At 68.1% G+C, this 83,812-nt stretch carries 75 protein-coding genes, 4 tRNA genes and 1 pseudogene; 53 read left to right on the top strand and 27 right to left on the bottom strand.

All coding sequences use genetic code 11. The features are described from left to right. Window positions 1-886, top strand: an 886-nt coding sequence (locus CQ393_RS13725; RefSeq protein ID WP_153192153.1) for an MFS transporter, incomplete at its 5' end; no start/stop codon positions are given. 148 nt (window positions 887-1,034) lie between these two features. Here the strand turns inward: CQ393_RS13725 and CQ393_RS13720 are convergent. The 3 genes from CQ393_RS13720 to CQ393_RS13710 form a co-directional block, all read right to left on the bottom strand. Next, window positions 1,035-1,496 carry a bacteriohemerythrin gene (locus CQ393_RS13720; RefSeq protein ID WP_153192152.1) on the bottom strand — a complete coding sequence of 154 codons (462 nt, stop codon included), beginning with the start codon at window positions 1,494-1,496 and terminating at the stop codon, window positions 1,035-1,037. Between the two features lie 89 nt (window positions 1,497-1,585). Next, window positions 1,586-2,896: a diguanylate cyclase gene (locus CQ393_RS13715; RefSeq protein WP_153192150.1), complete on the bottom strand. Its 1,311-nt coding sequence runs from the start codon at window positions 2,894-2,896 to the stop codon at window positions 1,586-1,588. 153 nt (window positions 2,897-3,049) lie between these two features. After that, complete coding sequence (locus CQ393_RS13710; RefSeq protein WP_228114552.1) at window positions 3,050-4,342, bottom strand: FAD-binding oxidoreductase; 1,293 nt, start codon at window positions 4,340-4,342, stop codon at window positions 3,050-3,052. A gap of 186 nt (window positions 4,343-4,528) precedes the next feature. On the opposite strand from CQ393_RS13710, the gene CQ393_RS13705 reads away from it, so the two are divergent. From CQ393_RS13705 to CQ393_RS13680, 6 genes are all read left to right on the top strand, one after another. Beyond that, a complete protein-coding gene (locus CQ393_RS13705; protein ID WP_153192146.1) occupies window positions 4,529-5,920 on the top strand; it encodes a glutamine synthetase family protein in 1,392 nt (463 codons plus the stop codon). Between the two features lie 147 nt (window positions 5,921-6,067). Then, window positions 6,068-7,192 (top strand): polyamine ABC transporter substrate-binding protein, encoded by a 1,125-nt coding sequence (locus tag CQ393_RS13700; RefSeq protein ID WP_153192144.1) that lies wholly within the window; start codon window positions 6,068-6,070, stop codon window positions 7,190-7,192. 261 nt (window positions 7,193-7,453) lie between these two features. Then, on the top strand, window positions 7,454-8,596 hold the full coding sequence (gene potA / locus CQ393_RS13695) for a polyamine ABC transporter ATP-binding protein (protein WP_153192142.1): 1,143 nt from the start codon (window positions 7,454-7,456) through the stop codon (window positions 8,594-8,596). Beyond that, a complete protein-coding gene (locus CQ393_RS13690; protein WP_153192140.1) occupies window positions 8,593-9,519 on the top strand; it encodes an ABC transporter permease subunit in 927 nt (308 codons plus the stop codon). The genes potA and CQ393_RS13690 overlap by 4 nt, the downstream gene beginning before the upstream one ends. Then, window positions 9,516-10,361: an ABC transporter permease subunit gene (locus tag CQ393_RS13685; RefSeq protein WP_153192138.1), complete on the top strand. Its 846-nt coding sequence runs from the start codon at window positions 9,516-9,518 to the stop codon at window positions 10,359-10,361. Before CQ393_RS13690 ends, CQ393_RS13685 begins: the two co-directional genes overlap by 4 nt. A 134-nt stretch (window positions 10,362-10,495) precedes the next feature. Further along, a complete protein-coding gene (locus CQ393_RS13680; RefSeq protein ID WP_153192136.1) occupies window positions 10,496-11,863 on the top strand; it encodes an NAD-dependent succinate-semialdehyde dehydrogenase in 1,368 nt (455 codons plus the stop codon). A gap of 313 nt (window positions 11,864-12,176) precedes the next feature. Here CQ393_RS13680 and CQ393_RS13675 read toward each other — a convergent pair whose 3' ends face one another. From CQ393_RS13675 to CQ393_RS13645, 7 genes are all read right to left on the bottom strand, one after another. Continuing rightward, window positions 12,177-13,481: a Xaa-Pro peptidase family protein gene (locus CQ393_RS13675; RefSeq protein ID WP_153192134.1), complete on the bottom strand. Its 1,305-nt coding sequence runs from the start codon at window positions 13,479-13,481 to the stop codon at window positions 12,177-12,179. A 63-nt stretch (window positions 13,482-13,544) separates the two neighbouring features. Beyond that, complete coding sequence (locus tag CQ393_RS13670) at window positions 13,545-14,558, bottom strand: magnesium and cobalt transport protein CorA (protein WP_153192132.1); 1,014 nt, start codon at window positions 14,556-14,558, stop codon at window positions 13,545-13,547. 14 nt (window positions 14,559-14,572) lie between these two features. Next, on the bottom strand, window positions 14,573-15,748 hold the full coding sequence (locus tag CQ393_RS13665) for a DUF4105 domain-containing protein (RefSeq protein WP_228114559.1): 1,176 nt from the start codon (window positions 15,746-15,748) through the stop codon (window positions 14,573-14,575). Window positions 15,749-15,816: 68 nt separating this feature from the next. Beyond that, complete coding sequence (locus CQ393_RS13660) at window positions 15,817-16,695, bottom strand: transporter associated domain-containing protein (protein WP_153192130.1); 879 nt, start codon at window positions 16,693-16,695, stop codon at window positions 15,817-15,819. Between the two features lie 70 nt (window positions 16,696-16,765). Continuing rightward, window positions 16,766-17,338: a hypothetical protein gene (locus tag CQ393_RS13655; RefSeq protein WP_153192128.1), complete on the bottom strand. Its 573-nt coding sequence runs from the start codon at window positions 17,336-17,338 to the stop codon at window positions 16,766-16,768. A 3-nt stretch (window positions 17,339-17,341) separates the two neighbouring features. After that, the gene (gene ybeY / locus CQ393_RS13650) at window positions 17,342-17,827 is read right to left on the bottom strand and encodes an rRNA maturation RNase YbeY (RefSeq protein ID WP_153192125.1); all 486 of its coding nucleotides are present in this window, start codon (window positions 17,825-17,827) and stop codon (window positions 17,342-17,344) included. Window positions 17,828-18,111: 284 nt separating this feature from the next. Beyond that, window positions 18,112-19,095 carry a PhoH family protein gene (locus CQ393_RS13645; protein ID WP_153192123.1) on the bottom strand — a complete coding sequence of 328 codons (984 nt, stop codon included), beginning with the start codon at window positions 19,093-19,095 and terminating at the stop codon, window positions 18,112-18,114. 291 nt (window positions 19,096-19,386) lie between these two features. On the opposite strand from CQ393_RS13645, the gene CQ393_RS13640 reads away from it, so the two are divergent. Genes CQ393_RS13640 through CQ393_RS13625 form a run of 4 tightly spaced genes read left to right on the top strand, consistent with a single transcriptional unit; the run spans window position 19,387 to window position 23,008 of the window. After that, window positions 19,387-20,016, top strand: coding sequence for a TetR/AcrR family transcriptional regulator (locus CQ393_RS13640; RefSeq protein WP_153192120.1), 630 nt, complete (start codon window positions 19,387-19,389; stop codon window positions 20,014-20,016). Continuing rightward, entirely contained in the window at window positions 20,009-20,965 is a 957-nt protein-coding gene (locus CQ393_RS13635; protein ID WP_153192118.1) for an HlyD family efflux transporter periplasmic adaptor subunit, read from the top strand. The genes CQ393_RS13640 and CQ393_RS13635 overlap by 8 nt, the downstream gene beginning before the upstream one ends. A gap of 31 nt (window positions 20,966-20,996) precedes the next feature. Then, entirely contained in the window at window positions 20,997-21,923 is a 927-nt protein-coding gene (locus tag CQ393_RS13630) for an ABC transporter ATP-binding protein (protein WP_343199976.1), read from the top strand. Further along, window positions 21,920-23,008 (top strand): ABC transporter permease, encoded by a 1,089-nt coding sequence (locus tag CQ393_RS13625; protein ID WP_153192116.1) that lies wholly within the window; start codon window positions 21,920-21,922, stop codon window positions 23,006-23,008. Before CQ393_RS13630 ends, CQ393_RS13625 begins: the two co-directional genes overlap by 4 nt. A gap of 266 nt (window positions 23,009-23,274) precedes the next feature. Here the strand turns inward: CQ393_RS13625 and miaB are convergent, their stop codons facing one another. Next, entirely contained in the window at window positions 23,275-24,792 is a 1,518-nt protein-coding gene (miaB, locus tag CQ393_RS13620; RefSeq protein ID WP_153192114.1) for a tRNA (N6-isopentenyl adenosine(37)-C2)-methylthiotransferase MiaB, read from the bottom strand. A gap of 142 nt (window positions 24,793-24,934) precedes the next feature. Here miaB and CQ393_RS13615 point away from each other — a divergent pair, with 142 nt between their 5' ends. From CQ393_RS13615 to CQ393_RS13590, 6 genes are all read left to right on the top strand, one after another. After that, complete coding sequence (locus CQ393_RS13615) at window positions 24,935-25,882, top strand: lytic transglycosylase domain-containing protein (RefSeq protein WP_153192112.1); 948 nt, start codon at window positions 24,935-24,937, stop codon at window positions 25,880-25,882. A gap of 173 nt (window positions 25,883-26,055) precedes the next feature. Then, window positions 26,056-26,676 carry a ubiquinol-cytochrome c reductase iron-sulfur subunit gene (petA, locus tag CQ393_RS13610; protein ID WP_153192110.1) on the top strand — a complete coding sequence of 207 codons (621 nt, stop codon included), beginning with the start codon at window positions 26,056-26,058 and terminating at the stop codon, window positions 26,674-26,676. Window positions 26,677-26,678: 2 nt separating this feature from the next. After that, window positions 26,679-27,941 carry a cytochrome bc complex cytochrome b subunit gene (locus tag CQ393_RS13605; protein WP_153192108.1) on the top strand — a complete coding sequence of 421 codons (1,263 nt, stop codon included), beginning with the start codon at window positions 26,679-26,681 and terminating at the stop codon, window positions 27,939-27,941. Continuing rightward, entirely contained in the window at window positions 27,934-28,677 is a 744-nt protein-coding gene (locus CQ393_RS13600; protein ID WP_153192106.1) for a cytochrome c1, read from the top strand. Before CQ393_RS13605 ends, CQ393_RS13600 begins: the two co-directional genes overlap by 8 nt. 149 nt (window positions 28,678-28,826) lie before the next feature. Continuing rightward, window positions 28,827-29,462: a glutathione S-transferase N-terminal domain-containing protein gene (locus CQ393_RS13595; RefSeq protein ID WP_153192104.1), complete on the top strand. Its 636-nt coding sequence runs from the start codon at window positions 28,827-28,829 to the stop codon at window positions 29,460-29,462. Between the two features lie 77 nt (window positions 29,463-29,539). Further along, the gene (locus tag CQ393_RS13590) at window positions 29,540-29,980 is read left to right on the top strand and encodes a ClpXP protease specificity-enhancing factor (protein WP_153192103.1); all 441 of its coding nucleotides are present in this window, start codon (window positions 29,540-29,542) and stop codon (window positions 29,978-29,980) included. Between the two features lie 75 nt (window positions 29,981-30,055). On the opposite strand, the gene CQ393_RS13585 is transcribed toward CQ393_RS13590, so the two are convergent. From CQ393_RS13585 to CQ393_RS13570, 4 genes and pseudogenes are all read right to left on the bottom strand, one after another. Continuing rightward, window positions 30,056-30,406 (bottom strand): DUF3301 domain-containing protein, encoded by a 351-nt coding sequence (locus tag CQ393_RS13585; protein ID WP_153192102.1) that lies wholly within the window; start codon window positions 30,404-30,406, stop codon window positions 30,056-30,058. A 151-nt stretch (window positions 30,407-30,557) separates the two neighbouring features. Further along, window positions 30,558-31,439: pseudogene (locus CQ393_RS13580) on the bottom strand (DUF2272 domain-containing protein); the annotation flags it as partial. Window positions 31,440-31,500: 61 nt separating this feature from the next. Then, a complete protein-coding gene (gene nadC, locus CQ393_RS13575; RefSeq protein ID WP_153192163.1) occupies window positions 31,501-32,373 on the bottom strand; it encodes a carboxylating nicotinate-nucleotide diphosphorylase in 873 nt (290 codons plus the stop codon). Beyond that, complete coding sequence (locus CQ393_RS13570; protein ID WP_153192101.1) at window positions 32,373-32,642, bottom strand: Trm112 family protein; 270 nt, start codon at window positions 32,640-32,642, stop codon at window positions 32,373-32,375. The genes nadC and CQ393_RS13570 overlap by 1 nt, the downstream gene beginning before the upstream one ends. Window positions 32,643-32,701: 59 nt before the next feature. Between CQ393_RS13570 and purE the strand changes: the two genes are divergently transcribed. Both purE and CQ393_RS13560 read left to right on the top strand, forming a co-directional pair. Next, window positions 32,702-33,205 (top strand): 5-(carboxyamino)imidazole ribonucleotide mutase, encoded by a 504-nt coding sequence (purE, locus tag CQ393_RS13565; protein WP_153192100.1) that lies wholly within the window; start codon window positions 32,702-32,704, stop codon window positions 33,203-33,205. A 67-nt stretch (window positions 33,206-33,272) separates the two neighbouring features. Further along, window positions 33,273-34,418, top strand: coding sequence for a 5-(carboxyamino)imidazole ribonucleotide synthase (locus CQ393_RS13560; RefSeq protein ID WP_153192099.1), 1,146 nt, complete (start codon window positions 33,273-33,275; stop codon window positions 34,416-34,418). A 553-nt stretch (window positions 34,419-34,971) separates the two neighbouring features. On the opposite strand, the gene CQ393_RS13555 is transcribed toward CQ393_RS13560, so the two are convergent. Continuing rightward, complete coding sequence (locus tag CQ393_RS13555; protein WP_153192098.1) at window positions 34,972-35,547, bottom strand: superoxide dismutase; 576 nt, start codon at window positions 35,545-35,547, stop codon at window positions 34,972-34,974. Window positions 35,548-35,667: 120 nt separating this feature from the next. Between CQ393_RS13555 and grxD the strand changes: the two genes are divergently transcribed. The 5 genes from grxD to ppnN all read left to right on the top strand — a co-directional run bounded on the left by grxD (window position 35,668) and on the right by ppnN (window position 42,308). After that, a complete protein-coding gene (grxD, locus tag CQ393_RS13550; protein WP_104938499.1) occupies window positions 35,668-35,988 on the top strand; it encodes a Grx4 family monothiol glutaredoxin in 321 nt (106 codons plus the stop codon). A gap of 11 nt (window positions 35,989-35,999) precedes the next feature. Beyond that, on the top strand, window positions 36,000-36,743 hold the full coding sequence (locus CQ393_RS13545; protein ID WP_153192161.1) for an SDR family NAD(P)-dependent oxidoreductase: 744 nt from the start codon (window positions 36,000-36,002) through the stop codon (window positions 36,741-36,743). After that, window positions 36,740-37,333, top strand: coding sequence for a YhgN family NAAT transporter (locus CQ393_RS13540; protein ID WP_343199974.1), 594 nt, complete (start codon window positions 36,740-36,742; stop codon window positions 37,331-37,333). The genes CQ393_RS13545 and CQ393_RS13540 overlap by 4 nt, the downstream gene beginning before the upstream one ends. 214 nt (window positions 37,334-37,547) lie before the next feature. Next, window positions 37,548-40,808, top strand: coding sequence for a carboxypeptidase regulatory-like domain-containing protein (locus CQ393_RS13535; RefSeq protein WP_153192094.1), 3,261 nt, complete (start codon window positions 37,548-37,550; stop codon window positions 40,806-40,808). A 108-nt stretch (window positions 40,809-40,916) separates the two neighbouring features. Then, the gene (gene ppnN / locus CQ393_RS13530; RefSeq protein ID WP_153192092.1) at window positions 40,917-42,308 is read left to right on the top strand and encodes a nucleotide 5'-monophosphate nucleosidase PpnN; all 1,392 of its coding nucleotides are present in this window, start codon (window positions 40,917-40,919) and stop codon (window positions 42,306-42,308) included. Between the two features lie 159 nt (window positions 42,309-42,467). Here the strand turns inward: ppnN and CQ393_RS13525 are convergent, their stop codons facing one another. Continuing rightward, entirely contained in the window at window positions 42,468-43,472 is a 1,005-nt protein-coding gene (locus tag CQ393_RS13525) for a histidine kinase (protein ID WP_343199973.1), read from the bottom strand. A gap of 191 nt (window positions 43,473-43,663) precedes the next feature. Here CQ393_RS13525 and CQ393_RS13520 point away from each other — a divergent pair, with 191 nt between their 5' ends. From CQ393_RS13520 to CQ393_RS13495, 6 genes are read left to right on the top strand one after another with little or no spacing between them, the layout of a single operon-like run. Beyond that, on the top strand, window positions 43,664-44,143 hold the full coding sequence (locus tag CQ393_RS13520) for a GspH/FimT family pseudopilin (protein WP_343199972.1): 480 nt from the start codon (window positions 43,664-43,666) through the stop codon (window positions 44,141-44,143). After that, on the top strand, window positions 44,140-44,628 hold the full coding sequence (locus CQ393_RS13515) for a prepilin-type N-terminal cleavage/methylation domain-containing protein (RefSeq protein ID WP_153192088.1): 489 nt from the start codon (window positions 44,140-44,142) through the stop codon (window positions 44,626-44,628). The genes CQ393_RS13520 and CQ393_RS13515 overlap by 4 nt, the downstream gene beginning before the upstream one ends. Then, a complete protein-coding gene (locus CQ393_RS13510; protein ID WP_194269673.1) occupies window positions 44,625-45,485 on the top strand; it encodes a prepilin-type N-terminal cleavage/methylation domain-containing protein in 861 nt (286 codons plus the stop codon). The genes CQ393_RS13515 and CQ393_RS13510 overlap by 4 nt, the downstream gene beginning before the upstream one ends. Further along, the gene (locus CQ393_RS13505; protein WP_153192084.1) at window positions 45,482-46,036 is read left to right on the top strand and encodes a PilX N-terminal domain-containing pilus assembly protein; all 555 of its coding nucleotides are present in this window, start codon (window positions 45,482-45,484) and stop codon (window positions 46,034-46,036) included. Before CQ393_RS13510 ends, CQ393_RS13505 begins: the two co-directional genes overlap by 4 nt. Before the next feature lie 2 nt (window positions 46,037-46,038). Next, the gene (locus CQ393_RS13500) at window positions 46,039-49,758 is read left to right on the top strand and encodes a PilC/PilY family type IV pilus protein (RefSeq protein ID WP_194269672.1); all 3,720 of its coding nucleotides are present in this window, start codon (window positions 46,039-46,041) and stop codon (window positions 49,756-49,758) included. A gap of 4 nt (window positions 49,759-49,762) precedes the next feature. Beyond that, window positions 49,763-50,167: a type IV pilin protein gene (locus CQ393_RS13495; RefSeq protein ID WP_343199971.1), complete on the top strand. Its 405-nt coding sequence runs from the start codon at window positions 49,763-49,765 to the stop codon at window positions 50,165-50,167. A 207-nt stretch (window positions 50,168-50,374) separates the two neighbouring features. Here CQ393_RS13495 and CQ393_RS13490 read toward each other — a convergent pair. Both CQ393_RS13490 and CQ393_RS13485 read right to left on the bottom strand, forming a co-directional pair. Next, a tRNA-Asn gene (locus CQ393_RS13490) sits at window positions 50,375-50,451 on the bottom strand. A gap of 89 nt (window positions 50,452-50,540) precedes the next feature. After that, complete coding sequence (locus CQ393_RS13485; RefSeq protein WP_228114543.1) at window positions 50,541-51,050, bottom strand: GspH/FimT family pseudopilin; 510 nt, start codon at window positions 51,048-51,050, stop codon at window positions 50,541-50,543. Between the two features lie 213 nt (window positions 51,051-51,263). On the opposite strand from CQ393_RS13485, the gene uvrB reads away from it, so the two are divergent. The 13 genes from uvrB to CQ393_RS13420 all read left to right on the top strand — a co-directional run bounded on the left by uvrB (window position 51,264) and on the right by CQ393_RS13420 (window position 64,617). Beyond that, window positions 51,264-53,279, top strand: a complete 2,016-nt coding sequence (uvrB, locus tag CQ393_RS13480) for an excinuclease ABC subunit UvrB (RefSeq protein ID WP_153192081.1) — start codon at window positions 51,264-51,266, stop codon at window positions 53,277-53,279. A gap of 146 nt (window positions 53,280-53,425) precedes the next feature. Beyond that, a tRNA-Val gene (locus tag CQ393_RS13475) sits at window positions 53,426-53,500 on the top strand. A gap of 402 nt (window positions 53,501-53,902) precedes the next feature. Beyond that, window positions 53,903-55,807, top strand: a complete 1,905-nt coding sequence (thrS, locus tag CQ393_RS13470; RefSeq protein WP_153192079.1) for a threonine--tRNA ligase — start codon at window positions 53,903-53,905, stop codon at window positions 55,805-55,807. Window positions 55,808-55,873: 66 nt separating this feature from the next. Then, on the top strand, window positions 55,874-56,398 hold the full coding sequence (gene infC / locus CQ393_RS13465) for a translation initiation factor IF-3 (protein WP_343199975.1): 525 nt from the start codon (window positions 55,874-55,876) through the stop codon (window positions 56,396-56,398). Window positions 56,399-56,712: 314 nt separating this feature from the next. Beyond that, window positions 56,713-56,910, top strand: a complete 198-nt coding sequence (gene rpmI / locus CQ393_RS13460) for a 50S ribosomal protein L35 (RefSeq protein WP_010342861.1) — start codon at window positions 56,713-56,715, stop codon at window positions 56,908-56,910. An 11-nt stretch (window positions 56,911-56,921) separates the two neighbouring features. Further along, the gene (rplT, locus tag CQ393_RS13455) at window positions 56,922-57,281 is read left to right on the top strand and encodes a 50S ribosomal protein L20 (protein ID WP_054664681.1); all 360 of its coding nucleotides are present in this window, start codon (window positions 56,922-56,924) and stop codon (window positions 57,279-57,281) included. 297 nt (window positions 57,282-57,578) lie between these two features. Next, a complete protein-coding gene (locus tag CQ393_RS13450) occupies window positions 57,579-58,574 on the top strand; it encodes a phenylalanine--tRNA ligase subunit alpha (RefSeq protein ID WP_153192076.1) in 996 nt (331 codons plus the stop codon). Window positions 58,575-58,640: 66 nt separating this feature from the next. Further along, window positions 58,641-61,034, top strand: a complete 2,394-nt coding sequence (gene pheT, locus CQ393_RS13445; protein ID WP_153192075.1) for a phenylalanine--tRNA ligase subunit beta — start codon at window positions 58,641-58,643, stop codon at window positions 61,032-61,034. A 23-nt stretch (window positions 61,035-61,057) separates the two neighbouring features. Then, window positions 61,058-61,357: an integration host factor subunit alpha gene (locus CQ393_RS13440; RefSeq protein ID WP_054657702.1), complete on the top strand. Its 300-nt coding sequence runs from the start codon at window positions 61,058-61,060 to the stop codon at window positions 61,355-61,357. Continuing rightward, window positions 61,338-61,694: a MerR family transcriptional regulator gene (locus CQ393_RS13435; RefSeq protein WP_055769947.1), complete on the top strand. Its 357-nt coding sequence runs from the start codon at window positions 61,338-61,340 to the stop codon at window positions 61,692-61,694. Before CQ393_RS13440 ends, CQ393_RS13435 begins: the two co-directional genes overlap by 20 nt. 69 nt (window positions 61,695-61,763) lie before the next feature. Further along, window positions 61,764-61,840: transfer RNA gene (locus CQ393_RS13430), tRNA-Pro, on the top strand. A 727-nt stretch (window positions 61,841-62,567) separates the two neighbouring features. After that, window positions 62,568-63,293, top strand: a complete 726-nt coding sequence (locus CQ393_RS13425; protein WP_153192073.1) for a hypothetical protein — start codon at window positions 62,568-62,570, stop codon at window positions 63,291-63,293. Between the two features lie 304 nt (window positions 63,294-63,597). After that, window positions 63,598-64,617 (top strand): TraB/GumN family protein, encoded by a 1,020-nt coding sequence (locus CQ393_RS13420; protein WP_153192071.1) that lies wholly within the window; start codon window positions 63,598-63,600, stop codon window positions 64,615-64,617. A 12-nt stretch (window positions 64,618-64,629) separates the two neighbouring features. Here CQ393_RS13420 and CQ393_RS13415 read toward each other — a convergent pair whose 3' ends face one another. Both CQ393_RS13415 and CQ393_RS13410 read right to left on the bottom strand, forming a co-directional pair. Further along, a complete protein-coding gene (locus tag CQ393_RS13415) occupies window positions 64,630-65,673 on the bottom strand; it encodes a 4Fe-4S dicluster domain-containing protein (protein ID WP_153192069.1) in 1,044 nt (347 codons plus the stop codon). Between the two features lie 47 nt (window positions 65,674-65,720). Further along, window positions 65,721-66,008, bottom strand: coding sequence for a hypothetical protein (locus CQ393_RS13410; RefSeq protein ID WP_153192067.1), 288 nt, complete (start codon window positions 66,006-66,008; stop codon window positions 65,721-65,723). 187 nt (window positions 66,009-66,195) lie between these two features. On the opposite strand from CQ393_RS13410, the gene CQ393_RS13405 reads away from it, so the two are divergent. The 5 genes from CQ393_RS13405 (at window position 66,196) to CQ393_RS13385 (ending at window position 71,337) form a co-directional block, all read left to right on the top strand. Then, window positions 66,196-66,612 (top strand): group III truncated hemoglobin, encoded by a 417-nt coding sequence (locus tag CQ393_RS13405; RefSeq protein ID WP_153192065.1) that lies wholly within the window; start codon window positions 66,196-66,198, stop codon window positions 66,610-66,612. Between the two features lie 65 nt (window positions 66,613-66,677). Further along, window positions 66,678-68,087, top strand: coding sequence for an oxygen-independent coproporphyrinogen III oxidase (hemN, locus tag CQ393_RS13400; RefSeq protein WP_153192063.1), 1,410 nt, complete (start codon window positions 66,678-66,680; stop codon window positions 68,085-68,087). A 192-nt stretch (window positions 68,088-68,279) separates the two neighbouring features. Beyond that, window positions 68,280-68,366, top strand: a tRNA-Leu gene (locus CQ393_RS13395). Window positions 68,367-68,388: 22 nt separating this feature from the next. After that, window positions 68,389-69,678, top strand: coding sequence for a nucleotide sugar dehydrogenase (locus tag CQ393_RS13390; protein ID WP_153192061.1), 1,290 nt, complete (start codon window positions 68,389-68,391; stop codon window positions 69,676-69,678). A 30-nt stretch (window positions 69,679-69,708) separates the two neighbouring features. Then, window positions 69,709-71,337, top strand: coding sequence for an FMN-binding glutamate synthase family protein (locus CQ393_RS13385; RefSeq protein ID WP_153192059.1), 1,629 nt, complete (start codon window positions 69,709-69,711; stop codon window positions 71,335-71,337). A gap of 140 nt (window positions 71,338-71,477) precedes the next feature. Here the strand turns inward: CQ393_RS13385 and CQ393_RS13380 are convergent, their stop codons facing one another. Both CQ393_RS13380 and CQ393_RS13375 read right to left on the bottom strand, forming a co-directional pair. After that, a complete protein-coding gene (locus CQ393_RS13380; RefSeq protein WP_153192057.1) occupies window positions 71,478-72,725 on the bottom strand; it encodes a TIGR03862 family flavoprotein in 1,248 nt (415 codons plus the stop codon). After that, window positions 72,709-73,140 (bottom strand): FKBP-type peptidyl-prolyl cis-trans isomerase, encoded by a 432-nt coding sequence (locus CQ393_RS13375; RefSeq protein WP_153192055.1) that lies wholly within the window; start codon window positions 73,138-73,140, stop codon window positions 72,709-72,711. Before CQ393_RS13375 ends, CQ393_RS13380 begins: the two co-directional genes overlap by 17 nt. 161 nt (window positions 73,141-73,301) lie before the next feature. Here CQ393_RS13375 and CQ393_RS13370 point away from each other — a divergent pair, with 161 nt between their 5' ends. The 3 genes from CQ393_RS13370 to CQ393_RS13360 all read left to right on the top strand — a co-directional run bounded on the left by CQ393_RS13370 (window position 73,302) and on the right by CQ393_RS13360 (window position 75,667). Next, window positions 73,302-73,667, top strand: a complete 366-nt coding sequence (locus tag CQ393_RS13370) for a DUF6164 family protein (RefSeq protein WP_153192053.1) — start codon at window positions 73,302-73,304, stop codon at window positions 73,665-73,667. A gap of 27 nt (window positions 73,668-73,694) precedes the next feature. Then, complete coding sequence (locus CQ393_RS13365; protein ID WP_153192052.1) at window positions 73,695-74,441, top strand: sulfurtransferase; 747 nt, start codon at window positions 73,695-73,697, stop codon at window positions 74,439-74,441. Between the two features lie 236 nt (window positions 74,442-74,677). Further along, a complete protein-coding gene (locus tag CQ393_RS13360) occupies window positions 74,678-75,667 on the top strand; it encodes an LLM class flavin-dependent oxidoreductase (RefSeq protein ID WP_153192051.1) in 990 nt (329 codons plus the stop codon). 125 nt (window positions 75,668-75,792) lie between these two features. Here the strand turns inward: CQ393_RS13360 and CQ393_RS13355 are convergent, their stop codons facing one another. Together CQ393_RS13355 and CQ393_RS13350 are read right to left on the bottom strand one after the other, a co-directional pair. Then, window positions 75,793-76,452, bottom strand: coding sequence for an exopolysaccharide biosynthesis protein (locus tag CQ393_RS13355; protein ID WP_153192050.1), 660 nt, complete (start codon window positions 76,450-76,452; stop codon window positions 75,793-75,795). Next, window positions 76,436-77,752: a hemolysin family protein gene (locus CQ393_RS13350; RefSeq protein ID WP_343199970.1), complete on the bottom strand. Its 1,317-nt coding sequence runs from the start codon at window positions 77,750-77,752 to the stop codon at window positions 76,436-76,438. Before CQ393_RS13350 ends, CQ393_RS13355 begins: the two co-directional genes overlap by 17 nt. A 276-nt stretch (window positions 77,753-78,028) precedes the next feature. Here CQ393_RS13350 and CQ393_RS13345 point away from each other — a divergent pair, with 276 nt between their 5' ends. Both CQ393_RS13345 and CQ393_RS13340 read left to right on the top strand, forming a co-directional pair. Continuing rightward, window positions 78,029-78,655: a DUF47 family protein gene (locus CQ393_RS13345; protein WP_153192048.1), complete on the top strand. Its 627-nt coding sequence runs from the start codon at window positions 78,029-78,031 to the stop codon at window positions 78,653-78,655. Between the two features lie 142 nt (window positions 78,656-78,797). Further along, window positions 78,798-79,919, top strand: a complete 1,122-nt coding sequence (locus CQ393_RS13340; RefSeq protein WP_153192047.1) for an inorganic phosphate transporter — start codon at window positions 78,798-78,800, stop codon at window positions 79,917-79,919. An 88-nt stretch (window positions 79,920-80,007) separates the two neighbouring features. On the opposite strand, the gene CQ393_RS13335 is transcribed toward CQ393_RS13340, so the two are convergent. Together CQ393_RS13335 and parE are read right to left on the bottom strand one after the other, a co-directional pair. Continuing rightward, window positions 80,008-81,489 carry a S10 family peptidase gene (locus tag CQ393_RS13335; protein WP_153192046.1) on the bottom strand — a complete coding sequence of 494 codons (1,482 nt, stop codon included), beginning with the start codon at window positions 81,487-81,489 and terminating at the stop codon, window positions 80,008-80,010. A gap of 338 nt (window positions 81,490-81,827) precedes the next feature. After that, entirely contained in the window at window positions 81,828-83,717 is a 1,890-nt protein-coding gene (parE, locus tag CQ393_RS13330; protein WP_153192045.1) for a DNA topoisomerase IV subunit B, read from the bottom strand. Between the last annotated feature and the right edge of the window lie 95 nt (window positions 83,718-83,812).

Here is an 83,812-nt window from a genome sequence, read left to right as displayed (position 1 = left end):
GGAATGGGGCGGGGCGGTGCTGCTGGCCACCGAGAACGCGCCGCCGGGCAAGCGCGCCTGGTACGGCATGTTCCCGCAGCTGGGTGCGCCGCTGGGTTTCCTGATGTCGGCCGGCATCTTCCTGCTGCTGGGCCGGCTGATGGACGACGCGGCGTTCCAGGCCTGGGGCTGGCGCGTGCCCTTCCTGGCCAGCGCGCTGTTGGTGATCGTCGGCCTGTGGGTGCGCCTGAACATCCACGAGACCCCGGACTTCCGCCGCGCGGTGGAGGGCGGGCAGCGGGTGCGGCTGCCGATGCGCGAGGTGATCGCCGGCCATGGCTTCGCGCTGGTCGCCGGCACCTTGGCCGCGTTCGCGACCTTCGTGCTGTTCTACCTGATGACGGTGTTCACCCTGGGCTACGGCACCTCGGCGCTGGGCTATACGCGCGAGCAGTTCCTGCTGCTGCAGATGGTCGGCATCCTGTTCTTCGCCGCCGGCATCCCGCTGGCGGCGATGCACGGCGACCGCCACGGCACGATCCGGACGATGCTGTTGGCGACGCTGGCCATCTTCGTGTTCGGCCTGCTGTTCAAGCCGCTGTTCCAGGCCGCCCATCCCTGGCAGGTGCTGGGTTTCCTGTCGCTGGGATTGTTCCTGATGGGCCTGACCTACGGCCCCTGCGGCACCATGCTGGCCGGCCTGTACCCGGTGCAGGTGCGCTACACCGGCGCATCGCTGTCGTTCAACCTGGCCGGCATCCTCGGCGCCGCGCCTGCGCCCTACGCGGCGACCTGGCTGGCGGGGAAGTTCGGCGTCGGCGCGGTCGGCGGTTACCTGTGCGCGACCGCGCTGGCCACCGCGCTGGCGCTGTGGGCGATCCAGCGCCGCGAAGCGGCACGGCGCTGACGCCTCGCGCGCGGGGCGGATGCAGGTGGCCGCCGTCCCTGGCGGCCGTCGGCCTGCGATGGCCGGGTGCCGGGCAGCGTTCCCGGCGGTTCCATGTTTCATGGCGTTCCTCCATGCGCCGCGCGGCGCCGGCAGGACCGCGGCGCGGTCAGCGGAACAGGCGCTTGAGCGTGCGCCCGAGCCAGCCGCCTTCCTCGTGTTCGCGGGCGAACTTGTTGAGGTGGCGCTTGACCTGTTCGGCGTAGGCCTTGTCGTCGCCGCGGATGTGGTTGAACAGCCAGCGCGAGAGCATGTTGCGCAGCTCGTCGGTGATGTCCTCGCCGGCCTCGAAGCGCATCCGGTATTCGGAGACGCGTTTGATGAACACCTCGTGCACGCGCTTGTGCGCGGCGCAGAACGGATAGCCGGCTTCCTCCATCAGCTCTTCCTCGAAGGCGAAGTGCGACAGGGTGTAGTCGATCAGTTCGTCGATGACCTCGCCGACGGCGATGCGCTCCAGGCTCTTCTGGGTCACATGCAGGTGGTTGAGCATCTCCACGATGCGCATGTGCTGGTGGTCGATGACCTCCACGCCCGTGTTGAGATCGTCCTGCCAGACCAGAAGTGCCAACGCCGTTTCTCCAGATGAGTGCTGTCCGGGCGCACTCTAGGGACGGCGGCGGCGTGCCGCGTTGATCTGGATCAAAGCCGGCCGGCGGTTCAGTCCAAGGTAACGCCGTGCACGCGGTTGCGGCCGCCGGCCTTGGCCAGGTAGAGCTGGCGGTCGGCTTCGGCGATCAGTCCGTGCAGGGTGCTGCTGCCGGCCGGCATGCGGCATACGCCGATGCTCACGGTCATGCGCAGCGCGTGGCCGCCCAGGCTCAGCTCCAGCGCGGCGACGGCCGCGCGCAGCTGTTCGAAGTGGCGCATGCAGGCGTCCTCGTCCGGCGCGGCGACCAGCATGCAGAACTCCTCGCCACCGAAGCGGGCGCTCAGATCCTGCGGGCGGGTATGGGCGTGCAGCACGCCGGCCACGGCGCGCAGCGCCTGGTCGCCGGCCTCGTGGCCGAGGCTGTCGTTGATGTGCTTGAAATGGTCGATGTCCACCATCGCCACCGCGACGCTGCCGGCATCGGCGGTATGCCGCTCGAGCCGGCGCTGGCTCTGCTCCAGGAAGCTGCGGCGGTTGGGCAGGCCGGTGAGGAAGTCGCGGGTGGCCAGGTCCTGCAGGGTGCCGATCAGCTCCAGCTGGTCCACGTTCTGCGAGACGCGGCAGAAGAACTCCTCGCGCGAGAAGGGCTTGCGCAGGAAGTCGTTGGCGCCGTTCTTGAGGAAGCGCGGGATCAGCGACGGATCGGAATTGCCGGAGATGCCGATCACCGCGACCTTGTCGCGCGCACGCAGGGCGCGCAGGCGGCGGGTGAACTCCACGCCGTCCATGCCGGGCATTTCCTGGTCGACGATGGCCAGGCGGATCGCCGGGTCGGCCTCCAGCGCCTGCAGTGCGGCATGGCCGTCGGCGGCCTGCGCGACGCGGTAGCCGTACATGCCCAGCAGCGAGGCGGCGTAGCCGCGCGCCGAGGGCGAGTCGTCCACCACCAGCGCGCAGATGCGGCGGTTGCGGTCCAGCCGCTGCACCAGCCAGACCAGGTAGTCCAGGCTGCCGGGCGTGTTCTTCAGCACGTAGTCGATGATGTCCTGCTGCAGCACGCGCCTGCGCAGGTCCTCGTCGTAGACGCTGCTGACCACGATGGTCGGCAGCCCGCGCTCGACGAAATACGCCACCACGCCGTCGCGGTCGCCGTCGGAGAGCACCAGCCCGGTCAGCACCAGGAACCAGTCGTCCTCGGCGTCCAGCAGGGCGCCGGCCTCGGCCAGCGAGGAGGCCACGCTGACCGGCAGTTCCAGGCGCTGTTCGATGGCCTCGCGCAGCATCGAGGTGAAGGCGCGCGAGTTCTCGACCAGCAGGATGCGTTGCGGCAGGAGGGCGATCGGTCGGCTGCCGAAGCCGGCCGGTGGCGACACTGTCATGGGGGCGAAGGATCCGGTAGCGGGTCGTGGCATCCGGCGGGCCGCCGGCGCGTGCCGGACTTTAACCCGGCGGCAACCGCAGTGCGATGACAGGGGTCAATGCGATGCCCTCGTCGATGTGCCGCCCATCGCCTGCGGCGGCCGGGGTCGCCTTCACCACAGCAGGTCGCGCAGCTTGTACCAGGACATCGCCGCCACCAGCAGTGGCCGGCGCAGCGCCGCGCCGCCCGGGAAACGGTGATGGGGGATGCGCTCGAACACGTCCAGCCGCTGCGCCTGCCCGGCGATGGCCTCGGCGATGACCTCGCCGGCCAGGCCGGCGCTGGCCACGCCATGGCCGGAGAATCCCTGCGCGAAATAGACGTTGGGCGCGAGCCGGCCCCAGTGCGGGGCGCGGTTGCGGGTGATGTCGATGTAGCCACCCCACACGAAGTCCAGTTCCACGTCGGCCAGCTGCGGGAACACCGCGCGCATGCGCCGGGTCATCACCCCGCGCAGCCCCGGCGGCGGCAGCGCCGAATAGCTGGCCTGGCCGCCGAACAGCAGGCGGTGGTCGCGGCTGAGGCGGAAATAGTCCAGCGCCCAGTTCACGTCGGCCACGGCCATGTCGTTGCCGATCAGGCCGCGTGCGCGCTCGGCGCCGAGCGGCGCGGTCGCGCCGATGTAGGTGCCGACCGGCATCATCCGCGTTTCCAGTTCCGGCGCGATGCCCTGCAGCCAGGCGTTGCCGGCCAGCACCACGAAGTCGGCCTCGACCCGGCCCTGCGCGGTGTGCAGCACCGGACGCGCGCCGCGTTCCAGGCGCTGCACCGGCGAGTGCTCGTGTATGAGCGCGCCGGCGGCTTCGGCCGCGCGCGCCAGCCCCTGGGCGTAGGCCAGCGGGTGCAGGTGGCCGCTGGCCGGGTCGTACAGCGCGCCGCGGTAGCGGTCGCTGGCCAGCACCTGGCGCAGCTGCGCGCGGTCCCACCATTGCAGCGGGTAGTCGTAGCGCCGCGCCATCGTTTCCATGCCGGCGCGCAGCGCCCGTTCCTGGCGGCGGCGGATCGGCACGCTGGCGTGGCCGTCGCGCCAGTCGCAGTCGATGCCGTGGCGCGCGATGCGCTCCTTGAGCCTGCGCAGGCCGTCGCGCGAGAACTCGAACAGCAGCCGCGCATCGGCGACGCCGAGCAGGGATTCGAGCGTGTGCTGCTCGCAGCCATAGCCGACCAGCGCCTGGCCGCCGTTGCGGCCGGAGGCGCCCCAGCCGACGCGCGCGGCCTCCAGCACCGTCACCCGGTAGCCTTTCCCGGCCAGCGCAAGGGCGGCGGTCAGCCCGGTGTAACCGGCGCCCAGCACCGCCACGTCGGCGCGCGCATGGCCGCGCAGCGGCGCGCGCGCCGCGACCGGCGGCAGGCTGGCGGCGTACCAGCTGGGCGGATAGTCGGACCGGGCGGCGTCCACGGGCATCAGGCGCATCGAAGCAGGCGGGCAGTGCAGTCTACGTGCCCGGGCGCAACCTCCGCACGGCCGTGGCGCGGCGGCGCCGGTTGCCTAAACGGCGGGGCGGCAGTAGCGTGCCTGCACGCCTCGCCACCGGGGCAGGGCATGCGTGCCGGTGGCTGGCGCCTGTCATGCAACCGAAGCCCAACCGTCATGAGCTCCCGTCCCCGTTCCCGCCCCCGCAAGACCGTCGCCGCGCAGGAAGACAGCACCCTGCTGCGCTGGCTCAAGCAGCGGAACATCACCGAGGTCGAGTGCCTGGTGCCGGACATCACCGGCAACGCGCGCGGCAAGATCATCCCGGCCGACAAGTTCTCCCACGACTACGGCACGCGCCTGCCCGAGGGCATCTTCGCCACCACCGTCACCGGCGATTCCCCCGACGACTACTACGAACTGGTGGCGCCGGCCGATTCGGACATGGTGCTGCGCCCGGACCCGGACACGGTGCGCATGGTGCCGTGGGCGGCCGACCCCACCGCCCAGGTCATCCACGACTGCTATACGCGCAGCGGGGAGCCGCACGAACTGGCGCCGCGCAACGTGCTGCGGCGGGGGCTGGCCGCCTACGACGCGCTGGGGCTGAAGCCGATCGTGGCGCCGGAGGTGGAGTTCTTCCTGGTGCAGAAGAACACCGACCCGGATTTCCCGCTGCTGCCGCCGGCCGGCCGTTCCGGGCGCCCGGAAACCGCGCGCCAGTCGTACTCGATCGACGCGGTCAACGAGTTCGACCCCATCCTCGACCTGATGTACGACTACTGCGACGCGATGCAGCTGGACGTGGACACGCTGATCCACGAATCGGGCGCGGCGCAGCTGGAAGTGAACTTCACCCACGCCGACGCCATGGCGCTGGCCGACCAGGTGTTCCTGTTCAAGCGCACCATGCGCGAGGCGGCGATGCGCCACGGCGTGTACGCCACCTTCCTGGCCAAGCCGATGGAGACCGAGCCGGGCAGCGCGATGCACATCCACCAGAGCCTGCTGCGCACCCGCGACGGGACCAATGTGTTCGCCGGCGAAGGCGAGGGCGAGTACAGCGCGCTGTTCATGCAGTACCTGGGCGGGCTGCAGAAGTACGTGCCGATGGCGATGGCCTTCTTCGCGCCGAACGTGAATTCCTATCGGCGGCTGGTGTTCGGCGAGGTCTCGCCGAGCAATGTCGAATGGGGCTTCGACAACCGCACCTGCGGCCTGCGCGTGCCCATCGACAACCTGGAGAACAGCCGCGTGGAAAGCCGCTTCGCCGGCTCCGACGCCAATCCCTACCTGGCCATGGCCGCGACCCTGGCCTGCGGCCTGCTCGGCATCCGCGAAGAACTCACCCCGACCGCGCCGGTGTCCGGCAACGCCAAGGCGCCCGGCTACCAGCTGCCGCGTTCGCTGGGCGAGGCGCTGGACGGGCTGGAGCGCTGCGAACCGCTGCAGGAACTGCTCGGCCGCCGCTTCTGCCGCGCCTACGTCTCGGTCAAGCGCAAGGAGTACGAGACCTTCTTCCGCGTCATCAGCTCCTGGGAGCGCGAATTCCTGCTGCTCAACGTCTGACCCCGCTTCGGTAGGAGCGGCTTCAGCCGCGATCGGGTTTGCCCGGTGAGGCTTCCATCGCGACTGAAGTCGCTCCTACAAGGGCTTCATGGGACACTACCCCGCCGCCGGTTCAGCCGGCCCCTCCCGGATCACACTGGAGAATCCATGAATCTGCGCATCCTGACCGTTGGCGTCGCCATGTCGCTGCTCGCCGCCTGCGGCGGCAAGGAAGAGGGCGCCAAAACCGCCGACGGCGGCGAGGCCAAGGTCCTCAACGTCTACAACTACTCGGATTACATCGCCGAGGACACCATCCCCAACTTCGAGAAGGCGACCGGCATCCGGGTCACCTACGACGTGTTCGACAGCGACGAGATGGTCGAGACCAAGCTGCTGACCGGCAACAGCGGCTATGACATCGTGGTGCCGACGCTGAACTTCTTCGGCCGCCAGATCGAGGCCGGCGTGTTCCTGCCGCTGGACAAGAGCAAAATCCCGAACCTGGCCAACCTCGACCCGGCCGTGATGGCGCGCATCGCCGGCCAGGACCCGGAGAACAGGTACGGCGTGCCGTACATGATCGGCACCACCGGCATCGGCTACAACGTGGCCAAGCTCAAGGAGCGTTTCGGCGGCAGCGCCGACATCGCCAACAGCTGGGACCTGGTGTTCAAGCCGGAAAACATCGCCCGGATGAAGGACTGCGGCGTCACCATCCTCGACACCCCGTCGGACATGATCCCGATCGCGCTGCACTACCTGGGCCAGGACCCGCACAGCACCGATCCGGCCACCCTGCAGAAGGCCGCGGATCTGCTCAAGACCATCCGCCCGTACGTGCAGAACTTCCACTCCAGCCAGTACGTCGGTTCGCTGGCCAATGGCAGCACCTGCCTGGTGGTGGGCTGGTCGGGCGACATCATCCAGGCCCGCGACCGCGCCGAGGAGGCCGGCAACGGCGTGGAAGTGGCCTATTCGATCCCGAAGGAAGGCGCGCCGCAGTGGTTCGACATGCTGGCCATTCCGAAGGACGCCAAGCACCCGGAGAACGCCTATGCGTTCATCAACTACCTGCTCGAACCGCAGGTGGCCGCCAACAACACCAACGTCACCCACTACGCCAACCCGGTGAAGTCGGCCACGCCGCTGGTGGATGCGGCGATCCGCGAGGACAGCACCATCTACCCGCCGGACGACGTGGCGGCGAAGATGTTCACCTACGCGATCAACCCGCCGGAAGTGGACAAGCTCTATACGCGGCTGTGGACGGAGATCAAGACCGGGCGCTGAACTACGCATTCGCGTAGTTCCCCAAGGTTTGCAAGGCGAACCATGGGCCCCGGCTCACCTTCTTCCTCGTCCCCCGCGCCCTTGGCGCCCCCCTTGAACTCCAAGGGGGGCTTCTCCTTCGAGTGGCGTTGCTGATGCGCCTCTGGAATCACGGAGGCGTAGAACTAAGGTGTTCTCCCGTGAAACGGCATGGTGTCGCCTGCAAAATGCCGGGACTACACTACGCGCGTTTGCCCGTCCCACACGCCTCCGGAATCTTTCATGCCCGTTGATGCCAAGACCGATGTCCGGCCCGACGCCATCGCCCTGAACAGCGAGCCCGGCTACCTGTCCATCCGCGACCTGCGCAAGGAATTCGACGGCTTCGTCGCGCTCGACGACGTCAACCTGGACGTGCGCAAGGGCGAGATCTTCGCACTGCTGGGCGGCTCGGGCAGCGGCAAGTCCACGCTGCTGCGCTGTCTGGCCGGCTTCGAGACGCCGACCCGGGGCAGGATCCTGCTCGACGGGCAGGAGATCAACGCGCTGCCGCCCTACGAGCGGCCGATCAACATGATGTTCCAGTCCTACGCGCTGTTCCCGCACATGACGGTGGAGCAGAACATCGCCTTCGGCCTGAAGCAGGACGGCATGGCCAGGGACGCCATCGCCCGCCGCGTCGGCGAGATGCTGGAACTGGTGCAGCTGCAGAAGCTGGGCAAGCGCAAGCCGCACCAGCTCTCCGGCGGCCAGCAGCAGCGCGTGGCGCTGGCGCGCTCGCTGGCCAAGAGCCCGAAGCTGCTGCTGCTGGACGAGCCGATGGGCGCGCTGGACAAGAAGCTGCGCTCGAAGATGCAGCTGGAGCTGGTCAACATCATCGAGCAGCTGGGCGTGACCTGCGTGATGGTCACCCACGACCAGGAAGAGGCGATGACCATGGCCACCCGCATCGCGGTGATGGACCAGGGCTGGATCCAGCAGATCGGCAAGCCCGACGACATCTACGAACAGCCGGCCAACCGCTTCGTCGCCGGCTTCATCGGCTCGGTCAACCTGTTCGAGGGCGTGATCGACGAGGACCTGCCCGAATACGTCACCGTGCGCACCGCCGATTTCCCGGCGCCGATCTACGTCGGCCACGGCATCACCGGCTACGAGGGCCAGCCGGTGGCGTTCGCGCTGCGCCCGGAGAAGGTGCACATCGCCAAGGACGAGCCCGAGGGCGAGACCAACAAGGCGCGCGGCGTGGTCGAGGACATCGCCTATTTCGGCAGCCATTCGGTGTACCACGTGCGCCTGCCCAGCGGCGCCAAGATCTTGTCCAACTTCGCCAACATGAAGCGCTGGGACAGCGACGGCATCACCTGGAACGACGAGGTCTGGGTGAGCTGGGACGACAACGACGGCGTGGTGCTGACCTCATGAGTGCGCGCGGCCAGAATCCGGGCGGTTGGCGGCGCTGGCTGCCGGGCACCCGCGCCGGCGTGATCGGCGTGCCCTACCTGTGGCTGCTGCTGTTCTTCGCGATCCCGTTCCTGATCGTGCTGAAGATCTCGTTCGCGAAGATGGCGGTGGCGATGCCGCCATACACCTCCATCGTGGCGTACGTGGACAACGCCTTCAGCGTCAACCTCAACCTGGGCAACTACGCCCAGCTGCTGACCGACAGCCAGTACGTCGTCGCCTACCTCAGTTCGATCAGGATCGCGGTCATCGCCACGTTCCTCACGCTGCTGATCGGCTACCCGATGGCCTATGTGATCTCGCGCATGTCGCCGTCGGCGCGCAACATCGCGATGATGCTTGTGGTGCTGCCGTCGTGGACCTCGTTCCTGATCCGCGTCTACGCGTGGATCGGCATCCTGGACAGCAACGGCCTGGTCAACCGCACGCTGATGGGCATGGGCCTGATCGACGAACCGCTGCGCATCCTCTACACGCCGCTGGCCGCCTACATCGGCATCGTCTACTGCTACCTGCCGTTCATGGTGCTGCCGCTGTACGCCAACCTGGTCAAGCTCGACCAGCGCCTGCTGGAAGCGGCCTACGACCTCGGCGCCAAGCCGTGGCAGGCGTTCGTGCGCATCACCCTGCCGCTGTCGCGCAGCGGCATCGTCGCCGGCTGCATGCTGGTGATGATCCCGGCGGTGGGCGAGTTCGTGATCCCGGAAATGCTCGGCGGCCCGGACACGCTGATGATCGGCCGCGTGCTGTGGGGCGAGTTCTTCAACAACCGCGACTGGCCGCTGGCCTCGGCGGTGGCGATCGTGATGCTGGTCCTGCTGCTGATCCCGATCATCGTCTTCAACCGGTACCAGCAGCGCGAGCTGGAAGGGAAGCTGGCATGAGCATGGTCCGTGGCCAACGCTGGCTGGGCTGGAGCGTGCTGCTGCTCGGCTTCGCCTTCCTGTACCTGCCGATCCTGCTGCTGATGCTGTACTCGTTCAATTCCTCGCGGCTGGCGACGGTGTGGGCGGGCTTCTCCACGCAGTGGTACGGCGAGCTGTTCCGCGACCGGCAGCTGCTGGAAGCGGCCTGGGTCAGCCTCAAGGTCGCGTTCTGGACCGCGAGCGCGTCGATGGTGTTCGGCACCATGGCGGCGATGGCGATGACCCGCTTCAGGCGGTTCCCCGGCAAGACCGTGTTCGGCGCGCTGGTGACCGCGCCGCTGGTGATGCCCGAGGTCATCATCGGCCTGTCGATCCTGTTGATGCTGGTGTCGATGGGCGGCCTGTTCGGGCTGCCGTCCAAGGGCGTGGTGGCGATCTGGATCGCGCATGTCACCTTCACCATCTCCTTCGTGACGGTGGTGGTGTCCTCGCGGCTGCAGGAACTGGACCGCTCGCTGGAGGAAGCGGCGATGGACCTGGGCGCCAACCGGCTCAAGGTGTTCTTCCTGATCACCCTGCCGATCATCGCCCCGGCGCTGCTGTCCGGCTGGCTGCTGGCCTTCACCCTGTCGCTGGACGACGTGGTGATCGCCAGCTTCGTCGCCGGCCCCAGCTCGACCACGCTGCCGATGAAGATCTTCGCCTCGGTGCGCATGGGCGTGAGCCCGAAGATCAACGCGCTGGCGACCCTGCTGGTGCTGGCGGTCTCGACCGTGGCCTTCGTCGGCTGGTGGATCTCGGCGCGCGCGGAGAAGCGGCGCCAGCGCGACATGCAGCTGGCGTTGCAGGACAACGGCTGAGCCGCGCCGTCGGGGCGCGGGTCGCGCGCCTACGGCGCCGCGACGCCCGCGTTTTCCCGGCGCCGCCCAGACGACGCGGCCACAACATCGCCGGCGCTACCCTGTCCGCCTTCGTTGGATGCAGGTACAGCGCCATGGCGTCATCCCCGACCCTCAACCCCTTCGACGGCCGCGCCCTGCGCACGGTCGAACCGATGAGCGCCGTTGCCGTCGAGCAGCGGCTTGCCGCCGCGCAGGCGGCGTTCCCGGCGTGGTCGGGCCTGGCGCTGGAACAGCGCGGCGTCCTGCTGCGCAAGGTGGCCGCCGCGCTGCGCGCGCGCCGCGACGAGCTCCAGCGCACCATGACGCGGGAGATGGGCAAGCTGCGCGGCGAGGCGCTGGCCGAGATCGAGAAGAGCGCGGCGGCCTGCGGGTACTACGCCGACCATGCCGCCGGTTACCTCCGGCCGCAGATGATCCAGACCGAGGCGCAGCGCAGCTATGTCCTCTACCAGCCGATCGGCTGCGTGCTGGCGGTGATGCCGTGGAACTTCCCGGTGTGGCAGGTGTTCCGTTTCCTCGCGCCGTCGCTGATGGCCGGCAACGTCGCCCTGCTCAAGCACGCCAGCAACGTACCGGGCTGCGCCGACCTGATCGCCGCGGTGCTGGCCGACGCCGGCATGCCGGCCGGGGCGTTCGACGTGCTGCACATCGACAACGACCAGGCCGCCGACGTGCTGCGCGACGACCGGGTCAAGGCGGTGACGCTGACCGGCAGCGAACGCGCCGGGCGCTCCATCGCCGCCAACGCCGGCGACCAGCTGAAAAAATGCGTGATGGAACTGGGCGGCAGCGACGCGTTCGTGGTGCTGGACGACGCCGACCTCGACGCCACGGTCGCCGCGGCGGTGGCGTCGCGTTTCGACAACGCCGGGCAGACCTGCATCGCCGCCAAGCGTTTCGTGCTGGTGGACTCCATCGCCGACGCCTTCGTGCGGCGCTTCGTCGAGGCGGCGAAGGCGCGGGTATATGGCGATCCCCAGGACGAGGCCACCACGCTGGCGCCGATGGCCCGCGCCGACCTGCGCGATGGCCTGCACCGGCAGGTGCGCGCCAGCATCGACCGCGGCGCCAAGGCGCTGCTGGGCTGTGAACCGCTGGCCGGCACCCATGCCGGTTACCCGGCGTCGATCCTCGACCACGTGGCGCCGGGCATGCCGGCATACGAGGAGGAATTGTTCGGCCCGGTGGCGGCGATCCTGCGGGTGAAGGACGAGGCCGAGGCGGTGCGCGTGGCCAACGACACCACCTTCGGCCTGGGCGGCAGCGTATGGACGCGCGACGCCGCGCGCGGCGAGCGGGTCGCCGCGCAGCTGCAATGCGGCGCGGCCTTCGTCAACGCGGTGGTCAGGAGCGATGTACGGCTGCCGTTCGGCGGCACCAGACGCTCGGGGTTCGGCCGCGAACTGGCCGAGCACGGCATACGCGAGTTCACCAACATCAAGACGATCTATGTGGCCTGAGCCGATAGAGCGTGGCTTGGTGCGCTTCTGTCAGGGCCTGCAGCAGATCGGGCGGCTGGCGCCGGCGGCGCACACCGCAGATGGCGCCGTACAGTCGTAGGAGCGACTTCAGTCGCGATGGCCTTTCGCAGGAAAGGCCCCGTTCGCGGCTGAAGCCGCTCCTACAAGGGTTCCATCAGCCGAAGGAATGGTCGACGCTGGCTCAGCGGCATCAGCAGCGTGGCGCAGCGCAGTCGTAGGAGCGACTTCAGTCGCGATGGCTTTTCGCAGGGACGGCCCCTTTCGCGGCTGAGGCCGCTCCTGCAGGTTTCCGTCAGCCGAAAGGGTGGTCGATCGAGGGGCTCTGCGGCGTCAGCAGTTCGGCGCCGTCGGCGGTGATGTGCAGGATGTCCTCCAGGCGCACGCCGAATTTCTCCGGGATGTAGATGCCGGGTTCGTCACTGAAGGTCATGCCCGCTTGGAGCAGGTGCCGGTTGCCGCGGACCAGGTAGTCCCACTCGTGCATGTCCATGCCGATGCCATGGCCGAGACGATGGCTGAAGTAGGTGTAGTCCGGGCCATAGCCGGCGTCGCTGATGACCTTGCGCGCGGCGGCGTCCAGCGCTTCCATCGCCACCCCGGGGCGGGCGGCCTCCAGCGCGCTGGTCTGCGCCTTCAGCACGATGTCGAAGACGCGGCGGATGTCGTCGCCGGCCTTGCCCAGCACCACGGTGCGGGTGATGTCGCTGGTGTAGCCGTCGGCCCTGCAGCCGCCGTCGAAGATGACCGGCGTGCCCTCGGTGAGCCGCTGCGGCGCGTCCGAGCCGTGCGGCGAGGCAGTGTATTTGCCGATGTTGACGTCGGCGCTGCCGCGCAGGCCGGTGCGTGCGTAGGCCAGGGCGACCAGCCCGGCGATGTCGTCCTCGGTCATGCCCGGCGTCAGTGCCTTCCACACGGCCTCGTACACCGCCAGCGTGGTCTGATTGGCCAGGCGCATCAGCGCCAGTTCGGCCGGGCTCTTGATGCGCCGGCAGCCGGCGGTGACCGGCCAGGCGTCGACGAAGGTGGCGTGCGGCAGGGCGTCCATGATGCCCTTGCTGCGGAAGAACGGCACCGTTTCCTCGATGCCGACGGTGCCGTTGGCGGCGCCGAAGCCGCGCAGCACCTGCGCGACCAACGCGTAGGGATCCTCGTCCTCCTGCCAGCCGCGCACATCGTTGCCGAGCTTGATCTGCTCCAGCGTGCGGCCGCGCTCGAACTCGGGCGTGACGTACACCGGCTCGCCCGAGCGCGGCAGGATCACGCCGGTCAGGCGTTCGCTGTTCCACCAGTGCATGCCGGTGAAGTAGGTCAGCGAGGTGCCGGCGCCGATGAACACCGCGTCGATCCGGTGTTCGCCCATCAGCTGCTGCGCCCGCGCCAGGCGGTGCGCACGCTCCCCGGCGGTGATCGGCACCACCCGGTGCGCCACCGGTTTGAGCGCGCGCAGGGAGGCGGGAAGCGTGGAGGGGTTGCCGCTTTCATCGGCGGCCAGCGCGGTGCCGGCCTGGCCGAGCAGGGGCAGGGCCACGGCGCCGGCGGCCAGCGAACTGCGCAGGAAACGCCGGCGGCGATGGTCGAGGATGGCGTCGTTTTCCATGGAGTCCCCCGCAATGCGGTAATGGATCGGGTTGCCGCGGGCGGTCGCGGTGGCCCGGCGGGCCTACAGCCAGCCCGAGCGCTTGAACAGCCGGTACAGCGCCGCGCAGGTCGCGCCGACGACGAGGACCAGCAGCGGGTAGGCGTAGCGGCCGGCCAGCTCGGGCATGTGGGTGAAGTTCATGCCGTACCAGCTGGTGATCAGGGTCGGCGCGGCCAGCAGCGCCGCCCAGGCGCCCAGGCGCTTGACCGTTTCGCCCTGCGCCAGCGTGACCAGCGACAGGTTCACGCTCAGCGCGGTGCCGAGCATCTCGCGCAGGGTGTCGATGGCGTCGTTGACGCGCGCGGCATGGTCCTGCACGTCGCGCAGGTACAGCCGCGCCTCGTCGTTGAGCAGCTGCGCCGGGTTGCGCTGCAGTTGCGACAGCGCATCCTGCAGCGGGGTCACCGCCAGCCGCATCTTGTTGAGCTCGCGCTTGAGGTCGTATAGGCGGATGACGGTGCGGCGCCGGTAGTTCTCGGCGAAGATGTCCTTCTCCAGCGTATCGAGCGTGTCGCCGAAGCTGTCGGTGATCGGCAGGTAGTTGTCCACTACCGCGTCGAGCACCGCATACAGGCAGAACGACGGGCCCAGCGCCACCAGGTCGTGTTCGCGCTCCAGCCGTGCGCGCACCGGCGCGTACGACAGCGAGGCGCCGTGGCGCACCGTCACCAGGTAGCGCGGGCCGAGGAAGGCGTGGGTCTCGCCGTAGCGGATGCGTTCCTCGACCACCTGCGCGGTGTGCACCACCACGAACAGGGAGTTGCCGTAGGTTTCCACCTTGGGCCGCTGGTGCGCCTTGCGCGTGTCCTCGATGGCCAGGTCGTGCAGGCCGAATTCGGCCTGCACCTTCTCCAGCACGGCGTCGTCGGGCTCGTACAGGCCGACCCAGACGAAGCCCCGGTTGCTGGCCTCGAGCGCCTCGCTGATCGCATCCAGCGGGAGGTTGCGCAGCGTGCCGTCCTCGCCGTACCAGGTGCAGTTGATGACACAGGGTGGATTGGCGGGCGCTGCCGCGGGAGAGTTGCCGACGTCCATGGCGGCATCGTGCCTCAGCGTGGGGTGGCCGCCAAGCCGCGGCGGCCCAGTACCAGCGCCAGCGCCAGGTGGACCGGCAGCAGCAGCACGATCCACTGCATGTTGAATTGCGCCTGCAGCGACAGCCAGTGCAGCGGCAGCGACAGCGTGGCGATGGCGGCCACCGTCCACAGCAGCCAGGCGAACCCGCGGCCGGGCAGCCGCCCGCGCAGCAAGCGCCATGCGCCCGGCAGCAGCGCCAGTGCCAGCGGGCTGAGCAGCAGCAGGTTGCGGTTGGCCCAGGCGGCGCGGTGTTCGCTCCAGCCCCACAGGTAGGCGAGCAGCAGCCCGGCCAGGCCGCAGAACAGCCAGAAGGGCAGGGCGACGCCGCCGAGCGCACGGCGGTGGCGGCGCGCGGCGAAGACCGCGCCGGCCAGCACCAGGCCGGCCAGCAGCCACGGCCACCACGCGCGCGCCTGTTCGGCCGGTTCCGGCGCCAGCCGCTGCGGCAGCAGTTCCTGTTCGGACCGCACCAGCGGGCGTCCCTCGCTGTTGCGGACCTCGCGCAGGCCGTCGGCCAGCCGCATCGGCACGAAGGCTTCCTGCCAGCGCGACAGCGGCTGGTCGGCCCACGGGCCGAGGCCGAGGTCGAAACCCAGCCACATCCACGGCGACGGCGAGGCCAGCCGCACCGCCTCGCTGCGGTAGCTGTTGCCGCGCGAGCGCCCGGCCAGCTGCGACTGCAGGCCGCCGCCCATGGCGCGGTCCAGGGCGTCGCGCACCATCGTCGAGCAGTTGGCGGTGAAGTAGTCGTAGCGGTAGCGCGCGTTCTCCGGGCGCGAACGTTCGGCCAGGTCGTCGGCCAGCGCCCGCGCCTGCTGTGGCGGCAGGTCCAGCCACTGGATGGCGGCGCCGCGCCCGGCGTCGCGGTACTGCGCCAGGTCCTCGTCCAGCGGCAGCGCGACGAGGTAGTACATCATCCGCCCGCGCACGAAGTTGCCGATGAAGTCCGGCTCGGACGGGTCGAAGAAACCGAAGTTGTAGGAAACGGCCGGGCCGCCGTCGGGATCGGCCACCACCAGCGCGTCATGGCCGAAGCGCTCGAAGAAGACCTCGCCCGGCTGCATCGTCACCACGCCGATGCGCGGCGCGCGGGGCGCCGGATCGCCGGCCACCGGCGCGGCCTGCGCCATGCCCGCCGCCAGGCACAGCAGCGCGCACGCCAGCAGGCGCGCGAGCGGGAACGGGAAACGCGGCAGACGGGAAAGGCGCGGCGCGATCAAGCGTCGTCCTGCGGATCGGGCGGGAGCACGGTGACGTGGAAGGCCTGCACCCGCCGCGCGTTGGCGCGCGCGACGCGGAACACGAAGCGGTCCAGGGCCAGTTCGTCGCCGATCTCGGGCAGGTGGCCGACGGCCTCGGTGACCAGCCCGCCGATGGTGTCGTAGTCGTCGTCGGAGAACGTCGCGCCGAAGCGCTCGTTGAAATCCTCGATCGCGGTCAGCGCGTCGACCACGTAGCGGCCGTCGGCCTGGATGGCGATCTGCGCGGTGTGATCCTCGGCCTCGTCGTGCTCGTCGTCGATCTGGCCGACGATCTGCTCCAGCACGTCCTCGATGGTGACCACGCCGGCCACGCCGCCGTACTCGTCCACCACGATCGCCATGTGGTTGCGCGAGAGCCGGAACTCCTTGAGCAGCACATTGAGTTTCTTCGACTCGGGAATCAGCACCGCCGGGCGCAGCAACTCGCGGATGGTGGCGTGGCTGTTGTCGGCGACCACGCCGCGCAGCAGGTCCTTGGCCAGCAGGATGCCGAGTACGTCGTCCTTGTTCTCGCCGTGCACGGGGAAGCGCGAATGGCCGGATTCGACCACCTGCTTCATCAGTTCGAGGAACGGCTGCTCGACCGGCAGCGACACCATCTGCGAGCGCGGGATCATGACGTCGCCGACGGTCAGTTCGGCCACGGCGATGGCGCCTTCCATCATGCGCAGGGTGTCGGCGGCGATCAGGCCGTCCTGCTCGGCCGTCTGCAGCACGGCTACCAGTTCGTCGCGGGTATGGGGTTCGCCGGAGAAGGCCGCGCTCAGGCGTTCGAGCCAGCCGCGTTTCTTTTCGCCCTGCTCCGGGGCGCTGCTACTGTCGTCTTCGGACATCTCTTCGTTCAGGGCGCCCGGCGGACCGGGCGGTGGGGGCAAGTCTAGCAGGATGTCCGCGGCCGCCCGCTCAGGCCGGCGGGGTGTCGCTGGCCGCGCCGGAAGCGGCGGCCGGGGCTTCGCCCTCGGCCGGAATATCCAGGCTGTAGGTGCAGCCGGCCAGGGTCTTGCCGGGGTGCGACTTGACGTTGGACACGCTCAGGATCACCGACTCGATCAGGGCCTCGCCGGTCCTGGCATCGATCACGTCGCGGCTGAGCAGTTCGCGGCCGGCCATGAGCTTGCCGTCGGCGTCGTAGCCGGTTTCCAGTTCCAGCGCCTTGGCCAGCGGCCGCGGATCGGCCAGGTCCAGGATCGCCACGATGCTGGAGCCGGCCATGGCGATATGGTCGGCGCTGTGGCCGAACACCGTGATCGGCGTGTTCAGCATGTACTCGTTCATGAACAAGTTGCCCTGCGGCAGCGGCCGCCAGCCCAGCGCGACGGCCTTCAGCGGATCGGCGGCGATGGGCGCCAGCGCGGCGAAATCGCTCACGCCCTGGCGGCATTCGATCAGCGCCGGGAGGTCGACGGCGGGATCGGCGAACGCGGCGGCGGGCGACAGGGCGGCGAACAGCAGCGGGAACAGGCGCTTCGTCGGCATCGCTCAGCGCTCGCCGGCATAGGGGTCGGCGATGCCCAGTTCAGCGAGGATCTCGCGTTCGAGCTGCTCCATCGCCTCGGCTTCCCTGTCGTCCTCGTGGTCCCAGCCGAGCAGGTGCAGCACGCCGTGCACGGTCAGGTGCGCATAGTGGGCGTTGAGCGGCTTGCCCTGTTCCTCGGCTTCGCGCGCCACCACCGGCGCGCAGATCACCAGGTCGCCGAGCAGCGGGAACTTGACGCCCTTGGGCAGGCCTTCGGGCACCTCGGCCGGGAAGCTGAGCACGTTGGTGGCGTAGTCCTTGCCGCGGTAGTGGCGGTTCAGCGACTGGCCCTCCCTGGCATCGACCACGCGGATGGCAAGGTCGGCCTCGCGGATGCGGCCCTCCAGCGCGGCGGCGACCCAGCGGCGGAAACTCACCGCCGCCGGCAGCCCGGCGCGGGGCAGGGCGTAGCTGACGGCGACGTCGAGACGGACGGGGCCCTTGGTCATGGCGGGTTCCAGCGGTCAGGCGGTGCGGGGGCGCACAGTATCGCGCGCAAGCGGCCTCACCGCGACTTCCATTCGTTTGCGGCGGAGGTGATTTACGCGACCTTGGCCGCGACGCGCAGCTCCGCGATGCCCGCTTCTTCGGTGGATGCGTGGCAGTTACGGCCCCGCAGCAGGATGATCTGGCGGACCGCCGCAACGCGCTCCATTCCGGCGAGTCTGGACCAGCAGCAGAGGGGAACGGGGCATGGCACCTTCTGCGCAGGAGGGTGCCATGTAGGCACGCCTTACTCGGCTCCGGGATTGACCTGTTGCAGGTCGCGGCGGTCGTAGGCGTTGACGATGCGCGCCACCAGCGGATGGCGGACCACGTCGCGCGATTCGAAGAAGGTGAAGCTCACCCCTTCCACGCCGCGCAGCACCTCGATGGCGTCGCGCAGGCCGGACTTGACGTGCTTGGGCAGGTCGGTCTGGGTGAGGTCGCCGGTGACCACCGCGGTGGAACCGAAGCCCAGGCGGGTCAGGAACATCTTCATCTGCTCGATGGTGGTGTTCTGCGCCTCGTCCAGGATCACGAAGGCGTCGTTGAGCGTGCGTCCGCGCATGTAGGCCAGCGGCGCGATCTCGATGACGTTCTTCTCCAGCAGTTTGGCGACCTTCTCCACGCCGAGCATTTCGTACAGCGCGTCGTACAGCGGGCGCAGGTAGGGGTCGACCTTCTGGGTGAGGTCGCCGGGCAGGAAGCCGAGCTTCTCGCCGGCCTCCACCGCCGGGCGCACCAGGATCAGGCGCTGCACGCGCGATTCGTTCAGCGCTTCCACCGCCATGGCCACGGCCAGGAAGGTCTTGCCGGTGCCGGCCGGGCCGATGCCGAAATTGATGTCGTGGGTGGCGATCTGGTGCAGGTAGCGCGACTGGTTCTGGCCGCGGCCGCGCACGGTGCCGCGCTTGACCTTGATCGCCACGTCCTGCGCCTCGTAGGCGCGCTCGGCCACCTGTTCGACGTTGGCGCGGCTCAGCAGCAGGTGGATGGCGTGGCTGTCCAGCGTGGTGCCGGCGGCTTCCTCGTAGAGCGCCCTGAGCAGCCTTTCGGCCTCTTCCGCGGCCCTGCCGGGACCGCTGACGCGGAACACGTTGCCGCGGTTGGCGATCTGCACGCCCAGGCGCAGTTCGATCTGGCGCAGGTTTTCGTCGAAGGGGCCGGCGAGGTTGGCCAGCCGTTCGTTGTCGGCCGGATCGAGGGTGAAGTCGTGGTGGATGGTCGCGGTCATGGGGGAAGAAATGGTGTCGATGCGCCGGGTATCAATGCCGTCGCGCGCAGGGCGGCATTGTTTCACCTCCGTCGTGGGCGGATATCCGGGTGTAATGCGCCGCCGGCGGGTACGGAGCGGACGCTGGCCGGGCTCCACGATTCGATCATTGAAATTTAATTATCCATTGAATTAAATGGAGCGATGAAACGTCCTGCATCCAGAAGATCCACAGGCGGCACCGGTACCTCCACGGCGCCGGAGGCATCCGCCCCGCATGCCGGAACCGCTCCCCGCACGCCACGCAAGCGCATGCCGGGGCGGCGGCCCACGGCCGATGCCGCCGACCTGCGCGAGCGGCTGCTGGATGCGGCGCTGGCCTGCTTCGCGGCGCAGGGCATCGGCGCGACCTCGTTGCGCGACATCGCCCGCCGTGCCGGGGTGACGCCGGCCCTGGTCCACTACTACTTCGGCGACAAGCTGCAGCTGCAGCAGGCGGTGGTGGCCGAACGGCTGTGGCCGGTGATGGCGCAGGTGCAGGCGGGGATGGGCGGGGCGGACGACGACGTGGCCGCGATGGTGGCCGGCTTCGTCGCCGCCATCACGCGGGTGGTGGCGGCCCATCCGTGGCTGCCGACGCTGTGGGTGCGGGAAATCCTCTGCGAAGGCGGCGCCCTGCGTGACGTGATGATCGAACGGATCGGGCCCTTGCTGCCGCGCCTGCTGATGGAGCGTTTCGCCGCCGCGCAGCGGGCCGGGCGGCTCAACCCGGAACTGGATCCGCGGCTGATGGTGGTGTCGATGGTGGGGCTGACGATGTTCCCCCTGGCCAGTGCGCCGATCTGGCGGCAACTGTTCGGCGCCGGGGAACTGGGAGCCGATGCGGTGCAGCGGCACGCATTGGCGCTGCTGACGCGCGGACTGGAGCTGGGACATGAATGACCGAGGCATTGCCGGCGCGTTGCTGCTGGCGTTGGCGCTGGCCGGCTGCGCGCGGCCGGCGCCGCAGGCGCTGGGCACGCTGGAATGGGACCGGGTGACGGTGCCGGCGCCGGTATCCGAGCGCATCGTGCGCATCGACGTGCGCGAAGGCCAGCAGGTTGCCGCCGGGGCGTCGCTGATGCAGCTCGAGCCGGCCCAGGCCCGTTCGCAGCTGGATGCGCTGCGCGCGCAGGAGGCGCAGCGCGGCGCCGCGCTTCTGGAACTGCGCCATGGGCCGCGTGCGGAGGACATCGCCCAGGCCCGGGCCGCACTGGCGGCGGCGCAGGCACAGGCGCGGGAGACACAGGCGTATCACGCGCGCCTGCAGCCGCTGGCCGGGCGCCAGCTGGTGGCGGCGGCGGAATTGGATCGCGCCCGTGCCGCCGCGCAGAGCGCGCAGGCGCAGGTGCGGCAGGCCACGGCGGCGCTGGACGAGCTGCTGCACGGCAGCCGCGGCGAGCAACTCGCGCAGGGCGAGGCCGCATTGGCGTCAGCCCAGGCCAGCGCGGCGGTGCAGTCGGTGGCGCTGGACAAGCTGGCGCTCGTCGCGCCGCGCGCCGGCCGCGTCGACAGCCTTCCCTACAAACTCGGGGACCAGCCGGCCACGGGCGCGCCGCTGGCGGTCCTGCTGGTGGGCGATGCGCCCTATGCGCGGGTCTACCTGCCGCAGGCGCTGCGCAACCGGCTGCAGGTGGGCGATGCGCTGCGGGTGCAGGTGCAGCCGCAGGGACAGGTGTTCGACGGCCGCGTGCGGATGATCCGCAGCGAGCCGGTGTTCACCCCGTATTTCGCCTTGACCGGGCAGGACGCCGAACGCCTGAGCTATCTGGCCGAAATCAGCCTGGGCAAGGAGGCGGCGGCGCTGCCGGTGGGCGCGCCGGTGCAGGTGCTGGCCGATGCCGCGCGCTGAGCCCGCCGCCATGGACGGCGACGACGTCGCGATCCGCGCGCGTGGCCTGAGCAAGCGGTTCGGCGCGCTCACGGCGGTGGACGGCATCGACCTGGACGTGCCGCGCCGGCACGTCTATGGCTTTCTCGGCCCGAACGGCTCGGGCAAGTCCACCACCATCCGCATGCTGTGCGGCCTGCTCACGCCCAGCGCGGGCCGGATCGAGGTGCTGGGCCTGCGCATTCCCGAGCAGGCCGAGGCGCTGCGCAGCCGCATCGGCTACATGACGCAGAAGTTCTCGCTGTTCGACGACCTGAGCGTGCGCGAGAACCTGGAGTTCCTGGCCGCCGTGCACGACCTGCCCAGAGCGCAGGCGCGACGGCGCATCGACGAACTGGTCGAGCGATACCATTTCCAGGACCGGCAGAAGCAGCTGGCCGGCACCATGAGTGGCGGCCAGAAGCAGCGCCTGGCCCTGGCCGCGGCGGTGATCCATGAACCGGAACTGCTGTTCCTGGACGAACCCACCAGTGCGGTGGATCCGGAATCGCGCCGCGATTTCTGGGAAAAGCTCTTCGAACTGGCCGATGCCGGCACCACGCTGCTGGTCTCCACGCACTACATGGACGAGGCCGAGCGCTGCCACCGCATCGCCATCCTCGACCGCGGCGTGCTGGTGGCCGACGGCACGCCGGCCGAACTCACCGCGCGCCTGGCCGGGCGCACGCTGGTGGTCGATGCCGACCAGCCGCGGCAGGCGGCAAGGGCGCTGTCGGCCTGCGCGGGCGTGGCCAGCGTGGCGCAGATCGGCAACAGCCTGCGCGTGCTGCTGGACGAGGAGGGCAGCGAGGCGCCGCTGGCCGATGCGTTGCGGGCGGCCGGCATCGCCGCGCGGATGCATCCGCAGGCGGCCAGCCTGGAGGACGTGTTCGTCGCCGCGACCCGCCAACGGCCAGCGGCCGGCGGGGAGGGCGCATGAAGCTGCGCCGCCTGCTCGGGGTGATGCTCAAGGAACTGCGGCAGATGCGGCGCGACCGCATCACCCTGGCGATGATCATCGGCATCCCGGTGATGCAGCTGCTGCTGTTCGGCTATGCGATCAACACCAACCTGCGCGACCTGTCCGCCGGCGTCGCCGACCAGGCCCGCACCTCGGCCTCGCGCATGCTGGCGCGCGACATCGTCGCCACCGGCGTGATCTCGCCGACGCTGGAGGCGGCAACGCCGCAGCAACTGGTGGATGCGATGCGGCGCGGGGAGATCAGCATCGGCATCGTGATCCCGCCCGACTACGAGCGGCGCCGCGCGGAGGGCCGCGAAGCCCTGCAGATCCTGGTCGACGGCAGCGACAACGCGGTGCAGAGCGCGGCGGCGCAGCTGGCGCGGATGCCGCTGGACGGCGCGGGCGCCAGCCCGCTGGCGACCGGTCCGATCAGCGTGGTCGGCTTCTACAACCCGCAACGCAGTTCGGCGACCAACATCGTGCCGGGGCTGGTGGGGGTGATCCTGACCATGACGATGGTGCTGTTCACCGCGGTGGCGATCGTGCGCGAACGCGAGCGCGGCAACATGGAACTGCTGATCGCCACGCCCTTGACCAGCGCCGAGCTGATGGTCGGCAAGGTCGTTCCCTACGTGGCCGTCGGTCTGCTGCAGACCGGCATGGTGCTGGCGCTGGGCGCCTGGCTGTTCCACGTGCCGATGGGCGGCAGCCTGCTGGATGTCTTCCTCGCCGCCGGCCTGCTGATCGTGGCCAACCTGGCGCTGGGGCTGTTGATCTCCACCCGCGCGCAGTCGCAGTTCCAGGCGATGCAGATGACGTTCTTCCTGTTCCTGCCCTCGATCCTGCTGTCCGGTTTCATGTTCCCGTTCGCCGGCATGCCGCGTTCGGTGCAGTGGATGGCCGAACTGCTGCCGCTGACGCATTTCCTGCGCCTGATCCGCGGGGTGATGCTGCGTGGCGCGAGCCTGTGGGAACTGTGGCCGGACGCGCTGGCGCTTCTGGCCTTCAGCGCGGTGATGATGGCCGGCGCGATCCTGCGTTTCCGCAAGCGGCTGGACTGAGCGCGGGTCGCGCGGTTTTCCACACCGGATGTGGATGCAGGCGCGGCGAACCTGTGGATAAGCGTGCGCAGCCTGCATGCGGCAAGGCTTGCGGTAGCGTGGTGAAATTTTCGTCACCGTGCGGAGGCGTGGCCGCTGAGGACGACGTCCATGCGCGCATGCGGACGAGCCGCCGCATCTCCTGCGGCGAAAGGGATCTTCTTCGGTTGGTCGGCCGTGCCGGCCGCTGGCCGGCACTTCCGGGGCAGTGGCCGGCGCTAACCGGTTCAGGCCGCGTCGGTCACCACGCGCCCACGCAGCGAGTTGGTCAGCGCTTCGGTGATGACCACATCGACGAACTGGCCGACCAGGCGCTTCGGGCCGGGGAAGTTCACCGAACGCATGTTCTCGGTCTTGCCGGTCAGTTCGTTGGGGTCCTTGCGCGACGGACCCTCGACCAGCACGGTCTGCACGCTGCCGACCATGCTGCGGGAGATGACGGCGGCATGCTCGTTGATGCGCGCCTGCAGGCGCGACAGGCGCGCGTGCTTCTCGGCCTCGGAGGTGGTGTCCTCCAGGTCGGCGGCCGGGGTGCCGGGACGGCGCGAATAGATGAAGGAGAAGCTCTGGTCGAACCCCACGTCCTCGATCAGCTTCATGGTCTTCTCGAAATCGGCCTCGGTCTCGCCGGGGAAGCCGACGATGAAGTCCGAGCTGATCGAGATGTCCGGGCGCACCGCGCGCAGCTTGCGGATCTTGGCCTTGAACTCCAGCGCGGTGTAGCCGCGCTTCATCGCGCTGAGCACGCGGTCGCTGCCGGCCTGCACCGGCAGGTGCAGGTAGTTGGCCAGCTTGGGCACGTCGCGGTAGGCGTCCACCAGCGAGTCGGAGAACTCCAGCGGGTGCGAGGTGGTGAAGCGGATGCGGCCGACGCCGTCGATCTCGGCGATGGTGCGGATCAGCAGGCCCAGGTCGGCGAACTGGGTTTCCCCGTCCGAGCCAAGGCTCGAACCCGGGCCGTCGCCGTACGGGCCACGGTAGGCATTGACGTTCTGGCCGAGCAGGTTGATCTCGCGCACGCCCTGCGCGGCCAGCTGCGCGCACTCCACCACCACGTCCTCGAACGGCCGGCTGACCTCGGTGCCGCGGGTGTAGGGCACCACGCAGAACGAGCAGTACTTGGAGCAGCCCTCCATGATCGACACGAACGCCGACGGGCCTTCGGCGCGCGGCTCGGGCAGGCGGTCGAACTTCTCGATCTCGGGGAAGCTGATGTCCACCTGCGGCCGGTCCTGCTCGCGGCGCGCGCGGATCAGCTCAGGCAGGCGGTGCAGGGTCTGCGGGCCGAACACCAGGTCCACGTAGGGCGCGCGCTTGACGATGGCCTCGCCTTCCTGCGAGGCGACGCAGCCGCCGACGCCGATGATGACCTCGCGGCCGCCGGCCTTGAGCTCCTTCCAGCGGCCGAGCTGGCTGAACACCTTCTCCTGCGCCTTCTCGCGGATGGAGCAGGTGTTGACCAGCACCACGTCGGCTTCCTCGGGGTTGTCGGTCAGCTCCAGGCCTTCGGCCTGGGCCAGCACGTCGGCCATCTTGGCCGAGTCGTACTCGTTCATCTGGCAACCGTGGGTCTTGATGTACAGCTTTCCACGCGATGGCGAGCCATCGCCGGGCTTGCCGCGCGCGCCGCCGGCAACCTTCGGCCCGGCGCCGGGCATGGGGATCAATTCGGGGGTGTTCATTTCAACGGAAGGCACGGCGGAAACGGCCGTGTTCGGCAGGGGGGAGGCTGGCGTCCCGGGCATGGCGCTTATTCCAGACGGGTGGGCGGGCAGGCGGCCTGGGCCGCGGCAGGGGCCGGATTGTACCGGGGTTGCCGCCCGGGCGTTACCGCCGGGCGGGGGCAGTTGGCATTCGCGCCGCGAAACTGGGACACTTCCGCCCGCAATGAAGACCGGACTGGGGATTGCAGGGTTGTTGATCGCCTCGCTGACGGCTGTGCCGGCCAGCGCGGGCAGCCTGTACAAGTGCCTCGGCGCCGACGGCGTCTCCAACTACGTCAGCAAGCGCATCCGCGGCGCCAGTTGCAGCGTGGTCGGCAGCTACCGCCCGGCGGCCCAGCCGGCCAGCCGGCCGCCGTCCACCGCGACCGCCACGACCGCCAACCCCTCGGCCAGCCCTGCCGCCGCCGCGGACCGGCCGCCGACCGCGGCGGTCGCCACCGCCGCCGCTGCCCGACCCGCTGCAGCGACTCCGGCTCCAGCTCCGGCGGCGACCGCCCCGGCGCCCGCGCGTGCCGGCCGCGCGCAGCGCGTGGTGAACGGGCAGGTCTATACCTATATGAAGGACGGCGTGCGCCACTACACCAGCGCCCGGCCGGCGCAGGTCGCCAGCCTGGGCGAAGTGCGCACCATCCGCTACAGCTACATCGAGCGCTGCTATGCCTGCGGCGCGAACCCGGGGGTCAACTTCGGCACGGTGCGGCTCAACACGCAGGCCTACCACGCCGAGATCGCCGCCGCGGCGCGCGAGTTCGGGGTCGAGGAGGCCGTGGTGCGCGCGGTGATCCACGCCGAGTCGGCGTTCAATCCCGCCGCCCTGAGCCGCGCCGGCGCGCAGGGGCTGATGCAGCTGATGCCGGCCACCGCGCGCCGGTTCGGCGTGAGCGATGCCTACGACGCCTCCCAGAACATCCGCGGCGGCGTGCAATACCTGTCGTGGCTGCTGCGGCGCTTCAACGGCGACCTGACCTTGGCCGCGGCCGGCTACAACGCCGGCGAAGGCGCCGTGGCCCGGCATGGCGGCGTGCCGCCGTACAGCGAAACCCAGTACTACGTGAAGCGCGTGGCGCAGCTGGCGGACCGCTATCGCGGCGAGCTGGGCTCGCGCCAATGAGCGCGTTTGCGCTTTATTCCAGGGGCGCGTGACAAAAGTCATGGACTCCTGTTTCATCGCATTGTGCGGCTGCTGAACGTTCAGCTAAACTCGGGGGAGATTCGATTCTGAGCGGTCCGGTTCCACCGGTCGCAGGCAGCCGCAAGCCACCTACATCAATATCGGAGTGCCGGATGGCCAACGATGGGGTAAACGATCCAGTCAATGCCGGACGCCGGCGCTTCCTGACAGCGACAACCGCCGTGGTCGGCGCGGTCGGGGCAGGTTTCGCAGCAGTCCCTTTCATCAAGTCATGGAATCCCAGTGCCAAGGCCCAGCTCGCCGGCGCACCGGTGAATGCCGACATCAGCGCACTGCAGGAGGGGCAGCGCCTGATCATGGAGTGGCGAGGCCAGCCGATCTGGATCGTCAAGCGCTCCAAGTCGGTGCTCGACGCGCTGCCCACCCTGGATGGCCGCCTGCGCGACCCCAAGTCCGAGAACGCGGACCAGCAGCCGGACTACGTGCGCAAGGCCAACCCGGAACTACGCTCGATCAAGCCCGAGATCTCGGTGCTCGTCGGCCTGTGCACCCACCTGGGCTGCTCGCCGGAAATGGCCGCTGAGATCAAGCCCGAACCGTATGACCCGGAATGGAAGGGCGGCTACTTCTGTCCCTGCCACAAGTCGCGCTTCGACATGGCCGGCCGCGTGTTCCAGGGCGTGCCGGCGCCGACCAACCTGGTCGTGCCACCACACCATTACGCCGACGACAACACCATCGTCATCGGCGTCGATCCCAAGGGGGCGGCGTAATCATGGCTGACAACATCCTCGTCCGCGCCGCCAATGGCGTGATGGGCTGGGTCAACGACCGCGCCCCGGCGTTGATGCCGATGTACCGGAAGCACATGTCCGAGTACTACGCGCCGAAGAACTTCAACATCTGGTACATCTTCGGCGTGCTGTCGATGGTGGTGCTGGTCAACCAGATCGTCACCGGCATCTTCCTCACCATGCATTACAAGACCAGCGCGGCGGAAGCCTTCGCCTCGGTCGAGTACATCATGCGCGACGTGGAGTGGGGCTGGCTGATCCGCTACATGCACAGCACCGGCGCCTCGCTGTTCTTCATCGTCGTCTACCTGCACATGTTCCGCGGCCTGATGTACGGCTCCTACAAGAAGCCGCGCGAGCTGGTGTGGATCCTGGGCATGCTGATCTACCTGGCGCTGATGGCCGAAGCCTTCATGGGCTACGTGCTGCCGTGGGGCCAGATGTCGTTCTGGGGCGCGAAGGTCATCATCTCGCTGTTCGGCGCCATCCCGGTGATCGGCAACGGCCTGACCGAGTGGATCATGGGCGACTACCTGCCGTCCGACGCCACCCTGAACCGCTTCTTCGCCCTGCACGTGATCGCGGTGCCGCTGGTGCTGCTGCTGCTGGTCGTGCTGCACCTGGGCGCGCTGCACGAGGTGGGTTCCAACAACCCCGACGGCGTGGAGATCAAGAAGGGCCCGAAGGGCAACCGCTGGTCGCCGACCGCGCCGGCCGACGGCGTGCCGTTCCATCCGTACTACACGGTGAAGGACACCTTCTACGTGTTCGCGATGATGGTCATCGCCGCCTTCATCATCTTCTTCGCCCCGGCGTTCGGTGGCTGGTTCCTGGAGCACGACAACTTCACCGAGGCCAACCGCCTGGTCACCCCGGAGCACATCAAGCCGGTGTGGTACTACACGCCGTACTACGCGATGCTGCGGGTGATCCCGCACAAGCTCAGCGGCGTGCTGGTGATGTTCGGCGCCATCGCGATCCTGTTCGCGGTGCCGTGGCTGGACCGCGCCAAGGTCAAGTCCTACCGCTACCGTGGCCTGCTCTCCAAGCTGCTGCTGTTCGGCTTCGCCATCAGCTTCGTGTGGCTGGGCAAGATCGGCGCCGGTCCAGGTACCGATCCGGTGGAAACCATCATCGGCCGCTTCCTGACCGCGTACTACTTCCTCTTCTTCCTGACCATGCCAGTGTGGACCAAGCTGGACAAGACCAAGCCGGTGCCGGAGCGGGTGACGACGCATGACTAAGAAATGGATTGCCTTGCTGGCGACGGCCACCGCCGCACTCCTGTTCTCGGCCGCCACCTTCGCTTCCTCGGGCGGCGCGCTGCAGCAGGCGGGCAACGACCTGTCCGACCAGGCGTCGCTGCAGCGCGGTGCGCAGGCCTACATGAACTATTGTTCGGGCTGCCACTCGCTGAAGTACCTGCGCTACTCGCGCATGGCCGCGGACCTGGGCCTGACCGAGCAGCAGGTGATGGACAACCTGAACTTCACCGGCGCCAAGTTCGGTGAGCAGATCCATGTCGCCATGACCAAGGAGCAGGGCGACAAGTGGTTCGGCAAGATGCCGCCCGACCTGAGCCTGATCTCGCGCGTGCGGGGCAGCGACTGGATCTACACCTACCTGAAGTCGTTCTACCTGGACGAGTCGCGGCCGCTGGGCTGGAACAACAAGCTGTTCCCGAACGCCTCCATGCCCAATCCGCTGTGGGAGCTGCAGGGCCTGCAGCATGCCGAGTTCGGCGAACCCGACGTGGCCGGCGAGCGGCATCCGGAGCGGCTGGTGGTGACCAGCCCCGGGCGCGTGACGCCGCAGGAATACGACCAGACCGTCCGCGACATCACCAACTTCCTCGAGTACGCCGGTGAGCCGGCTGTGCTCAAGCGCCAGAGCCTGGGCGTGTGGGTGGTGCTGTTTCTGGCGCTGCTCTCCTTCCTGGCGTACCTGCTCAAGAACGAGTACTGGACGGACGTGCATTGACGTGAGGGTGGGTCCGCGGGCCGGTGCGGGAGGTTGGCTGGCACTTGGCATCGGCGCCGGCTGACTGCACACTCGGGAAGGTGGCGACCGTGGGCGCTGGGCCTGCGGCGCCGTAAGGCTGGCGGATTCCGGCCCTTGGAGAGCCCTTGATGGCGGCGAGTGTGCGCATGCGAAATACCCTGACGTTGTTCTCGGCCAATGACGATGTCCTGTGCCACCGGGTGCGGCTGGTGCTGGCCGCGAAGGGCGTCACCTACGATCTGGTGCCGGTCGATCCGCAGAATCCGCCGGAAGACCTCATCGACCTCAACCCCTACCACTCGGTGCCGACCCTGGTGGAGCGCGAACTCGTGCTCTATGCGGCCTCGGTGGTCAGCGAGTACCTGGACGAGCGTTACCCGCATCCGCCGCTGATGCCGGTGGACCCGCTGTCGCGGGCGCGCCTGCGCCTGGCGATGCTGCGCATCGAGCACGACTGGGTGCCGCAGGTGCAGGCGATCCAGCTGGGCAACAAGACCCAGGCCGAGGCCGCGCGCAAGCGCCTGAAGGAACTGGTGGCGCAGTCGGTGCCGCTGTTCAAGGCGTCCAAGTTCTTCCTCAACCCGGAAATGAGCCTGGCCGACTGCGCGATGGCGCCGATCATCTGGCGGCTGGATGCGCTGGGCATTCCGCTGCCCAAGGATGGCAAGGCCATCGAGGACTACGGCAACCGCATTTTCCGCAATCCGGGTTTCATCCGCAGCCTCACCGACCAGGAAAAGAAGCTGCGCGACCTGCCGGTCTGACGCATCGGCTGTATGCAGACTTATCGATCGCCGCCCGCGGGCGGCGATCGCGCATCGATGCCGCGTACACTTGCCCCATGAGTGAAGAATCTTTCCGCATGAGCAGCCATCGCCCATACCTGCTGCGGGCGCTGGTGGAGTGGATCAACGACAACGGCATGACCCCGCACATCATGGTCGATGCCGGCGTGCCGGGCGTGCAGGTGCCGGCCAGCGCGGTCAAGGACGAGCGGGTCGTGCTCAACATCGCCGAGCGCGCGGTGATGCGGCTGCACATCGACAACGAAGCGGTGAGTTTCACCGCGCGGTTCTCCGGCGTCAGTTTTCCGGTGAACGTGCCGATCGCGGCGATACTCGCGGTGTATGCGCGCGAGACCGGGCAGGGCATGGCGCTGCCGGACGATATCCCGGGCGCGGACGGCCCCGAGCCGCATGACGACGATACGCCGCCGCCCAGCGCGCCGCCGGAGCCGCCACAGCCTTCGGGCAAGCGTCCGTTCCTCCGGGTAGTGAAGTAACCCGCACCGCCGCCGCAAGGCGGCGGTTTTCGTTCGGGGGAACATGCTTCCGGATCGCGCGGAGTGGAGCCGCGTTCAGATGTCCTCGGCTTCGTCGCTGCGCGGCTGCAGCATGCTCACCCGCGCGGTAACCGGGCCGACGAACGAGACCAGCTGTTTCCCGCGCAGCACCATGCGTCCGCTGTGGCGTTCGACGCCGTCGTAGGAATAGTCGAAGCGGAAGCTGCGCTCGAAGCCGAGCCAGCCGTTGGGCAGCCGGCACAGGCGCAGGCCGATGGCGTGCACGCTCTGGTCCAGCCACTGCACGTCGGCGGCCTGGCAGGCATTGCGGCCCAGTTCGGTGGCGCGTTCGGCCGCGGCCCGGGACGCGTCCCAGAAGGCGTAGCCGATGGCGCCGAGGATCATCAGGATCAGCAGGGTAGGCATGGCGCCACTTTAGGCGGCCGTGCGCGAAAGCGGAACCGGTCCGGGCGGAGGAGGGACGTCGCGACCGGCAGGGGGCCGTGACGGACCGGCCACCAGTTCAGCGCGGCTAGGGCTCCGCCGGCGTGGGGGCCGGCAAGGTCCCGGGCTCCACCAGCTTCAACAACGCCGCCCAGTCCTGCCGGTTGAAATCGCATTCCTCCTCGCGGCCGGGCGAGCACGCGTTTTCCACCGACGAGGCAGCCCGCCCCGCATCGACGGGAGCCGGAGCGACCAGGCGCCCGGTGCGGTCCAGCGCCAGCTTGCGCATGACCACCGCGTTGGCGACGTTGCCGCCAACCAGGTACAGCGTGCGGTCGCCGCCGACATTGGCCGCCACGACCACTTCGCAATGCGATTTCCAGCGGTCCGCGCCGCCGGCTCCCAGCGCCTTCACCAGGCCGTCGTGGCTCAGCGCCGTGCTGCGGTCGCGCAGGAAGCAGAGCAGGTCGCCGGGTGCCGGCTTGTCCAGGGCCGGATCGACCAGCCGATAGGGCGTGCCCGCCGCGCCGCCGCGGTAGGCGGCGCGGATGTAGTCGATGTGGCGCGGTGAACGCACGAAGCCCTGCACGCCGGCGCGGACCATGATCCAGGACACGAACGCGGCCGACCACGGGTTGTCGATCAGGAAAGCCCGGCAATCGTTGTCGGTCGTGCGTTCGCCGGGCGTGGCCAGGCAGCTCTGCGCGCCGGGCAGCGCGGCCATCGGCGACAGCGTGCCGCTCTGGCGCCAGTAGCCGGCCACGCGCTGCCACGCCACCAGGCCGTCGTCGGCGAGGCTGCCGCTCTCGGCCTCGGTGACGGCGAGGCTGGCGATGCGGCCGTCGCGATCGATGAAGGGGCGGTACCACAGGCGATGCTCGTCGCAGGCGGCGCGTACGATGGCCTTGGCGGTTTCGCCCACGCCGTAGCGCGGCGGCACATCGCAGGCCTCCACCGCGGCGGCGGGAAAGGCGGGCAGGGACAGGGCGCAGCAGAACAGGAATCGGTGGATCACGACGGGCTCCCCTCGGGTACAGGGCGAGCCTCGCAGGGGGCGCCGTTTCCGTGCCGTGAAATCAGGCCGGTGGCGGCCCCAGTTTCAGCGACAGGTCGATGGCCTGCACGTGCTTGGTCAGCCCGCCGATGGAAATGCAGTCCACGCCGTCCTCGGCGATGGCGCGCAGTCCGTCCAGGCCCACGCTGCCGGAGACTTCCAGCGGGATGCGTTTTCCCGGCGGCCGCAGGGCGGCGATGCGCACCGCGTCGCGGCGCATCGCCGGGGTGAAGTCGTCGATCAGGACGCGGTCGCAACCGGCGGCCAGGGCTTCTTCCAGCTGCGCCAGATCCTCGACCTCGACCACCAGCGGCAGGCCGGGCTGCTGCGCGCGCGCGGCGCGTACCGCGGCGGTGAGCGAACCGGCGGCGCGGATGTGGTTCTCCTTCAGCATCACCATGTCGAACAGGCCGATGCGGTGGTTGTCGCCGCCGCCGCAGCGCACCGCGTACTTCTGCGCCAGGCGCAGGCCGGGCAGGGTCTTGCGCGTGTCGAGGATGCGCGCGCCGGTGCCGGCCACGGCGGAGACATGGCGCGCGGTGGTGGTGGCGGTGGCCGAGAGCGTCTGCATGAAGTTCAGCGAGGTGCGCTCGGCGCTGACCAGCGCGCGGCTGCGGCCCTGCAGGGTGGCCAGCACGGTGCCGGCGGGCACGCGCTCGCCTTCGCTTACCCGCCAGTCGATCCGCACCTGCGGGTCGAGCGCGCGATGGGTGGCGTCGAACCACGGGCGGCCGGCGATCACCGCCTCCTGCTTGCACAGCAGGTAGGCGCTGTCGGCGGTGTCGGGCAGCAGCGCGGCGGTGACGTCGCCGCTGCCGATGTCCTCGGCCAGGGCGCGGGCGACGTCGGCGTCGATCTGCTCCTGCGGCGGAGCGGCCGGCGGCTGCGGCAGCATCACGTGCCCGGGAAACCGTCGATCTGCGCGGTGGCGATGGCCTCCTCGGCCAGCAGCACCGGAATGCCGTCCTCGACGCGGAACACCTGCCTGCGGTCGCGGGTGACCAGCGCCTCGCGCAGCGGCTCGGCCTGCGCGCTGCCGTCGGCGCGGGCGACGCCGCCGGCGGCGATGGCGCGGTTCAGCGTTTCCAGCCCCGCGCTGTCCAGCAGGGCCAGCGGCTGGCGGGTGTCGGGCGAGACGAGCAGGTCGAGCAGTTTGCGGTCCATCGGGTCGTGGTCTTGCGTGGAAGGCGGCTAGAATACGTCTTTGCAGCAGGTGACGGCCAATGACCCCCAATTCCTCCGCGCCGCTCGTCGGCATCGTGATGGGTTCCCGTTCCGACTGGGAGACCATGCAGCACGCGGCCCAGAAGCTCGACGCGCTGGGCGTTCCGTATGAAGTGAAGGTCGTCTCGGCGCACCGCACGCCGGACGTGCTGTTCACCTATGCCGAAGAAGCCGGTCCGCGCGGGCTGCGCGCGATCATCGCCGGTGCCGGTGGTGCCGCCCACCTGCCGGGCATGATCGCGGCCAAGACCGCGGTGCCGGTGCTGGGCGTGCCGGTGCAGTCCAAGGCGTTGAACGGCATGGATTCGCTGCTGTCGATCGTGCAGATGCCGGCGGGGATTCCGGTGGCCACCTTCGCCATCGGCAACGCCGGCGCCTCGAACGCGGCGCTGTTCGCCGCGGCGATGCTGGCGCCGGCGCAGCCGGCCGTGGGCCAGGCGCTGGATGCCTTCCGCGCGCGCCAGACCGCCGACGTGATGGCCGCCGACGACCCGCGCCAATGACCACGGTCGGCATTGCCCTGCGGGTTCGCCTGGGCAGGCCGCACGAATTTCCGGAGCAGTTCCGCGCATGACGACGATAGGTATTCTGGGCGGCGGGCAGCTGGCCCGCATGATGGTGCTGGCCGGTGCGCCGCTGGGCCTGCGCTTCGTGGTGTTCGACCCGGCCGCGGACGCCTGCGCCGGGCAGCTGGCGCCGCTGCAGGTGGGGGCGTTCGACGACACCGCCGCGCTGGCCGAATTCGCCGGCAAGGTGGACGTGGTCACCTTCGATTTCGAGAACGTGCCGGCCGCCAGCGCGCGCTGGCTGGCCGAGCGCAGGCAGGTGTTCCCGAACCCGGCCGCGCTGGCGGTGGCGCAGGACCGGCTCAGCGAGAAGACGCTGTTCCAGGAACTGGGCATTCCGCTGCCGCCGTTCGCCGACATCCGCGACCGCGACGATTTGGCGGCGAAGGCGGCCGAGTTCGGCATGCCGTGCATCCTCAAGACGCGCCGGCTCGGCTACGATGGCAAGGGCCAGTTCCGCATCCGCGAGGCGGCCGACATCGACGCCGCCTGGCAGGCGCTGGGCGCGCAGGCCGGCAGGACCGGGCTGATCCTGGAAGGCTTTGTCGCTTTCGACCGCGAGGTCAGCGTGGTGGCGGTGCGCGGCCGCGATGGCGAGTTCCGTGCCTGGCCGTTGACCGGCAACTGGCACGTCGATGGCGTGTTGTCGGCGAGCCTGGCCCCGGCGGTCGCGACCGCGGCGCAGCACGAGGCGGCCATCGGTTACGCGCGCCGCGTGGCCGAGCGGCTCGACTACGTGGGCGTGTTCGCGCTGGAACTGTTCTGCCGCGGCGACGAACTGCTGGCCAACGAGATGGCGCCGCGCGTGCACAACTCCGGCCACTGGACCAGCGATGGCGCCGAGACCTCGCAGTTCGAGAATCATCTGCGCGCGGTGCTCGGCCTGCCGCTGGGCGATACGCGCGTGCTGGGCCATGCCTGCATGCTCAACTGGCTCGGCCGGATGCCCGATGCGCGTGCGGTGCTCGCCGAGCCCGCCGGCCACTGGCACGACTACGGCAAACAGCCCCGCGAAGGCCGCAAGGTGGGGCACGCGAACCTGCGCGACGACGATGCGGCGGCCCTGGCCGCCGCGCTGGAGCGGGTGGGGCAGGCGCTGGGCCGCCAGGCGCAGGTCGAGCCGGTGGTGCGCGCGTTGCGGGCCGGCTGACCGGCGTTCCCACCGGTGTTTCCGGTCGCCGGCCGGCGCCGTCGCGGATCGACAACGCAACGATGCATCGATGTGCGCAGCGGCGCGATAGGCGTGATGGCGGCTTGGGGTTCCTTCCGCCGGAATCGCCGCCTTGCTGGGATGGACGCCGTCGCGAATGAAAGCGCCGGACTGGCGAACCCGGCGGGCTTTCGCCCGTTATGCGTAAGCGCGCATGACACCGAGCGGCCCCGGCGCGCAGACCGCGCATTTGGACCGCGGCCCCGCGAACTGGTTGCGCTAGCTGTGGTGTGCCCCGTTGCGACGCTGCATCACCATACGTGGGCGCGGCGTTGAAGCTAAGGTGTCAGCCGCCGAGGGATCGTCGGTGTGCTCGATATAACGCTGGCGCTCAACGCCGGTGCGGCGCTGGTGTATCCGGTGCTGGGCGCGATGGCCGCGCACGGCTGAACCTGTGGCAATGCGAGGTCGGCCTGCTGCGGGCAGGGGAGTTCCATGCGTGGCTCATGCCGGTTTTCGCCGATGGCCGATGCCGTCGGTTTCCGGAAGGCGCTCAGCGCAGCTGGGCGCCTACAAAATCCCAGTTCACCAGTTTCCAGAACGACTGCAGGTAACGCGTGCGGTCGTTCTGGAAGTCCGTGTAGTACGCGTGTTCCCACAGGTCGCAGGCCAGCAGCGGCGTGCTGTCGCCGGTCAGCGGCGTGTTCGCGTTGCGGGTGGTGACGATGGCCAGGCGGCCGTCCGGGTGTTGTACCAGCCACGCCCAGCCGGAGCCGAACAGCGCCATCGCGGCGCGGTTGAATTCCTCGCGCAGTTTCTGCGTGTCGCCGAACTGCCGGGCGATGCGTTCGGCCAGCGCGCCCTGCGGCTCGCCGCTGGCCCGCGGATGCAGGCATTGCCAGTAGAAGGCATGGTTCCAGGCCTGGGCGGCGGCTTCGAACAGGCTGCCCTGGCTGCGGCGGACGATGTCCTCCAGCGGCAGCTCGGCCAGCTCAGTGCCGGCGATGCGGGCGTTCACCGCGTCCACATCGGCGTGGTGGTGGCCGTGGTGCAGGTCCAGTGTCGCAGCGGAGAAATGCGGCTGCAGGGCGTCGCGGGGATAGGGCAGGTCGGGCAGTTCGACGGGCATGGTCCGTTTCTTTCGGTCGAGGGCGCCGGGAGCCGGCCGGCTCGGCTTACAATCGGCAGCCACGGAGGAAGAGTCTATCCGACCGGACGGACCTTCTTCCGCCGCAGCAGGGAGAATTCAATGGCGGTGATGGAGCAAATCCAGGCGGAGGTGGAGCAGCATCCCCTCGTCCTGTTCATGAAGGGGACGCCGCAGTACCCGATGTGCGGGTTCTCCAGCCGCGCCGTGCAGGCGCTGCTGGCCGCGGGGGCGGTCAACCTGCGCACCGTCAACGTGCTCGAGTTGCCGGAAGTGCGCGCCAACCTGCCGCGCTATTCCAACTGGCCGACGTTCCCGCAGTTCTTCATGCACGGCGAACTGATCGGAGGCTGCGACATCATCCTGGAGCTGCTGGAGTCCGGCGAGCTCAAGCGCATCGTCGCCGAGGCGGGCCAGGCGTGAGCGCGCAGTCGATGAATGCGGCCGGCAATCCCGCGCCGGAAGGCGCCTTGGCGGGACGGGTCGTGCTGGTGACCGGCGCGGCCGGGGGCCTCGGCGCGGCGGCGACTCGGGCCTGCGCGGCCGCCGGCGCCACCGTGGTGCTGCTCGGGCGCAAGATCGCCAAGCTCAACCGCGTCTACGACAGCGCGGTGCCGCTCGGCCCCGAGCCGCTGCTGTATCCGCTGGACATGGAAGGCGCTTCCCCGGACGACTTCGCCGAACTGGCCGCGCGCCTGGAGTCCGAGGTCGGCCGGCTGGATGGCCTGCTGCACTGCGCGGCCGACTTCGCCGGCTTGACGCCTTTTGCCCTGGGCGACCCGGCCGCCTTCGCCCGCGCCATTCACGTGAACCTCACCGCCCGCGCCTGGCTCACCCAGGCCTGCCTGCCGCTGCTGCGCCAGCGCGACGATGCGGCGGTGGTGTTCGCGCTCGACGACCCGCAGCGGGTCGGGCAGGCCTATTGGGGCGGCTATGGCGTGGCGCAGTACGGTCTACGCGGCCTGCTGGACACCTTGCACCATGAACTTCGCAACAGCCCGGTGCGGGTCAGCGGGCTGCAGCCCAGGCCGATGCGCACGCCGCTGCGCGCGCGCGCGTTCACCCATGAAACCGACTTCGCGCCGGTCGACCCGGCGGCCTGCGCCGACGCCTGCGTGCAACTGCTGGCCGCCGAGGGAGCGGCCTGGCGCGGCAAGGTGATGGAACTGCACGGGTGACCGTCCTTTCGGCCGCGCTGCTGCTGTTCCTGATCCTGGACCCGCTGGGCAACATCCCGGTATTTCTCAGCCTGCTCAAGCCCCTGGCGCCGCGGCGCCAGCGCGTGGTGCTGGTGCGCGAACTGCTGATCGCGCTGGCGGTGCTGATGGCCTTTCTGTGGGGCGGCAAGTACGCGCTTGAGCTGATGCACCTGCGCCAGGAATCGGTTTCCATCGCCGGCGGCATCGTGCTGTTCCTGATCGGCATCCGCATGATCTTCCCGCGGCCGGAAGGGCTGATGGGTGCGGTGCCGGACGGGGAGCCCTTCATTGTGCCGATGGCGATCCCGCTGGTGGCCGGCCCGTCGGGGATGGCGGCGGTCATGCTGATGGGCAGCAACGAGCCGGACCGGCTTGGTGAATGGAGCCTTGCGCTGCTGCTGGCCTGGGGGGCGACGGCGGCGATCCTGATGTCGGCCACGCTGCTTTACAAGCTGCTCGGCGCTCGTGCGTTGACCGCGCTGGAGCGCCTGATGGGCATGCTGCTCGTCGCGATTTCCGTGCAGATGTTGCTGGACGGCGTCGCTGTCTATCTGGCGTCGATCCGATAAGTCATTGATTCGATTGTTCTGGTTTTGTTGCGCTGCAAGATCGCTGTCTTGCTACGGTCATATTCGACGCTTACCGTGTTAACCTTATCTTAACCGTTGCGCATGTAACCGCCGCGGAAGGTACCCCCAGATTCAAGCCGATCAGGCGCCCGGTGGCCCCGGGGCTGATGGATCGCGTTTTTTCCCAATCGCCAACTCGTATCGAGGCTACCCAATGAACCACCCTCGCATCCGGATGTCCAAGCTTGCCCTTGGTCTCGTTGCCGCTCTCGCGGCCGCGCCGGCTTTCGCACAGAGCACTTCCGCCGGCGTCGGCGGCCTGGTCACCAACAACGGCGGTTCGCCGGTGGCCGGTGCCGAAGTCACCATCACCCACGTCGAGTCGGGCACGACCAGCCGCGCCACCACCGACGCGTCGGGCCGTTACAACGCGCGCGGCCTGCGCGTGGGCGGTCCGTACACGATCACCGTGACCAAGCCGGGTGAAGGCACCAAGACCGAAGAGGGTGTGTATCTCAACCTGAACCAGGTGAACACCGTCAACGCCGCGCTTGCCGGCGACGTGACGACCCTGCAGGGCGTGGACGTGGTGGCCGCGATGGTGGCAGGTTCCGACCTGTTCAGCGCCAACAAGATGGGCACCGGTTCCAACGTGACCCGCGAGACGATGGACGCGCTGCCGTCGGCCAACCGCAACATCCAGGACTACATCCGCCTGGATCCGCGCATCTCCCAGGTCAGCAAGGCCGACGGCGCGATCTCGGCCGGTGGCCAGAACACCCGCTTCAACGCCATCCGCATCGACGGCATCGGCGCCGGCGATCCGTTCGGCCTGGAGTCCAACAACCTGCCGACCGAGCGCCAGCCGGTGTCGATGGACGCCATCCAGGAAATCAACATCGACCTGGCCAACTACGACACCACCATCTACGGCGGCACCGGCGCGGTGATCAACGCCGTGACCAAGTCGGGCACCAACGAGTTCCACGGCACGGTCTATGGTTCGTACCGCAACAAGGACGACATGGTCCGCCGCCGCCTCGCCGCCGACAAGGGCGACTTCAACGGCTTCGAGGACGAGAAGACCTATGGCCTGACCTTCGGCGGCCCGATCGTCAAGGACAAGCTGTTCTTCTTCGCCAACTACGAGAAGTACGAGCGTTCGGCGCCGGGCGTGGCCCTGAGCGACACGCTGTACGGCAAGGGCAGCATCACCGACGCCGACATCAAGAAGGTCCAGGAGTTCATGTCCAACAAGGGCTATGACATCGGCGGACTGTCGGCTCCGGACAACAAGACCGAGATCGAGGAATACGCGGTCAAGCTGGACTGGAACATCAACGAGAACCACCGTGCGGCGCTGCGCTACAACAAGATGGAGCAGAGCGTCATGCGTTTCCCGGGCATGTCCTCCAGCTCGGTTTCGCTGAGCAGCCACTGGTACGCGCAGCCCAAGACCTATGAAACCTGGATGGGCGAACTGTTCTCCGACTGGAGCGACAACTTCTCCACCGAGTTCAAGGTCTCGCACAAGGACTACAACGCCTCGCGCGTGCCGTCGGTCAACATGCCGCAGGTTCGCATCAACGGCTTCGGCTCCAGCACCTCCGGCCTGCTGTTCGGCACCGAGCAGAACACGCACGTCAACATCGTCGAGTCGAAGGAGCTGAGCGCCTTCGGTGCCGCGAACTGGTACATCGGCGACCACACCGTCAAGTTCGGCTTCGATTACTCGAAGAACGACCTGATGAACTTCTACGGCCGCAACCTGAATGGCGTTTACGTCTTCAGCAACCTGGAAGACTTCCTCAACGGCAAGGTGAACCAGTACCAGCTGCGTGCTCCGCGCCCGAACGGCGGCAGCTACAGCGACATCCCGGCCGAGTTCACGCTGAAGAATGCCGGCGTGTTCCTGCAGGACACCTGGGCGGTCAACTACAACCTGAGCCTGATGTACGGCGTGCGCATCGACATGCCGGACTTCAGCAACCAGAAGTTGTACAACCCGCGCATCGAGCAGCTGTACGGCTATAACAACACGGTGCTGCCGGACCGCAAGCTGGTGCAGCCGCGCGTGGGCTTCAACTACACCTTCGACTCGGATCGCCCGACCCAGCTGCGCGGCGGCGTGGGCCTGTTCGGCGGCGCGGCCCCGAACGTGTGGCTGGCCGGTGCCTACCAGAACACCGGCCTGAACTACGTCGAGTACGACCTCAAGGGCGGCCAGGCACCGGCGTTCGACATGAACCTGCCGCCTTCGACCGACGGCCTGACCCCGGGTTCGGCCCGCCAGAACGTGGACATCATCGAGCCGGGCACGCGCCTGCCGTCGGTGTGGAAGGCCAACCTGGCGTTCGACCACGAACTGCCGTGGTACGGCATCACAGCTTCGGCCGAACTGCTGGTCACCAAGGTCAAGGATGCGCTGTACTTCGAGCGTCTGGACGTGATGGATCCGACGTTCACCGGCACCCAGGACGATCGCGACAACTACTGGAACGCCGCAGGCCGCGACCCGCGCAATGCCGGCAAGTACGGTATGGAAATCGGCAAGATCAAGGGCAACACCTGTACCCCCGCCCAGGTCACCGCAGGCCTGTGCCCGGATGTGAAGGGCAACCGTCCGGGCGACATCGGCGACGTGCTGCTGCTCCGCAATACCGACAAGGGCCGCAGCACCCAGGCCACCTTCGCGCTGAGCCGGCCGATGGGCGAGCATTGGGGCTGGTCGCTGGGTTACACCTATACCGCCGCCAAGGAAGTCAGCCCGCTGACCAGCTCGCAGAACACCTCGAACTGGAACAACACGCTGATCTACCAGGCCAACGAAAACGTGGCCTACGACTCGCGCTATGCGATCAAGGACCGCGTGACCGGCACCGTGGAATGGAAGCACGCCTTCTTCGGCGACTACTCCACCCGCGTGGGCCTGTTCTATGAAGGCCGTTCGGGTCGTCCGTACAGCTACATCTTCTACAACGACGCCAACGGCGACGGCGCGGCGACCAACGACCTGTTCTACGTGCCGAAGGGCTACGGCGACGTGCTGTGGACCGGCGGCGCGGACATGGAGAAGGCGTTCTTCGACTGGCTGGAGAAGACCCCGGAACTGGCGGGCTATGCGGGCCAGGTCGTGCCGGCCAACGCGCACCGCGCCAAGTGGGTCAACAGCTTCGACGTGCGCCTGAGCCAGGAACTGCCGGGCTTCTTCAAGGGCCACAAGACCGAGCTGGCGCTGGACATCATGAACATCGGCAACCTGCTCAACAAGAAGTGGGGCCTGATCGACGACTACGGCTTCTACTCGACCCGCCGCATCGCCAACTATGCGGGCATCGACCCGGCAACCGGCAAGTACGTCTACAACTTCACCGGTTCCACCGACAACTCGCAGATCCAGGAAAACAACAACGACAAGGGCAACACCGCGGTGTCGCGCTGGTCGATGATGCTGAGCCTGAAGTACAAGTTCTGATGCCCTGACGGATCAGTGCTGGACAAGGAAACGGCCGGGGCAACCCGGCCGTTTTCCTTTTCATGGGGGCAGCGCTACATTCGACCAACTGTGAAGACGGAACCGATGATGGAAATGACGAAAGAAGCGGTGGCGCGGGCGCTGCCGGTGCAGGACGCGCGGATCTACCCGCGCGGCGGGCTGGACGTGCTGTCGCGGGCGGAAGTGGCGCGCCTGCGCGATGCCTCCAGCGGCGGCATGCACGAGCTGCTGCGGCGCTGCGCGCTGGCGGTGCTCACCAGCGGCAGCGCCTCGGACGATCCGCGCGCCGCGCGCGACCTGTACCCGGATTTCGACATCCAGGTCGCCCAACAGGACCGCGGCGTCCGCATCGACCTGAGCAACGCGCCGGCGATGGCCTTCGTCGACGGCGAGATCATCCGCGGCATCGCCGAGCTGCTGTTCTCCGTGGTGCGCGACCTGGCCTACATGGCCATCGAGCTGGGGCCGGAGTACGCCTCCGACCTGGAAACGCCCGAAGGCATCACCAACGCGGTGTTCGGCGTGCTGCGCAACGCCCGCATCCTGCAGCCGAGCGAGCCGAACCTGGTGGTGTGCTGGGGCGGCCATTCGATTTCCCGCGACGAGTACCTGTACACCAAGCAGGTGGGCTACGAGCTGGGATTGCGCGGCCTGGACATCTGCACCGGCTGCGGGCCGGGCGCGATGAAGGGGCCGATGAAGGGCGCGACCATCGCCCACGCCAAGCAGCGCAGGATCAATACGCGCTACATCGGCATCACCGAGCCGGGCATCATCGCTGCCGAATCGCCGAACCCGATCGTGAACCACTTGGTGATCATGCCGGACATCGAGAAACGCCTGGAGGCGTTCGTGCGCATGGGCCACGGCATCATCGTCTTCCCGGGCGGCGTCGGTACCGCCGAGGAGATCCTGTACCTGCTGGGCATCCTGCTGCGCGAGGAGAACAAGGCGCTGCCGTTCCCGCTGATCCTCAGCGGCCCGACCATCGCCGCGCCGTACTTCGAGCAGATCGACCAGTTCATACGCATGACCCTGGGCGAGGAGGCGGCCAGCCGCTACGAGATCATCATCGGCGATCCCGTCGCCGTGGCCCGCCGCATGGCGCAGGGCATCAAGCGCGTGCGCGAGTACCGGCTGGCGCACAAGGATTCGTTCTTCTTCAACTGGTCGGTGGAGATCCCGAGCGAGTACCAGCAGCCGTTCGTGCCGACGCACGAGGCGATGGCCGCGCTGGACCTGCACCACGGGCGTCCGGCGCCGGAACTGGCGGCCGATCTGCGGCGCGCGTTCTCGGGCATCGTCGCCGGCAACGTCAAGGAGGACAGCATGCAGCGGATCGAGCAGTTCGGACCGTTCGTGATCCATGGCGACCCGGACATGATGCAGGCGCTGGATGCGCTGCTGCGGGCCTTCGTCGAGCAGCGGCGCATGAAGATTTCCGGCGAGTACCACCCCTGCTACCGGGTCGTGACCTGAGGTTCGGACGCTACAGGGTTTGACGCCGGCCGCCGTTCCCGGGCCGGCGTCCGGCTCCCGTGCCCTTTCCGCACTGCCATTGCAGGCATCGCCTGCCGGACATGCCTTGGTGGGTCGTTCAATCCGGGGGCATCTGCACCGCGGGGCGTAGCCGGGCGGTCATGGGCCCGGTACCACCATCGATGCCAGGTAACGGTCGTCCGCGACCTGCGTCTGGACATCGCCGCCCATCGCCTGGATGCGAGCGCGCAGCGCCTGCAGGCCCACGTGGTGTCCCCGGTGGGCGGTGGCGGGCGTCGGAGGCAGGTCGTTGCTGACCGTGATGCGTACGCCCCCGCCCTCCGGCTGGATGGCGATCCGCAGCGTGCATGGGCCCGGCGAAGGTTCCACCCCGTGATGGATGGCGTTCTCGACCAGCGGCTGGATCGACAGGATCGGTACCTCCAGGTCGGGCAGTGCTTCGGGCACCTGCCATTCCAGCCGCATGCGCGCGCCGAAACGCAACTGCTCGATGCCGGCATAGCGGCGGGCGAGCTCCAGTTCCTCCCGCAGCGGAATCCGGCGCGAGCCGGTCAGCGCGGCACGGAACAGGTCCGCCAGGTCCAGCAACAGCTCCTCGGCCTTTTCCGGTTGCTGGTGCACGAGCGCGGCGCCGGTGTTGAGCGTGTTGAACAGGAAGTGGGGATGGATGCGCGCCTGCAGCGCATCCAGTTCCGCCTGCTTGGCGCGCAGGACCAGTTGCCGCGCGCGCCAGTGGTTCTGGAAGGCGAGCAGCACCAGCAGGCCCGCCACCAGTGCCAGCGCCAGGGCGCGAAGAAGGAAGACGGCGCCGGCATGGTCGCCCGGCGCGTGGCGGAAGCTCACCAGCTTCCAGGACACCAGGGCGACCAGGAGGGTCATGACCAGCAGCATGCCCAGGCATACCCAGGCCAGCGCCTGCGGCTGCAGGCGGCCCAGGGCGGGGCGCAGCGCATGGGCCGCCGCCAGCGTGCCCAGCGTCGCCCACTGGATTCCCAGCGACATCAGGCCGAACAACACCAGGCGGTCGTCCACCGGTGCCGGCGACAGGGCGAGCAGGGCGGCCAGCGCCTCGCCGGCCAGGACCACGGCGATCAGGGTCGTCGGGCTCAGCAGGATGTCGATCGGGCGGTTGGGGTGCGGCACGGGGCCTTCCTGGGCAGAGAGCTGCTGATCATAGCCACGGCCGGCTACCGTTGGCTCCGGTGATCGGCCCGCCCGTCGCCTTTGTATGGAAAGGGCCCGGCGATCCTGCGTAATGTCCGACCGGGAAGCATGGGGGTGTTATGTCGCGACGCGATGCTGGAGTTCCGCCATCGAAAGGGGCGGGGTTCACCTTGATCGAGCTGATGGTGACGGTGGCGGTGCTGGCGATCATCGCCACGATCGCCGTGCCCGCCATGCAGGGCCTGATCGCCGCCAACCGCCTCAGCGCGGCATCGACCGAACTGGTCACCGCGCTGCAGCTTGCGCGCTCGGAAGCGATCCGCCGCAACGCGCCGGTCATGGTCTGCGCCAGTGATGACGGAACGAACTGCGAGAACTCCACCGAGTGGAGCCGCTGGATCGTGACCGGCACGGACAATGCCACCGGCAACGCCGAAGTGATCCGGGATTCGGCCGTGACCGGCGATATGCAGGTGGCGGGGCCGGCGGCGGGCATCCGCTTCCGTCCGACCGGCCTGCTCGATGCGCAGGCCGCCGTGACGTTGTGCCTTCCGGTCAGCAATCCGTCCAGCAACCAGCGTGTCGTCACGATGATGGTGGGCGGCGGCGTCGCCACCAGCAAGCAGAGTGGGAATGGAGGATGTTCATGAACAATCGGACCCCATGCGTCGCGCGTGGTCGGCACCGCAGCGGCGTGCGCCGTTGCGGGCGAAGCCAGCAGGGCGTCAGCCTGCTGGAAGTCATGATCTCGGTGCTGATCCTGGGCATCGGCCTGCTGGGCATCGCCGCCATGCAGGCGCTGGCCCTGCGCGGTGGCCAGGGGTCGCTTGAAAGCAGCCAGGCGGTCATGCAGACCACCTCCATCGTCGAGGCCATGCGCGCCAATCGTGTGAATGCGGCCAGCTACGCGATGAACATGACCTGCACCGCGGGTTCGGGCGGAAGCCTGGCGCAGAACGACCTGGCCGCCTGGATAACCGCGTTGAAAAACACGATGGGCACGGCGGAGGACACCAGCACCTGCGGCCGGATCGAGGCGCTGGGCAACGGCCGTTACCGTGTCACCGTGCAATGGGACGACCAGCGCGCCGGTGGCGGCAGCGCCCGTCAGGTCGCCACGGAGGTGCGCATATGAAAGGAGCACGCCATTTTCCGGGTCGGAAGAAGACCGGCGGCTTCAGCCTGATCGAACTGATGATCGCGCTGGTGCTGGGCCTGCTGGTGCTGGGCGCGGCGTTCGTCGTGTTCCAGTCCAACCAGAATTCCTACCGGGCCAACGAAGGCCTTAACCGCATCCAGGAAAGCGCGCGGGTCGCCTTCGAACTGATGTCGCAGGACATCCGTTCGGCGGGCGGTTCGGCCTGTTCCACCGCTTCGGTGGTGGAGACGACGGGCACCCAGTCCAATGCGTTCCGCGATACGCCCATCACCGGCGACGGCAGCGAACTGACGGTGGTGTCCGGCGAGGATACCGCCTACAGGATCACGGCTTCGAGCGCCACGTCCATCACCCTGGATTCGACGCAGATCTCGGATGCGACCGAACGGTTCGAGGTCGGCGATTGGCTGCTGCTGTGCAATGTGCGCAAGAGTTTCGTGGTCCAGGCGACGAGCGTGACCAGCAGCGCGATCGGTTTCGCGGCGCTGCCGGGCAACTACAACCCGGGGGCGGACGCGCATGCTCCTCCTTCCTCCTTGATGGTGGGGCGGTTGCGCAACGCGCGCTGGTACGTCGCCGACAACAACCGTGGCGGCAGTTCCCTCTATGTCTCGCGCTTCGGGGGAGCGGGCGAGGAGGTCACCGATGGCGTGCAGTCCATCGCCTTCTCCTACCTGCAGCAGGGGAGCTCGACCTATACGTCTTCTCCCGGCGACTGGTCGACCGTCATCGGCGTGCGTGCCGCCCTGGTACTTACCGGGCAGGACGTGGACGGCAAGGCGCTGACCCGCAACTCCTCCAATGTATTCAGTCTCCGGAGTCGTACGTTATGACCCGTGCCGTCGACGCCCGCCGCCATTCCCGCCTGCCGGCCGGCGGCAGGCAGGCGGGCATCACCCTGCTGGTGGTGCTGATCCTGCTGCTGATCCTCTCGGTGCTGGGGATCGTGATCCTGCGCAGTTCCGCCATGCAGGAGCGCATGAGCGCCAACATGCGCGACCGCAGCCTCGCGTTCCAGGGCGCCGAGACGGCGCTCCGTTACGCCCAGGAGGTGGTGCTGGCCGGGAATTCGGCCTGGGAAAGCGGGATCGTGCCGGTGGCCGAAAACTGCACCAACGCCAGCGTCTGCCCGACCGGAGCGACAGCGGTCTGGGCCAACCTGCCCACGGGCACCTACGACACGCGCCTGGGGGCCGCGCCGCAGTACTGGATCGAGTATCTGGGGATCGGCCCCGGCTACAAGGGTAGTTGCGACAGCCTCCCGCCATCGCCGGACTGTGAAAGCCCACTCTTCCGTATCACCGCGCGCAGCCGTTCCGAAGGGCGCGCGGATGTCGTGTTGCAGGCCAACGTGGCCAGCCGCACTCCAACGCCGGGACAATGATCATGAAGCGCAAGCATCCGCACACTGGAACATCTCAGCAGTCGGCGCGCCGGTGGTGGGCCGGCCCGAGCGCGTTTCTCGTCAGCATGCTGGCGTTGCCGGTCAACGCCGGCATCGTGATCCCCGACGATCCGCTGACCACGTCGGCACGCGTCGCGCCCAACATCCTGTTCATCCTCGACGACTCGGGCTCCATGGCCTGGCGCAACATGAACAACCAGGACATCGGCGAGATCACCGGTCCCGGGGAGTTCAGCAGCCGGCCCGATGCCAACGGCGTGTCGGCCGGGACCGGGATCAGCAGCGAAACCACCGGCAATTCCCGCATGTACATGCAGAGCTATGCCACCAATTCGCTCTATTACAACCCGGCGGTGAAGTATCAGCCGTGGATGGGAGCCGATGGCAATCGCCTGACGGGCGGCACGGATTTCACCGCGGTCTACAGCAGCGATCTGAACGTGACCCATTCGGGAGCGGGCACGAGCGGCGGCTCGAAGGATCTTTCCGCTAATACCCAGACCTTCTACGTTCCGAAGAACGTGGCGAGCACCAGCACCGCTTATCTCTCCAACGTATCCAACTATTATCGATACCAGATTCTGCCGGGAAACTCGGGGATCCGGCGCGGTGTCTATGGCGCGGTCGCCATAACCAGCCGCGAGACGGTCCAGATCGATGGCAGCAATGTCGATACGGGCACCCTCGACAACAATACGGTTGTCGACAACAGGCTGGCTTCCGTAGTGGCGGGTGTCGGCCTCGTGATCACCATCGAGAACACGACTTCTTCGACCAGAAACCGGGACATGGACTACCAGGTGAATAGCCCGTCCGGTACCCGGGTATGTTCCGGAACGGTGTCCCGGGGGCGCTCGGTTGATTGCTCGTTGTCGGTGGCCGAGGCTGGCCAGTACACGGTCAAGCTGCAGCGAGCGACCAGCAACTCCACCAGCTATAGTCTTTCCGCGCTGCGCTACACCACCAACAGCTGCGATGCAGAAACCAGCGGCTATGGCTGGATCGACTGTACGTCGGATCTGCCCGCTTCGCGCACCGACACGGCGAACACCGTCCAGGCCGAGAAGGCCAATTTCGCCACCTGGTATTCCTACCACCGCACGCGTACCAAGGCTGCCAAGGCGGGCGCCGCCGAGGCGTTCAGCCCCTTGAACAGCAAGGTGCGCGTCGGCTTCCGCACCATCTGGGGACGCAACAGCTTCGACATCCCCGTACGCGATGGCAACGACGGGCGTTTCGTCAACAACGTGGCCGATTCCTCGGTGCCCGGCAGCACCAACACCACGTCGCGCTCGACCTGGTACAACCGCCTGTTCGCGGCCGGCGCCAGCGACGGTACGCCGTTGCAGAGCGCGCTGGACGATGCCGGCAGATACTTCAGCAGTTCCAGCGCCAGCGGGCCCTATGGCCCGGAGGAAGGCAGCAACCAGCTTTCTTGCCGGCAGAACTTCTCGATCCTCACTACCGATGGCTACTGGAACACCTCGACCGTCGACAGCGGGAACGCCGATGGCACGAGCGGTTCGGCCATCAAGGGGAGCAAGGAAAAGACCTACACCTATTCTCCCGCTGCGCCCTACAGCGACAGCTATTCCAAGACGCTGGCCGACGTGGCCATGAAGTACTGGAAGACGGATCTTCGCACCGAAGATTACATGGGCAATACGACCAAGCCGGCCAACAACAATGTGCCGACCACGGATGCCGATCCGGCGTTCTGGCAACACATGGTCACCTTCGGTATTTCGATCGGCCTGAAGACCACGATGGGCTGGTCGAGCGTTGAAGGTGTGCCGGCCAATCCGGCATGGCCGGATCCGAAGGGCGATACCTGTACGTCCAGAAGTTGTCCGGACGTTCCTGCACGTCTCGACGACCTGCTGCACGCCGCGGTCAACGGCCGTGGCCAGTTCGTGGCCGCTTCCAGTCCTTCCGAATTCACCGCGGGCCTGGGCAAGGCGCTGGCGGCCATCGCGCAGCGCACCGGTTCGTTCTCAAACGTGGCCACCAACTCCGCGTCCCTCAATACCGGCTCCAAGGTATTCAGCGCCAGCTATGTATCCGGCGTCTGGACGGGCGAGGTGCGGGGACGGGCGGTGACCCGCGATGGCGTCGGTACCGGCTGGACCTCCAGCATTCCGGCGTTTGCCGACCGCAATGTGCTCACCTATGGCAGCACGTTCCCGACGAGCGCCCAGCAGACGGCGTTGACGCGTACGGGCGGGCCCGCGGACTACGCGGTGACGGGCGAGGCCAATGCCAACTACATCAAGGGCGACAGCAGCAACGAGGAGCGCAACCGGGGCCTGCTGCGCAATCGCTCCCTTACCGTGCTGGGCGACATCGTCGGTTCCTCTCCCTTCTACGTGAAGGAGACCGATACGCTGTACGTAGGTGCCAACGACGGCATGCTGCATGCGTTCGACGGCAGCGGCGGCCAGGAACTGTTCGCCTACGTGCCGGGCATCATCAACTTCACCCAGCTCGGGACGCTGAGCCGCGGCGACTATGCGCACAAGTTCTTCGTCGATGGTCCGGTCGTCGTGACCAACCGGGCGTTGACGCCCAACAGGAACATCCTCGTGGGCACCCTGGGCAGGGGCGGCAAGGGCATGTACGCGTTGGACGTGACCGCACCGGCGGACGCCACCGCGACGAGCATCTCGCTGTGGGAGCGTGCCGAAACCACCGACGGCAACATGGGGCAGGTGCTCGGCAGGCCGATCCTGGCGAAGGTGCAGGGCAGCACCAGCGCCGCCGTCGTCTTCGGCAACGGCATCAACAGCAGCCATGACCGCGCGGTGCTCGTCGTGCTCAATGCCGAGACCGGGGAGGTCATCCGCGAGATCGACACCGGCGCCGGCTCCGCCGATGCGCCGAACGGCCTTTCCGCGGCGACCGGCATCTACGGTCCCGACGGCAGGACGCTGGCCTACGTGTATGCCGGCGACATGCTGGGCAACGTGTGGAAATTCAACCTGACCAATACCTCCGCGGCGTCCTGGACCGCGACGAAGCTGTTCACCGCCCAGGATGAAGACGGCAATGCCCAGCCGATCAGCGCGGGCGTGACGGTGGCGACGAATCCCTGGAACAACAAGCGCTGGGTGTTTTTCGGTACCGGCCGCTATCTCACTGTGGACGACGCCGATTCCAGCAACACGGCCGTGCAGGGCATGTACGGCTTCATGGATGAAGGTTCGGCGGTCGAACGCTCCGAACTGACCCAGCGCAGGATCCAGGTGACCTCGGCGACCCAGGACGGTTATCCGGTGCGCGCCTTCGAAGGCAAGGCCAAGCTGCCGTCCGATTCCAAGGGTTGGTACATCGATCTGCCCGATACCGGCGAACGCATCGTGCAGGATGCGCAGGTGGTTTCCAGCTATCTGCTTACCGCGAGCATGATCCCGACCGGCAATGCCTGCGAAGCGGATGGCCGTGGCTACATCAACGCCCTGGATGCTTTCACCGGGACCAGTGCGAGCACGTCCTACTTCGACCTGGACAGGAATTCGAGCACGAACGACACGGTCAATGACCTGCCGATCGGCTCGGTGGACGCCGGGGTGGGCATGCCCACGCTGCCGAACCTGATGCGCGGCGTCATGCTGGTCGCGGGCAGCAACGGTGAAATCGTAGCCGTGCCTACAATCCCGCCGCGTTGGGAGCGGGTATCGTGGCGCGACCTGAAGGGGGATTGAGAACGTGAAGAATGCACGAGACGCCCGGCAATCCGGTTTCAGCCTGATCGAGCTGATGGTGGTGGTGGCGATACTGGCGATACTGGCCAGCATCGCCTTGCCCAGCTACAACAACCATGTGCGCAAGGCGCGCCGTGCGGCCGGCGCGGCATGCGTGGCGGCCGTGGCGCAGCGGCTGGAGCGTGTGTATACGACCGACCTGAGTTACGCCGCCGCACCGAACATCGCCACGTTGAGCGCGGCATGCGACAGCGACGCGCTTCGTTATTACACGATGGCCAGGAATGTCGCAGCGCGGACGTATACGGTCTCCGCCGCGCCAAAGGGAGCGCAGTCAGGCGACTCCTGTGGGACGTTGAGCATCAACCAGCTCGGCGCGAAATCTCCGAGTACCGGTGGATGCTGGTAACTCACCGGGTGGAGCGCGACAAGCAGATATCGCGGGCCGACAGGGAGGTCGGCATGCGGTTCGTGATTCTGGAAGGCGCCGGCGCTGGAAAGGGAGGTGAAACCCTTGAACGTTGCCTCCTGCGGGAAGATTCGGGCGTCGGGATGCCGGGGCGCAAATCCGCATAAAAAGAAAAGCCTGCGATCGCTCGCAGGCTTTCAATTCATCTGGCGCCCGAAGTTGGACTCGAACCAACGACCCCCTGATTAACAGTCAAGTGCTCTAACCGGCTGAGCTATTCGGGCGGGGACGCGCATTCTACGCAGCGCGGCCAGGGCACGCAAGCCCTGCCGCGGGGCATCGATCGGCTGGTGGACAGGGTCTGGAACCGGTCTCAGTGCGGGCAGGCTGTCGGCTTTTTCGGGCGCGCACTGCGGGCGCGGCCGGCATTGTTGACGACCACCGACCCGAGCAGCTGGCCCCGGGCGTTGCAGATCGAGATGGTGAGGTTGCTGCCGGCGCTGCGCCCATCAGGCAGGTAGCGGACCTGCTGCCGCCCCGTCGAACTGCCCAGCCGCAGGTGGCGGGTGACCGGGGCGATGTCCGCGCGCACGATGTCGTCCGGTTTGTCGGGCCGGCGATTGCCGTCGCGGTCGAGGAACAATACCCATCCCGCGCTCCAGTCGGTGCCGCGCGTGCAGGAGGTGCCGTCGGTGGAGGGGCAGAGGACGGCGGTGCTGCGTCTGCTGACCGCCGTCATGCGGGCGAGCGCCAGGTTGTTGAGCAGGGTGTTGGCGGTGGCATCGGCCCGCAGCCGTTCGATCAGGCCGTTCAGGGACGGCATGGCGACGCCTGCAAGGATGGCCAGCACGCAGACGCAGACCAGTATTTCCACCAGGCTCATGCCGCGGAGGCGCGCGTGCTGGCGCGCCGCCAGGAAGAGAGGCGTCCATGCCATCGGTTTTTCCCTTTATGCGGAGCGGCGTTGGGGGACATCCTTTCGTGACGGAGCGACAGCCGGGATCAGCCGAGCTGGCGCTCAGGGATGGGAAGTGTCCTCAGCCGGCCGTCATCCGGACGGTGGCTATACTTGCCGGTCCATACCGCGCGCGCCGCCATGTCCGACCGATTCCAGCTCGTATCGCCCTATTCGCCGGCAGGCGACCAGCCGGCCGCCATCGAGAAGCTCGTCGCCAATTTCGAGGCGGGCATCGCCAAGCAGACCCTGCTGGGCGTGACCGGCTCGGGCAAGACCTACACCATCGCCAACGTGGTGCAGCAGATCCAGCGGCCGACGCTGGTGATGGCGCCGAACAAGACGCTGGCGGCACAGCTGTACGGCGAGTTCAAGTCGTTCTTCCCGCACAACGCGGTGGAATATTTCGTCAGCTACTACGACTACTACCAGCCGGAAGCCTACGTGCCGTCGTCGGACACCTTCATCGAGAAGGACAGTTCGATCAACGAGCACATCGAGCAGATGCGCCTGGCGGCGACCAAGACGCTGCTCTCGCGCCCGGATGCGATCGTGGTGGCGACGGTCTCGGCGATCTACGGCCTGGGCGCGCCCGAGGACTACCTGTCGCTGCGCCTGATCCTGTCCAAGGGCGAGCGCATCGACCAGCGCGACCTGATCAACCATCTGACCCAGCTGCAGTACACGCGCAACGAGTACGAGCTGCAGCGCGGCACCTTCCGCGTGCGCGGCGAGGTGATCGACGTGTTTCCCGCCGAACTGGACGGGGAGGCGGTGCGCATCGAACTGTTCGATGGCGAGGTCGAGCAGCTGAGCATGTTCGATCCGCTTACCGGCGAGAGCCTGCGCAGGATGCAGCGCTACACGATCTACCCGAAGACCCACTACGCCACCACCCGCGAACGCGTGCTGGCGGCGATCGAGACGATCAAGGCGGAGTTGAAGGAGCGGCTGGAACTGCTGTACGCGCAGAACAAGCTGGTCGAGGCGCAGCGCCTGGCGCAGCGCACCCAGTTCGATCTGGAGATGATGGCCGAGGTGGGCTACTGCAACGGTATCGAGAACTACTCGCGGCACCTGACCGGCAAGGCCGCCGGCGAGCCGCCGCCGACGCTGTTTGACTACCTGCCGGCCGATGCGCTGCTGGTGATCGACGAATCGCACGTGACCATCCCGCAGATCGGCGCGATGTACAAGGGCGACCGCTCGCGCAAGGAAACGCTGGTGGAATTCGGCTTCCGCCTGCCGTCGGCGCTGGACAACCGCCCGCTGCGCTTCGAGGAATGGGAGGCGCGCTCGCCGCGCAGCATCTACGTCTCGGCCACGCCCGGCCCCTACGAACTGCGCGAATCGGGCGAGGAGATCACCGAGCTGGTGGTGCGCCCGACCGGCCTGGTCGACCCGCAGGTCGAGATCCGCCCGGTGGGTACCCAGGTCGACGACCTGATGTCCGAATGCCATGAACGCATCAGGATGGGCGACCGCGTACTGGTCACCACGCTGACCAAGCGCATGGCCGAGAACCTCACCGAGTACCTCGGCGAGCACGGCATCCGCGTGCGCTACCTGCATTCGGACGTGGATACGGTCGAGCGCGTGGAGATCATCCGCGACCTGCGCCTGGGCAAGTTCGACGTGCTGGTCGGCATCAACCTGCTGCGCGAGGGCCTTGACATGCCCGAGGTCTCGCTGGTGGCGATCCTGGATGCGGACAAGGAGGGCTTCCTGCGCTCGACCGGCTCGCTGATCCAGACCATCGGCCGCGCCGCCCGCAACCTGCGCGGCAAGGCGATCCTCTACGCCGACAGGATCACCCGTTCGATGCAGGCGGCCATCGACGAGACCGACCGCCGCCGGCAGAAGCAGGTCGAGTACAACGAGGCGCACGGCATCGTGCCCAAGTCGGTGGCGCGGCCCATCACCGACATCCTCGAGGGCGCGCACGAGGAAGGTTCGGCCAAGTCCGGCGGCAAGGGCAAGGCCCGCCGCGTGGCCGAGCCCGAGGCCGACTACAGGGCGCTCGATCCGGCGCAGGCGGCTGCTCGCATCAAGGCGCTGGAGCAGCAGATGTACCAGCATGCGCGCGACCTGGAGTTTGAGGACGCGGCGCGGGTGCGCGACCAGATCCGCCGCCTTAAGGAGGCGAGTCTCGGCTGATGCGGCGGGGCTTGCCGCGGCGTTGTCCCGGGAAAAGCGGAGCAGGGAAGGGCGATGTGAAAAATTTTCCAGAAACCTGTTGCTCTCCCCCTGATCGCTGGACTAAGATACGCGCCCTCGCAACGAGCAATTGATTGCGACGCGAAGGGCGGTTAGCTCAGCGGTAGAGCACTACCTTGACATGGTAGGGGTCACAGGTTCGAACCCTGTACCGCCCACCACTCCGGTAAGGAGTGGATCAATGACCCGGCAGATGCCGGGTTTTTTGTTTCTGCCGCCCGGCACTGCCGAAGACCGTTTCCCCTGATTTTTCCGTGTCCGGCACACCCGGGGCGTCGCCCCGCCGGCGTTACTGCCGAAGACGGCGCCTGGGGCGGATGGAGGCGAAACGGCCGCGTTTGGTTTACCATCGTGCCCGACCTCCTTCCGGAAAAGGTGGCCCGCGGAAACGCCGGCCGAGCGTGCGACATGAGCACTACCCACTCCTGACGCCAGATCACGCCACGGCCCTGCAGCAGGCGCCTTCGTGGCGCTTTTTTATTGCCCCAGTTCCCCCGAAGCGCGCACCGCATCGCGCGCTCCGCGACCCGCCGCGACTGGCGGGCCATGACCCAGGTGAAGCCATGATCAACATCACTCTCCCCGACGGCAGCATCCGTCAGTTCGAAAACCCGGTCAGCGTCATGGACGTTGCCCAGTCCATCGGCGCCGGCCTGGCCAAGGCCACCATCGCCGGTGCGGTCGATGGCGTGCTGGTCGACGCCAGCGACGTCATCGACCACGATGCCGCGCTGCGCATCATCACCGCCAAGGACGAGGAAGGCGTGGAGATCATCCGCCATTCCTGCGCGCACCTGGTCGGCCACGCGGTCAAGCAGCTGTACCCGGACGTGAAGATGGTCATCGGCCCGGTCATCGCCGAGGGCTTCTACTACGACATCTATTCCGAGCGTCCGTTCACGCCGGAGGACATGGCCGCGATCGAGCAGCGCATGGGCGAGCTGATCGCGCAGGACTACGACGTCATCAAGAAGATGACCCCGCGCGCCGAGGTCATCGAGATCTTCAAGGCCCGCGGCGAGGACTACAAGCTGCGCCTGATCGAGGACATGTCCGACGACATCCAGGCCATGGGCATGTACTACCACCAGGAATACGTGGACATGTGCCGTGGCCCGCACGTGCCGAACACGCGCTTCCTGAAGGCCTTCAGGCTGACCCGCATTTCCGGCGCCTACTGGCGCGGCGACGCCAAGAACGAGCAGCTGCAGCGCATCTACGGCACGGCCTGGGCCGACAAGAAGCAGCTCGAGGCCTACATCAAGCGCATCGAGGAAGCCGAGATGCGCGACCACCGCCGCATCGGCAGGCAGCAGGAGCTGTTCCACCTGCAGGAAGAGGCGCCGGGCATGGTGTTCTGGCACCCGAAGGGGTGGGCGTTGTGGCAGGTGGTCGAGCAGTACATGCGCCGCGTCTACCGCGATACCGGCTACGGCGAGGTGCGTTGCCCGCAGGTGCTGGACGTGACGCTGTGGAAGCAGTCCGGCCACTGGGACAATTTCAAGGACAACATGTTCTTCACCGAGTCGGAAAAGCGCACCTACGCGCTCAAGCCGATGAACTGCCCGGGCCACATCCAGGTATTCAACCAGGGCCTGCACAGCTATCGCGACCTGCCGATCCGCTATGGCGAATTCGGGTCCTGCCACCGCAACGAACCCTCCGGTGCGCTGCACGGCATCCTGCGCGTGCGTGGTTTCACCCAGGACGACGGGCATGTGTTCTGCACCGAGGCGCAGATCGAATCGGAAGTGACCGCCTTCCACCAGCAGGCGTTGGCGGTCTACCGCCATTTCGGCTTCGACGACATCCAGATCAAGATCGCGCTGCGTCCGGAGTCGCGGCTGGGCGACGATGCCACCTGGGACCGGGCCGAGGATGCGCTGCGTTCGGCGCTGTCCGGCTGCGGCGTGGAATGGCAGGAGCTGCCGGGCGAGGGCGCCTTCTACGGCCCGAAGATCGAGTACCACCTGAAGGACGCCATCGGCCGTACCTGGCAGTTGGGCACCATGCAGGTGGACTTCATGATGCCGGGCCGCCTGGGCGCCGAATACGTCGACGAAAACAGCCAGAAGCGGCACCCGGTGATGCTGCACCGGGCCATCGTCGGGTCGATGGAGCGCTTCATCGGCATCCTGATCGAGCACCATGCCGGCGCGTTCCCGGCCTGGCTGGCCCCGGTGCAGGTGGTGGTGGCCAATATCACCGACGCCCAGGCTGAATACGTCAAGCAGGTCCGGCAAACCCTTGCGGAGCAAGGCTTCCGGGTCACTGCCGATTTGCGGAACGAGAAGATCGGCTATAAGATTCGCGAGCATACGCTGCAGCGGGTGCCGTACCTGCTGGTCGTCGGCGACCGCGAGAAGGAGAACGGCGCGGTGGCGGTACGTACCCGTTCGGGCGAGGATCTGGGCAGCATGTCGCTCCAGGCCTTCATCGAACGCCTGCAGGCGGAACACAGGCAGTAAGCATCCAGCCCCGGTCCCGCGGACGCTTCCGTCGGGACCGGTACGATTCCATCCGGAGATTGCAATATCAGTACCCCTGACACCAAGCAGAATCGTCGCAACCACGAAATCCGCGTGCCGCGCGTGCGCGTGATCGGCAGCGACGGCGAAATGATCGGCGTGTTGTCGCGCGACGAAGCGCTGTCGATGGCCGAGGACGAGGGCCTGGACCTGGTCGAGATCCAGCCGCAGGCCGATCCGCCGGTCTGCAAGATCATGGACTTCGGCAAGTTCAAGTTCGAAGCGCAGAAGAAGGCCAGCGAGGCCAAGAAGAAGAGCAAGCAGGTCGAGATCAAGGAAGTCAAGTTCCGTCCGGTCACGGACGAGGGCGACTACCAGATCAAGCTGCGCAAGATGCGCGCTTTCCTCGAGGAAGGCGACAAGGTCAAGGTCAACATCCGCTTCCGTGGCCGCGAGATGAGCCACCAGGAACTGGGGCGCGAGATGGCCGGCCGCATCGAGGCGGACCTGGGCGAGGACATCGTGATCGAATCGCGTCCGCGCCTTGAGGGCCGGCAGATGGTCATGATGATCGCGCCGAAGAAGAAGTAAGCCTGCCGCGGCCCTGGGCCGCGGTCGCACCGGAGGGGAGGGCTTCGCGCCGGCTCCCCGACCCGCGTTCATGCATTCCGACGGTCCGGACGCCTGCGATTGCAAGTCTCCGGCTCCGAGGGCATAATGGGCGGCCCGGTTCGCCGGGTTTGCTGTTTGCATTACCTACAGGACCTGCCTGCCTCCATCGGGAGTGCGGGCTTCACGCAGGCACGGGCAAGGATGGAAAGCGTGCTTCATGCGCTCCGCGACGCAATCGCAGGGCACATCAAGCGCCGCCCAGCCAGTAAAAAGAGACCATCAAGGACATAGCAATGCCCAAGATCAAGACCAACCGGGCGGCGGCCAAGCGTTTCCGCAAGACCGCTTCCGGCAAGTACAAGGCTGGCCACGCCAACCGTAGCCACATCCTCACCAAGAAGGCGACCAAGCGGAAGCGTAACCTGCGTCAGACGAATCACGTCCGCGCGGAAGACGCAGGCCGTCTGGACCGCATGTTGCCCTACCTCTGAGGAACTGAACCATGGCACGAGTCAAGCGTGGTGTGCAGGCGCGCCGCCGCCACAAGAAGATCATCAGCCAGGCGAAGGGCTACTACAATGCCCGCCGCAAGGTTTTCCGCGTCGCCAAGCAGGCGGTCATCAAGGCGCAGCAGTACGCCTACATCGGCCGCAAGCAGAAGAAGCGCAATTTCCGTTCGCTGTGGATCACCCGCATCAATGCGGCTGCCCGCATCAACGGCATGAGCTACAGCCGTTTCATGAACGGCCTGCTCAAGGCTGGCATCACCCTGGACCGCAAGGTGCTGGCGGACATCGCCGTGCACGACGCGGCGGGTTTTGCCGCGCTGGCCGAGAAGGCCAAGAGCGCGCTGGCGGCATAAGTCCTTCCTCCGCCGGCGCGGTTCACCCGCGGCGGTGGCGAGTGAGACAATGCATGGGGAAGGGCGCAAGTCCTTCCCCATTTCTTTTTACAGCTTGGCCGTTCCCTTCTCCCGGCGGAGAAGGCGCTCCTGCGGGAGCGGATGTGGGCAGGGGCGAAGTCTCGTGTGATTTCAGGTGGCGAGGTTTCGCTCGTGCCCTCACCCCGGTTCCTTTCCCGGTGGGAGAGGGGCCGGTGAGCTCCGGGGTGTTGCCCGGCGCGGAACGTGCGAGGCGATCAATCCGAGATCCGTCGATCCATGAGTGACATCCAATCCCTGACCGCACAGGCGCTGGCCGACGTGGCCGCGGCGCAGAATCCGGAAACGCTGGAAAACCTGCGCGTCGCCCTGCTGGGCAAGAACGGCAGCATCACCGCCCAGCTCAAGCAGCTGGGTGGGCTGCCGGCCGACGAGCGCAAGGCGGCCGGCGAGGCGATCAACCGCGCGCGCGACGAGGTGTCCGGCGCCTTGGGCGAGCGCAAGACGCTGCTGGAAAACGCGGCCCTGGACGCGCGCCTGGCGTCCGAGCGCATCGACGTCACCCTGCCGGGGCGCGATGGCGGGCGCGGCGGCCTGCATCCGGTCACGCGCACCCTGGAGCGCATCACCGAGATCTTCGGCCGCCTCGGCTACGAACTCTCCGAGGGCCCGGAGATCGAGGACGACTGGCACAACTTCGAAGCGCTGAACTTCCCGCCGCACCATCCGGCGCGCGCCATGCACGACACCTTCTATTTCGGCGACGGCCGCCTGCTGCGCACGCATACCTCCGGCGTGCAGGTGCGCTACATGGACGACCACCGCCCGCCGCTGCGCATGATCGCCGCCGGCAAGGTCTACCGCAGCGACAGCGACCAGACCCACTCGCCGATGTTCCACCAGGTCGAAGGCCTGCTGGTGGACGAGCATTCGACCTTCGCCGACCTCAAGGGCACGCTGAGCGAGTTCGTGCGCGCGTTCTTCGAGCGCGATTTCGAGATGCGCTTCCGCCCCAGCTACTTCCCGTTCGTCGAGCCGGGCGCGGAAGTGGACATCGCCTGGCAGCAGCCCGACGGCAGCACCCGCTGGCTGGAAGTGCTGGGCTGCGGCATGGTGCACCCGAACGTGCTGCGCAACTGCGGCATCGACCCGGAACGCTACACCGGTTTCGCCTTCGGGTTGGGCGTGGAGCGCTTCGCGATGCTGCGCTACGGCGTCAACGACCTGCGCGCGTTCTTCGACAACGACGTGCGTTTCCTGCGCCAGTTCGCATAAGGCGCGGCGGCGGGTTCCCACAGGCATACACGGCGGGCGGTGGCCCGCACAACGGATCGAGCAACGATGAAATTCTCCGAAAACTGGCTGCGCAGCCACGTCCCCACCGATGCCTCGCGCGACGAACTGGGCGCGGTGTTGACCGCCATCGGCCTGGAAGTCGAGGAAGTGACGGCGCTGGGCCAGGGCCTGGACAACGTGGTGGTGGCGCGCATCGTCGAGGCCGAGCGCCATCCGGAGGCCGACCGCCTGCAGGTGTGCAGCGTCGACGCGGGCAGGGGCGAGCTGCTGCAGATCGTCTGCGGCGCGCCGAACGCGCGCCCGGGCCTGGTCGCACCGCTGGCGATGGTCGGTGCGCAGATCGGCGAGCTGAAGATCAAGCCGGCCAAGCTGCGCGGCGTGGAATCCAACGGCATGCTGTGCTCGGCCAGGGAGCTGGGCCTGGACAGCGACGCTTCCGGCCTGCTGGAACTGCCCGACGATGCTCCCATCGGCCAGGCGCTGGTCGAATACCTGGAGCTGCCGGACGCCAGCATCGAGATCAAGCTCACCCCGAACCGCGCCGACTGCTTCGGCGTGCGCGGCATCGCCTTCGACGTCGCCGCCGCACTGGGCAGCGAGGTCAAGCCGTTCGACGTCGCCCCTGTCCCGGCACGGAGCCAGTCCGCGTTGAAGGTGGAACTGGCCGCCGGTGCGCGCGTGCCCCGCTTCGTCGGCCGCGTCATCGAAGGCGTGGACGCCACCGTGCCCTCGCCGGTGTGGATGGTCGAACGCCTGCGACGCAGCGGCGTGCGTCCGATCAGCTTCCTGGTCGACGTGACCCAGTACGTGATGCTGGAACTCGGCCAGCCGATGCACGCCTTCGACAGGGATGCGCTGGAAGGCGACATCGTGGTGCGGGCAGCGCATGCGGGCGAAAGCGTCGCGCTGCTGGATGGCCGCACCGTGAGGCTCGACGACGACTTCCTGGTCGTTTCCGACGGCCGGGGCGGGCATGGCGCCCGTGCCGTGGCATTGGGCGGGATCATGGGCGGGCTCGACACCCGCGTCACCGATGCCACCCGCAACATATTCCTGGAAGCCGCGCACTGGATTCCTTCCGCGATCATCGGCCGCAGCCGCAAGCTGGGCCTGCATACCGATGCAGGCCATCGCTTCGAGCGGGGCGTCGATCCGGAGCTGCCGCGCATCGCGGTCGAGTACGCCACCCGGCTGATCCTCGACATCGCCGGCGGCGTGCCGGGGCCGGTCACGCAGGAAGACCTGCCGGGCCATCTGCCCGCGCCGACCGGGATCGTGCTGCGCCGTGCGCGCATCGCGCGCGTGCTGGGCATCCAGATCGGCGATGCCGAGGTCGAGCGCATACTGCGCGCGCTGGGCATGGCGGTCGCGCCGGCCGCCGAGGGCTGGAACGTGACCGCGCCGAGCCGCCGCTTCGACATCGCCATCGAAGAGGACCTGATCGAGGAGCTGGCGCGCATCCACGGCTACGAGAAGATCCCGACCACGCTGCCGGGCGGCGCGGCGCGCATCGCCATGCCGAGCGAAACCCGCCTGGACGACCTGAGCGTGCGCCGCCAGCTGGTGGCGCGCGACATGCTGGAAACCATCAACTACGCCTTCGTCGATGCGCGGCTGCTCGACCAGTGGGCGCTGACGGACGCTCGCGTCGCGCTGGCCAATCCGCTGTCGGCGGAGCTGGCGGTGATGCGGCCGATGCTGCTGCCGGGCTTGGTGGCGACGCTGGGCCGCAACGTCGCGCGCCAGGCCGGCCGCGTGCGCCTGTTCGAGCTGGGCCGCGTGTTCGCTCAGGCCGGCGAAGCGGGGCAGGCGCCGCGGGAAACCGTGCGCGTGGCCGCGGCGGTCTGTGGCGATGCGGCGGCGCTGCAATGGGGCGAGAAGGCGCGAAAGGTCGATTTCCACGACCTGAAGGGCGACCTGCAGTCGCTGGCCGCCGCTTCCGGCGCGCAGCTGGAATTCCGCGCGGCGACGCACCCGTTCGCGCACCCGGCGCGCTCGGCCGACGTCTGGCGCGACGGCCGGCGCATCGGCTGGATCGGCCAGCTGCACCCGCGCCTGGCCGCGGCGATGGAGATCGACGTCGACGTGCTGGCGTTCGAACTGGACCTGGAGCCGCTGGCCGCGCGTGCGCTGCCGCGTGCCGGCGAGCTGTCGCGGTTCCCGGCGGTGCGCCGCGACCTGGCCGTGGTGGCCGCTGAACAGGTCGAATGGGAGGCCCTGTCGGCGACGATCCGCCAGGCGGCGGGCGCGCTGCTGCGCGAGGTCGTGCTGTTCGACCGCTACGTCGGGCAGGGGGTCGAACCCGGATTCAAGAGTCTGGCTATGGGCTTGATTTTGCAGGACACCTCGCGCACTCTGACGGACCGCGACGTGGACGCCGTGGTCGCCTCCGTGGTGGCCGCCGTCGAGCGCGAGCACGGCGCCAGGATCCGGGGTTGAAGCGGAAGTAACAGGGAACAGGCATGGCATTGACCAAGGCGGAGATGGCCGACCGGTTGTTCGACGAGGTCGGCTTGAACAAGCGCGAGGCCAAGGAGTTCGTCGACGCGTTCTTCGACGTGCTGCGCGACGCCTTGGAACAGGGACGCCAGGTGAAGCTGTCCGGTTTCGGCAATTTCGACCTGCGGCGCAAGAACCAGCGCCCGGGCCGCAATCCCAAGACCGGGGAGGAAATTCCGATTTCCGCCCGTACGGTGGTCACCTTCCGTCCGGGCCAGAAGCTCAAGGAGCGGGTGGAGGCATATGCTGGATCCGGGCAGTAACCGCGAACTTCCGCCGATTCCGGCCAAGCGCTACTTCACCATCGGTGAGGTCAGCGAGCTGTGCGACGTCAAGCCGCATGTGCTGCGTTACTGGGAAACCGAGTTCCCGAGCCTGGAGCCGGCCAAGCGCCGCGGCAACCGCCGCTACTACCAGCGCCACGACGTGCTGATGGTGCGGCAGATCCGCGGCCTGCTGTACGAACAGGGCTACACCATCGGCGGCGCCCGCCTGCGCCTGGAAGGCGAGGGCGCGCGGCAGGAGTCGGCGCTGAGCAACCAGATCATCAAGCAGGTGCGCATGGAGCTCGAGGAAGTGCTGCAACTGCTGCGGCGTTGAACACTTCGGCGGCAATACGCGTATAATCGCCGGCTCGCCACCACGGTGTGGCGGCACAGCAGTAACGATCGGGGCGTAGCGCAGCCTGGTAGCGCATCTGCCTGGGGGGCAGAGGGTCGTCGGTTCGAATCCGGCCGTCCCGACCAATTACTGCAACATGATCAAGGGCTTGCGACTTATGTCGTGAGCCCTTTTTCGTTCATCACCCTATTCCCACCCTAATTTCACCCTATCGGACGGCGAGGGAACCGGTATTGATCTCGGTCCATGGTGCCTCGTGGCCATCGAGATAGACGTTCGTCATTGCCTCCGTGCTGTGGGTCAGTAGGTCTTGCACCTGCTCCTTCGACCAACCCTGTTGTAGGCGCAGGGCGCGTGCGTGATCGACGGGAAGCTGCCGACGTTCCGGCTGGACGATGAAGTGACGGAGGGGCTGCGCGATGCAGACTGACGTTTTCGAGGCCTATATTTGCGCTGAGCTGGAGAACTGGGGCGGGTGTTTGCCCTACATCGAGACTGCGAGTATCTAGGCCCCCAATCCAAGAACGTTCTAGCCGTTCTGATGGAGCATGAGGGCGAAATGCCAACGCGCGTCCAAGGCCTCAAGACCATGTAAACCGACCCGCGCGCTCAGGTCATCGAAGAGATCATGGCCGACATTGTCCGCACCGACATTAGCCTGGCGTGCCTGCTTTGGGGGGTATTGCTGTGGTTCAGGGTGGCGGAAGGAGGAGTGTTGGGAGCAGGCCAACAGTTGGCGCTGGTGTTAGGTCAAGGAACAATATCATTGCGTGCCTATATGACATGGGCCGAGTTGGGCTTTCAGCGGGTTCGCGGGAGGCTTGAGAGATTAACTTCAGGGCAAGTAGCGTAATGGACGACAACAGGGAGAGCGAGGCCAAGGCCTCGAGCATTACGAAATGGGGACTTGGGCTGTCGGCCCTCTACCTAGCGGGGATAGCTATCTATGTGCTGGTCGAATGGCAGCATCTGCTGATGATGAAGCCCAACGAATTTGGCGACTTTCTGGCGGGAGCATTTGGCCCAATGGCATTGGGGTGGCTGGTGTGCGGATACTTCCAGCAGGGGATTGAGCTGCGGCAAAACACACAGGCGTTGTCGCTTCAGGTTGAGGAGTTGAGGAACTCTGTTGAGCAGCAAGCGGTGTTGGCGAGGTCTAATCAAGAGCTACTTGAGCATGAACGCCATATCGCCGACGAGGCACGAGCGGCGAGATCGGCCGAGGAGCAACCGAAGTTCCACCTTGGAGCCATCACTAGGATTTTGGGAGGTACTGACCGTATTTGTTACTTCGAAGTTCTGAATAGCGGTGCGAGAGTTTGGTTGGTTGAAAAAATGCAGGAAAGTGGATCCGGGGATTTCATAAGTATTTCGCGAATGATAGATGCAGAATCCACTATAAGGATCAACTTTTCGCGCCGGCCGCAGTTTGGTTTCGAAGATCATGTGATGAGGACTTATTTCGCAGTGAGAACAATGTCTGGCGCTGTTCTCCGGGTTGATGTTTCCGTGCGTGTGAGCGCCGATCGGCAGATTGGTGATCCTGTAATCGATGTGGCAGCTCTGACCGACTGCTAGTTGACAGGTGCGTACTTCTCGCCTGGATCTTCCATAAATGTGACATAGAAGCCTCCGGCGAAAGCCGGGGGCTTTTTCTTTTCCGCCCGTCCACACTCACCGGACCCATTCGCCGAGCCTACCGGGCTGCGCTGACGGGTACCTATTGCCTGTCGCGCCGTACCGCCTGGTTTCCTCCGCCCCCCGGGGCGTGGCGGGCGTTCTCTTGGGGATAGCGATGTTTCCAGCAGTGGCGAACGATGCCCTAACGCGGGCGTGCGTGGAACCGGCTAAGGTCGCGCTTTTCCACGAAGCAGGAAGCGGAATGCGGGTTGCGAAATGGAGTTTGCTGGCGGGTCTATGGCTGTGGCCGCTGTCATCCCTGTACGCCGTGTCTCCCGCCGGAGCTGGAGAGGCGGAAGGAACGGCGCCGATCCGCGATCTGGAAACCCTGGTGGTGCACGGCGTGCAACCTGGGCCGGGCCTATGGAAGGTCAGCAAGGGCGATCACGTGCTGTGGATCCTGGGGACGGCGTCGCCGCTGCCCGACCGGATCCAGTGGCAACCGGGCGAGGTGGAGGCGATCGTCGCGCGCTCGCAGCAGGTGCTACTGCCTCCTTCGTTGTCCTTCGACGCCGACGTGGGCTTTTTCGGCATGCTGGCGTTGGCGCCGGCCGCGTGGAAGGCGATGCGCAACGAGAATGGCGCGAAGTTGGAGGACGTGCTGCCGCCGGCGCTGTATGCCCGCTGGCAGGCGCAGAAGCGCCGGTATCTGGGTCGCGACGGCGGGGTCGAGCGCAAGCGGCCGATGATCGCCGCGAACGAGCTGTACGCCGCGGCGATCAAGTCGACCGGGCTGGGACAGAAGCCGGTGGTCTGGCCGGTCGTGCAGAAGGCGGCCAAGGCGGCGGGCATCAAGCCGACCTCGACGACGCTGAAGTTCGAGATCGACGACCCGAAGGCGGCGATCCGCGAGTTCCGTACCGGCGGTTTCGATGACGCGGCGTGCTTCGAGCACAAGCTCGCATCGGTGGAACACGATCTGCCGCGGCTGGTGGAGCGGGCCAATGCCTGGGCGGTCGGCGACATCGAAGCATTGCGCCACCTGCCACTGGAAGACGCCGATGGTGCCTGCCTGCGCGCCCTTGCCGATTCCGGCTTTGCCCGCAACCGCGGTTATGGCGATCTCCGGGAGCGGGGGCGCCAGCACTGGATGACGATCGCCGAGGAGGCGCTGCGCCGGAACCGCGAGACGTTCGCGATGCTGCCGGTCGACAGCCTGTTGGCTGCAGATGGCTACCTCGCCCGGCTGCAGGCGCGCGGCTACGAGGTGGAAGCGCCCTGACCGGGCGAGGCGTCAGTTCGCCGCCACCAGGCCCGCGATGGCCAATGCGAGGAACAGCAACGTCAACGCGCCGAACAGCAGTGGCCGGACGCGGAAGGCGACGGGCGGGCGCTGCTCGATGCGGGCGGGGCTGGTGCGCAGGATGAGTCCGGTGGGGAAGCCGTTGCGGACCATGGTGTCGTCGCAGGCGTCCGTGCAGGCGTTGCATCCGATGCAGGCGTCGGTGTGGCCGTTGCGGATGTCCAGGCCGACGGGACAGGCGCGGACGCAGGCCCCGCAATCGGTGCAGTCGCCGAGATGGGCGTCGCTGAAGGTCGGGGGCGGTCCGGCGCTGGCCGGATGCGCGGCGCGGAATACGTAGTCGCGCGCGGTCACCGGGTCCAGCAGTCCGCGCGCGCGCTGCAACACGCTGCTGCCGCCGGCAGTGCGTGCGCCACGCGGTTCGCCGCGCCGCGCGTCGTAGTGGACCGAAGGGGTGAAGGCGTCGGTGAGCCAGGGTTGCACGCGGCTGTACGGACACAGGTAGGTGCACACCTGCTCGTGCAGGAACAGCACGTTGGCCCAGGTGGCCAGGGCATAGAAGGCGATCCAGAACGTTTCCCAGCCGTCCAGGGCGAACGCGGGCAGCGCGGCGACGAGTCCGCGGACCGGCGAGAAATAGCCGACGAAGGTGATGCCGGTCCACAGCGCGGTCGCCGCCCACAGCGCATGCCGCAGCACCGGCTCGATCCGTTCGCCGGCCAGGCCGTTGAGCGTGGTGATGCGCCGCAATGCCCGGTGCAGCCGCGTCAGCACGGTCTGCGGGCAGGCGTATGCGCACCACAGCCGGCCGTACAGGCTGGTGACCAGGCAGAGCGCGCCCAGCGCGGCCAGCGCCAGCCACAGCAGCGGCAGGATGGCATCCGTGCGCAGGTCCAGGCCGAAGAAGTGGATGTGCCGCGCCTGGATGTCGAACAGCAGCACCGCCGTATCGTGCCAGCGCAGCCACGGCAGGCCGTAGAACAGGCCCAGCATCGCGGCCAACATCAGCCACTGCATGACGTGGCGGCGGCTCATGGAAGCCTGTCGCATGGGAGCGGTGGAGCAGCCGGGGCCGACGACGCTCATTCCAGCGGCGGTTCTGCGTCGCCGCCCGGCGGGCGCAGCAGCAGGGCGGTCACGCTGCAGGCGGAGAACGTGCCCAGCCAGGCCAGGAAGAAGCCGGCGGTATAGCCGAGGTCGCGGCTGATGCCGTGGCGCGGGAAGCCGATGCGCTGCAGGTCCAGCGGGTCGAAGAAGGCGAAGAACAGCACCGACGCCACCACCGCCACGAAGAAACTCGGCCACAGCACTGCGCCCAGTTGTTGTACCGGGGAACGTTGCGGAAGAAGCGAGGTGTCGGGGTCGATCATGGTGGCATCGGACGCGGAGCCGGGCAGGCGTACAATCGGTGCTTGCCGCTTCGCCGAGGCGGCGGTGCAGGCAAGGGCGGAATTGCCGTCAGCCTAGGCAGCCCGGAGGCGGGTGGCCTTGATCTGGATCAAGCTGTGCCCGGAAGCCGTTCAGCACAATGGCGGGCAGGCGAGGAGCTTTGCAGCGATGAACGACGAGCGCCTGCCGCAACCGGCGGCGGACCTGTGCAGCGAAGAGGAAATCGACCGCCTGGTGCGGCGTTTCTACGGGCGCGTGCGTGAGGACGAACTGCTCGGGCCGGTATTCGAGGCCCATGTCCACGACTGGGAGGCGCACATGCGCCACCTGGTCGATTTCTGGTCGGCGCTGCTGCGCGGCACGCGCCGGTTCCAGGGCGCGCCGATGCAGAAGCACATGGTGATCGACGAACTGCGCGAGGAGCTGTTCGAGCGTTGGCTGCTGCTGTTCCGGCAGACCACGGCCGAGCTCGGCAACGTGCCGATGCAGCGGCTGGCCGACGATGCCGCCGAACGCATCGCGGGCAATTTCTGGCGGCGCTTCCAGATGTCGCGCTGGCCTGCGTTGCGGGTGCTGGGGCAGTAGGGCGCGCCGCGGCTCCATTGATCTGGCTCAAGGCGGCCGCGCGCGGCATGGGGCAGTCTGTGCCCATGGACACGATCACCGCATTGCCCGACCCGCTGGGCTGGACCTTCGACCCGGACATCCTGCGCCGCCACGACCGGCCGGGGCCGCGTTACACCTCCTATCCCACCGCGCCGCATTTCCATGACGGCTATGGCGCCGGGCAGTTCCAGGCGGCCATCGCGCGCAGCAATGCGTCGACGCGGCCGCTGTCGCTGTACGTGCATGTGCCGTACTGCACCAGCCCCTGCTTCTACTGCGGCTGCAACCGCGTCATCAGCCGCGACCGCGACAAGGGCGCGCCCTATGTCGACCGCGTGCTGGCCGAGGCGGACCGCGTGGCGCCGCTGTTCGCGCCGGAGCGGGAAGTGACCCAGCTGCACTTCGGCGGCGGTACGCCGAACTTCCTCGAACCGGAGCAGCTTTCGCGCCTGGTCGAGGGGCTGCGCCAGCGTTTCCGTTTCAGCGACGATGCCGGGCGCGATTTCTCCATCGAGCTGGACCCGCGTTCGGTATCGCCTGCCGATATCGCCTTGCTGGCGCAGCTGGGCTTCAACCGCGCCAGCCTCGGCGTGCAGGATTTCGACCCGGTGGTGCAGCGGGCGATCAACCGCGTGCAGGGCGTGGAGGAGACCCTGGCGATCATCGAGGCCTGCCGCCGCCACGGCCTGCGCTCGGTCAACGTCGACCTGATCTACGGCCTGCCGAAGCAGACCCCGGAAGGCTTCGCGCGCACGCTGGAAACCGTGCTGGCGGTGCGCCCGGACCGGCTGGCGATCTATGGTTACGCGCACATGCCGCACCTGTTCAAGGCGCAGCGGCAGATCGTCGATGCCGACCTGCCCGACGCTGAGCGCAAGCTCGCGCTGCTCGGGCTGGCGGTGGAGCGCCTGTCGGCCGCCGGCTACCAGTACATCGGCATGGATCATTTCGCGTTGCCGGAAGAGGATCTGTCGCGCGCGCAGCGCGCCGGCAGCCTGCACCGCAACTTCATGGGCTACACCACCCACGCCGACACCGACCTGGTGGGGCTGGGCGTGAGCGCGATCAGCAGGATCGACAACAGCTACAGCCAGAACCCGCGCGACCTGAAGGACTGGGAAGCGCGGATCGACGCCGGCGGCCTGCCGGTATGGCGCGGGCTGGAGCTGGACGACGACGATCTGCTGCGTGCCGAGCTGATCCAGCAGCTGATGTGCCATGGCCGCGTGGATGGCTACGCCCTGGCCGCGCGCCATGGCATCGATTTCGAGCACTACTTCGCCGCCGAACTGGCCGCGCTGCAGCGCCTGGCCGCCGATGGCCTGGCCCGCTACCGCGACGGCGTCGTCGCCGCGACCCGGCAGGGGCGGCCGCTGCTGCGCCTGATCGCCATGTGCTTCGACCGTTACCTGCAGGCCCCGCAGCAGCCGGCGCGCTATTCACGGGCGATCTGAGCGGCATCCAGCCGCGGCAGGACCGTAGGAGCGACTTCAGTCGCGAAGGGGCTTTCCCAGAAAACCCGCAGAGAACCGTGGCTTTGACGGCAGCATCCGCGCGACAGCCCCTTCGCGACTGAAGTCGCTCCTACGGGAGCGGTGGCCGGGGCGGATTCACAAGCGCGCGCCGATCAGGCACGCTATCGCGATGCCCGGATGGCGAAACTGGTAGACGCATCGGACTTAAAATCCGCCGGGGGCAACCCCATGCCGGTTCGATTCCGGCTCCGGGCACCATCATGCAACCTCGAGGGATGGGATGAGCGCCGATATTTCCGCAGCCAGCGCGCCGCGCATCGCCATCGTCGGCCTTGGCTATGTCGGCCTGCCGCTGGCGGTCGAGTTCGGCCGGACGCTGGACACCCTGGGTTACGACATCGACGCCGCGCGCGTGGCCGAGCTGCGCGAGGGCCGCGACCGTACCCTCGAACTGGACGCGGACGAACTGTCCGCGGCTGCCTGCCTGCGCTATTGCGCCGATGCGGCCGAGCTGGCGCAATGCAATGTGTTCATCGTCACCGTGCCGACGCCCATCGATGCCTGGGAGCAGCCCGACCTGGAGCCGCTGCGCGGCGCCAGCGAACTGATCGCCGGCGTGCTCAAGCGCGGCGACCTGGTGATCTACGAATCCACGGTCTATCCCGGCACCACCGAGGAAGTCTGCGTGCCGCTGCTGGAGCAGGGCTCGGGCCTGCGCTTCAACCAGGATTTCTGGTGCGGCTACAGCCCGGAGCGGATCAATCCTGGCGACCGCCAGCGGCGCCTGCCGGACATCCGCAAGATCACCGCCGGTTCCACGCCCGAAGCGGCCGAGGTGGTGGACGCGCTGTACCGGCGCATCATCGCCGCCGGCACCTGGCGCGCGCCGTCGCTGCGCGTGGCCGAAGCGGCCAAGGTGGTGGAGAACATCCAGCGCGACGTGAACATCGCCCTGGTCAACGAGCTGGCGCTGATCTTCGACCGGCTCGGCATCGACACGCTGGACGTGCTCGAAGCGGCCGGCACCAAATGGAATTTCCTGCCGTTCCGGCCGGGCATGGTCGGCGGCCACTGCATCGGCGTGGACCCGTACTACCTGCTGCACAAGTCCGAGAGCGTCGGCTACCACCCGGACCTGATCCACACCGCGCGCCAGGTCAACAACCGCGTGGTCGCGCACGTGGTCGCGCGCGTCGGTGCGCTGCTGGCGGACAAGGGCAAGCCGCTGCGCGGCGCGCGGGTGCTGGTGCTGGGCGTCACCTTCAAGGAAGACTGCCCGGACCTGCGCAACAGCCGCGCGCTCGACCTGGTGAAGCTGCTGGCCGGGCAGGGCGCGGCGGTCGATGCCTTCGATCCGTGGGCCGATCCGGCCGAGGCCGGGCGCGAGGCGGGCGTGGCGCTGGTGGATGCGCCGGCGCAGGCGCATTACGACGCGGTGGTGCTGGCCGTGGCGCACCGCCAGTTCCGCGAACTCGACGCCGGGCGCATACGCGCGCTGGGCGTGGCGGACATGGTGGTCTACGACGTCAAGTCGGCGTGGCCGCGGCACGTGGTGGACGACCGGTTGTAGAATCCGGCATCACCGGTCACGAGGACGGCAATGCATCGTTATCTGGTCTATGTACTGGCGCTGGTCCTGCTGCCGGTGTCGCTGGCGCTGGCGCTGGCGCAGCACTGGCCTGCCTGGTACTGGGGCGTGGGGCTGTTCGGCGCGATGGCGCTGCTCGGCACCTGGGACGTGCTGCAGCGGCGCAGCGTGCTGCGGCGCAATTACCCGGTGCTGGCGCACTTCCGCTACGGCTTCGAGTCCATCGGCCCGGAGATCCGCCAGTACTTCGTGCAGAGCGATCTGGAGGACGTGCCGTTCTCGCGCCAGCAGCGGCAGCTGATCTACCAGCGCGCACGCAACGCGATGGACGTGGTGCCCTTCGGCACGCTGCGCAGCACCTACGCGGTGGACTACGAGTGGATCAACCATTCGATGGCGCCGACCAGCATCCCGCACCACGATTTCCGCGTGGTGATCGGCGCCGGTTGCGCGCGGCCGTATTCGGCCAGCGTGTTCAACATCTCGGCGATGAGCTTCGGCTCGCTGTCGGCCAACGCCATCCGCGCGCTCAACAAGGGCGCGAAGCTGGGCGGCTTCTACCACGACACCGGCGAGGGCTCGATCTCGCCCTATCACCGCGAGAACGGCGGCGATCTGGTGTGGGAGATAGGTTCGGGCTACTTCGGCTGCCGCGACGAGCACGGCCGTTTCAGCGAGGAACGCTTCGTCGAGAACGCCAACCACGACCAGGTGAAGATGATCGAGATCAAGCTGTCGCAGGGCGCCAAGCCCGGCCACGGCGGCGTGCTGCCCGCGGCCAAGGTCAGCGCGGAGATTTCCGTCACCCGCGGCGTGCCGATGGGCGTGGACTGCGTATCGCCGTCGCGGCACTCGGCGTTCTCCACCCCGGTGGAACTGCTGCAGTTCGTCGCGCGCCTGCGCGAGCTGTCCGGCGGCAAGCCGACCGGCTTCAAGCTGGCCATCGGCCATCCATGGGAGTGGTTCGGCATCGCCAAGGCCATGCACGAGACCGGGCTGCTGCCGGACTTCATCGTGGTCGACGGCGCCGAGGGCGGCACCGGCGCATCGCCAGCCGAGTTCATCGACCACGTGGGCGTGCCGATGAACGAGGCGCTGATCCTGGTGCACAACACGCTGGTGGGCCTGAACCTGCGCGAGTGCATCCGCATCGGCGCGGCGGGCAAGGTGACCAGCGCCTTCGACATCGCGCGGACCATCGCGCTGGGCGCGGACTGGTGCAATGCGGGGCGCGGCTTCATGTTCGCGCTGGGCTGCATCCAGTCGCTGAGCTGCCACAACGACAAGTGCCCGACCGGCATCGCCACCCAGGACCCGAGCCGTTGGCGGCACCTGGACCCGACGGACAAGGCCGAGCGCGTGCGCAACTTCCACGAGAACACCCTGCGCGCGCTGCGCGACCTGCTGGGCGCGGCGGGACTGAACGATCCTTCCGAACTCGGCCCGGAGCACATCCTGCGCCGGGTGTCGCCGATCGAGATCCGCTCGATGGCGAAGCTGTATCCCTACCTGGCACCGGGCGAACTGCTCGACAGGGTGCCGGACCATGCGGTGTTCCATGCCTACTGGGCCGATGCGCGCAGCGATTCGTTCGAACCGCCGCCGCGCATCGCGGCGTTGCGCGGGACCAAGCTGCACTGAAGCCGAGAGTGGGAGGAACGGGCGTGTAACGCACGGCGCCTCGCCCGGAAGCTCGAGGTTCGTTTGCAGGAGCGCACCTTGGTGCGCGATGGAGCTTGCCGGCAATGCCCCATCGCGCACCAAGGTGCGCTCCTACAGGGCTATCGCAGCCAGTCGATCGCGCCCTCGGCCGCGCGCAGCGCGCTGGCGTAGCAGGCGGTGAGCAGGTAACCGCCGGTCGGCGCTTCCCAGTCCAGCATCTCGCCGGCGCAGAACACGCCGGGCAGGGCCGGCAGCATCAGTCCCGCGTCCAGCGCTTCCAGGCGCACGCCGCCGGCGGTGCTGATGGTCTCGGCCATCGGCCGCGGCCGCAGCAAGCGCAACGGCAACTGCTTGAGCGTGCGCGCCACCGCGTCGAGGTCGTTGCCGGCGTCCTTGCCGAGGACCTCGAACACCAGCGCGGCCTTGGCCGCGTCGATGCCGGTGGCGCGGCGCAGGTGCTCGCCGAAGCTGCGCCCCTTGCGCGGGCGCGACAGGTCGGCGCGCAGGCGCGCCTGGTCGCGGCCGGGTACAAGGTCCAGCGTCAGCGGCGCATGGCCATCGCGGTTGATGGTCTCGCGCAGATCGGCGGCGATGGCGTAGACCAGGCTGCCTTCGATGCCGTACTCGCTGGCGACGCATTCGCCCTGCAGCTGCTGCGGCATGCCGTGCAGATCCGACCAGTGCGCGACGACCGGCTTGAGCGGGCTGCCGGCATGGCGCTGGCGGAAATGCCCGCTCCAGTCGATGTCGAAGCCGCAGTTGGCCGGCTGCAGTGGCGCCACATCCACGCCGCGCGCGCGCAGCGTTTCCACCCAGGCGCCATCGGAGCCGAGTTCGGGCCAGCTGCCGCCGCCCAGCGCCAGCACGGTGGCGTCGGCGGTCACCATGGTTTCGCCTTCGCCGGTCTGCATGCGCAGCGCGCCGTCGTCGTTCCAGCCCAGCCAGCGGTGCTGGACGTGGAAGCGCACGCCCTGTTCCTTCAGCCGCCGCACCCAGCCGCGCAGCAGCGGCGCCGCCTTGCGGTCCACCGGGAACACGCGCCCGGAACTGCCGACATAGGTCTCCACGCCCAGCCCCAGCGCCCAGCGGCGCAGGACGTCGGCGTCGAAGCCGTCCAGCCAGCCGGCGACCTCGGCCGCGCGTTCGCGGTAGCGGCTGTCGAACAGCGGGCGCGCTTCGGAGTGGGTGAGGTTCAGGCCGCCCTTGCCGGCGATCAGGAACTTGCGTCCCGGCGAGCCCTTGGCCTCGTACAGGTCGACCGACAGGCCCGCCGCGCGCAGGCGTTCGGCGGCGAACAACCCGGCCGGGCCGCCGCCGACCACCGCGACGCGTTTTGCCGCGCGGCCGGACTCAGCGCGGCTGGACATCGAGCAGTTCGACGTCGAACACCAGCGAGGAGCCGGGCGGGATGGGGCCGGTGCGGCGATTGCCGTAGCCGTAGTCGGCCGGGATCAACAGCGTGCGCTTGCCGCCCACCTTCATGCCGGCCACGCCTTCGTCCCAGCCGCGGATGACCTGCTTCTCGCCGAGGTTGAAGGTGAAGGGCTCGCCACGGTCGAGCGAGCTGTCGAATTTCTCGCCATGCTTGTCGGCGGTGCGCTCGTCGTAGATCCAGCCGGTGTAGTGCACGGTGACCTTGGTGCCGGGGACCGCCTCGGCGCCGGTGCCCGGCACGCTGTCGATGCGTTCGAAGGCGGCGATGCTGCCTCCCGGCGGCGGACCGGGCGGGGTGCAGCCGGCGGCGAGCAGGGACAGCAGCAGCGGGGCGAGCAGACGACGCATGTAGGACTCCAGGGTGGGGACGGCCCGCGGGTGCGCGGGTTCCACGGGGCGAAAGTGGGGACGCAGTGGAATCCCCGCACAGGCGATGTGCGGCGCTCTTGTGGGGGACTCGCGAATGCGATGCGCAAGGGTAGCGCATCGCCAGCGGGTATCATGGCGCGATGGCGAAACTGCTGCTCAATCTGCGCAATGTCGGCGAGGACGAAAGCCGCGAGGTCGGCGAACTGCTCGACCGCCACGGCATCGCCTGGTACCGCACCGAACCCAGCCCTTGGGGCATTTCCTTCGGTGGCATCTGGGTGCGCGAACGCGAAGATCATGCGCGCGCGAAGGAACTGATGGCGGCTTACCAGGCCGAGCGTTCCCGGCGCGTGCGCGCCGAGCGCGAGGCCGCGCTGCGCGACGGCACCGCCGAGACCTTCGGTTCGCTGTTCCGGCGGCGGCCGCTGTACGTGGTCGCCGTGCTGCTGGGCATGCTGGCCGCGGCGGCGCTGGTGCTGCTGCCGTTCATGCTGCTGCGTGGCTGACGCCCGGCCGCGCCGTAAAATACGCCGATGATCGCCAATACCGCCGCCTATCACTTCGTTCCCGTCGCCGATGCCGACGCCCTGGCCGTCACCCTGCTGGAACGGGCGCAGGCGCGCAGGTTGCGCGGCACGATCCTGGTGGCGGACGAGGGCATCAACCTGTTCCTGGCCGGCGACCGTGACGGCATCGACGCCTTCTACGCCGCCCTGAAGGCCGACGTGCGCTTTGCCGCCATGCGCGTCAAGTACAGCTACAGCCACATGCAGCCGTTCGCGCGGCTCAAGGCCAAGGTCAAGGCGGAGATCATCAGCTTCCGCCGCGACGACGGCCAGCCGCTGGATTACCCGCGCGCGCCCTCGGTGGCCCCGGCCACGCTGCGGCGCTGGCTGCGGCAGGGCCATGACGACGACGGCCGGCGCGTGGTGATGCTCGATACGCGCAACGAACAGGAGTTCGAGCACGGCACCTTCGCCGGCGCGCTGACCCTGCCGATCGCCCGCTTCACCGATCTTCCGGCGGCGCTGGAACCGCACCGCGCGGCACTGGCCGACGCCACCGTGGTCAGCTTCTGCACCGGCGGCATCCGCTGCGAGAAGGCCGCGCTGTGGATGCGCAACGACGGCATGGACAACGTGCTGCAGCTGGACGGCGGCATCCTCGGCTATTTCGAGGACGTCGGCGGCGAGGGCTACGACGGCCGCTGCTTCGTATTCGACGAGCGCGTGGCGCTGGACCCGCAGCTGCGGCCGCTGGTGGACGACGAAGCGGCCTGACCGCGTTCTCCCCGGGGGTAGGAGCGGCTTCAGCCGCGAAGGGGCCGTCGCACCGATCCTGCCGCAGCAGTTCGGGTACGCGCGTCCGGCGGTTCAATGGGAAGGCCGTTCGCGGCTGAAGCCGCTCCTACCGGGAATCGGCCGGAAAACAGTGTTCGGCCGATGGGACCCGCGCAGGCATGGGAAACCGCGTCCCGCGCCCCATGTCCTGGTGATCTCCTGCCGGAAGCCGCCGCATGATTCCACTTTCCGTCCTCGACCTGGCCCCCGTCTGCGAAGGCGCCACGCCGGGCCAGGCCTTCGCCAACATGCTCGATCTCGCGCGGCATGCCGAGCGCTGGGGCTACCGCCGCTACTGGCTGGCCGAACACCACAACATGCCGGGCATCGCCAGCGCGGCCACCTCGGTGCTGATCGGCCACGTCGCCGGCGGCACCTCGACCATCCGCGTCGGCGCCGGCGGCATCATGCTGCCCAACCACTCGCCGCTGCAGGTGGCCGAGCAGTTCGGCACCCTGGCCTCGCTGTATCCCGGGCGCATCGACCTGGGCCTGGGCCGTGCGCCCGGCACCGACCAGCCCACCGCGCGCGCATTGCGCCGCTACTTCGACAGCGCCGACCAGTTCCCGCAGGACGTGGCGGAGCTGCTGCACTATTTCGAGCCGGCCCAGCCGGGACAGGCCGTGCAGGCGGTGCCGGGCGCGGGCATCGAGGTGCCGGTGTGGCTGCTGGGCTCCAGCCTGTTCAGCGCGCGGCTGGCGGCGGCGATGGGGCTGCCGTTCGCCTTCGCCTCGCATTTTGCGCCGGACGCGATGGACGAGGCCCTGGCGATCTACCGCCGCGATTTCCGGCCGTCCGCGCACCTGCGCGCGCCGTGGGCGATCCTGGCGCTGAACGTGGTGGCCAGCGCGTCGGAGGAGCAGTCCCGGCGCCTGTTCACCACCCAGCAGCAGAGCTTCGTCAACCTGCGGCGCGGCCGCCCGGGGCGGATTCCGCCGCCGCTCGACGATATCGAGGCGTTCTGGGAACCGCACGAGAAGGCGGGCGTGGAGCGGGCGCTGGCCTGCACGGTGCTGGGCGATCCGGCGCAGGTCGGCGAGGGGCTGGCGGCCTTCGCCGCGCGCCATCGCCCGGACGAGATGATGCTTACTGCCAACATCTTCGACCATGCCGCGCGGCTGCGTTCGTTCGAACTGGCGATGCAGGCCTGGCAGGCGCGGCACTGAGCCTTTCGCATGCGTAGGAGCGGCTTCAGCCGCGAAGGGGCTTGCTGACGTAGCTCCCGGGCTGCGGCTGGGTGTTGGAAAAATCCTCGCCAACGCCCCTTCGCGGCTGAAGCCGCTCCTACCGGTCAGCTGGTCCAGCGCTGGAACAGGTCGACGGTATGGCCGACCAGTTGCCCCGAGCCGAGCCCGAAGAACAGGCCGGCGACGACGGCGGCGATCCAGTTGAACAGCATCAGCGCGCCGTCGCGCTCGATCAGCGCCAGCGCGAACAGCAGCAGCTGGAAGCCGAACAGATAGTTGGTGAAGGGAATCGGCAACGACAACAGGACTCCGACCAGGAGCAGCAGCAGGCCGGTGAACACCCGCGCCGGCAGCGGCCACACCAGGGCCGGCAGGCGCGGCTTGAGCATGCGGTCCAGCCGCCGCAGCGGCCGGTCGATGCGGCCGAGGAAGCGGTGCATGGTGCCGCGTCTGGGCCCGCGCCGGGCGATGAAGCCCGGCACCCACGGCCGCGACAGCCCGCACATCATCTGCAGGCCGATCAGCAGCACCAGCGGCCCGCTGACCGCGCCGCCGATGCCGGGGATGGGAATGAACGAGGGCAGGATAGCGATGAACAGGAACACGCCGAACGCGCTTTCCTGCAGGCCCTGCAGGACCTTGCCCAGCGGCTGGTGCTCGTCCGGGTCGCCGTGCTCGAATATCGACAGCAGGGTGCGGATGCCCTCGTTGCGGTAGCTGTCGCGCTGCGCGTCGCTGCCGTCCTGCTCAGCCGGTGGTGTCATCTTCGTCTTCTTCCGGCAGCCGGCGCAGCAGCAGCTTGTCGATGCGTGCGCCGTCCAGGTCGACGATCTCGATGCGCCAGCCGGCCCAGTCGAAGTACTCGCCGGCATGCGGGATGCGGCCGAAGAAGTGCATGCACATGCCCGCCAGGGTGTAGTAGTCACCTTCCTCGGCGTCGGGCAGCTCGACGCCGCCCATCAGCTCGCGCAGGTCGTCCACCGGCAGCGAGCCGTCCACCAGCAGCGAGCCGTCCTCGCGGGTGACCACCAGGGCGTCCTCGTCGGTGTTCTCCGGCGCCTGCAGGCGGCCGACCACCGCGCCCATCAGGTCGCTGATCGTCACCAGGCCCTGGATCTCGCCGTACTCGTCCACCACCAGCGCCATCGACTGGTGTTCCTCGCGGAAGATCTCCAGCAGCTTCATCGCGTGGGTGGACTCGGAGACGTAGAGCGTCTCGCGCAGGTTCTGGAACAGCGCGTCGCCGCTGTCTTCCTGCCGCCGCGTGACCAGCGACTTGACCTCCAGGATGCCGGCGATGTCCTGGTCGTTGCCGCGGTACACCGGGTAGCGCGAGAATGCGTGTTCGCGCATGGTTTCCAGGTTCTTCTCCGCGTCGGCAGTGGTGTCCAGCCAGGCGATGCGGTTGCGCGGGGTCATCAGGCTGTCGGCGGTACGGTCACCCAGGCGCATGACGCGGTTCATCATGTCGCGCTCATGGATGTCGATCACGCCGGCCTCGTGGCTTTCGGCCACCAGCATGCGGATCTCCTCTTCGGTCACCGACGCCGAATCGGTATTGCCCAGTCCCAGCAGGCGCAGCACCAGCCGGGTGGTCCGCGACAGCAGCCACACGAACGGGAAGGCGAGCCTAGCCAGCCAGCCCATCGGCATGGCCACCAGGCCGGCGATGTCCTCCGACCGGGTCAGCGCCAGCCGCTTGGGCACCAGTTCGCCGAAGATCAGCGTGACGAAGGTGATCAGGGTGACCGCCAGCGCCTTGCCCAGCGCGCCGGCATAAGCGAAGCCGGGCATCAGGCCCTGGATCCAGGTGGCGATGGCCTCGCCCAGCGCTTCGCCGCCGAGGAAACCGGTCAGCACGCCGATCACGGTGATGCCGATCTGCACGGTGGACAGGAAGTTCTCGGGCTTCTCGGCCAGGGCCAGGGCGCGCTCGGCGCGCTTGCTGGTGGCCGACATCTGCTTGAGCCGGCTCTTGCGCGAGGTCATGACCGACATCTCGGACATGGCGAAGAAGCCGTTGAGCAGGATCAGGGCGAAAACGATGAGGATCAGTTCAAACACGGGTCGCTCCCCGGGTCGATGGCAGGGAGGGCGGGTGCTTGCGGTGGCGGCGGGCGTCCAGGGCGGTGCCCGGGCGCTGCGGCGGGGGATAGGGGTCGTCGTCCATAGGGTGCGCCCGCGAGGGCGCCGGCGCATCTTAGCAAACCGGCATGCCCGGCCGGCAACCGCCCGTTCATTTTCGCGGGCGGGGACGGGCCGGGAATACCCGAGACGTCATCCAGCCGTCATAATTCGCCCCGGTGCCGTCCCTTCCGCGACGGCGAACAGGCATTCTCCATGTTTTCATTGCAGACCATTTTCGGCTCCGGCAAGCAGTTCTATACCTACCTCGACGAGGCCGCCCAGGCCGCCGCCGACAGCGCCAAGGCGCTGCACGCGATGATGCGCGAGGCCGACCGGCAGCCGGCTCTGGATGCGTTCAAACTGGCGCGCCTGCGCGAACGCGCCGCCTCGGACAAGATCAGCCAGGCGCTGGTGGACAGCTTCATGACCCCGATCGAGCGCGAGGACATCGAGGCGCTGGGCTCGGCGCTGTACAAGATCCCCAAGCAGATCGAGAAGTTCGCCGACCGCTACTCGCTGGCCACCCAGCACCTGGCGCAGATCGACTTCGCCCCGCGCGCGGCGATGCTGGAGCAGGCCGCCGACGTGGTGGTGGACATGGTCAAGGACCTGCGCCACATGAACCTCGACCGCATGACGTCGATGAACGAGAAGCTGCGCGCGCTGGAGAACGAGGCCGACCGGCTGATGCTGGAGCTGTACCGGGAAATCTATTCCGGGCGCCTGGACAACCTGCAGATGTTCCTGCTCAAGGAGTTCTTCGAAATCCTGGAGAAGGCCATCGACCGCTGCCGCGAGGCGGGCGTGGTGGTCTACCAGATCGTGTTGAAGAACTCGTGATTGCCATGATGCGGATCCCGTGCATTTCCGGCTTCGGAGGCAGGGGCATCGGCTGTGCCGATGCCCGCCAGCCGCGCTTCCACATCCCCCGTCCCGCCGCGGCGCGGCGGGACTGCCCCCTTGACTCAAGGGGGCAGCTGCGATGCTGACCCTTGTCCTCGTGGTGATCCTGGCGGCGCTCGTCTTCGAGTTCATCAACGGCTTCCACGACACCGCCAACTCCATCGCCACCGTGGTGGCGACCAAGGTGCTCTCGCCGGGCTGGGCGGTGATGCTGGCCGCGGGCATGAACCTGATCGGCGCGCTGACCGGCACCGCGGTGGCGCTGACCATCGCCAACGGCCTGCTCAACACCGACGTGGTCGAGGTCACCCCGCAGGTGATCCTGTGCGCGCTGCTCGGCGGCATCGTCTGGAACCTGATCACGTGGTGGAAGGGGTTGCCGTCCTCGTCCTCGCACGCGCTGATCGGCGGCCTGTGCGGCGCCGGGCTGGCCGCCGCGCACAACAACTGGGACGCGCTGATCTGGTCGCAGAACCTCGGCAACTGGGCGCAGAACAAGGGCCTGCTGTGGAAGGTGTTCGTGCCGATGATCACCTCGCCGATCGCCGGCTTCCTGCTCGGCATCGTGGTGATGTGCCTGCTGTGGGCGATCATCGCCGGCATGGCGCGCATGGGCGGCGTGCTGCGGCGGCTGGCGCGCCCGCGCTGGGTCAACGCCTTCTTCGGCAAGGCGCAGATCGTCTCGGCCGCCTACATGGGCTTCGCCCACGGCCACAACGATGCGCAGAAGACCATGGGCATCATCGCCATGACGCTGATCGGCGCCGAGGCCGCCGGTGCCCTGAACGAACTGCCGTCGTGGCTGGCGTTCATGCACCCGGACGCACATGCCGGCGACGGCATCGCCATGTGGATCGTGCTGACCTGCGCGGTGGTGATGGCCGCCGGCACCGCCTCGGGCGGCTGGAAGATCATCAAGACCCTGGGCCACAAGATGGTCAAGCTGCACCCGATCCACGGTTTTGCCGCGGAGACCAGCTCGGCCACCATCCTGACCCTGGCCGCGCACTTCGGCATGCCGGTGTCGACCACGCACAGCATCTCCACCGCGATCATGGGCGTGGGTTTCGCCAAGAACCCCAAATCGCTGCGCATCGGCGTGATCGAGCGCATCGTCTGGGCGTGGATCCTGACCATCCCGGCGGCCGGCGGTTGCGCCTACCTGATCCTGAAGCTGCTCGCGCTCTTCGGCTGGAACTGACCGCGGTCCTTCGCGGGATGCATGAAAAAGGCCCGCCGTTCCCGGCGGGCCTTTCGTTTGTGCGGCATCCGCGTGTTGAAGGGGGGCTTCAGTTGCGCTGGTACATGGCGCGCACGTCGCGGCGGAATGCGGCCTGGCTGTCGGCGCGGCTGTAGAACATGTGCCCGCCCGGATAGCTGCGCACCTGCACGCGCTGCGGGTCGCTGCCCATCGCCGGCATCTGGTCCACGGTCAGGATCGAGCCCATGAACGGGCACGACAGGTCGTTCCAGCCGTGCGCGATCAGCACCTGCAGGCGCGGGTCGATGGCCACGGCCTGGCGCAGTTGGGTGACCGCGCCGGCGCGCAGGTCGCCGTTGCGGTCCCACTGGCGGTTCACTTCGTAGCTCAGCGCGTTGTAGCGCGCGTCGACCTTCCAGCCGACCACGCGGGTGACGAAGTCCACCATGGCGGTGGTGGTCGGGGCGATGATGCTGTCCAGCAGCGGGTCGTTCGCGCGCTGCTCCGGATCGGTGGGGAACGGGTCGAAGGCGGTGACGTTGGAGTCGTAGCGGCTGCCCAGCGTGCCCTTGTCGCGGAACACCTCGCGCAGGTAGGCCTGGGTTTCCAGGCGGCCGCCGGCGCGGCGCACGAACACCGGGTCCAGGCCGGTCAGTTCGACGACCCTGCGTATCATCGCCTCGGTCGCCTGCGGGTCGGAGCGGCCCTTCATCAGCGCGGTGGCGTAGTCGCCGCGGGTGTACTCGACCACCTCGCGCATCGCCGCGTCGGTCAGCCGGCCCTGGCGTTCCAGGTGCGCGGCGGCGATCGAGGGCAGGGTCTGGATCCAGGCCATCGGCGAGACGTCGCTGTTGTCCTCCAGCGTCGGGCTCAGGTAGGGCGAGACCAGCACCAGCCCGTTCATCGCCACGCCCAAGCGGGTCTGCAGGTAATGGGTGATGCGCGGGCCGCGATAGCCGCCGTAGCTCTCGCCGGCCAGGTACTTGCGCGAGGTCATGCGCTGGTTCTTGAGCAGCCAGTCGTAGACCGCGCGCGACAGGTACTCGACGTCGGCGGTGGGGGTGAAGAATTGCTGCTTCGCTTCTTCGTCGGGAATGCGCGAGCGGCTGAAGCCGGTGCCGACCGGGTCGATGAACACCAGGTCGGTGAAGTCCAGCCAAGTGCCGGGGTTGTCGCGCAGCGTGGCCGGCGCCGAGGCGCTGTCGCCCTCGCTGCCGAAGGCCACCACCTTCGGGCCTACCGCGCCCAGGTTCAGGTAGACCGACGAGGCGCCGGGGCCGCCGTTGAGAGCGAAGGTGACCGGGCGGTCCTTGCCGGGCACCGTGTAGGCGGTGAACACCACATCGCCGATGGCCTTGCCCTGCGCGTCGCGCACCGGCAGCGAACCGACCGTGGCGGTGTAGTCGAGGGTGCGGCCTTCCAGTCGCATGCTCTGGCGGACCGAGGCATCGGCCGGGAGCGATGCGGGCGCGGCGGCCTTGTCCTCGCCGGCGGGCTTGTCGGCGGCGAAGGCCAGGGGAGTGGCGAGCACCAGGGCGCCGGCGAAGGCGAGATTGCGCAGCAAGGGCATGGATGACACCGGATAAGGGGAATCCGGATGCTAGGCCGCGCGCTCCACCGGCCGGATGTGCATAAAGCCATGCCCATCCGCCCCCGCTTCCGTAGGAGCGGCTTCAGCCGCGATGAGGCTTTCCCCTTGGATCCCCGTGGACGCAGGCATGCGGACTGTCACGAATGGATTCGCGGGACAGCCCCTTCGCGGCTGAAGCCGCTCCTACAAAAGCGGAGCGGGCGCTCAGACTTCCAGCGACGCCAGGTCGCCCTTGCTCTCCAGCCGCGCCAAGCCAGCACGTCCGTCGCCAGAAGGTTTGCGCCGTCGCCACGGCAGGTGGCAACGAATAGCCGGGATCAGACTTCCAGTGAGGCCAGGTCGCCCTTGTTCTCCAGCCACCCCTTTCTGTCCGAAGCCCGCTTCTTCGCCAGCAGCATGTCCATCAGCGAGCGGGTCTGCTCGTCGTCGTCCACGGTCAGCTGCACCAGCCGGCGGGTGTCGGGGTGGATGGTGGATTCGCGCAGCTGCGCCGGGTTCATTTCGCCCAGGCCCTTGAAGCGGGTGACGCTGAGCTGGCCGCGGATCTTCTCGCGCTCGATCTTCTCCAGCAGCGAACGTTTTTCTTCCTCGTCCAGCGCGTAGAACACCTGCTTGCCCACGTCCACGCGGAACAGCGGCGGCATCGCCACGAACACGTGGCCGGCGGCGACCAGCGCGGGGAAGTGCTTGAGGAACAGGGCGGCGAGCAGGGTGGCGATGTGCAGGCCGTCCGAGTCGGCATCGGCCAGGATCACCACCTTGCCGTAGCGCAGGCCCGACAGGTCGTCCTTGCCCGGGTCGCAGCCGATGGCGATGGCCAGGTTGTGCACTTCCTCCGAGGCCAGCACGCTGCCGGAGGCCACCTCCCAGGTATTGAGGATCTTGCCGCGCAGCGGCAGGATCGCCTGGAAGTCCTTGTCGCGCGCCTGCTTGGCGCTGCCGCCCGCCGAATCGCCCTCCACCAGGAACAGCTCGGTGCGCGACAGGTCCTGGGAAATGCAGTCGGCCAGCTTGCCGGGCAGCGCCGGGCCCTGGGTGACCTTCTTGCGCACCACCAGCTTCTCGGTCTTCAAGCGCGCGCTGGCGCGCTCGATGGCGATCTGGGCGATCTTCTCGCCGACTTCCACGTTCTGGTTCAGCAGCAGACTGAAGGCATCGTGCGCGGCGCCTTCGACGAAGCCGGCGGCCTGGCGCGAGGACAGCCGCTCCTTGGTCTGGCCGGAGAACTGCGGGTCGGTCATCTTCAGCGACAGCACGAACGACACCCGGTCCCACACGTCCTCCGGTGCCAGCTTGACCCCGCGCGGCAGCAGGTTGCGGAAGTCGCAGAACTCGCGCAGCGCCTCGGTCAGGCCGGTACGCAGGCCGTTGACATGGGTGCCGTGCTGGGCGGTCGGGATCAGGTTGACGTAGCTTTCCTGCACCAGCTCGCCTTCCGGCAGCCAGGCCACCGCCCAGTCCACCGTCTCGGTTTCCTTCTTCAGGACGCCGACGAACAGTTCGGCCGGCAGCATCTCGCGCTCGCCCAGCTCGGCCTTGAGGTAGTCGCGCAGGCCGTCCTCGTAATACCAGGTGTCGGTCTCGCCGGTGGCCTCGTCAGTCAGCTTCACCGTCAGCCCCGGGCACAGCACCGCCTTGGCGCGCAGCAGGTGGCGCAGCGCGCGCACGTTGAACTTGGGCGTGTCGAAGTAGGTCGGGTCCGGCCAGAAGCGCAGGCGGGTGCCGGTGTTCTTGCGGCCGACGCTGCCGACCACTTCCAGCGGGCTGGCGCGGTCGCCGTCGCGGAAGCTGATGCGGTGCTCGCTGCCCTCGCGCTTGATGTGGATCTCCACCAGCGTGGACAGCGCGTTGACCACGCTGACGCCCACGCCGTGCAGGCCGCCGGAGAAGGTGTAGTTGCGGTTGCTGAACTTTCCGCCGGCGTGCAGCCGGGTGAGGATCAGCTCGACGCCGGGGATCTTCTCCTCCGGGTGGATGTCCACCGGCATGCCGCGGCCGTCGTCGCCGACCTCGCAGCTGCCGTCCTTGAACAGCGTGACCTCGACGGTCTTTGCGTGCCCGGCCAGCGCCTCGTCCACCGAGTTGTCGATGACTTCCTGCGCCAGATGGTTCGGGCGCGCGGTGTCGGTGTACATGCCGGGGCGGCGTTTGACCGGGTCCAGGCCGGAAAGGACTTCGATGTCGGCGGCGTTGTAACGGGCGTTCATGGATCTCGATAAGGCGCTGATGCGACGGGCAAGTTTGCGGTCTGCCGGCGGAATTTGCACGCCGGCGTTCAGTGCGGGGAGAGGCGGGCGGGGGT

It is taken from the genome of Stenotrophomonas sp. MYb238, from assembly GCF_009496535.1.
Lineage (GTDB): Bacteria > Pseudomonadota > Gammaproteobacteria > Xanthomonadales > Xanthomonadaceae > Stenotrophomonas.
The sequence above is the reverse complement of the archived record's forward strand: the minus strand, read 5'-3'. Positions and strand labels throughout refer to the sequence as shown.

What these genes read in the sequence shown, in the direction of transcription:
- CQ393_RS13715 (WP_153192150.1), bottom strand. Translation starts at nt 2,896, where the DNA reads ATGACAGTGTCGCCACCGGCCGGCTTCGGCAGCCGACCGATCGCCCTC.
- CQ393_RS13710 (WP_228114552.1), bottom strand. Translation starts at nt 4,342, where the DNA reads ATGCCCGTGGACGCCGCCCGGTCCGACTATCCGCCCAGCTGGTACGCC.
- CQ393_RS13705 (WP_153192146.1), top strand. Translation starts at nt 4,529, where the DNA reads ATGAGCTCCCGTCCCCGTTCCCGCCCCCGCAAGACCGTCGCCGCGCAG.
- CQ393_RS13700 (WP_153192144.1), top strand. Translation starts at nt 6,068, where the DNA reads ATGAATCTGCGCATCCTGACCGTTGGCGTCGCCATGTCGCTGCTCGCC.
- potA (WP_153192142.1), top strand. Translation starts at nt 7,454, where the DNA reads ATGCCCGTTGATGCCAAGACCGATGTCCGGCCCGACGCCATCGCCCTG.
- CQ393_RS13690 (WP_153192140.1), top strand. Translation starts at nt 8,593, where the DNA reads ATGAGTGCGCGCGGCCAGAATCCGGGCGGTTGGCGGCGCTGGCTGCCG.
- CQ393_RS13685 (WP_153192138.1), top strand. Translation starts at nt 9,516, where the DNA reads ATGAGCATGGTCCGTGGCCAACGCTGGCTGGGCTGGAGCGTGCTGCTG.
- CQ393_RS13680 (WP_153192136.1), top strand. Translation starts at nt 10,496, where the DNA reads ATGGCGTCATCCCCGACCCTCAACCCCTTCGACGGCCGCGCCCTGCGC.
- CQ393_RS13675 (WP_153192134.1), bottom strand. Translation starts at nt 13,481, where the DNA reads ATGGAAAACGACGCCATCCTCGACCATCGCCGCCGGCGTTTCCTGCGC.
- CQ393_RS13670 (WP_153192132.1), bottom strand. Translation starts at nt 14,558, where the DNA reads ATGGACGTCGGCAACTCTCCCGCGGCAGCGCCCGCCAATCCACCCTGT.
- CQ393_RS13660 (WP_153192130.1), bottom strand. Translation starts at nt 16,695, where the DNA reads ATGTCCGAAGACGACAGTAGCAGCGCCCCGGAGCAGGGCGAAAAGAAA.
- CQ393_RS13655 (WP_153192128.1), bottom strand. Translation starts at nt 17,338, where the DNA reads ATGCCGACGAAGCGCCTGTTCCCGCTGCTGTTCGCCGCCCTGTCGCCC.
- ybeY (WP_153192125.1), bottom strand. Translation starts at nt 17,827, where the DNA reads ATGACCAAGGGCCCCGTCCGTCTCGACGTCGCCGTCAGCTACGCCCTG.
- CQ393_RS13645 (WP_153192123.1), bottom strand. Translation starts at nt 19,095, where the DNA reads ATGACCGCGACCATCCACCACGACTTCACCCTCGATCCGGCCGACAAC.
- CQ393_RS13640 (WP_153192120.1), top strand. Translation starts at nt 19,387, where the DNA reads ATGCCGGGGCGGCGGCCCACGGCCGATGCCGCCGACCTGCGCGAGCGG.
- CQ393_RS13635 (WP_153192118.1), top strand. Translation starts at nt 20,009, where the DNA reads ATGAATGACCGAGGCATTGCCGGCGCGTTGCTGCTGGCGTTGGCGCTG.
- CQ393_RS13625 (WP_153192116.1), top strand. Translation starts at nt 21,920, where the DNA reads ATGAAGCTGCGCCGCCTGCTCGGGGTGATGCTCAAGGAACTGCGGCAG.
- miaB (WP_153192114.1), bottom strand. Translation starts at nt 24,792, where the DNA reads ATGCCCGGGACGCCAGCCTCCCCCCTGCCGAACACGGCCGTTTCCGCC.
- CQ393_RS13615 (WP_153192112.1), top strand. Translation starts at nt 24,935, where the DNA reads ATGAAGACCGGACTGGGGATTGCAGGGTTGTTGATCGCCTCGCTGACG.
- petA (WP_153192110.1), top strand. Translation starts at nt 26,056, where the DNA reads ATGGCCAACGATGGGGTAAACGATCCAGTCAATGCCGGACGCCGGCGC.
- CQ393_RS13605 (WP_153192108.1), top strand. Translation starts at nt 26,679, where the DNA reads ATGGCTGACAACATCCTCGTCCGCGCCGCCAATGGCGTGATGGGCTGG.
- CQ393_RS13600 (WP_153192106.1), top strand. Translation starts at nt 27,934, where the DNA reads ATGACTAAGAAATGGATTGCCTTGCTGGCGACGGCCACCGCCGCACTC.
- CQ393_RS13595 (WP_153192104.1), top strand. Translation starts at nt 28,827, where the DNA reads ATGGCGGCGAGTGTGCGCATGCGAAATACCCTGACGTTGTTCTCGGCC.
- CQ393_RS13590 (WP_153192103.1), top strand. Translation starts at nt 29,540, where the DNA reads ATGAGTGAAGAATCTTTCCGCATGAGCAGCCATCGCCCATACCTGCTG.
- CQ393_RS13585 (WP_153192102.1), bottom strand. Translation starts at nt 30,406, where the DNA reads ATGCCTACCCTGCTGATCCTGATGATCCTCGGCGCCATCGGCTACGCC.
- nadC (WP_153192163.1), bottom strand. Translation starts at nt 32,373, where the DNA reads ATGCTGCCGCAGCCGCCGGCCGCTCCGCCGCAGGAGCAGATCGACGCC.
- CQ393_RS13570 (WP_153192101.1), bottom strand. Translation starts at nt 32,642, where the DNA reads ATGGACCGCAAACTGCTCGACCTGCTCGTCTCGCCCGACACCCGCCAG.
- purE (WP_153192100.1), top strand. Translation starts at nt 32,702, where the DNA reads ATGACCCCCAATTCCTCCGCGCCGCTCGTCGGCATCGTGATGGGTTCC.
- CQ393_RS13560 (WP_153192099.1), top strand. Translation starts at nt 33,273, where the DNA reads ATGACGACGATAGGTATTCTGGGCGGCGGGCAGCTGGCCCGCATGATG.
- CQ393_RS13555 (WP_153192098.1), bottom strand. Translation starts at nt 35,547, where the DNA reads ATGCCCGTCGAACTGCCCGACCTGCCCTATCCCCGCGACGCCCTGCAG.
- grxD (WP_104938499.1), top strand. Translation starts at nt 35,668, where the DNA reads ATGGCGGTGATGGAGCAAATCCAGGCGGAGGTGGAGCAGCATCCCCTC.
- CQ393_RS13545 (WP_153192161.1), top strand. Translation starts at nt 36,000, where the DNA reads ATGAATGCGGCCGGCAATCCCGCGCCGGAAGGCGCCTTGGCGGGACGG.
- CQ393_RS13535 (WP_153192094.1), top strand. Translation starts at nt 37,548, where the DNA reads ATGAACCACCCTCGCATCCGGATGTCCAAGCTTGCCCTTGGTCTCGTT.
- ppnN (WP_153192092.1), top strand. Translation starts at nt 40,917, where the DNA reads ATGGAAATGACGAAAGAAGCGGTGGCGCGGGCGCTGCCGGTGCAGGAC.
- CQ393_RS13515 (WP_153192088.1), top strand. Translation starts at nt 44,140, where the DNA reads ATGAACAATCGGACCCCATGCGTCGCGCGTGGTCGGCACCGCAGCGGC.
- CQ393_RS13510 (WP_194269673.1), top strand. Translation starts at nt 44,625, where the DNA reads ATGAAAGGAGCACGCCATTTTCCGGGTCGGAAGAAGACCGGCGGCTTC.
- CQ393_RS13505 (WP_153192084.1), top strand. Translation starts at nt 45,482, where the DNA reads ATGACCCGTGCCGTCGACGCCCGCCGCCATTCCCGCCTGCCGGCCGGC.
- CQ393_RS13500 (WP_194269672.1), top strand. Translation starts at nt 46,039, where the DNA reads ATGAAGCGCAAGCATCCGCACACTGGAACATCTCAGCAGTCGGCGCGC.
- CQ393_RS13485 (WP_228114543.1), bottom strand. Translation starts at nt 51,050, where the DNA reads ATGAGCCTGGTGGAAATACTGGTCTGCGTCTGCGTGCTGGCCATCCTT.
- uvrB (WP_153192081.1), top strand. Translation starts at nt 51,264, where the DNA reads ATGTCCGACCGATTCCAGCTCGTATCGCCCTATTCGCCGGCAGGCGAC.
- thrS (WP_153192079.1), top strand. Translation starts at nt 53,903, where the DNA reads ATGATCAACATCACTCTCCCCGACGGCAGCATCCGTCAGTTCGAAAAC.
- rpmI (WP_010342861.1), top strand. Translation starts at nt 56,713, where the DNA reads ATGCCCAAGATCAAGACCAACCGGGCGGCGGCCAAGCGTTTCCGCAAG.
- rplT (WP_054664681.1), top strand. Translation starts at nt 56,922, where the DNA reads ATGGCACGAGTCAAGCGTGGTGTGCAGGCGCGCCGCCGCCACAAGAAG.
- CQ393_RS13450 (WP_153192076.1), top strand. Translation starts at nt 57,579, where the DNA reads ATGAGTGACATCCAATCCCTGACCGCACAGGCGCTGGCCGACGTGGCC.
- pheT (WP_153192075.1), top strand. Translation starts at nt 58,641, where the DNA reads ATGAAATTCTCCGAAAACTGGCTGCGCAGCCACGTCCCCACCGATGCC.
- CQ393_RS13440 (WP_054657702.1), top strand. Translation starts at nt 61,058, where the DNA reads ATGGCATTGACCAAGGCGGAGATGGCCGACCGGTTGTTCGACGAGGTC.
- CQ393_RS13435 (WP_055769947.1), top strand. Translation starts at nt 61,338, where the DNA reads ATGCTGGATCCGGGCAGTAACCGCGAACTTCCGCCGATTCCGGCCAAG.
- CQ393_RS13425 (WP_153192073.1), top strand. Translation starts at nt 62,568, where the DNA reads ATGGACGACAACAGGGAGAGCGAGGCCAAGGCCTCGAGCATTACGAAA.
- CQ393_RS13420 (WP_153192071.1), top strand. Translation starts at nt 63,598, where the DNA reads ATGCGGGTTGCGAAATGGAGTTTGCTGGCGGGTCTATGGCTGTGGCCG.
- CQ393_RS13415 (WP_153192069.1), bottom strand. Translation starts at nt 65,673, where the DNA reads ATGAGCCGCCGCCACGTCATGCAGTGGCTGATGTTGGCCGCGATGCTG.
- CQ393_RS13410 (WP_153192067.1), bottom strand. Translation starts at nt 66,008, where the DNA reads ATGATCGACCCCGACACCTCGCTTCTTCCGCAACGTTCCCCGGTACAA.
- CQ393_RS13405 (WP_153192065.1), top strand. Translation starts at nt 66,196, where the DNA reads ATGAACGACGAGCGCCTGCCGCAACCGGCGGCGGACCTGTGCAGCGAA.
- hemN (WP_153192063.1), top strand. Translation starts at nt 66,678, where the DNA reads ATGGACACGATCACCGCATTGCCCGACCCGCTGGGCTGGACCTTCGAC.
- CQ393_RS13390 (WP_153192061.1), top strand. Translation starts at nt 68,389, where the DNA reads ATGAGCGCCGATATTTCCGCAGCCAGCGCGCCGCGCATCGCCATCGTC.
- CQ393_RS13385 (WP_153192059.1), top strand. Translation starts at nt 69,709, where the DNA reads ATGCATCGTTATCTGGTCTATGTACTGGCGCTGGTCCTGCTGCCGGTG.
- CQ393_RS13380 (WP_153192057.1), bottom strand. Translation starts at nt 72,725, where the DNA reads ATGTCCAGCCGCGCTGAGTCCGGCCGCGCGGCAAAACGCGTCGCGGTG.
- CQ393_RS13375 (WP_153192055.1), bottom strand. Translation starts at nt 73,140, where the DNA reads ATGCGTCGTCTGCTCGCCCCGCTGCTGCTGTCCCTGCTCGCCGCCGGC.
- CQ393_RS13370 (WP_153192053.1), top strand. Translation starts at nt 73,302, where the DNA reads ATGGCGAAACTGCTGCTCAATCTGCGCAATGTCGGCGAGGACGAAAGC.
- CQ393_RS13365 (WP_153192052.1), top strand. Translation starts at nt 73,695, where the DNA reads ATGATCGCCAATACCGCCGCCTATCACTTCGTTCCCGTCGCCGATGCC.
- CQ393_RS13360 (WP_153192051.1), top strand. Translation starts at nt 74,678, where the DNA reads ATGATTCCACTTTCCGTCCTCGACCTGGCCCCCGTCTGCGAAGGCGCC.
- CQ393_RS13355 (WP_153192050.1), bottom strand. Translation starts at nt 76,452, where the DNA reads ATGACACCACCGGCTGAGCAGGACGGCAGCGACGCGCAGCGCGACAGC.
- CQ393_RS13345 (WP_153192048.1), top strand. Translation starts at nt 78,029, where the DNA reads ATGTTTTCATTGCAGACCATTTTCGGCTCCGGCAAGCAGTTCTATACC.
- CQ393_RS13340 (WP_153192047.1), top strand. Translation starts at nt 78,798, where the DNA reads ATGCTGACCCTTGTCCTCGTGGTGATCCTGGCGGCGCTCGTCTTCGAG.
- CQ393_RS13335 (WP_153192046.1), bottom strand. Translation starts at nt 81,489, where the DNA reads ATGCCCTTGCTGCGCAATCTCGCCTTCGCCGGCGCCCTGGTGCTCGCC.
- parE (WP_153192045.1), bottom strand. Translation starts at nt 83,717, where the DNA reads ATGAACGCCCGTTACAACGCCGCCGACATCGAAGTCCTTTCCGGCCTG.